The following is a 92,865-nucleotide window of genomic DNA, read 5'->3' as shown; positions in this document are numbered from 1 at the left end:
AGACGCGCTGGTTCTCCTTCTTCGCGGCGTCCAGCGTCGCCTGGGCGGCCTTGGTCGCGGCGGCCAGCGTCAGGTGGGTGGTCTGCTGGAGGTTGGCGTCCGCGGCGTCGGCCTTGACGGCGGCTGCGGGCGCGGCGGCCGGGGTGGAGGCACTGGCGGACATCGCCCCGAAGGTCCCGGCGCCGAGGACGGCGACGACGGCGGCACCGGTCAGGACGCGGGTGCGCGGGGACAGCTTCTTCATGGTGGGCTCCTCAGCAGCGGTGGGTGAGCGTGTTCGGCTCTGCCATCCATGCTCCGGCCGGACCCGGCCCCGTACGGTCGACGGACCGGCTCGACGCCGGACGCGGGACGGTCGACGGCCCCATCAGCCGATCGGTTGATGCGCGGGTGGCGACCCGGGGCGAACATGGACGTATCCGTGCAGGTCAGCGGTGCCGCTGACGGCGAGGAGCGAGAGGTACGAGGTGAAGCACCGAACCCCATCCGCCGCACCGGACCGGACCGGCGACCCGGACGCCCGGTGGCTCACGCTCCTGATGCACGCCGCGTTCTTCCTGCTGCTCGGCGCCTCTCTCACCCGTTTCCTGCTGCGCCACCCCGGCGAGGCCCGCACCCCGTGGATCATCGCGCTCTCCGTCGCCCTCGCCGTGCTGTACGTGCTCGGGCCGGTGCTCGGCTCGCGTCCGACGCCGCGCTCGCTGGTGTGGCTGGGGGTGCTGGTCGCCGTGTGGATGGTGCTGGTCGTCCTCGCGCCGAGCTTCGCGTGGTGCGCGGTGCCGCTCTTCTTCACCGGGCTGCGCATCCTGCCGCCACGCGCCGCGCTGGCGCTCGTCGCCCTGCTCACGCTGTTCGTCGTCGCCGCGCAACTGCGGCTGGCCGAGGGCTTCGACCCGAATCTGGTGCTCGCCCCGCCCGCCGTGGCGGCGGTCGCGACGGCGGTATTCGTCCATATGCAACGTCAGGCCGAACGCCAGCGCGCACTGTCCGAGCGGCAGCGCGAACTCATCGACGACCTGCTGCGCACCCGCCGCGAACTGGCCGCCACCGAAAGGCGCGAGGGAACCCTCGCCGAACGCCAGCGGCTCTCCATGGAGATCCACGACACCCTGGCGCAGGGCCTGTCCAGCCAGCAGATGCTGCTCCAGGCAGCCGACCGCACCTGGGACACCGACCCGGTGACCGCCCGCCGCCATGTCCGTACCGCCACCGGCATCGCGGAACGCAACCTCGCCGAGGCCCGCCGCTTCGTCCACGACCTGGCGCCGGCCGATCTCGCCGAGGGCGGCGGCCTGGAGGCGGCCCTGCACGCACTGGCCACCCGCGAGACGGCGCAGGGGCAGGGCCGGCTCACCGTCCGCTGCCATGTGGAGGGCGAAGGGCACACCGCCCTGCCCGACCGCACGCAGTCCGCGCTCCTGCGCATCGCCCAGGGCGCGCTGGCCAATGTGAAGGAGCACGCGCACGCGACGGAGGCGGCGCTGACGCTGACCCACCTCGGCGACCGGGTCGTCCTGGACATCGCCGACAACGGGCAGGGCTTCACCCCCACCGAGGCCACCCGCGCCACCGGCAGCGTGCGCGGTCACGGGCTGCCCGCGATCCGGGCCCGGCTGCAGCAGCTCGGCGGCACGCTGACGATCGAGTCGGTGCCGGGCGAGGGTACGGTGCTGTCCGCCGCCGTCCCGCTCACCCCCGCCGCCCCGCCGACCACCCCGGAGGACCTCGTATGACCGCGACGCCGCCCGTACGGATCCTGCTCTGCGACGACCACGTCGTCGTGCGCGCCGGTCTGCTCGCCCTCCTCGGCAGCGAACCGGACATCGAGGTCGTCGGCGAGGCCGGCAGCGGCGAGGAGGCCGTCGCCCTGGCCGCCAAGCTCACCCCGGACGTCGTCCTGATGGACCTCCAGCTCGGCGAGGGCATCGACGGCGTCGAGGCCACCCGCCGCATCGCCGCCACCGGCGTCCATGTGCTGGTCCTCACCACGTACGACACGGACGCCGACATCACCCGGGCCATCGAGGCGGGTGCCACCGGCTATCTGCTGAAGGCCGAGCGCCCCGAGGAGCTCTTCGCCGCGATCCGCTCGGCCGCCCAGGGCCGCACGACGCTCTCCCCGCCGGTGGCCAGCCGCGTCATGGCCCGGATGCGCAAGCCGCTGCCCACCCTCACCGACCGCGAACTCGACATCCTGGCCCAGCTCTCCCAGGGCCTGGGCAACCGCGACATCGCCCGCGCCCTGTTCATCAGCGAGGCCACGGTCAAGACCCACCTCGGCCGGATCTACGACAAGCTCGGCGTCGACACCCGCGCGGGCGCCGTCGCCGTCGCCAAGGAGCAGCGGCTGCTGCCCTGAGACCTCTCGGAAGGTCTCCCGGCACCGGCGTGCCTTCGGGCATGACACCATCGAAGCGTGCTCGACATCGGCTATTCCCTCTCCCGGCGCTTCCCGGACCCCCCGCAGACCGACTACCGCCGCGCGGACGTCCGCGCCCTGCGGCACGATCTGTTCTCCGGGGACGTCTACCTCGCGGACACCAAGGAGGACCGCGAGGTGTCCACGGCCTGGGGATGGGTGCCGGTGCTCGACTTCGCGTGGGCGCTGTGCGACATCGTCGAGCAGATCGATCAGGACCCGCGCGGCAACCGCTCGCACCGGCGGCAGTTCGCCGAGCTGGACTTCACCGAATCGTCCGACCGGATGCTCTTCGAGCGCCGCTTCGGCTGGGTCGACGTCGAGGCGGACTGGATGCCCGGCGAGGAGCCCCCGCTCACCTTCAGCCACTCGCTGCTGCGCCGCGAGGCCCGCGACTTCCTGCACGACCTGATCGCCGACCTCGCCGACATGCACGAGGGCCTCGCCGACAACCCCGTGATCTGGGACCTCCAGGCCCGCTTCCCCCGGGTCTGACCCCCTTCTCCGCCTCGCGACCGCACGCGCCGGACGCCGCTCCCCGATCCGGCCCGATCCGGACGAAAGGCCTCAGGCCTCCACGCGCACCCCGATCTGCGCCGCGAACGCCGGCGCCAGCTCCATCAGCTGTGCCGGGCTGATCACCGCACCCGCCAGCCGCTCCACCCCGCGCGCGATGTCCAGCTCCGCGACCGTGCGCAGGTCCACCGCCTCCATCCGTACGGAGCTGAAGTCGGCCCGCTTCAGCACACAGTCGCGGAACTCCACCCGCACCAGCTGCGCGTCCGCGAAATCCGGCTCGGAGAGCACACAGCCCTCGAACACCACGTCCTTGAGCCGGGCCTTGCGCAGATTCAGGTAGTCGATCTTGCCGCCGCGCACCAGCACCCGCTCCAGCACCGCTCCGTGCAGCTGCACCCCGCCCAGCCGGGCGTCCACCACCTCCACGTCCCGCAGCGACGCCCCCGCGAGATCGGTGCCCACGCCCCGTACGCCCGTCAGCACCGAGTCGATGAAACGGGCCCTGACCAGCTCCGCGCGGTCCAGCGCACAGCCGTCCAGCGCGCAGTCCATGAACCGGGCACCCGGACCCGACTCGTCCGCGAGATCCGACCCCTCGAACCGCAGCCCGTCGTAGTCCCCGTCCGGCTCCAGGCCCCCGCCGTCGTACGGAACGAGCGGTGGGAGCCGCACCTCCGGACGCCGGGCCGCCGGGATGGTGTCCGTCTTCCTGCTGTTGCTGCGTGCCATGCCCTCCATCGTGACCCATGCCACTGACAACGCCCCCGCGCCGATGCGCGGGGGCCGGATCGGCGGGTCCGCCTACCGCTGCACGCCGAGCTCCGCCAGCGCCCCGTCCGTCAGCCGGTACACCGTCCACTCGTCCTGCGGGCGCGCGCCCAGCGACTCGTAGAACGCGATGGACGGGGCGTTCCAGTCCAGCACCGACCACTCCAGGCGCTCGTAGCCGCGCTCCACGCAGATCCGCGCCAGCTCCGTCAGCAGCGCCTTCCCGTGCCCGCCGCCACGCCGCTCCGGACGTACGTACAGGTCCTCCAGGTAGATGCCGTGCACCCCGCGCCAGGTCGAGAAGTTCAGGAACCACAGCGCGAAGCCGACCGGCTCGCCGTCGTCCGACTCGGCGATGTGCGCGTACGCGGCGGGCCGCTCACCGAACAGCGCCTCGTGCAGCTGCTCCTCGGTGGCCTTCGCCTCGTGCAGGGCCTTCTCGTATTCGGCCAGCTCACGGACCATGGCGTGGATGACGGGGACATCGGCGGGGACAGCGGTACGAATCATGGGGGCAGCGTAAGCAGAGCCCCCTGCCCCGCCCGCTCCGCCCCCTTCCGGAATGTCGGTCACGCCACCGGTCCCGGGGCCGTGCGTCAATCGGATATGACCCCGAGCAGCCCCGCACCGCCCACCCGGCAGCGCACCACCGCCGGCTCGTGGATCCGCAGCGTCGGCTCCTGGATCCGCAGCGCACCCGGCACCTACGTCTGGCTGGCCGCGCTCTTCGTCACGACGGTCATCGTCCACCAGATGTCACCGGACTTCGAAGAGGACTTCCTGCGCCAGCGCTCGACCAACATCCACGAACTCACCCAGGACCCCGTGCGCGTCCTGTTCGCCAGCGCCTTCTGGACCGACGGCGGCCACTGGCTTCCCTACGCCCTCCTGTACACCGTCTTCCACGCCCCCGCCGAGCGCTGGCTCGGCACCCTGCGCTGGCTCACCGTGGTCGTCCTGGCGCACGTCCTCGCCTCCCTGTCCAGCGAAGGCGTCCTGGCCTGGGCGATCCGGCACGGGCACGTACCGCCGTCGGCCGCCAACACCCTGGACATCGGTGTCAGTTACGCGCTGGCGGGGGTCGTCGCCGTGCTCACGTACCGCGTCCCGGCGCCCTGGCGGTACGTGTACCTCTTCGCCGTCCTCGTCTTCTACGGCATCCCGCTCATCACCGGCCGCACCTTCACCGACCTCGGCCACTTCATCGCCGTGCTCATCGGCCTGGGGTGCTATCCGATCACCCGGTCCCGGCAGGGGACGAAAACGCCTCCCGCGCAGTAACGTCCCGCCCGAGAGCCAACAGGGCTTCACACCGGACAAAGCAGGGGCAACATGAGCACCGTCAGCACCGTCAACGGCGGCATATCGTTCTGGTACGCGGACCAGGGCACTCCTCTGGCCCGGGAGCCCCTGCCCGGCGACGCCACCGCCGACATCTGCATCGTCGGCGGCGGGTACACCGGGCTGTGGACCGCCTACTACCTCAAGAAGGCCGTCCCCTTCCTCAACATCACCGTCCTCGAAGCCAAGTTCTGCGGCTACGGTGCCTCCGGGCGCAACGGCGGCTGGCTCTACAACGGCATCGCGGGCCGCGACCGCTACGCGAAGCTCCACGGCCACGAGGCCGCCGTCCGGCTCCAGCAGGCGATGAACGAGACGGTCGACGAGGTCGTACGGGTGGCCGCCGAGGAGAACATCGACGCCGACATCCATCAGGGCGGCGTCCTCGAAGTCGCCTACACCCCCGCACAGCTGGCCAGGCTCAAGGACTTCCACTCCGTCGAGATCGCCTTCGGCGAGACGGACCGCGTCCTGCGCGGCGCCCGCGAGACCTGCGAACGGGTCAACGTCACCGGAGCCGTCGGCTCCACCTGGACCCCGCACGGCGCCCGGCTCCACCCGGTCAAACTCGTCCAGGGGCTCGCCGCGACCGTCGAGGCGCTCGGCGTCACCATCCACGAGTCGACGCCCGTCACCGAGATCGAGCCCAAGCACGCGCACACCCCGTACGGCACCGTCCGCGCCCCGTACATCCTGCGCTGCACCGAGGGCTTCACGGCGAACCTCAAGGGCCAGCGGCGCACCTGGCTCCCCATGAACTCCTCGATGATCGCCACCGAGCCGCTCCCCCGGTCGGTCTGGGACACCATCGGCTGGGAGGGCCGCGAAACCCTCGGCGACATGGCCCACGCCTACATGTACGCCCAGCGCACCGCCGACGACCGCATCGCGCTCGGCGGCCGCGGCGTCCCGTACCGCTTCGGCTCGGGCACCGACAATGACGGCCGTACCCAGCCCGCCACCATCGAGGCCCTCCGCGACATCCTGGTCCGCTTCTTCCCCGCCACCGCCGGGGCCAGGATCGACCACGCCTGGTCCGGCGTGCTCGGCGTCCCCCGCGACTGGTGCGCCACGGTCACCCTGGACCGTTCCACCGGGCTCGGCTGGGCGGGCGGCTACGTCGGCTCCGGCGTCGCCACCACCAATCTCGCCGCCCGCACCCTGCGCGACCTGATCCAGCAGGACTCCGGCCAGTCGGGCCCCACCGAGCTGACCGCCCTCCCCTGGGTCGGCCACAAGGTCCGCCGCTGGGAGCCGGAGCCCTTCCGCTGGATCGGTGTCCACGGCATGTACGCCGCCTACCGCGCCGCCGACCGCCGCGAGCTCACCTCGCCGCGGGCCGGCACGGACCCGGTGGCGAAGGCCGCGGACCGGCTGGCCGGGCGGCACTGACCGGAGGAACGGACGGGCACCCGCCACCGGGTGGTGGCGGGTGCCCGTGGTTCGTTCGGTCAGCTCTGCGGGGGTCGTGTCACCGCATGTGGCAGATGCTCTTGCCGTGGCACGGCTTCGGCTTCGGCCTGCACTTCTTGTCGTGCTTGCCGTGGCACGGCTTCGGCCTGCACTTCTTGTCGTGCTTGTCGTCGCACGGCTTCGGCCTGCACTTCTTGTCGTGCTTGTCGTCGCACGGCTTCTTCGCGACGGAGATGCGGGCCTGGTCCTGGTTCGACCGGACGGTCCCGTTCTCGGCGGTGGCCACCGCGCGGTTGACGACCTCGCCGCGCCGGGCGTCGGCGGCCGTGACCCGGTAGGTGCCGGTGCAGGTGGTGCTGTCACCGGGCCGCCCGGCCGGGGCGAGCGTGGTCGCCTCGCAGGTCACACCGGTCACCCGGTCGTCGGTGACCGAGATCCCCGTCAGCTCCTGGGAGCCGGTGTTGGTGACGGTGTACGTGTACGTCACCTCGTCGCCCACCTTGTACGTGCGCGAGTCGTCCACCGTCTTCGTCAGCCGCAACCCGGGCTCGGCCCCGGCCTCGGCCCGCAGGGTGACGCTGTCGGGCTCCGATTCCACCTGGGTGGAGCCGGACCGCCCGTGCGCGGCGGCCACGTTGACGATCCTGCCCCGCGCGGCGTCCGCCGCGGTGACGGTGTACCTGCCGACGCAGGTGGTGGTGGCCCCCGGGGCGAGGGTGGTCGCCTCGCAGGTCACGTCCGGCACGAGATCGTCGGTGACCCCGACGCCGGTCAGCGTCGCGTTGCCGGTGTTGGTGACGGTGTACGTGTACGTCACCTCGTCACCGGCCCGGTACACACGGGTGTCGTCGGCCGACTTCACCAGACGCAGCCCCAGTTCGGAGGCGACCAGCACGGTCACCTCGTCGGGCTCCGACTCCACCGCTTCGCCGCCGGACCGCCCGTGCGCGGTGGCGGTGTTGGTGACCGACCCCGCGCCGGCGTCGGCGTCCGTGATCCGGTAGGTACCGGTGCAGGTGGTGCTGTCACCGGGCTGTCCGGCCGGGGCGAGGGTGGTCGCCCCGCAGGTCACACCGGTCACCCGGTTGTCGGTGACCGTGAGCCCCGTCAGCTCCTGGGGGCCGGTGTTGGTGACGGTGTACGTGTACGTCACCTCGTCACCGACCTCGTGGACGCGGGTGTCGTCGGCCGACTTCTCCAGCCGGACCCCGGGCCCGGACTGGACCTCCAGGGTGACGTCGTCGGGCGGCGACTCGATCGGGGTGCCGTTGTCACGCCCGTGCGCGGTGGCGGTGTTGGTGACCGAACCGGCCGCGCCGTCCGCCCGGGTGACGGTGTAACTGCCGGTGCAGGTCATCGTCTCGCCCACGGCGAGCGTGGTCTTCGGACAGATGATGCCGGTGACCCGGTCGTCGGTCACGTTCACATTCGTCAGCGGGACGTTGCCGCTGTTGGTCACCACGTACTCGTAGGGCACCTTGGTGCCCGGCGTCACCGGGGTCGGCAGCGGCGGGTTCTGGGAGACCTGCTTGACCAGGTTGAGCTGGGGCAGCGCGGCGGCCGGATGGACGCTGACGTTGCGGATCAGGTGGACGTCGGTGAACAGCCCGGTCGACGCGGCGAAGCCGAACTTGTAGGTGCTGGGCACCGGCTGGGGTGCCGGGGTCGACAGCACCTGCCGGGTGCCGTTGCCGTCGTGGAAGTCGATCGAGACCGTGACCACCGGGTTCGGCGACGGGGAGATCTCGACGGTCACCGTGCGGCGCGAGGGCTCCAGCAGCGCTTCGGCCTCCTGCGGGGTGGAGTCCGGCGGCACCGAGGTGGTCGGCCCCTGCAACTGCCCCGGCAGCGTGGAGGGCCAAGGCCCGGTCGTCGAGAAGTTGCTGGTCGTCGCGGTGAGGAAGCAGTAGCCCTCGGTGCCGTCGCCCGGCCCGCGCAGCGTCACCATGTTCGCGCCGGGCGCCGGGATCCGGAAGGACGTACCGGCCGGGGAGCGGGTGGCACAGCCGTTGCCCCGGTGCTCCCAGTCACCGAAGTAGTTGCCGAGGACGTCCAGACCGACCCCGAGGTAGCCGCGGTCGACACCCGGCAGGAATGTCTCGCCGGGGTCGTCGTCGGGGAGCTTCTGCGCGTAGCCCAGACTGCCGCCGAAGGCCCCGGGCGCGGTCAGCGACGCGGCACCGTCGATGAGGAAGAACGAGATGCCGTCGGCCGGAGGGTTGGTGGTGCCCCCGTACTGCCACTGGTCGAAGGTGGTGACCAGGCCCTGGTTCGCCGGGAGCGCGTGGTTGTAGAGCACCGCGGCGGACTGGTCGTTGGACGCGTCGGTCAGCCGGAGGTAGCCGTGCGGCGCGGCGTTGTCCGGCGGTACGGGACCGGTCGCGCCGGCCGGGCAGCCGGTGAGCGGGTGGGTGCCGGGGCCCGGTGCCGGGGCCTGGGGCGCACCGGTCAGGCAGGCGGGCCCGAACGCCTCGAACTCCGCGTTCGCGTCGGCCCCGGTGAACGTCTCGTCCACCAGCGGTACGCCCACGGGCTGCGCGGCGGCCGTCTGGCCCGGCAGGCCGAGACCGGCGGCCACCAGCCCCAGCACACCGAGCCCGCCCGCGGCCAGTCTCCCCAGCCGGTTCTGTCCACGACTCCGGCCACGACCCCTGGTCATAGCACCGAAATGTCTCAGCGTCATGCCGGGCAAGCTAGGGACTCGGCCCGGCGGCCGGGCACAACACGCCCCTCGACCGTCCCCCTCCCTCCTTCCGGCCTACGCATCCGGATGACGGCCGGCAAGGGCGGATGGGCCGAACGGCTCCGGTCGCCCGCGACGGGGCCCGGAGCCGGGAACGGAGGAAGGCCGGCGCCCCGTCAGGGACGTCGGCCTCCTCGCGGGGGTCAGGCGACGAGCTCGGCCTCCTCCGCCGCGGCGGGCTCGGGCTTCGTGTCGCGCATGACCAGGGCGGCCAGGACCGCGGCGGCGAGGACACCGATCGCGCTGATGGTGAAGGTGGTCGACATCGAGGAGGTGAAGGCCTCCCGGGCGGCCCGGACCAGGCCGGTGTCGCCGTGGGCCAGGGACAGCGCGTCGGTGATCGAGCGCTTCGCCTGCCCGGACGCGTCGGCGGGCATCTCGCGGGCGAAGCCGCTGGAGAGGAGCGAGCCGAGGATCGCGATGCCGAGCGCGGTGCCGGCCTGCTGGATGGTGTCGTTCAGGGCCGAGCCGACCCCCGCCTGCTCGGCGGGGATGGTGCCCATCAGCGCGCCGATCGCGGCCGGCATCGCGAGGCCCGCGCCGAGGCCGAGAAGGCCGAGCGCGACCGCCGGGACGGTGAAGCCGGTGTCGGGCGAGACGGAGGTCAGCAGTGCGAAGGCACCGGCCATGACGATCATCCCGGCCGACACCGGCACGCGGTTGCCGGTCCTCGCGGCGAGCGCGGTGCCGGCGAAGTTGCCGATCAGTGCCGCCACGGCCAGCGGCACGAAGGCCAGGCCCGCCTTGATCGGCGAGTAGCCGAGCACGAACTGGAGGTACTGGGTGAAGACCAGCAGCAGGCCGCCGTTGCCGATCTGCACGAGGGTCAGTGAGAGCGAACCGCCGCTGAAGTTGCGGTGCTTGAAGAGGACCAGCGGCACCATCGGCGCGGAGGTGACGTTCTCCCAGGCCACGAATCCGGCGAGGGAGACGACCGCGACGGCCAGGGTGATCACGGACCGGCCGCCGAAGGCGCCGTGCTGCGGGATCTCGATGATCCACCAGACCAGGGCGGTCATGCCGGCGGCGGAGAGCACCGCGCCGAGCGGGTCGGCCTTCTGCCACGGGCCCTTCGACTCCGGCATGAGGGTGAGGCCCGCGAGGACGGCCAGCGCGACGACCGGGACGTTGATGAGGAAGATCGAGTGCCAGGAGAAGTGGTCGATCAGCACACCGCCGAGCACCGGACTGCCGACCAGGCCGAGCATCGACACCGAACTCCACACCGCCATCGCCTTGTTGCGCTCCCGGTCGTCGAAGACGGTGATGAGGATCGACAGCGTCGACGGCATGATCAGGGCACCGCCGACGCCCATCGCGACCCGGGCGGCTATCACTTCACCGGGGTTGGCGCAGAAGGTCGCGGCCAGTGACGCCGCCCCGAAGAGCAGCAGCCCGATGATCATGACCTTCCGGCGGCCGAACCGGTCGCCGAGGCTGCCGGAGGTGAGCAGGAGCCCGGCGAAGACCAGGATGTAGGAGTCGAGGATCCACTGCGTGTCCTGGGCGCTCGCGCCGAGATCCTCGGTCATCGACGGCACCCCGACGGTCAGCGCCATGCTGTCGACCACCAGGACCAGCGAGCTGAGGCACAGCACGATCAGGATCCACCAGCGGCGTGGATCACGGGTCTCCAAGACGGTCTCCATGAGACTCCCCCTCCGGGTTGCGTACACCGTTCCTTCGATGCGCACACTGTACGCAGACGAGTACGGCGTACGCAACCACCCCTCATGTACGCTCGATGCGAACGGCGTACGCACCTGCTTCGCGCCACCGGATTCCGGCGCACCGACCAGAAGGAGACGTCATGGCGGCCAGGACCAACCCGATCCCGTCCGTGTGGACCCGGCAGCAGCGCGAAGCCGACCAGCCCGCGCTCAGCCGGGCCGCGATCGTCCGCGAGGCGGTCGCGATGCTGGACGCCGACGGCATCGACGCACTCAGCATGCGCAAGCTCGGCGCCCGGCTGAACGCCGGCGCGACCTCCCTCTACCGGCACGTCGCGACCAAGGACGAGCTGATGGAACTCGCGGTGGACGAGGTCTTCGCCGAGATCACGGTGCCGCCCGCCGACAACCCGGACTGGTGCGCCGCCGCCACCGAGGCCGCCCGGTCCTTCCGCTCGACGGCCCTGCGCCACCCCTGGCTGGCCTCGGTCCTCGGCCAGGCCGGCCTCGCCTATCTGGGCCCCAACCTGATGTCGTTCTCCGACCGGCTGGCCGCACTGTTCACCGCCGTCGGCTTCCCGGAGCCGAGCCGCGCGATCGACACCGTCCTGACCTACGTGATCGGCACGAGCACCACCGAGGCGGCCTGGCTCACCACCGTCGCCCGCTCCGGCGAGACCGAGGCCGAATTCATCGCCCGCCTCATGCCCGCCGCCCAGCAGGCCGCGGCCGAACACGTCCACCTCGCCGGCACCTTCGGCACCCCCTCGCAGACCGCCCCCGAGGAGATCCGCGACGCGAAGTTCGCGTACGGCCTGGAGGTCGTCCTCGACGGACTGGCGATGCGGCTCCCGCCCCGATAACTGAACATACGTTCAGTACCCGCATGCATTGACACAGGCGATCCACACTCCAAATACTGACTACTCATTCAGTAAGGAGCCTGTGCAGTGCCTGGACACCCCATGCCGGAACCGCCCGCGACCACCCATGCCCCGCCACCGCGCGACGGCCTCACCGGCGGGGAGGCCCTGGTACGGGCGCTCGCCGCGCACGGGGTGACCCAGGCCTTCGGCATCCCCGGCACCCACAACCTGGAGATCTACCGGCACCTGGCCGCCCACGGCATCGCCCACCTCAACCCCCGTCACGAACAGGGCGCGGGCTACGCCGCCGACGCCTACGCCCGGGTCAGCGGCCGGCCCGGCGTGGCGATCACCACCACCGGCCCGGCCCTGCTGAACATCGCGGCCGCCGTCGGCCAGGCGTACTCCGACAGCGTCCCGCTGCTCGTCGTCTCACCCGGCATGCCGCTGCGCCACCCGCGGCAGTCGACCGGGCTGCTCCACGAGATGCGCAGCCAGACCGAGGCGCTGCGGGGCGTCGCGGCCGTCAGCCACCGGGTGTCCTCGGCCGAGGAGATCGCCGTGGCGGTCGCCCGCGCCTTCACCCTCTTCCGTACGCGGCGCCCCCGCCCCGTCCACATCGAGATACCCCTGGACCTGCTCACCGCCGTGGAACCGGCCGGGCCGGTACGGACCGCCCCGCCCCTCTCCCCCGCGACGGCGGACCCGGACGCGCTCTCGGCGGCGGCCCGGGCGCTGCGCTCGGCCGCCCGGCCCGGGATCGTGCTCGGCGGCGGGGCGCGCACCGCCGCCGCCGAGTGCCTGCGGCTGGCCGAGGAGCTGGGCGCCCCCGTGGTGACCTCGGCCAACGGCAAGGGGATCGTCGCGGAGACCCACCCGCTGTCGCTCGGCGTCTCCCTGCACAGCCGGGCCGTCCGGCGCTGGCTGGCGGAGCGCGACGTGGTGCTCGCCGTCGGCACCGAACTCGCCGAGTCCGATCTGTGGGAGCCGCTGCCCGCGCTCGCCGGCACCCTCGTCCGGGCCGACATCGATCCGACGCAGATGTACGCGGGCCCGCCCGCGGACATCCCCCTGGTCGGCGACGCCCACCACACCCTGCGCTCCCTGCTGGCCGCTTTCCCCGCAACCGCCGGGGCGCACCCCGAAGTCCACCGGTCCGTCGCCGCCCTGCGCGAGGAGCGGAACGCCGAGACCCGCAGCCGGGACACCCACCTGCTGCCGTACCTGGCGGCCATCGGGTCGGTGCTCCCGGCGGACACGGTGCTCACCTCGGACAGCGCCCAGTGCTGCTACTACGGCGCGCTCCCGCACCTGCCCATCGCCCCCGAGGGCCGCTATCTGCACCCGACGGGCTTCGGCACGCTCGGCTACGCACTGCCCGCAGCCATCGGCGCCAGGACCGCGGACCCCGCCCGGCCGGTCGTCGCGCTCAGCGGCGACGGGGGCCTGCAGTTCTCCGTACAGGAACTGGCCACCGCCGTACAGCTGCGGCTCCCGCTGCCCGTCGTGGTCTTCGACAACGGCGGCTACGGCGAGATCCGCGACGAGATGGCATCGCGCGGCGACCGCCCCACCGCCGTCGACCTCCCGCCGGTCGACCTGCCCGCCCTGGCCCGCGCCTACGGCGGCCACGGCGTACGCGCCGAATCGCCCGAGGCGCTCGCCGGGGCCCTGCGCCGGGCCCTGCACACCCCTGGCCCCACCCTGATCGCCGTCCCCGAGGAGCTCCCCCGATGACCACCACCGTCCCCGCCTCTCCCCTGATCTCCCTCACCTGGACCGACCAGGAGACCGGGCACCAGGGGCACCTGGTCATCGACCGTCTGGTGCGCGGCGTCTCCAGCGGCGGTCTGCGGATGCGCGCCGGCTGCACGCTGGAGGAAGTCACCGGCCTGGCCCGCGGCATGACGATGAAGGAGGTGCTGCACTACAACCCCCGGGGCCGCTACATCCCGTTGGGCGGCGCCAAGGGCGGCATCGACTGCGACCCGCGCGATCCCGCCGCCTACGGCGTCCTGGTCCGCTACCTGCGCGCCGTACGCCCCTACATCGAACAGTTCTGGACCACCGGCGAGGACCTGGGGCTCACCCAGGACCTGGTCGACCGGGCCGCCGCCGAGGCGGGCCTGGTCTCCTCCGTCCAGGCGGTCTACCCCCTCCTCGACGACGAGGAGGCCGCCCGGCGGCGCCTCGCCGACGCGTTCGCCATCGACGTGGACGGCATCGGCCTGGACGAACTGGTGGGCGGCTGCGGGGTCGCCGAATCGGTGCTCACCGCCCTGGACCGGGCCGGCGTCCCCCACCGGGGCACCCGGGTCGCGGTGCAGGGCCTCGGCACCATGGGCGGCGCCACCGCCCGTTTCCTGTCCCGCGCCGGGCTCCGCGTCGTCGCGGTCGCCGACATCAAGGGCACCGTCGCCAACCCCGCCGGCCTGGACGTCGAGGCGCTGCTCGCCGCCCGCGACGGCCACGGCACCGTGGATCGCGCCGCGCTCCGCGCCGAGGACCGCGAACTGCCGGCCGATGCCTGGCTGACCGCCGACGCCGAGGTGCTGGTCCCGGCCGCCGTCTCGTACGCCGTGGACACCACCAACCAGGCGGACATCACCGCCCGTTGGATCGTCGAGGCCGCCAACATGCCGGTGGTGCCCGAGGCGGAGGCCCTGCTGGCCGCCCGCGGCATCACCGTGCTGCCGGACGTCGTCGTCAACTCCGGTACCAACGCCTGGTGGTGGTGGACCCTGTTCGGCGACATCGGCGCCGACGCCGACGAGGCCTTCACGTACACCCGCAGGTCGATGCGCGCCCTGGTCGACCGGATCCTGACCCGCGCCGAGGCCGAGCACAGCACCCCCCGGGCCGCCGCACACGCCCTGGCCGCGGACCGGCTGCCGGTCGTCACGGAACGCTTCGGATCATTCCGCTGACGACCGGACCGACCGGTCCTGCGTGGGCGGCAGGTGACGGCGGCAGGTGACGGACTTCGCCGGACCGGTCACGGTCCCGCGTCGGGCCCTGCCCAGTGGCCGATGCCGATGCTCGTGTCGAACTGCCGCATGCGGCTCATCACGAGGTCCGGTGTGGGGCGGGCCAGTTCGTCGACGATGCGGCCGTCGGAGAGGAAGACGATGCGGTCGGAGTGGCTGGCCGCGAGCGGGTCGTGGGTGACCATGACGACGGTCCGGCCCAGCTCGCGCACGCACCGGCGCAGGAACCCGAGGATGTCCGCGGCCGCTCGTGAGTCCAGGTTCCCGGTCGGCTCATCGGCGAAGACGATCTCCGGGCGGCCCACCAGGGCGCGCGCGCAGGCGACCCGCTGCTGCTGTCCTCCGGACAGCTGTGCCGGGCGATGACCGAGCCGGTGGGCGAGGCCCACCGTGTCGATGACCCAGCGCAGCCACTGCTGGTCCGGCCTGCGTCCGGCGACGGTCAGGGGCAGCACGATGTTCTCGAGCACGGTCAGTGCCGGGATCAGGTGGAACGCCTGGAAGACGAAGCCGATCCGCTCCCTGCGCAGCCGGGTCAGGGCGCGATCGCCCAGGCGCGACAGTTCCACGTCACCGAGCCAGGCCCCGCCCGATGTGCCGGAGTCGAGTCCGGCCAGGCAGTGCATGAGCGTCGACTTGCCCGAACCCGAAGGCCCCATGATCGCGGCGAACTCGCCGCGGCGGAACGCGACGGAAACGCTGTCGAGGGCGACGACCTGGGCGTCCGGCTGCCCGTACACCTTGGTCAGGTTCACGGCGGAGGCCGCCGCCGCGGGGTCCGGGGGCGGCGTGCGGTGGAGCGGGACGCCGACCGGCCAGGGGCGGGGTGAGGTCATGCCGTGCTCCTCGGGTTCATCGGTGATCGGGGTGGTGCGGGGGTGCCCGCCGTGGGGCCCGGGGGCTTCAGGGCGGTCGCGGCGGCGAGGAGACGCACTGCTCGGGTGCCGAGTCCTCGCGTAGGCGGCGGGCGCGAGGCGCGAGGGGCGAGTCATGACGCACTGCCCGCGAACTGCTCACGGATGTCACGCAGCGGGCGTGCGGACAGGGCCGAGGCGAGCGCCGCCGCGGCCAGTACGGCGCCGAGCACGCCCAGCGTCCAGGGCAGGTCGAGCGTCGGCACGGCATGGACGCCGAGCGCGGCGGCCAGCGGAGTCAGGCAGATCAGTGCGGTCAGCGCGGACAGCACCACGCCGACGACGGCGCCGCCCGACGACTCGTACAGGACACAGCGCAGCAGTTGCCACCGGGTGAGCCCCAGGGCACGCAGGTGCGCCCGCTGAGCGCGGCGGTCGCGCTGGGCCAGGGCGCAGGTGTTGGCGACGGCGAGCAGCGCGTAGCCGCTGACCACTGCCACGATCAGATGGGCGGCCAGGTCGTCCTGCGGACTGCGCGGTGCGAGGTCGGCGAGATACGTGGAGCGCGAGGCCACCTCCTGGCCTGCTGCCCTCGGCCAGGACGTGATGTCGCCGCGCAACAGGATCTGTTCGGCGTAGGCATCCGGGGTGTGGGCCATCGCGAGGGGGCCGGGCAGCAGGAACTCGGGGAAGGCGAGGTCACGGCGGTAGACGGCGGCCAGCCGCAGCCGGTGCGAACTGCCGTCCGCAAGCCGCAACCCGACCGTCTGGCCGATCTTCCAGTGGTGCCCTTCGGCCTCTGTGGCACCGGCGGCGAAGCTGCTTCCGGTGAGCGCGTCGAGGCGGCCCTGCTCCACGTCGAGGTCGAGGACCCCGGGCAGCGCCCGCGCGTCGGCGCCCCAGGCGCGGACCGGCTCGGGGCTGTCGTCGTAGAAGGTCTTCGGAGCGGTGACCGTGGTGTGCACGAGAGGAGTCGCGGTGCCTCCGGGGAAGGAGGTGGCGCCGGCCGGCAGCCGGTGCTCCGGCTCGGCACTGACCACACCGTCGGCCCGCAGGCCGCGCTCGGTCTGGTCCCGCACCGCCTCGCCCATGGTCGCTCCGGTGCCGAGCATCGTCGCGGCGAGCCCGACGGCGAGGAGCACGGGCACGGCGACCGCGGTCGTACGCACGGGTGCCGCCCGCAGCCCGGCGGCCGCGATCCGTCCGACACGTCCGTCGAGCAGTCCCAGCAGCCCGCCGAGAGGCCGCACGAGCAGGGGCACGTACCACGGGGCGAGTACCGCGAGCACCGGGATGATCATGAGGGCGAAGCCCGGGGCCAGCGCCGCCTTGAGTATCCCCGGCAGCATGGGCACGACCATCAGGACCAGCAGCGGCAGGCACGTCGTGACGAGCAGTGCGACACCGATGCCGAGCCGCACCGGGCTCCGTCGGCTCGGCGCCATCGCCAGAGCGTCGTCCTTGAGCAGGTCGATCGGGCGTACCCGGCCCGCCGCGAGGACAGCGGTCAGCGCCGCCACCACCGCGACCACAGAGGTTCCCACGCAGACCGCGGCCGCCTCCAGTACGGTCACGGCGGGGGAAGGCAGCCCGGCAGCCGCGGGGTACAGGTCGTTGTCGGCCATCACCTGCCGGACGAACCGGGCCAGGGGCAGGAGGCCGACGCCCACGCCGACCACCGCGGACAGCAGCGACAGCGCGGCCACGTCCAGCATCGCCATGGCACGCAGTCGGCGGGCCGACACCCCGAGCGCCCGCAACACGGCGAACTGGCCGAGGCGTTGGCCCGTCCACAGCGAGACCGTGGACCCGGTCACCAGGACGGCGGACATCAGCAGCAGGGTGAGCAACACGGACAGCAGGTCCTGCGCGCTGTCGGCGGTGGCCGCCGCGGCCGAGTTCTCGGCATGGCCCGTGCCACTCACGCCGGTCATCAGCACCAGGCACGCACCGACACCGGCGGCGGTGACCGCACAGGCCACCGCGGCTCCGGCGACGCGCCCCGGATGCACCCGTACCTCGGACGTGAACAACCGTACGACCCCTGGAATGCGAAGGGGTTGTGTCGGTACGGTCGGTGCTGAGGACATTACGATTTCCTACCCTTCGGGGGAGTACGCCCCATGGCCTGCCGCCGGCCGGAAGGCAGGCGGTCCGGACCCGCTGACGGAGAATCCGGATTCCTCGTCACCACTTCGCCCCAACGCCTCGTACCACGCTGGATCCGCAAGCGCACACGACCCGTATCTCGCGCCCACAGGACACCCACCCCCCTTTCTCCGTCTCCGGACATCCGCGCCCCGGTGACGACACTTACGATTCCCCATCTCGAATCTCCGCACCAACACCATTTAGCGGTCACTAAATTCACCAAGCCGGAGATGACCGCGGCGAGAAAAAGCGATGGGCGAGCGCGATGAGCGCCACCTTGAATCCATTACCGCGGCCATAACGAGTAGCCATCGGCGCACACCCCCCGTGGCATGATGCGGCCATGAAGACGCGCATAGTGGTCGCGGATGATCAGGCGAGTGTCCGCGAGGGTTTCCGGCACATCCTGGAAGCCGAGGCGGACCTGGAGGTCGTGGCCGAGGCCGCCGACGGACCCGGCGCACTGGAGACCGTCCGGGAACTGCGACCGGACGTGCTGCTCGCCGACATCCGCATGCCCGGCATGGACGGCCTGGAACTGACCCGTCGACTGGTCGGCGTCGCCCCCGACGTGAAGGTCGTCGTGGTGACCACGTTCGACCTCGACGAGTACGTGCACACCGCACTGCGCTACGGCGCGTGCGGCTTCCTCCTGAAACGCTCCGGGCCCGCGCTGCTCGCCGAGGCCGTACGATCCGCGGTCGCCGGCGACGCGCTCATCAGCCCCGAGATCACGATGAGGCTGCTGCGCCGCTATACCGAACCGCGTCGTCGCCCGTACGAACCGGTGGAACCTCTGACCGCTCGCGAGGAGGAGATCGCCACCCTGGTGGCCGAAGGGCTCACCAACGCCGACATCTGCGCGGAACTCTTCATCTCACTGGGCACCGTCAAGTCCCACCTGAGCAACCTGCAGCGCAAGCTGCGCGTGCGCAACCGGGTGGAGATCGCCGCCTGGGCCTGGGAAACGGGCCTCAGGCCCGGGCCGTGAGCCGCGCACCGGAGGCGGTTCGACGACCGGCTCGCCGGGTGCTCTCGCCACGCAGCAGATGCAGGCCCAGCATCGTCACCGTGTGCAGCACGCTGCTGCCGCTGCGACGGCTCGTAATGAGTCCGGCTGATCGAAGGATGGCCGCATGCTGGCTCACCGCTGCGGCTGTCACCCCGAGCGAGTCGGCGAGCTCGCCGGTGGTGGACTCGTCGAGCACGGCGCGCAGGAGCGCGGCCCTGGTCCGCCCGACGAGCGCCCCCAGCGACTGCTGTCTGTCGCGTGCGGTGACGGCGCCGTCGGACTCGCCGGTCAGCAGGACTTCCCGGCGCGGGTCGAACCGCACCGGGAAGGCCAGCGTCGGGACACCGTTCCCTGCCCCCTCGGCGTTCACCAGCATCTCTCCCGCACTCTGCAGGAAGAGCGAGGGAGCGAGCACCAGCCCCCGGCCGTCCAGGACGACCTCGCTCGGTTCGTCCGCAGGGATCTCAAGGCATTGGCCCTGCCAGCGAATTCGTGGATGCAAGCTGCTCAGCAGCCTCTTCACTCCGGCACTGCCCGCGATCTGCCGACAGGCGTCCGTCTCGGCGTCGATGCGCGCCTGGATCTCGGGCCAGCCGGGCGCCACGGCCACACGGCAGAAATCCCGTACCAATTCCCTTGCCTCGGCGTGCGACCGAAAAGGCATTGAGTTCTCACCCGATGCCATGCCGTGGTCGCCCGTCCAGATCCTCAGGACGTCCCGGAACACTCCTGGTGTCCGAACGAGGTGATCAAGACGGGCCGCCAGATCCCCTTGCAAGGAAAGCCTTTCACGCACACCATTGCGCCACGCCTGAAGGTGGTTCGCACTCCCCTGCAGGACTTCCAGCGCGAAAATCGCCTCGATTTCCGGACCAAGGCCCGAGCCGATACGAATACACGTCAGATCCTCGGCAGACATGCGAATGCGAATCATCCGGAAGATCCCCCCGAATCTCCTGACCAGTAATCTCCCGCCCGGGTGTATCACCGGATCAGGGACCGCACCCCTCGGCCGGCCCCTTCATGGTCGCTCAGCGCCTGCTTCCGTGGCATCAGCCGTTCGGCCGGTCTTCTTCGCTGCCGCTGCCGGCCCCGATGCCACCAGCGGCAGCAGCGCGCTCACCCGCCAGCCCCCCGAAGGGTGCGGACGCGCGGCGAGTTCACCCCCCATGTCCGCCGCGCGCCTTCGAAGATCCGCCAGGCCGGTCCCACCGCCCAGCCGCTCGGGCCCCCGGGGCTCCCCGGGCTCCCCCGAGTCCTCCCCCGAACCCTCCCCCGAGGCCTCCCCCGAGCCGGCATGCGGCGCGTCGTCGATCACGGCGATGCTGAGCGTGTCCATGCCGCCGTAGGGCGCACGGGACACCGCTATGCACACCTCGGACGCGCCGGGGGCATGCCGCCGTACGTTGGTGAGCGCCTCCACCACCACCCGGTATCCCAACTCGCTGACGCGCCACGGGAGGTCGGCCAAGGCGCCGTCGGCCAGATCGAGCCGCACCGCCGCACCGCCCGTGCGGGCGAACCGGTCGGTCAGCGCCTTCAGCCCGTCCAGGTCCCGCGGACGCGGGCGGAGCGCATCGCCGCCCGCATCGGCCGTCTCCCCGGCATGCCGCCCGTGCCGGTCCGTCGCCTCGTCGTCACCGGTGAACACGTGCACGGTGCGGTCCAGCGAGGACAGGGCCTGCCTGCCCGCCTCTTCGATGTGCGTGAGCAGTTCCCCGACCCGCTTCGGGTCCTGGTCCACCAGGACCTGGGCGGCCTGCGCGAGGACCACCACCCCCGTCACGTCATGGGCGGCGAAGTCGTGGAGATCCCGGGCGAGTTCGAGTCGCTGGGTCCGTCGCTCAGCGGCCAGCGCCGCCCTGCCGCGCGCGTCCAGAACCCGCAGATAGCAGCCGGTGCCGTTGGCCGCCGCGGCCAACACCAGCCAGGCCAGACAGAGCTTGACGGCTTGCTCGAAGGTAGCCGGTGGATCCGCCCTCAGCAGCATCCGCAGCGGTAGTTCCGTGATGGTCGCGGTCAGGAGCACTGTGAGCAGCAGCGCGGTGCGCCCACGGGGCCTGCGCACCGCCGGCACCACCAGCACCGTCAGGCCGACGCTCTCCACCAGCAACCAGGTCTCCGCTTCACCGGCGACCGGCCCCTGGAAGGCGAAAGTGGTCACCTGGGACACCGCGCAGGCGCCCGACACGATGGCCGGGACCCAGTGCGCTGTGCGCGGCGACCACAGCGCGGGAAACATCGCCGCCGCGACGGCGACCAACGCGGCGACGACAAGGAGCGGCGCCGTCGCCGCCATCGCCGGACAACCCGCCATGAGCGCGGCCGCCATCACCACGCCGTATCCGCCCCAGTACACCGCGTTCATACGGAGCCCACCCATGCGCCAGATCGTACGCATCGAGCCGCACACCACTTGAGGTCGCGGACTGCGGTCCGGCCGTCCGCATCGCCGTCCGCTGAACGAAAGAAGCCCAAGTCAGAGCGCATCTGACCTGGGCTTCACGCAGAGCCCCCTGTCGGATTCGAACCGACGACCTACGCATTACAAGTGCGTTGCTCTGGCCAGCTGAGCTAAGGAGGCGTGCCGGAGCAGTGTAACCAACACCGCACCCTGCGCGGTCCCAAAATTTCGCGCCCTTCGAACTACTGACAGATTCCAAATGGCCAGGTAGCGTCGCTGAAGGTTCACTCAAGTGGACCAGACCACTCCCGCACTCGGATCGTCCGGCACGTTCCTGCCGGTGGAGGAGAAGATCCAGCATGGCCAGTGTCACGTTCGACAAGGCGTCCCGCGTCTACCCCGGCTCCACGAAGCCGGCCGTGGACCAGCTCGAGATCGACATCGCGGACGGTGAGTTCCTCGTCCTCGTCGGTCCTTCCGGTTGTGGCAAGTCGACCTCCCTGCGCATGCTCGCGGGTCTCGAGGACGTCAACGGCGGCGCGATCCGCATCGGTGACCGCGACGTCACGCACCTTCCCCCGAAGGACCGGGACATCGCCATGGTGTTCCAGAACTACGCGCTGTACCCGCACATGACCGTCGCGGACAACATGGGCTTCGCGCTCAAGATCGCCGGGGTCAACAAGACCGAGATCCGGGCGAAGGTCGAAGAGGCCGCCAAGATGCTGGACCTCACCGAGTACCTGGACCGCAAGCCGAAGGCGCTCTCCGGTGGTCAGCGTCAGCGTGTCGCGATGGGCCGTGCCATCGTGCGTGAGCCGCAGGTCTTCCTCATGGACGAGCCGCTGTCGAACCTCGACGCCAAGCTCCGTGTCTCCACCCGTACGCAGATCGCCTCGCTCCAGCGCCGCCTGGGCATCACGACCGTGTACGTCACCCACGACCAGGTCGAGGCCCTGACCATGGGTGACCGTGTAGCGGTCCTCAAGGACGGTCTGCTCCAGCAGGTCGACTCGCCGCGCAACATGTACGACAAGCCGGCGAACCTCTTCGTGGCCGGCTTCATCGGCTCCCCGGCCATGAACCTGATCGAGGTCCCGATCACCGACGGCGGCGTGAAGTTCGGCAACAGCGTCGTCCCGGTCTCCCGCGAGGCGCTCTCCGCCGCCGCGGACAAGGGCGACACGACCGTCACGGTCGGCATCCGCCCGGAGCACTTCGACATCGTCGAGCACGGCGGTGCCGCCGCGAAGTCCCTCTCGAAGGACAGCGCCGACGCCCCGGCCGGCCTGGCCGTCTCGGTCAACGTCGTCGAGGAGCTCGGCGCCGACGGCTTCGTCTACGGCTCCGCGCGGGTCGGCGGCGAGGACAAGGACCTGGTCGTCCGCGTCGGCGGCCGCGCCGTCCCGGAGAAGGGCACCAAGCTGCACGTCGTGCCGCGCCCGGACGAGCTGCACGTCTTCTCGACCTCGACGGGTGCCCGTCTCACCGACTGACGCCCGCACACCCGCGACACAACGGCCCCGCACGTTCCGCGTGCGGGGCCGTTCGCGCGCCATGGGGCATGATCGGGTTTGGATCCGCACGGCGCCGGATTCCCCGGCACACCGGTCATTTCACCACCGTTCGTCAACACCGGATTCGAAAAACACCCTCGAACCATCCCCCGCAAGGGTGACGAAATGTCGCCATATCATTACTGCCCGCTACGCTCGCTGCGTGACCCAGACTGCGCGCCGCATCGGCCGATCCCTCGCCTTCGTCCTGCCCGTCGTGATGGTCCTCTCCGGGACCCTCGCCGTCACCAGCGTGCCGTGGGCAGCACACGACTCCGAGCCCCAGGTCCTGACCGCGTCGGCCCACGACATCTCCGAGCGCGCCAAGACGCGCACCCCGCAGGACGCCCTCCGCGACCGGCTGCTCCTGGAGCTCCGTGAGAAGGACCCGGGTGTCGCGCTGACGGACCTCCAGCGCTCCGTCGAGGGCCGGCCCTCGCTCGCCCGGCACTGCATGTCGATCGCCAGGGCACTGGGCCGCGCGGCCGTCGAGAAGTACGGCCCCACGCACGCCCACCGGTTCTCGCGCCCCGTCTGCGACACGTCCTTCGCCTCGGGCGTCGCCCGGTTCAGCTGACCGGCCGCACCAGGCACCGCATATCGTGCCTGGCATGCATACGTATCCGACGCAGGCCGTGGTTCTGGCGGGTGGCCAGGGATCGCGGCTGCGCCCGTACACCGACGACCGCCCCAAGCCGATGGTCGAGATCCCGGGCACCGGGACTCCGATCATCGGCCATCAGCTTTCCTGGCTGGCCGCCGAGGGCGTGACCGACGCCGTGGTGTCCTGCGGCCATCTGGCCGAGGTGCTGCAGGAGTGGCTGGACTCGGCGGTGCTGCCGCTGCGCGTGACGACCGTCGTGGAGTCGGAGCCGCTGGGCCGCGGCGGCGGGCTGAAGTACGCCGCCGCCCGGCTGCCCGAGCCCGAGCAGCCCTGGTACGCCACCAACGGCGACATCTGGACGCGCTTCTCCCTGCGCGAGATGGCCGCGTTCCACACCGAGCGCGACGCGACCGCCACCCTGGCCCTGGCCCGTCCCCGTATCCCGTGGGGTGCCGTGGAGACGGACGCGTTCGGGCACATCACCGACTTCATCGAGTCGCCGCCCTCGCCGTATCTGATCAACGCCGGTGTGTACGTCTTCTCGCCGGAGTTCACGACACTGCTGCCGGACCGGGGCGACCACGAGCGGACGACGTTCCCCCGGCTGGCCCGCGAGCGCAGGCTGGCCGGGTACCCGCTCCCGCACGGCGCGTACTGGCGGGCCATCGACACGGCGAAGGACCTCACCGAGGCCGCCAGGGAGCTCGACGGGCAGTAGCGGCAGGGAAGACCCGGCACATGACGAAGGGGCGGTCACCGGTACGAAACCGGTGACCGCCCCTTCGCCGTGTGCCGGGGCGCGACGCTCAGCCGAGCAGGCCGCCGATGGGGTTCTGCCCGCCACCGGACGTGCCGCCCGTCGAGTCGCCGCTGTCCGAGCCACCGGTGGAACCGCCGCCCGTGCCGGTGGTGCCGGAGGACGACGGGCCGGAGCTGCTGGACGGGGGCTGCTGCGGGGCCGTCCGCTGCGGGGTCTGCTGTCCCGTGCCGGTGCCCTGGGTCTGGCTGGGCTGACCGGCACCGGCCGCCTGGCCGGACTCGCGGACGGTGCCCGTGGCGGGCGTGGACGGTGCGGTGGAGGGCGTCGTGGCGGCGCCGCTGCGGGACGGCGAGGGGCGCCGGCCCTCCGGCGTGTGCGAGGCCCGGCCGCCGCGGGACTCCTGCGGGAGCGGGGAACCGGGGAGCTGGTTGGTCGGGTCGCCGTTCGGGCCGGGCACGGTGACGACCTCGGAGGAGCGGACCGCGCCGCCGAGCACGGAACCCACGAGAAGGGTGAGACCGACGACGACGGAGGCGACGACGGCGCCCCGGCGCAGCACCCGGCGGCGCAGGTCCCAGATCGCCGAGCGCGGGCCGAGCCTGCGCCAGGCCTCACCGGCGAGCCGTCCGTCGACGGAGTAGACGGGCGCGCCCGCGATGATCAGCGGGCTCCAGGCGGCGAGGTAGATGATGTCGGGCGCGTCGTAGGCGGCGACGGTGCGCCAGCTCACGGTGACCAGCAGGGCCGCCGACAGCAGCGCGCCGAACGAGGCGGCGACGCGCTGCCAGAGGCCGAGGACGGTGAGGACGCCGACGACGACCTGGAGGAAGGCGACGGTGAGTCCGGCGCCGACGGGGTGGGAGAGCGCGAAGTCGCGCAGCGGCTCGGCCAGCGCCCAGGGGTGCAGCGAGGTCAGCCACTTGACCATGGAACCGCGGTCGCCGCCGTCGAAGTAGACGGGGTCGCAGAGCTTGCCCATGCCGGCGTAGATGGAGATGAAGCCGAGGAAGACCCGCAGAGGCAGCAGCACGACGCCGAGGTTCATCCGGCGGCCGGGGTAGTACGCGTGCCGTACGGAGTCGCTGCCCTGGTGCCCGCTCCGGGCCCCGGTCTCCTCGTCGAACCCGTCCTCGTCGTACGCGTCCTGTGCGTACGGGGCGCTGTCGGCGGTGTCGTAGGCGCCGACCGCCCGGCGCATGGGCGGCAGCAGCGGCCCGTTGCCGTAGCGGCCCGGCTGGTGGGGGGCGGTGACGACGGGGTTGGGCTGGGTCTCTTCGAGTACGTCGATGAGCTGGGTGCTGCCGCTGCCGGGTCCGCCGTCGAACCCGGGGGCCGCGTAGGGGTCGTATCCGGCGCCCGGGCGGCCCGCGGTGGAGTTCCGTACGGCCTGGAGGAGCCCGGTGGCGCCGGGGTCGCCGGGGGCGGACCTGCCGCTCCACACGACGGGCGAGCGTCGGCCGCGGGCCGCTCCCGCGCCGCTCATGGCGGGGATCCTGGGTGCGCCGGCGGGGGCCAGACCGCGCAGCCGCGGGCGCTGGCCGGGGGCTAGCTGCACCCGGAAGCTGGCGTGGTTGACGATGACCTGCGCAGGGTCGCAGTCCACCTTGGCCATGCTCAGGGCTGGTTGTTCGTCGAACCGGGGCGTTCTGGTGTCCACACTCATCTAACCGAGTGATGTGTGATTAGGACACTGCCTTGACGGGCCCGATGTGTCCGAGGCCCGTCAATGGGGTCCGGCGGGGGGCGTCCGGGCCCTGTCCGCCGGACGGACCCCGGTCGGCCGCCCCCGGCCGGATGGGCCTCAGGCCCGGCGCCGCGCGACCTCGTACAGGACGATCCCGGCCGCGACGCCCGCGTTCAGCGACTCCGCGCCGCCCGGCATCGAGATGCGGACCCGGTAGTCGCAGGTCTCGCCGACGAGGCGGCCGAGGCCCTTGCCCTCGCTGCCGATGACGATGACGACGGGCCCGGCGAGCTCCTCCAGGTCCTCGACGGTGTGCTCGCCGTCGGCGGCGAGGCCGACGACCGTGAGGCCGGCCTTCTGGTAGCCCTCCAGGGCGCGGGTCAGGTTCGTCACCCGGGAGACCGGCGTACGGGCCGCCGTGCCGGCCGAGGACTTCCAGGCGCCCGCCGTCATCCCGGCCGCGCGCCGCTCGGGCACGACCACGCCGTGACCGCCGAAGGCGGAGACGGAGCGGACGATCGCGCCCAGGTTGCGCGGGTCGGTGACGCCGTCGAGGGCGACGATGAGGGGGTCCTCGCCGTTGTCGTAGGCGGCGGCGGTGAGGTCCTCCGGGTGCGCGTACTCGTACGGCGGGACCTGGAGGACGAGGCCCTGGTGGTTCAGGCCGTTCGTCATCCGGTCGAGCTCGGGGCGCGGGGCCTCCATCAGGTTGATGTTGCCGCGCGCGCCGGCGAGCTGGAGCGCCTCGCGGACCCGCTCGTCGTTGTCGATGTACTGCTGGACGTACAGGGTCGTCGCGGGGACGCCGTCGCGCAGGGCCTCGTAGACGGGGTTGCGGCCGACGACCATCTCGGACGTGCCCTTGACGCCGCCGCGCCGGGGGGCGGGGCGGCGGGCCGCGGCCTGCCTGGCCTGGGCGTTGGCGACACGGTTCTTCTTGTGTCCCTTGCGGGCGGAGGCGGGCGGCGTCGGGCCCTTGCCCTCGAGGCCACGGCGTCGCTGCCCACCGCTGCCGACCTGCGCGCCCTTCTTGTTGGACGTGCGGCGGTTCCTGCGCTGGCTGTTCCCGGCCATGACCTACCTGTTTCGTTGCTTCTCAGACATGCGTACGTAAGTGAAGTGTGCCGCCCGGAACGCCGGGCGGCACATGGTGGGGACTACTGGCGCGGGCCGAGTGTCCACCGCGGTCCGGTGGGGCTGTCCTCGATGACGAGTCCGGACTGGTTGAGCTGGTCGCGGATGGCGTCGGCGGCGGGCCAGTCCTTGCGCTCGCGGGCCGACTGACGCTGGTCGAGCACGAGGCGTACGAGCGTGTCGACGACGCCGTGCAGATCGTCGCCGCGGTCGCTCTCGCCCGCCCAGTGCTCGTCGAGCGGGTCGAGGCCGAGGACGCCGAGCATCGCGCGGACCTCCGCGAGCCGGGCGACCGCGGCCTCCTTGTCGTCGGCGGCCAGGGCGGAGTTGCCCTGCCGGACCGTGGTGTGGACGATCGCGAGCGCCTGCGGGACACCCAGGTCGTCGTCCATCGCCTCGGCGAAGGCCGGCGGCACCTCGGTGGCGGGCTCGACCGTCTCGCCCGCCTTCTCGGTGACGCGCTGAACGAAGCCCTCGATCCGCGCGAACGCGGACTCGGCCTCGCGCAGGGCCTCCTCGCTGTACTCGATCATCGACCGGTAGTGCGGGGTGCCGAGGTAGTAGCGCAGCACGATCGGGCGCCAGGCCTTGACCATCTCGCTGACCAGCACGGAGTTGCCCAGCGACTTCGACATCTTCTCGCCGGACATGGTGACCCAGCCGTTGTGCACCCAGTACTTCGCGAACTCGTCGCCGTACGCCTTGGCCTGGGCGATCTCGTTCTCGTGGTGCGGGAAGATCAGGTCGATGCCGCCGCCGTGGATGTCGAAGGCGGTGCCGAGGTACTTGTGCGCCATGGCGGAGCACTCCAGGTGCCAGCCGGGGCGGCCGCGGCCCCAGGGGGTCTCCCAGCTGGGCTCGCCCGGCTTGGTCGCCTTCCACATCGCGAAGTCGCGCTGGTCGCGCTTGCCGGTCTCGCCCTCGCCGGACGGCTGGCGCAGGTCGTCCAGGTCCTGGTTGGAGAGCTCCAGGTAGCCGGGGAACGAGCGCACGTCGAAGTAGACGTTGCCGTCGGCCGCGTAGGCGTGACCGCGCTCGATCAGGCCGCGCATCATCTCGATCATCTCGGGGACGTGGCCGGTGGCGCGGGGCTCGTAGGTGACCGGGAGGCAGCCGAGCGCGTCGTAACCGGCGTTGAACGCCCGCTCGTTCTCGTACCCGATGGCCCACCAGGGGCGGCCCTGTTCCGCCGACTTCGCGATGATCTTGTCGTCGATGTCCGTGACGTTCCGGACGAACGTGACGTCGTAGCCGCGGTAGGCGAACCAGCGGCGCATGATGTCGAAGTTCAGCCCGGACCGGATGTGCCCGATGTGCGGGGCGGCCTGGACGGTCGCGCCACAGAGGTAGATCGAGACACAGCCCGCTGTGAGCGGTACGAAGTCACGGATCTGCCGGGCGCTGGTGTCGTACAGGCGAATAGTCACGCCTCAAGGGTAGTGGGCGCGCACCAGTGCCCCGCGACCCCTTGGGGAATCGCGGGGACGAGTTCGTGACGGCGGGGCTCCTCAGATGCTTCCGACGACCTTGCGCGGGGTGATCCGGACGATCACCCGCTCGGCGTCGTCGGCGGCCGCCGAGGGGTTGAACTCCGCGAACTTCTTGCCGGTGTACTTCAGGGACAGCTCGTCCATGAGCTCCTCGGCACCCTCGGTGGTCAGGGCGGCGGTGCCGCGGATCTCGGCGTAGGTGTACGGGGCGGCGAAGGGCTGCACGACGACGGAGACCCGCGGGTCGCGGCTCAGGTTCCGCTCCTTGCGGCGGCCCACCGACGTCGAGATGAGCACGTCGTCGCCGTCGCGCTTGGCCCAGACCGGGGATGCCTGGGGGCTGCCGTCGGGCTGGACGGTGACGACGGTGACGAAGACGGGGGTGTCGAGGAGCGCCTTGAGTTCGGTGGAGAGTGCGGCGGGCATGGCGTACGTCCTCCAGTGGGATCGGTGGTGCCTCTACCCGTACCCCAACCCCGTTTCACCGCTCCTGCTTCCCGGTCCTGCCCACCGGAAGGGTCAGGGCGAGCGCTCCCCCGGCGAGCGGCACGGCGGCGAGCGCCGCCCAGCGGACCGGGCCGGGCGCCTGGAGCAGTGCCCCGGTGGCGGCGCTGCCGCCGAGCACGGCGAGCCCGGAGACGGACGAGAGCGCCCCGGTGGCGAGGCCGAGCCGCCGGTCGTCGACGAGATCCGGTACGAGGCCCCGCGCGGCCGGGACCAGCAGCATCTGGCCGAGGGTCAGCAGCACGACGAGCGTGGCACCGGGCAGCAGTCCGGCGGGGCCGCCGGGGGTGAGCGGTACGGCGGCGAACCCGGCGGCGACGGTCCCGAGGCCGGTGGCGAGCGCGGTGCGCGGGGCGATGCGGCGGGCGGCCCAGCGGGTCAGGGGCAGCTGGGCGCAGACGACCAGGAGCGAGGAGAGCGCGAACAGCCAGCCGAGCGCGGTCTGCGCACCGGTGGCCTCCTCCACCTGCGCGGGCAACGAGAGGTAGAGCTGGTTGTAAGCGATCAGGTAGCTGCTGTACGCCAGGCAGAGCACGAGGAAGGGGCCGTTGCCGAACACCTCGCGCAGGGAGCGCCGGGATTCGGCCGTCCGGGTGATGGGGGCCCGGCGCGGCATCAGCCGGGCGTGTCCGGCGAGGACGCCGGCGAAGACCAGTGCGCCCGCGAGGCAGGCCGCCCGGAATCCGGCGCCGAGCAGCAGGAGCAGCGAGCCGAGCAGCGGGCCGATGAAGGCACCGGCCTGTCCGGCGGCGGAGAACACGGCGAGCACCTGGGCGCGTGGCGTTCCGGTGTCCTGCTCGTACCGGACGGACTCGCGGGCGGTCTCGGACTCCACGGCGGGCGAGAAGAGCGCGGCGGCGAATCCGATCAGGACCACGGCGGCGATGACGGTCGCGGTGGACCCGGCGAAGGCCAGCCATCCGAAGCCGGCGATCCGCAGGGCGCAGCCGGCGAGGACGACGGGACGGGGCCCGTACCGGTCGGTGAGGGCCCCGCCGACGACGAAGAGGCCCTGCTGGCTGAAGGTGCGCAGACCGAGGACGAGGCCGACGAGCCAGCCGGCCATGCCGAGGCCGGTGCCGAGGTGGGTGGCGAGGTAGGGCAGTACGGCGTAGAAGCCGATGTTGAAGGCGAACTGGGTGACGGTGAGGAGGCGGAGGTAGGGGGTGGTCCGCACTGCCGCCCCGAGGGTGGGTCCGGCGGTCACGGGGTCACCACGCCGAGGGTTTCTGCGGGGTGGTCCGGGGAGACGGCCGCGGCAAGGGCCCCGCCCCCCGCCCGTTCACGCCGCGCCTGCCCGGGTGCGGGTGCGGCCCCTTGTCGCGGCCGTCGTGAGGACGGCCAGTGCGCCCAGGGCGGCGAGTGCGGCGGCGGGCGCCAGTACGGACCAGGGGGCCCGTTCCGCGTACGGCAGGTTCTCCGACAGCATCCGGCCCCACTCCGGCGCCGGTGCCTGCGTGCCCAGGCCGAGGAAGCCGAGGGAGGCGAGGGCCAGTGCGACGGCCGGGACGCGCAGGACCGCGTGGCGCAGGACCGGGGGAACGACGGCGGGCAGCAGGTGGCGCCGGGCCACGTGCCGGTGCCCGGCGCCCATCGAGCGGGCGGCCGCGATGTGCGGGGCGGCCCGTTCCTGCGCGTACAGGGCCGAGGTGTGCGCGGCGAGCGGTGCCCAGGCGACGGCCGCCACGGCGACGGCGGCGCCCCCGGGGCCGGGGCCCGCGATGCCCGCGACGACCAGGCCGCCGAGAATCGCCGGCAGCGCGTTGGCGCTCTCGGTGAGCGCCCCGGCCCGGACCGCCCCGAGGAGCAGGCCGAGCAGCAGCGTCACGGCGGAGACGGCGGCCGCGGTGAGGACCGTACGGGCCGCTCCGTGGCCGAGGCGGGCCAGTACGTCGCGGCCCAGGGAGTCCGTGCCGAAGGGGTGCGCGGCGGACGGGCCGGCGAGGCGGGCCGCGGCGTCGACGTGGAGCGGGTCGCGCAGCAGTCCGGCGACGGTCACGGCGGCGAAGAGCAGGGCGAGCGCGACCGCACCGGCGGTGAGCAGCCGGCGGGCGGGCAGGGCCGGGGGCACCAGCGCCGGGAGGGCCCCGTCGGTGAGGGCGGGCCCGAGCAGGGCGCGGGTGGCGAGGCGGGCCGCGACGCCCGCGCCGACGCCCAGGAGCAGCAGGAGCAGGACGCAGGCCTGGAGGACCGGGAGGTCCTGGGCGAGGGCCGCGGCCAGCGCCGTACCGCCGAGGCCCGGGACGGCGTACAGCGTCTCGACGGCGACGGCGCCGCCGGTGAGGCCGACGACGACCAGGCCGAGCTGCGGCAGCAGTCCGGGCAGGGTGCGGCGCAGGGCGTGCAGCGCGACGCGGCGGCCGGGCAGTCCGCCCGCGGCTGCGGCCCGCGCCCACGGTTCGGCGAACGCGGCGGGCAGCGCGTCGTCCAGCAGCCGGCCGAGCAGGGCCCCCGCCGGGATGCCCATGGCGAGCGCGGGCAGCACCGTCTGCTCGGGCGCGCCCCAGCCGAGCGCCGGGAGCCAGCCGAGCTGTACGGCGACGACAGCGGCCAGGACGGCGGCGAGCAGGAACTCCGGCAGCGCGGCGAGGACGGCGGCGCTCACCCCGGCCCGTGCGGTGACGATCCGCCGTCGCGCCCCGCGCCGCAGCGTGCCCGCGCAGAGCGCGGCGGCCAGCAGCAGGGCGACGGAGAGCGAGAGGCCCATCAGGGTCAGGGAGACGCCGAGCGCGGCCGTCACGTCGGGGGCGACGGGCTGTCCGGAGACCCAGGAGGTGCCGAGGTCGCCGCGGAACAGCCCGCCCAGCCAGTCGCCCAGGACGTGTGCGGCCCCGCCGTCGAGCCCGGTCTCGGCGCGGATCGCGTCGAGGGTCTGCGGGGTGGGCGGCCGGTCGGCGTAGCGGGCGTGCAGGATCGTGAGCGCCGGGTCGGTGCGGGTGAGCCGGGGCAGCAGCCCGATGACGGCGACGACCGCGAGAAGCGTGCCGAGCCGCCCCGCCAGGTACTTCACCCGGTCACCCGACGCGGGTGTCGGCGGTGATCAGGGTGCGTTCCATCGGGTCGAGCGAGACGCCGTGGACGTGGCTGTCGTCGTACCCCTGGACGAAGCGTTCATGGAGCAGCGGTACGAGGGCGTCGGTGCCGAGGATGCCGGCCTCGGCGTTCATCTCGGCGCGGTGGCGGGCGTCGGTGCCGGCGAGGCCGGCGGCCTTGTCCACGGCGGCGTCGACGCGCTTGTCGCAGAGCTGGGAGATGTTGAAGCTGCCGTCGCAGGTGAAGTCGGACGCGAGGTAGGAGGCCGGGTCCGCGGTGTCCAGGAGGGTGTTGCGGGCCTGGATGAACGCGTCGTACCTGCCCGCCAGCGCGTCGGCCTCCAGCTGGGCGTAGTCGCGTACGACCTGCTTGACGGTGAAGCCGCGTGCGGTGAGCTGCTGTTGGACGACGGTGGCGACCTCGGGCAGCTCGGGCCGGTTGGTGTAGGTGGCGAGGACGATCTGCTCCGTCTTCGCCACCTCGGCCCTGTCGGCGGCCTTCGCCCGGTCCGTGGGGGCGGTGCGGTCGGCAGCGGCCCAGGGGACGCCGGGGCCGAGGAGGCCCTTCGCGGTGTCGGCGCGGCCTTCGTAGACGGCCTTGACCAGGGCCTTGGAGTCGATGGCCTCGCGGGCGGCGGCGCGCATCGCGGGGTCGGCGAAGACTCCGTGGCGGGTGTTGAGGGAGAGGCCGTTGGTGCGGGCGGAGGGGAATTCGTGGATGAGCCCGTCGCCGAGGAGGGCGGCCTGCGAGATGGGTACGTACTCGGCGACGTCGACGGACCCGGTGCGCAGCGCGTTGGCGCGTGCGGTGCCGTCGGCGACGAACTTCACGTCGACGCCGGGGGCCTTGGCCCTGTCGCCCCAGTAGGTGTCGTTGCGCCGGAGCGTCGCGCTGACCGCGCCGTTGACCTTGCTCAGGGTGAAGGGTCCGGTGGCGTGCCCGGCGGGGTTCACCTTGCCGCCCCGGTAAGCGGCCTCGGACAGGATCGCCAGGGACGGGTTGGCCAGGCGCCGGGGCAGCAGCGGGTCGGGGTCCGCGGTGGATATCCGTACGGTCCGCGCGTCCGGGGCCGTGGCGGTGAGCCGGGTGTCGCTGAGGACCCGTGGCTTGGGCGAGGCCGCTTCGGCGGCGCGCAGCGAGCGCACGACGTCGGCGGACTTGAGCTTCGCGCCGTCCTGGAAGGCGGCGTCACGCAGGGTGAAGGTCCAGGTGCGGTCGTTGTCGCGCTTCCAGGAGGTGGCGAGCGCGGGCTCGGCCGCGCCGTCGGCGTCGAGGGTGGTGAGGCCCTCGATCACGGCGAGCCGGCTGAGGGTGACGGCGTCGTCGCCGTAGGGGGACATGGCCTGGGCGGGCGGGAAGGCCATGACGACCCGGAGCCGCTGTCCGTCCGCGGAGCCGCCGGGGCCGTCCGGGGAGGAGCAGGCGGTGGCGAGCGGGACGAGGAGGGCGGCCGCGGAGAGCGTCAGCGGCAGCGCGGGGCGACGGCGTCGGGGCGAGGGCATGACAGTGACCTTATATGAAAACGATTGTCATTTAGCGGGCGGGGTGGCGGCCGACGGCATCGGCAGTTCGAAGTGGACGATGCCCTGGCCGCCGCCGGGCAGCGCGCGCTCGTCGCACACCTCGTCGGCCAGCGACCGCCAGAACGGCTCGGCACCCGGCACGGCCGGGTCGGTGTGCAGATAGATCGCCTCGTAGCCGCCGGCCCGCGCGACGAAGTCGCACAGTTCCCGCACCAGCCGCCGGGCCAGGCCGTTCCTGCGGTGACCGGGCGCGACGTAGATCCGGCAGAGCTGGGCGGTGGTGCCGGACGGGAAGCGGTCGGCGACCCACCGCGGATTGGGCGGCGCCTGGGGCCCGCGGTCGCGCACCGCGCCGGTGGCGACGATCTCGCCGTCGCACTCGACGACCAGCAGGGTGCAGCGGCCGGGGCGCAGATAGGCGGCGTCGGGATCGATGATGTCGGCGTGCCAGCGCGGTACGTAGCCGGACTTCAGGTCGCGGTAGACGGTGTCGAGCATCACGGCCCGCGCACCACCGAGGTCGGCGGGGGTGGCGGTGCGCAGTACGTACCTGTCGGCTCCGGCCCGTACCGGCGCCTGGGTCGTCGTGCTCATCCGCGGGCCACCGTCCTCGTACAACACATCGCTTGCCGCACCAGCGTACGTGCAAGCGATGTGCAACAAGGGTGCGGCCCCGGAGTACCGGCAGGTCAGGGCTGTGCCGGGGTCAGCCGGTGCGGTAGACCAGCGCGGTCGCGATCCCGGCGAGGCCCTCGCCGCGTCCGGTGAAGCCGAGCCCGTCGGAGGTGGCGGCGGAGAGCGAGACGGGCGCCCCCACGGCGGCCGACAGCACCTTCTGCGCCTCGTCGCGCCGCTTGCCGATCTTCGGCCGTACGCCGACGACCTGGACGGCGACATTGCCGATCCCGAAGCCCTCGGCCCGCACGATCCGCGCCGCCTCGGTCAGCAGGGTCACCCCGGCAGCGCCGGACCACTCGGGCCGACCGGTGCCGAAGTGCTGCCCGAGGTCGCCGAGCCCGGCGGCCGAGAAGAGCGCGTTGCACGCGGCGTGCGCGACGACATCGGCGTCCGAGTGCCCGGCGAGCCCCGGCCCCTCGCCCTCCCAGAGCAGCCCCGCGCACCACAGCTCGCGGCCCTCCTCGAAGGCGTGGATGTCGGTACCGATCCCGACCTGCGGGATCACGGGCCCGGTCCGTTCCTCAGAAGCCATCGTTCGCCCTCCTGCGTGCGAGTACCGCCTCGGCCAGCACCAGATCCAGCGGCCGGGTCACCTTGAACGCCTCTTCGTGCCCGGGTACGACCACGACGGGCGCGCCGAGCTGCTCCACCATGCCCGCGTCGTCCGTCGCGCCCTCACCGCTGACGGCGACGGCGGCGTGCGCCCGCACGAGCGTGTCGCGGTCGAAACCCTGCGGGGTCTGCACGGCGCGCAGCCTGGCCCGCACGGGCGTCCCGAGCACCGGCTCAGGCTCCCCCGGCGCACCGGGCTCGACCTCCTTGACAGTGTCGGCCAGCGGCAGCGCCGGGACGACGGCGGGCGCCCCGTCGCGCACCGCCTCGATCACCGCGTCCACCGTGTCGACCGGCACCAGCGGGCGCGCCGCGTCATGGACGAGGACGGCGGAGATACCTTCCGGCAGCGCGTCGAGGCCGAGCCGCACGGACTCCTGGCGGGTGTCGCCGCCGGGCACGACGAGGTAGTCGGTGCGCTCGGGCAGGGCGTGCTCGTCGAGCAGGTTCTTGACCTCGGGGGCGCCGTCCGGCGGCGCGACGACGACGACCAGGGAGACGGAACGGGACGCCGCCATGGCCCGGACCGCGTGGATGAGCATGGGCGTTCCGCTCAGCGAGCGGAGCGCCTTGGGGGCGCCCGGACCGAGCCGTACGCCGCGGCCGGCCGCGGGAATCACGGCGGCGGTGCGGTACGGACGCGATTGATCAGACATCGGTTGCACTCCGAAGCTTCGGCATGTTTGTTTCCACAGCCGACATGGGTATGGCCACAAGCGAGCCGGGCGCCATGCCCCGACTCGGCCGGGCCCTTTCCGTGACACCCGGTCGATTCGGACAAGCCGCACCGGTCGCTCGGGATCGGCTACACAAGATCGCGAGCAACGTATCGGGGGTATCACCGATGAGGCCAACGCATCGGTGAGTCGAGACGTAATCCGGACAGGCCGCGTCAGAAATGAGACATGCCGCGGCCTGATTCAGACATGCCGCGGCGCCCGACGACATACCGTGAATACGGTTGTCAGCGGGCACCGCGGCACATTGATTACGACCGGCACGAGCCGGTTCAGGACGCGAGAACCTCGTCGAGCAGAGCCTCGGCCTTGTCTTCGTTCGTGTTCTCCGCGAGTGCGAGCTCACTCACCAGAATCTGGCGAGCCTTGGCGAGCATGCGCTTCTCACCTGCGGAGAGTCCACGCTCGCGCTCGCGACGCCACAGGTCGCGAACCACTTCGGCGACCTTGATGACATCGCCGGAGGCGAGCTTCTCGAGATTTGCCTTGTAGCGCCGGGACCAGTTCGTCGGCTCTTCGGCATACGGTGCGCGAAGCACCTCGAAGACCCGGTCCAGCCCCTCCTGCCCGACCACGTCGCGCACACCCACGAACTCCGCATTGTCCGCCGGCACACGAACCGTCAAGTCGCCCTGGGCGACCTTGAGCACCAAGTAGGTCTTGTCCACGCCTTTGATCTGGCGAGTTTCGATAGCCTCGATCAGCGCGGCCCCGTGATGGGGATAGACCACGGTGTCGCCAACCTTGAACGTCATGTGACAGGTACCCCTTCCGTGGCTATCAAGGGTAACACGAGAACTGCTTCTCCTGAATGGCGTTTTCGCAGGTCAGGGCATATCTCGGGGCTTGACAACAGCAACACGCACGTGCTGCGGAAGGTTCTCGGAGGCCGGTATTCGCAGGTCGGAGCGGTTGTGCGGGCTGGGCGAAACACACACGTCCCCCACATCCGGACCACCCTCCGAAGGGGTTGAACGTCCCGTTTTGCCGGATTCCAGATGGTGGACTTTCCGTACTCCGTTCGAAGATCGATCACCCGTACGGAGGTAAGTGCCGTTGATCAATGGAATTGATCAACGGCCCGGCGTGATCGGTTATGCGCGCGGAATGCGTCGCGCTCCATGAATTGATCACCGGCGATATGTGAACGGCATGTGTCGACCCGTTTCGGCATGCGCGGCCCGCGGCCCATTGCGAGGTCCGCGGGCCCGGCCCGATCCAAACGAAAGTCCCTAGGGGCGGGTCGGGTGCGGGGCGGGCGGGGCGGCTCGGTAGCCTAAGGCCGCTGACACACCCTTAGGGCGGCTTTACGTCGCCCGTCTCCCGTCCGCAGTCCGAACGTTCAAGGAGTTGCCGCCGCCGTGAGCCGCAGCCTTCGACACGGCGCTCTCGCCGCCACAGCCATCGTCCTCTCGGTCGCCTCGCTCACCGCGTGCGGTGCGGGCAATGACGCAGCGACGCTCAAGGTAAGGCCGGACACTGCTGCCACCACCATCGGTGACATCAGCATCCAGAACGCGAACGTCGTCACCCAGCCCGAGCTCACCGCCGAGGGCCCGGCCGTCGTCTCCGCGACGCTGTTCAACAACGGCACGAAGCCGCAGACCCTGGAAGCCGTCACGCTGCCGGGTTCGAGCGCCTCGGTCCAGCTGCACGCCGCCCAGGGCGCCGGGCAGGTCGTGGTCCCGGCCGGCGGCTCGGTGGTCCTCGGCGGCAAGGGCAATGCCTCCGCCGTGATCGAGAACGGCCGCGAGGCCGCCAGGGCGGGCAATGTGCAGCCCGTCGTCTTCAAGTTCAGCTCGGCCGGCGAGGTCCCGCTCGGCGCGTTCGTCGTGCCGGCGACGAGCTACTTCACGGGCTTCGGCCCGAGCACGCTGCCGGTGGCTCCGCAGAAGTCGCCCGGGGCGACGCCGACCAACTCCGCCTCCGGCACGCCGGCGGCCGGCCCGGAAGGGTCGGGGAGCGACGAGGTCACCCCGAGCGACGCCGCGTCCGCCTCGGCGGACTCCCACTGACCGCACGCGGGCCGTACGCGGGCCGTACGCGGGCCGTACGCGGGCCGTACGCGGGCCGTACGCGGGCCGTACGCGGGCCGTACGCGGGCGCATGACGCGCCGCCACGCGGACGAACGGCGGAGGGCGCCTCCCTTTCGGGGGGCGCCCTCCGCCGTTCGCGTACCCGGCTGTTTACGGCTCGAACTTGTAGCCCAGGCCCCGCACCGTCACCAGGAAGCGGGGGGCTCCCGGGTCGGGCTCGATCTTGGCGCGCAGCCGCTTGACGTGGACGTCGAGGGTCTTGGTGTCACCCACGTAGTCCGCGCCCCACACCCGGTCGATCAGCTGCATGCGGGTCAGGACCCGTCCCGCGTTGCGCAGCAGCATCTCCAGCAGGTCGAACTCCTTGAGCGGGAGGTCGACCTTGCCGCCGGCGACCGTGACGACGTGGCGGTCCACGTCCATCCGCACCGGGCCCGCCTCCAGGGCGGCCGGCGTGACCTCCTCCGGCTCGCCGCGGCGGCGCAGCACCGCGCGGATGCGGGCGACCAGCTCCCGCGAGGAGAACGGCTTGGTCACGTAGTCGTCGGCTCCTATTTCCAGGCCGACGACCTTGTCGATCTCGCTGTCCTTCGCCGTGACCATGATCACTGGGACATTGGACCTGCTGCGCAGCTGACGGCAGACCTCCGTGCCGGGCAGGCCCGGCAGCATCAGGTCGAGCAGCACGAGGTCGGCGCCGTTGCGCTCGAACTCGTCAAGCCCGTCCGGGCCCGTGGCCGCGATGGCGACCTCGAAGCCCTCCTTGCGGAGCATGTAGGACAGGGCGTCGCTGAAGGATTCCTCATCCTCGACGACGAGCACTCGGGTCACGGAAGGACCTCCGGGGCAGGGAATGGTTCAAGGGTGTCGGGGTGAGCGGGTCCACGGGGGCCCTCGTCGCCGTTGACGACGGGCGGTCCGTCCGAGCTGCGGTCCCGTTCCCGTACGGAGCCCGCTTCGGGCAGCCGCAGGGTGAAGGTGGAGCCCTGGCCCTCCGAGCTCCAGACGGTGACCTCCCCGCCGTGCGAGGCGGCCACGTGCTTCACGATGGCGAGGCCGAGGCCGGTGCCACCGGTGGCCCGTGAGCGGGCCGGGTCGACGCGGTAGAAGCGTTCGAAGACCCGCTCGCGGTCCTTCTCCGAGATGCCGATGCCCTGGTCGGTCACGGCTATCTCGATCTGGTCCCCGCCCGGCACGGACAGTCGCCTGGCGGCGATGCCCACTCGGGTTCGGGCGGGGCTGTAGTTGACGGCGTTCTCGACGAGGTTGCCGAGCGCCGCGGCGAGCTGGCCGCGGTTGCCCCAGATGCGGAGCTCCGCGGTGCCGCCCGCAGCCATGGTGATCTGCTTGGAGCCGGCCTGCTGGCGGCAGCGGTCGATGGCCTCGGCCACCAGCTCGTCCACCCGGACCGGTTCGGCGTCCTCCAGCGGGTCGTCGTTCTGCACCCGCGAGAGGTCGATGATCTCCTGGACGAGGTTGGTCAGCCGGGTCGCCTCGATCTGCATCCGGCCCGCGAAGCGCTCCACCGCCTCCGGGTCGTCGGAGGCGTCCATCACGGCCTCCGAGAGCAGCGAGAGCGCGCCGACCGGGGTCTTGAGCTCATGGCTGACATTGGCGACGAAGTCACGCCGTACCGCTTCTATCCGGCGGGCCTCGGTGAGGTCCTCGACCAGCAGGAGCACCAGCCGGGAGCCGAGCGGGGCGACCCGGGCGGAGACCGCGAGGGCCTCGCCCCGGCCCGTACCGCGCCGGGGAAGGTCCAGTTCGACCTGGCGTATCTCGCCGTCGCGCCGGGTGTCCCTGGCCATGTTCAGCATCGCGTCCACGGCGAGCCGTCCGCCCCTGACCAGTCCCAGCGCATAGGCGGCCGAGCTGGCCTTGACCACGCTGTCGCTCTCGTCGAGCACGACCGCCGAGGAGCTGAGCACGGACAGGACCGTGTCCACCCCGGGCGGCAGGGGTGCGTTGCTGTCGGGCCGCATGGAGGTCCGCGTCGGCTTCTTCTGGTCGCGCTCGCTCCAGCGGAACGCAAGCATGGCGATCACGCCGGTACACGCACCGCCGATCGCCGCAGCTGCGGCGACTGCCGCGTTCACGTCCATACGTCAAGGTTATGCGGGTCCCGGAGGACTCTCCCAGCCATCCGAGTGCGTATCCGAACACTCGTCGCCCAGAGTTCACCGAGGAGCAAGGGTTGGTTCACTTGGGCGGCCGGAAGCCGACGCGTACGCCGCTCAGGGTGGCAGCGTGGGGTTCGAACCGTGCCCCGGCCTTACACAGAGGACTGGAGAGGGACTTCCATGCGTGACGCGTACCACGAGGAACTCGACTCGATCGGCGAGGGGCTGGTCGAGATGGCCCGTCTCGTCGGGTCGGCGATCGGCCGGGCGACGACGTCCATGCTCGATGCCGATCTCAAGCTCGCGGAGAGCGTGATCGCCGCCGACCAGAAGGTCGACGACCTGCAGCACGACCTGGAGGCACGGGCCATCGCCCTGCTCGCGCGGCAGCAGCCCGTGGCGACGGATCTGCGCATCGTGGTCACCTCCCTGCGGATGAGCGCCGACCTGGAGCGCTCCGGCGACCTCGCCCAGCACGTCGCCAAGCTGGCCCGGCTGCGGTTCCCGCAGTCGGCCGTGCCGCACGACCTGCACGCCACCATTCTGGAGATGGGGCAGCTGGCGCAGCGCCTGATGGCCAAGGCCGCCGAGGTGATCATCACCAAGGACGTCGATCTGGCGCTCCAGCTGGAGCAGGACGACGACGAGATGGACCTGCTGCACCGCACGCTGTTCCAGCACCTGATGGACGACCGCTGGAAGCACGGCATCGAGACCGCCGTCGACGTGACCCTGCTCGGCCGCTACTACGAGCGCTTCGCGGACCACGCGGTGTCGGTCGCCAAGCGGGTCGTCTACCTGGTGACGGGCGAGCACGCCGACGAGATCCAGCAGCAGACGCCGGTGGAGGGCGCTTAGGCGCACATGGGCGCATCGGGTCGCACAAGTGTTTCTGCGCAGATGCGCCGTTGATGCGCCCGCCGGGTTGGGCATGCAATGGGGTGGGGCGGCACGCCTTGTCCGTACGCCCCGGTCGTACGCGCGCCGTCGTGACGTACGGCCCTGTTGTACGCCTTGAGGAGGAACCATGGCCGATTCCCCCACTACCGACCCCCGGCAGGAAGCACCTGCCGAAATGGTGCACCTGACCCTGCTCGGCGCCTGCGGCTGCGGTTCGGGCTGCGGCTGCGGCTGCCAGTCCGGGGCCCCGTGCCAGTGCGGTGGCTGCTGCGGCTGACCGGCCGCCACGGAATGCCGGGGGTCTGTCCGGCCCTGATCCGCCGGACAGACCCGAGTGCGCCCCGCGCGGAGCCGAACCGCTCCGCGCGGGGCGGCGTCGTGTGCGGGGCGGTCCGTCTCCGCGCGGCGGCTCTCAGCCCGTCCGCTCGACGGCGGCCGCGGCCCCGGGAGCGGGCTCTCCCCCGCCGCTCTCCGCGACCCGGCCGGCCTCGGACACCGCCCCGTCCCGGCCCGGGAGGCTCCGCATCAGCAGCCAGTACCCCAGCGCGGCCCCGGTCCCCAGTACCGCGCAGGCGCCCCACAGCCACTGCGCCCCGAAGCGGTCGATCACCTGGCCCGACATCAGCGGCGCGATCAGCGCGGCCGCGGACCACGACATCGTGTACATGCCCTGGTAGCGGCCGCGGCCCCGGGCCGGCGACAGCCGGACGACCAGGCTGCTCTGGATCGGCGAGTTGACGATCTCGGCGACCGTCCAGACGCAGATGGTCAGCGCGTAGGCCGCGACCGACCCGGCGAACGCGGTCAGCCCGAACCCGTACCCCGCCAGCAGCGACGACACCACGAGCAGCCGGCGCGGGTCGCGGTGCTGGATGAAGCGGGTGACGGGGATCTGGAGCACCACGATCAGCACCCCGTTGACGGCGACCGCGGTGCCGAAGTCGGAGCTGGAGAACCCGTCCGTCCCCATGGCCACCGGCAGCCCCACGTACCCCTGCTGGAAGATCAGGGCGATGACGAAGGACAGCCCGACGACGGTCATGAACCGGCCGTCGCGCAGCACGGTGGAGAGCCGGACCTCCTCCGCGCCGTCGTCGACCGGGCGCCCGGCCACCACCGGCTTGTCCGGCCGTGTCTCGGGCACCTTCAGGAAGACGACGACGGCGCAGGCCAGCGTCATCGCGGCCTCGCCGAGGAACCCGGCGAGATAGCTGTACTCGGCGACGAACCCGGCACCGGCCGACGAGACGGCGAAGCCGAGGTTGATGGCCCAGTAGTTGAGCGAGAAGGCCCGCACCCGGTCCTCGGGCCGGACGATGTCGGCCATCATCGCCTGCACGGCGGGCCGCGACGCGTTGCTGGCCATGCCGACGAAGAAGGCGACCACCGCAATCGCCACCGGGTGGACCATGAACCCGAGCACGGCCACGGACACGGCCGTCGAGATCTGCGCGATGAGCATGGTGGGCCGGCGGCCGAGCCGGTCGGTCATCACCCCCGCCCCGAGCGAGGAGACGACCCCGCCGAGCCCGTGCAGCGCGGCGACCAGTCCGGCGTACGAGGCCGAGTAGCCCCGGTCCAGGGTCAGATAGAGCGCCATGAACGTGGCGACGAACGCTCCGAGACGGTTGACCAGCGTGCTGGTCCACAACCACCAGAACTGTCCGGGGAGCCCGGACACGGATTCGCGTGCGGCCCGTCTGAGACCGGCGACAGACATACGGAATCCCCCCAGGGAAGTACGGAACGAACGCGGCGGGTAAGAGGCCCGACCGCTGTCCGAACGTTACGAATCCTGGATTCCGGTCCGCCACTCAATTGACGTCTGCCGTCAATCGTCCCGCTCCCGGCCGCCCGCCGGACCTGCCCTGTCCGCCCTGTGACCGGCCGCGCGGCGCCCGTACGGGTTCGATTACGCTCGGACCCATGGCCGACGCACCGTACAAGCTGATCCTCCTCCGCCACGGCGAGAGCGAATGGAACGCGAAGAACCTGTTCACCGGCTGGGTGGACGTCAACCTCACGGAGAAGGGCGAGAAGGAGGCAGTCCGCGGCGGTGAGCTGCTCAAGGACGCCGGTCTGCTCCCCGATGTCCTGCACACCTCCCTCCAGAAGCGCGCCATCCGCACCGCGCAGCTCGCGCTGGAATCCGCGGACCGCCACTGGATCCCGGTCCACCGCACCTGGCGGCTGAACGAGCGCCACTACGGCGCCCTGCAGGGCAAGGACAAGGCGCAGACGCTCGCCGAGTTCGGCGAGGAGCAGTTCATGCTCTGGCGCCGCTCGTACGACACCCCGCCGCCCGCCCTGGAGGACGGCACCGAGTTCTCGCAGAGCGACGACCCGCGCTACGCGACGATCCCGCCGGAGCTGCGCCCGCGCACCGAGTGCCTCAAGGACGTCGTCGCCCGCATGCTGCCGTACTGGTACGACGGCATCGTCCCGGATCTCCTCGACGGCAGGACCGTCCTGGTCGCCGCCCACGGCAACAGCCTCCGGGCCCTGGTCAAGCACCTCGACGGCATCTCCGACGCCGACATCGCGGGCCTGAACATCCCGACCGGCATCCCGCTCGTCTACGAGCTGGACGCCGACTTCCGCCCCCTGAAGCCGGGCGGCACGTACCTCGACCCGGACGCGGCGAAGGCCGCGATCGAGGCCGTGAAGAACCAGGGCAAGAAGAAGTAAGCAGAGCTGAACTGGCCCCCCACCTGCGGGTTTTCCGCTTGGTGGGGGGCTTTTTGGTGCGCTGGGCCGTCTATGGGCCGTCAGATGCTCAACGGGCCGTCAGACCTGGGAAGGGCGGCGGGCCAGGCGCAGGCGCACACGGAACGCGATGAAGAAGCCCGCGAGTGCAGCCGTGCCCAGCGGGATGTCGACCCAGATGGGCAGTACCGTCGCCCCGCAACCGATCAGGGGCATCGGCAACGCATACGGGGCGATGTGGATAGTGAGACTCGCGCGTGCGAGCATGGGTGTCCTCCAGGTGCTGGTTTCCGCTGGCGCATTGATGGAGACAGGGCCGCTCCCCGGCACGGGAGCGGCCCTGAATTGCATGTGAACCCTATTAAGGCGAGTGCCCTTTCAGCAAATCGCCAGGTGAGGGCAGGGGCGTATTGAATGAGGGGCGCTAAAAGCCTAGTTTGCGGGTGGCGGCTTCGAGTGTCTGGCGTCCCTTCGTCCGTCCGGCCTCCCCCTGGCTTGCGTGCGAGCTTGGCTTGCACGCATGCACGCCCAACAGGGAGTTGACCAGGGGAGCGAGCAGGGTTGCCACTCTCCGCAAGTCGATCGGCAAGCCCCTTCTCCTAAGCGCTTCTTCTAACCGCTTCTCCTAAGCGCTTCTTCTAACCGGTTTTCTAAGCGGTTCTCTAACCGCTTCTCCTAAGCGCTTCTTCTAACCGGTTTTCTAAGCGGTTCTCTAACCGCTTCTCCTAAGCGCTTCTTCTAACCGGTTCTCTAAGCGGTTCTCTAACCGCTTCTCCTAAGCGCTTCTTCTAACCGCGCACCTGAACCCTCCCGGTCCCGGTAGTCGCCTACATGCTTCCGTTCTCTCCAACCGTGCCGAATACTTGCGTGACAGCGTTCCGAGTCCGCTCCTGACTCGACGGCATCAGGTGCGCGTACACCCGGAGCGTCAGGCCAGGGTCGGAGTGCCCGAGGTACTCGGCGAGCGCCTTGATGTTCTCCCCAGCGTCCAGCAGCACCGACGCGTAGAAGTGCCGCATCGCGTGCATGCCGTTCTCACGCGACTCGGCGTGCGGGGCACCAGCCGCTGGGACTGGAATCACTCCGGCCGAGGCCAGAGCCGGTTTCCACGCCTCCTCGTTCAGCGAGGTTCGCCAGACGTGACCACCCCGCGGACCCATGAAGATGAGCCGCTTGGTCACCAGCGGTCCGCCCGCGACCTTCCATGGCAACGTGATCTTGACTGGCGGGAACTGCTTCATATGGGCCCGAAGTGCGTCAGCGACCGGGCCGGGGAGCGGGACGTCTCGCAGCTTGCCGCCCTTGGGCGGAGCGAAGACGGGCTTGCTGCGGCTCAGCTTGAGCTGCTGGACGACGTGCAGCGTGTCCGAGCGGAAGTCGATCGCGTCCACCGCGATGCCCAGGATCTCGCCTTGCCGTAGGCCGCAGCCGCCGCCCAGGTCGACCATCGCCTGATACCGCTCCGGCATGCCCGCGCGCACAGCGAAGAGCCGTTCCGCCGTCCAAGGCGTGACGCGCTTCGTGTCCACGGTCGGCGGCCGTACCGAACGCGCAGCGCAAGGGTTCCGAGGAAGGTGCCCATCATCCACGGCCGCACTCAGAGCCGCCCGCACGTTGGAGTAGATCGTCCGGGCGTACGAGCCGCGGACACCGTTCGCCTGGAGCTGCTGCACCCAGTCGCGGATGTGCGCCGGCTGGAACGATCCGAGCGGGCGCGTGCCGAGGTACGGGAACGCGTGCAGCCGTAGCTGCGACTCCATCGACGCTTGCGTGTTGGGGTCAGCCCCTTGCGTAGACACCCAACCCTCCGCGTACTGCTGGAAGGTGGTCCGGGCCGCCCGAGGATCGATGTACTGGCCCCGCGCCATGTCCGCTTCGGTGTGTGCCAGCCACTGATCAGCGAGCCGCTTCTGTCGGTCCGGGAAGCTCTTGGACTTCTCCGTACCGTCCGGACCGACGTAGCGCGCCCGGTACCGAGCCCCGGAGCCGTGGCGATCCGATTTCACCTTGCGCGGCTTACCGTCAGGGCCGGTCACGGTCACGAACCAGCGGTCCTGAATGTGTCCGGCCATCAGGCAGCCGCCTCGCTCCGGCGGGAGTCGACCCAGGCCCGTACATCTTCGGGGTCGAAGCGGAGGTGCCGGCCGACACGGAAGCCGCGGGGTCCGGTCCGCTTCCGGCGCCACTGGTAAACCGTCTCGACGCTGGGCAGCTCGAACATCTCGACCAGGTCGTCAGGCGTCAGATAGCGACTCGGCAGAGGAAGCGCCATGGTCACCACTCCCCCTCGTCGACCAGCTCCGCCATGGCTTCACGGGCGGTTTCGCGGTTGAGCTGGAGACCACGGGCGATGGTCGCGGCAAGGACGGACTCGCCGGGCGAGTGACCGTGGCCGGCGTACTGCCAGTCGGCCAGGACGAGCACAGTGTCCGGGACGCGGTCCTCCAGGCCGAGGGACTGCCGTTCCTGCGCGGCGCGGAAGTCTGCGCGGGCCTGGCGGAGCTCGCCGAGGGTGGTCGAGTAGCGGCGGGACTTCGAGGAGAAGTGACCGCGGAACCCGAGCATGTGCGCCCAGGCCCACAACCGACGTTCGGGGTAGAGCGGATCGAGGAGGTGACACGCGGCGATGAGGCGGCGGGCGTGGTCAGGGACGCCGTGGCGATCGAGTTCGAAGAGTTCACCGATGCGGCGGTCCAGAGTGCCGGTGTTCTCCGCCGCCTTGGTGGCGTACTTCGCGACGTAGGACGCCACAGCCTGTTCGGTGACATCGGAGCCGTCGCCGAAGGCAACGACCGGGCGGACATCGAGTTGTGTGCCCCAGCGGAAGGTACGAGCGGGCTGATCGTCGACGGCGGGTGCGGACACCGAGGTGTAGTTGTGCTGAGCGGCTGCGTGTATCGCATCGGTGAGCAGGTCGACGGTGGCCCAGGACGGAGGTGGCGTGCCGGGCCCGTCCGGCCCGTCGATCCGCATCACGGCGTGGAAGTGGATCGCCCCGCGCTTCTGGAACTCCGCGACCTTGCCGTACGAGAGCCGAGCCGCTTCCTTCAGTTCCGCCTGCGTGAGTCCGGCGCGTGCCGCGATCTCTCGTCGGAGGCGAGTGGCGAACCGCATCCAGAGGTCGCCGGCGTGGTTGTTGAACAGGACCGATCCGGCATAGTCGTACGTCTCAGGGTCCAGGGCGGTACCGAGCTCGGATGCATCTGCCGAGTGCCGACTACCGCATCGACAAGAGCCACGTTCGGGACGGTTGTGGACCGGGCCGAAGGAAGGAGCGGTAAAGGTGGCGAAGACCCGGGGGTGATCCCGCACCGTGGCAGGGACATCGCGGCGATCGTCTCCGGCCAGGCCCGCGCGGATCAGGTGGTAGGTGTCTCCGGCGTACGTCCACGCGCAAGAGGGGCAGCGGGAAGCGCGGCGGTTGCCGCAGGCGAGGCGGAGACGTCCGCCGGGCTCGGTCTCGGTCGAGTAGTGGTGAAGGGTCTCGCCGGTGGTCTTGTCCTTGGTGAGGGTCCAACCGGTCAGGTGGATCGGGTCGGAGCAGCCACCGGTGCGGCGGATCTGGTCCTCCCAGCGGTGGAACTCGGGGGCCGAGGCCACCCTCAGCAGGTCACCGAGGGTGAGCCGGTCGAGCTGCGATTCAGGCATGTGCACTCCCCCGGCGGCGGGCGGTGCGGTCGGTCATGATGGTGCTTCCTTCCGGATCTGTGGTTCGGGCAGGAGCACGGCTTCCGGGCGGCGGATGCTTGGCGGTATCGAGGCCGCCCGGAAGCCGGTCAGCGATGGTTCTGCAACGCCACGAGCGACCGAATGACCAGGGCGCTGATGGCGAGCGACGCGGCGGTGACGGCGACCGCGAGGAGCATGGAGACCAGGACCGCACCGACGACCAGCACCACGGCGGTGCCGCCACCGATGACGGCGACGACGGCACCGGGCGTGAGCTGAACCGTGGGACGTGCGGGAGCCATAGGGGCTGGGGCCGGGGTCTGGTGGGGCACGGCGGGGACGTCGCTCCGGACGGTTCCGGTGACGATTCGGGTCGGCAACGGGTTGGTGGGGATCTTCGGGCGGAGCATGGCGGTTCTCCCTTCGGTGGGGGTTACTTGACGGCGGTGTCGATCACAGGGGTCAGGAGGCTGTCGGCGAGGAGATAGCCGCCGAGCAGCAGCACGAGCACGAGCCACCAGGGCGGGCGGATCAGCTTCACGCCGAGCCAGCCGACGACGATCAGGGCGAGCCAGAGCGGTACGTCCATGGCAGGTCTCCTTCATCGGACCTTGCAGCGGTGGGTGCGGGCGGCGAGCTGGGCGGCGGACCGGCTGCTGAAGTCGGACGACCAACCGCAGCGATCGGCGGTGCACACGGCGGCGTGCTGGGTGCGGCCGTGCCGGTCACGGTGGGTACCGATCTGCACCGGTCCGATCCGCATCACGGAGTGGAAGTGGTCGCGGGCGGGCATGGTGGATCTCCTCTCGGGTCAGGCGAGCTGAGCGGCAATCGCGGCGGCGAGTTGAGGCGGAACTCCGAGGCGGGCGCGGAGCGTGTCGGTGTCGATCGGTGAACCGGTACGGGCGCGGTGGTCGTCGGCGACCTTCCGGGCGTGGTCGACGAGCGTGGCCGGCACGGGCGGAGACGCGTCGGCGGGAGGCAGGACCGGAGACTCCTCAGCGGCAGGAATCGGCGCTGGTTCCAGCTCCGGGGCCTGTTCCTCGGTGACGAGCTCCGGCGCCGAGGGATCAGCCGTAGGCACCGCCGGAACGGGCGTGCGCTCCTCGACCGGGGTCTCCGTGTGGGCGAGGAGCGTCCCGCCGAGGAAGGCAAGCGCGGGCCATCCAGCGATGCCGAAGCGCAACCAGGCCGGAGGGTGCGCGAGATCGAGAAATCCGGCGGTGGCGACGTTGGCACCGAGCGAAGCGACGAGCGCGATCAGGAACCAGCTCCAGGCGAGCCGGGACGGGCCGTCCTTTCGTAGCCGCCGCCAGGCAGCGACCAGGAGCAGATCAACGCTGATCGGGTAGGCCCATGCCTTCCAGCCGTCCTGGCCCGCGGCGGCGGCGAGGTCGTGGAGGTGGGCGAAGGAGAGCGCGCCAGCGATCACGGCTTGGATCAGTACGGCGTCCACGCGCATGGAGGGACGGGCCATCGGACTTCTCCTTTTCGGCATGGGACGGGTAGGGACTTGGCGCGGGAATGGTCACGCCGACCGGTGAGCGGAAGGTCAGGCGGTGGTGGGCGCGGCTTTGGTGAGCGGCGCGGTGGCGGGGGCCAGGGGTGCGACGGCGGGCCGGAAGGCCGCGAGGGCGAGCACATCCGGAGTGCGGTCGGCGTGCCGGTTGCAGATGTTCACGGCTTGGCGCAGTGAGGTGTGTGGTGCCCGGATGCGGGTCCATCCACCGGTCGAGTCACCCGAGACCGCGATGCCGGGGACGTCGGTGGGAATCTGGATCGCGGCAAGGACGGCGTCCGGAGCGATGTCTCCGAAGGCCATGTTGGCGCTGGACTCGTCGTTGACGCGGTGGGCGGTCCGACCGGTTAGTTGGGCGCGGAGCATCGTGATGCCCTTGCCGAGTTCGGATCCGAAGCGCTGGCCACAGATCTCCAGGTAGATCCCCGCGGCACGGCCGAGCTGGGCGAGGCGGACCAGAGCAGTGACGATTCTGTCGCGGCGCTTCTCCTCGTCCTTGGTGGCGAACAGCGCCAGCTCGGCAACCTCGTCGACCAGGACCACGACCGGAGTCGGGCGTATGTCGGCTGGCAGGTCCCAGATGTCGGCAGCTATGTCGGCGTCCGGAACGTCGACTGTGATGCGCTGAGCGGAACGGATGAGCTGGTAGACGTCCTCCATGTGCTGCACGAGTGCTTCGAGGAGTTGGAGGGCGGTGTCCGGGTTGTCGGCGAGGGCGGAGAAGCGCCGGGCGAGCGGGAAGAGCTCGACGCCCTGTTTGCAGTCGATCCCGACGAGCGCGACGTCGTGCGCCGCGAGGCCGGCGACCAGGTTGCGCTGGTAGACGGACTTCCCCGACTCGGTCGCGCCGAGCGTCAGCCCGTGGGGCACAGCCCGGTAGTCGCGGTAGTGGACGGATCCGTCCTCGCGCAGTGCGACGGGGATACGCATCGGCGCGGGGCCGGTTTCGGCGGGCATCTGCACCCGTCGGAGGACGTCGTATCCCGTCATCCGTAACTCCACGATTCCCGAGCGAAGTTCGCGGGAGGTGACTCCGTACATCCCGAAGGAGTGCCGGAGGCGGTCGGTGGCCGAAGCGACGTCGAAGGCGTCCTGACCGGGACGGAGCTTGATCCGCAGGACCAGCCCGGTACGAGTAGGCCGAAGCCGGAGAATGCGCGGGGCCCTCGACTCAGGAACGGGGCGATTCGTCATCCGGGCGAGGGAGAGACGCCAACGCGCGGGCGGAACGGTGAGTCCGCAGGCGTCCATGACCGAGGCGTATCGGACCGCTACCCGCAACGCGGCAAGGGTGACCCCAAGGGTCATCCAGTACCAGGCGGGACGCCGCCACCGCAGGATCACTGCGGTGACGACGACCAGCAGCAGCGTGACCAGGGACCCGGTCATGATCAGGCCGCCTTGGGCTTCTCGGCAGCGGCGACGAGCGAGGTGACCGCCACCGCACGGAAGGCGATGCCGTGTCGCTTCTGCCCATTGAAATCGTTCTCCCACGGCCGAGCGATCAGTCCGGTGACGGCGACAGGAGTGCCCATCATCAGCTCACCGGAGATGCCCGGCTCGGGGACGGTGACCGAAAGGATCTCCACCTCCTCGTTCGCCGCGAACATCACGTCCACGGTCATGAGCTTCGCGCCGCTCTCGATGTCCACGGCTATCTCGCCGGTCCGGCGGTCCTTGATCTTGATCTGCGGGGGCTTGGCGACCATCACGGACGCGGCGGAGGTGTCGACGGGGATCGTACGCACAGAAGATCACTCCTATAGAGGTGCTTGACCCAGCCACTCATGTACATGAGTGACATAAAGAAGAGTGCATCACTCCTGTACATGAGTCAACCCGCCGGGACGAGGAAGTCGCAGCGGGCTGAGGTGAGTTGAGCGTGCGTCAGTCGGATGCGGGAATCCGGTAGCTGAAAACGAACTGGTCAGCGGCCATGAGCGTGTCGCACACCTCTACGACACGATCCTCCGTCGTCCTTGCCTCACGGATCAGATGAACCACTGAAGCACCGGGGCTTAGGGCCAGTTCGGAGGCTTCAGCCTTGGTGGCCAGCCGGGCTTGCAGCGTCTCGACGAACTCCGCGAACTCGTGCCCGTGGTCTTCGAGGCGGGCATAGATGCCACCACCGCCGGGGTTCTTCGCGAACAGCTCGGGGATGTCCTTCGCGACGTCCCACGGGAGGTACGACGTGGCCGTCTCGACGGGGGTCTCGTTGCGGAAGTAGAGGCGACGCCGGGCGAGCACCTGAGTGCCGGCGGGGACGCCGAGCCGCTCCGCGATGTCGTTCGGAGCGTCCGTCGGACCGATGTACAGAACGCTGACGCCAGCCTTGGCGCCGGACTGCTCCGACTCAGCGAGGTACGCCGCCTTGCCGCCCTGTCGGTGGGAGCGCTTGAAGCGATCCGAGGAACGGTGCCGTACCGGGGGCCGGGCCTTCACCATGGAGCCCTTGCCCTGGCGGGTCTCCACGAGGTCACTGGCGCGGACCTCCACCATGGCCTTGCGGATGGTGCCGCCGGAGACGCCGTAGCGCTCCACGAGCTCCGATTCGCTGGGCACCATGTCGCCAGGCTTGAGGATTCCGGCGCGGATCTGCTGAACGATCTCCTCGGCGATCTGCACGTACCGAGGTACGGACTTCCCACCTCCTACTGCTGTTTCCATAGTCCTTCTCTTCCTCCTATGCTCCTGTACATGAGTAACAGTGCGCAGGAAGGCACGTCAACGCCGCTCCACTCCGTGTCCGTAGCCGGAGTGGTCGTGCGCGAGGACGGGCGACTCCTGGCGATCCGCCGCGCCGACAACGGAACTTGGGAGCTCCCCGGCGGCGTACTAGAACTCGACGAGACCCCGGAGGCGGGCGTTCAGCGCGAGGTCCTGGAGGAGACAGGTATCCACGTCGAGGTGGACGAGCTCACGGGGGTCTACAAGAACACCACTCGGGGCATCGTGGCCCTGGTCTTCCGGTGCAAGCCCGCCGGCGGAAGCGAGCGGACGTCCAGCGAATCGACCGCGGTCGGCTGGCTCACGCCGGACGAGGTCACCGAGTGGATGTCCGAGGTCTACGCGGTCCGGCTACTGGATGCCCTCGACGGGAACGGGCCCCACGTGCGAAGCCACGACGGCAAGCGCCTGACACCGGTGCGATAGAACTTTCCCTACTTCATCAAGGCGCCGCGCAAGCGCGGCGCGCGCCGCAGCCCCCGGCCGGGGGCTGCCTCTGTCTCCGCCCCGGCTGCCCCCGGCCGGGCGGCGGCGCACCGAGCGCGACACCAGCCCGAGAGAAACAGCTGGCACGGGATATGGGGTAAACCCGCTGTGGCTGGGGCGGTCGACTCCACGGCTTTAGCCACCTCCCCGATTCGGGTCCCGCGTCGAGCAAGACCAGGGGGCCACTCGTTCACATTCCGGGCAGGATCACGGCCTGCCCGAGTTGCCGGCCAGCGTACGGCCCCCTGATCATGCTCGACCCCAAACCGGGCAGGACACCGGCCAAACCCGCTCCGCCGACCTAAGTCCGTAGCCGTACCGGAATAGGAACCGGCAACTCTGAAAGAACAGGGAAATCAACTTTTGCCAACTCGTACACCGGAAGCCCGGAAAGAGACTCAACGGTGACCACAAGCGAAAGATCTACAGGCGGAGTATTTTTCGTCAGTGATCCGCCTTCGCGAGTAAGGAACTCAATGTCGAGGCGGGGCGCATGGAGACCCTTGGCCATCAGGCAATCCTGACCCTGCATGACCGTTTCCCATTTACCCCCGCTTCGACGACTAGATTCCGAGGCTTTCGGGCCCACCTTCTGCGAACGCGTCGCGGGCTGCTGGCTCATTTTCCAGCCTTCTTCGCGCAATTCTGTCGCTCGATCAGAATTCTCCTGAATGTTTACCTTGACAGTGCGACTCGGATTTTCGGGATCACGAAACGAGTACACCTCTGAGTGCGGGCGAAGAGTGAACTCGAGACCGGATTCAGTGTACTCAACAGCCTCTGTCGGGTCAGTGGGCGAGGCGTACGAAAGAGTCCATTTAACTTTCACTTTCCCCCTGTCGACACCCCCAGGGACTGGAAGCGTAAAGCCAAGAATCTGGTCTCGCTCGATTGACGCCTGATAAAGAACCGTCACTTGCCGGTCAGAACACGTGAGCGCGTTTGAGAAATTTGCCGGCAGCCTTCCATGTCCCGCTTCCATGATAAGCGATGGGTCGGCGTGAGGTTCAGCAAAGTGAATGGCGAAGGCACGCAACGCAGAGGCGCTGCATCGGTCGCCCAGCTGCGTGCTTAGCTTAGCCAGACCGTGCGCAGCAAGAGGTGCCGCATAGCTGGTTCCCCAATCGTAGGAAAGCCGTCCATTGCCCATTAGTCTCGCAAAGGGGCGATCGGCGTCGCCGCCATAGGCAAGTACGGTCGGCTGAACCGTCGCCCCTGGCCGACCCGGGCCGATTGCACTATACGGCGCCCTTGACCACATCAAATCTGGGTGCGGACGATCGCAAGCACCTACACTAAGCCCATTAGCCATATCGGCGGGAACCTGAATCCGGTTGGCCCCGCCATCGACTTCTTCGCCATTATTTCCCGCAGCGACAACGAAGAGAATATCCCTTTCGTAGGCCAGTGCATCCAGCACTGCAGTCCAACGGTGTGGCTCTCCGTCGTCCACTGAAACCTCGGGCCCTAGGCTTAGATTGACAATCATGGCATCACGGTCCGCCACCTGCTTCTGGATTTGGTCCAGAAGCCAGTAGAGTTCGACACCTTCGTTATCATGACCAGGAATGCAGCGAAAATGAGTTGCACGCACCTGCGGAGATTGCAGGCGGCTTCCGGCCTCAACGTTGCCATAAAGAATAGCGCCCGTCACAGCACTTCCGTGCTCTATGCATCCAGGAGCCGCCGGCCTGTCAGTCAGGTCTACTTGGCTGGCGGAGCCTGCGAAGAAGTCTCCAGCAACATCTATGCCAGCATCAAAGATGAGCACCTCAGGGGCTTCCGGCTGCGCGGGGGGCGGCGCCGGCCGTGCAACACCCGGAGCTGACCGCAACGGGATGGCAGGCACGGGGCGAATACGCGGCATCTTCCGTATCGAACGCAGAGGGTTGAAGGCCGCCGCTTCTTTCGCTTTGCCCGAGGGAAGGAAAACCGGAACGAAAGTCAACCCGCCTACAACGTCACGCCTATCGCTTACAACCTCGCCGCCAAGACTGCAGATATACCGCTCAAACTTTTCGAAAACTGCACCAGAAAGAGGTCGTCGCGAAATCCCGGGAAGATCAGGATCCGGATGTAGAACGGCCTCGAAAGTCTCCCGCCCATGAACTGATTCTGCGGCGGAATTCTTCGCCGCCTTAACCACTTCAGTCACCCGCGGGAGATGAATATCAGAGAATCTTCTTAGCTCTTCCGCAGCCCCCTTCTCTCGACGATCGAGACCGCCACCGGAGAGAATATAGCTAAGCCGTTCAAGACTTTGATTATCGCCAGCGACAATTAACGATTTAGTCGGCACGTTGAATTCAGTCTTACTGCGCAACACCAAATCTCCCGTAGCCGGACGGGATCCTAGCGCAGTCAACCCGAGCAGCCTGACAAGTTTTTCAGGAAAGTAGCTATTGGCTAGATAATTTGGAAGCAGTTTCACCTCAAAAACTACGTGGTCTGCGCGTAATTTATTGTCTAGCGTAGCTGCGGTGTCTTTTAGGATCTGCGCTTGCGGCCCAAGGATCCTTTGCGAATCCGCCAACGAAAAAGGGTGGTACTTGCTTCCACCTCCGCCAGCCCTATCAATCATCTCCGACATGTGCTCTCCTCCAACGAGGATGCGCCCGCCAGCTCCCTTACTCATTTCCCCCCCAAGCTAATTACTGCTGCTTGCGCTCCTGAAACGCCGAAATAGCCCGACTAATAGTCGGATGACTTACACCAAGAATGTTGGCAATCTTCCGATTTGACAGTCCTAGATGCACGCTGGCTGCCACCGCTACCTGTTCCCGGATGGTTGGATCTTCACCAGCCACCTCGCGCAGTTTCCCCAGAGCGAAACGCACGAGAGCTTCCTCAAATGAGGAAAGATGACCTTCTCGCACAATCGACTCGCGAGCAGTAGCGTTGCACAAGCGGACAATATCTGAATGCGACATTCCATCTGTGGCCAGCGCTACAAGGCCACAGGTTTCGGCAGACACCGCAGCGGCGAGAATTGCAGGCAGGGATGAGATCAAAAGCTTTCTCTCGCCAGTGGCCGGCAGGGAAAGCTCCAGCAATACGTCAAAGCGCCGCGAGATCGCCGTATCCAGAAGCTCTTTGTGATTCGTGGCAGCAATCAAGAAACTACCGGCTGGCCAACGGTCAAGCTCCAGCAGGAGGACATTAACCAGTCTCTTAAGCTCACCAACATCTGAATCATCCTCACGACGCTTAGCCAGTGCGTCGAATTCATCAATAAACAGAACGCATTCATTCTCCGCAGCGAAGTCCATAACTGCTCGAAGATTTCGTCCAGTACGCCCTAGGTAACTGGACATCACCGACGCCAAGTCGACCACGAAGAGCGTCTGTTTCATTTGGCTGGCGATATGCGACGCAGTTAGGGTCTTACCGACGCCGGGCGGCCCGCTTAGGAGAACGCTCCGCGAAGGCTGGAGACCGACGTCTACCAGCGCCTCACGCACGGGTCGTTCAGCAACAAGGTCATCCACGCTTTGTCGCGTAGCCTCGTCCAAGATGGGGCCATAACTCGGGGCGGCCTCTGCCACACGTAGTAGCACTTGGTTGGTCTCAGGATCCCGCGGAAGCTGCACAGTCTCCGGAACCACTGGTGCGACGCTGTGGGCCACGTCGACCCCCCTGAGCGGATTCTGTCCTTGCGACCCCGTAAGCAATGCCCTCAGCTCCGCACGCAGCGTCACAGCGTGATGAGCATCCTCGGGTGGCCGCCGCATGAGCCGACGGCACTGGTCGCGAACAGCCTGCGTGTCCGCCCTGAGGCCAGCGTCCATCAACTCAAGCAGCGCCCTCTCGGTCGGACTGAGGCCTGCCTTATCCTGCCACGCTGACGCACCCATGCCAGGCAGGTTACCAAGAGCCCATGCCGACAACCAGGGGGGATACCCCTTGTGGTTCACTGCTGTCACTCGATGGGGCTAGATTTACCACTCTAAGTCTGGACGTATGGAGGGTTCGAGCTACGTTGAAGGCGTCCATTTGGCACGGACCTCAAAGGTGGAGTCAGCTTTGACCTTCCCCACCAGCGGCACGCCTGCCTCGCCAGACAGAGATACCCCGAACGTGACCTCCAACTCGTTTGGCTGCGAGTCTCCGAACCGACCACGAATGGCTGCAGATACGTCTTCGCAGGTCTGCACGATGGCCTCGCCTACGTCGCGAAGCCCGCTTAGAGCCTGTTGGGCCGGCCGTCCAGCACCTCGAAGTAGCTTCGACTGATCGAAGTTCTCCACTGCCAAGGGTGTGACTTCGACCAGGAAGAAGGAGTTGCCGCCGGCAGACTCGACCTCTTTGTACACAGATCCCCCACTCAGGTTGGTGACTACTGACCTGATCATCCCGCAAGTCAGGTCTTCACGCGCTGTGTTGACGTGATGTGTGATTCAGCAAGTACGCGCTGATAGATCGCGTGTCTCGCCCGTATCAGGCCTCCCGGTCACCCACGGGGAGTAAGCCCGTGCCAGAAGCGTGCCAGACCAGTAAGGGAGTCCCTGTCACTGGCGGTCACGGCAGAGGACATCTGGCGAGCCGCTGAGCGGCATATCCGCAGGTCGAGGCTGCCTTCTCCTCAACCTGCCCAGCGATTCCCAAGCTCCGAGCTGCACGAGCTTCGGCTGTGAGTCGTAACTGCCGGGCGGCTGATAGGTGAAGGTTCTAGCCTCTCCTGTCATGGAGTGGATACCGCTGGTCAGTACGGCACTTGGTGCGGCAATCGGGGTTGGCTCCACCTTGTTGGCCGATCGGGTCAGGTGGCGCAGGGACCGCGCCGGCCAGGACCTCGATGTGCGACGGAAGTTGTATGCCGACTACACCGCTGCGCTCTCACGGATCCGCACAGCGCTCAATGAATGCGCGCAGGAGGACATCCCAGCCGCCGAACGACCGCGGAGAGTCCGTGAAGTGTTCCTGACGCCTGGTGCGTACGAGATCCGTCACCAGTTGGCCATCGTCGCACCACCGGAGATCGTGGAAGCCTCACGATCAGCGTTCGTTGTCCTGAGGGACACCCGAGACCTGCTCGTGGCAGGTGCCTCGGTCGACGACGCGGCCTATGTGGAATTGGAGAAGAGGTTCGATGCCGCTGTGGCAGAGCTTCGCACCGTCATGCGCATTGACCTTGGGGCGGCCAAGTCGATCACGGCACGGTGACACTCAGCCCGGGAGCGGTCGCCCGTAGCCGCAGACGGGTCGCACCAGATGCGCACCAGTTGGTACGACGAACTGCGGTCAACGAGGGCTGCCGAAACAGTGTCTCTTGCGACCTAACAAGTACATAGCTGCTGGTCAGATGGCGTACCGGCCCGCTGTTGCCTGCGATTCCCAACCTGAGGGCTCAAGCACCGTCAGTACGTGGCGGCCGTCGTAGCTCCCTCTGGTCGACAGCGCTGGCAGCGTGGTGGGGGCCGGTGGGGGTGCACGAGGCATACGCGCGCCTGGTCCGTCGGCATACCCATCGTCGTGGCTGACTGTCGTCGGCTAAGGTCCGTGCCACAACCGTGGCAGATGCAGGGCGAACGAAGGGCCCGCGAAGCCGTCTCCAACGCCGAGACGTTCCGCGTGAAGCCGGGGAGTAGTTGGCATGCTAGAAAACCTTGGGAAGTACGGGGAGATCACGAAGCAGGCGGCTGAGGCAGGGGGCGTCGACAAGCTCATCAACGCCATTGAGAAAGCTGCGTACACGAAAGGCGCGGCCGTGGGCCTAGTGGTCGGCGGAGCAGCCGTCAGCGGGGTCACTGCAGCCGTCGTGGCCTATCGCTCTCGTAAGGCGCGAGCCGAAGAGGCGAAGAAGGAACTGAGGACGACAGCGCGGGAGGCTGAATGAAGCGGCTCCTAGCACGGAAGAACCTCCCGGCGCTTTCCGGCGGCCGGGGGTTCTTCATTCATCTAAACGCGGCACCTCGCCCGGGGACTAGGTCGGGGCGCACTCCGTGCCACCTCGTGACGTGCCGCCACCAGCCGCCGCTGTCGACGTCAACAACAGCCTCCACCAACAGTTCCGGCACCAAAGAGCCGGCACAAGCGGATCAATCGCAGGCATCCCCGCAACCTAGCTGACCCCTACGACAGCAAGGTCACCGTCTCCCCCGGCATGAGGATGCATCGAGCGTCCCGGCTGGTGAATGTCTAACTGTGTGACAACGCCGAGGAACGATGGCGGACGAGCACGGACGTCTACGGAACATCAGCGCAGGTGACAGCCAAGCCGACCTGAGGCAGCTCCCCGTCCCAATTGCTTCGGACGAAGCAGTCCTCAGACCATCCAAGATCGGCCGGAGTCGGCGGACAAAGCAAGAAGCCCATGGCATCTGCTGGTCAGAGCCACGGGCTTCACTTGCTGTGCTGGTCGGCGGGACCGTAGATCAATAGGCCGACTCACGCGGATCGCTCGTTGCCGGGAGACGGCCGCGGCTCGTTGCGGCGCGGTAGACGTCCCACAGAGCCCCGGTCAGTTCTGTGACCAGGCACCGCATCTCGTCGAGCGACGTGTCCTGGTTGTCCAAAGCTTCTGAGGCTTCTTCCAACAGTTCACTTGCCCTGCCGAGTTGGATCGCTTCGATCCTGTCCGCGAGGCGTGAAATGTAGCTGCTCGGGTTGTCGGTGCTCAGGTAGCAGGGCTTGTCCCCCGGGCCCGACCATGGGAGGAGCCGAAGTTCGTTCGGTGTTGTCATCCTTGGGTTGGCCTCTCGTTGAGCACGTGGTGGGCGGTGAAGACGGCGTCGACTCGGTCTCCTGGAAAGGCCAGGAGCGCGGCTTCTACGACGCGGCCGGTGGTGTCGGTGGCGATGCGCGTGATCGCGAGAACGGCCATGTTGTTTCCGATGCGGAGGGCCGACGCTTCGTCTGGGGTGGGAGAGCGGGCGGAGACCGTCTCTCGGATGGTGGCCGGCGACGGGCCGAGGACGGCGAATCGCGTGGCTGCTTCCCGGCACACGGAGTCGTCGTCGAGGACTCCGGCCGGGGCCAGGTCGCGCGGGATGTAGATGCGGGCCAGGCCGTGCGGTGACCCGTGTTCGAGGCTGAGGCAGGTGTACTCCGCGAGAGGGCTGCCCGTTGGCACCTTCAGCAACATGGTCAGGTGCACGGAGGCCGGAACCGTGGTGCTGCGAACCGTGATGCGCAACGTTGGCTCAGTGGCGGTCCAGGGGTCCAGCGTGCCCCAGCCTCCGACGTACATGATCTTGCGGCGGGGGTGACGTACGTAGTTGCCCTTTCCGTGGATCTTCTCGACGAGTCCTTCGCCCTGGAGCACGGCGAGAGCGCGTCGCAGGGTCACCGTGCTGACCCTGTAACGGGCGGCCAGGACGGCTTCGGACGGGAGACGTTCGCCGGGCTTGATACTGCCCGTCGTGATCTGGTGGCGTAGGTCGTCGGCGATGTCGTGATGGCGTCGGGACACGGAGCCGGTCACCGCCTTCTCAGCAGTCGCAGGGCGATGAGCCGGGTACGGGCGTGTATGGCCAGCAGTTCGCCCGACTCGAAGACCAGTTGCTTGGCCCCTTGGGGAAGCTGGAAGAGGTCACTCACTCGGCAGGCCTGACCGCCGAGTTCGATGATGTCGCCGCGCTGCACGGTGGCCGCAGTGACCTCGACGGAGGAGACCAGTGCACCGCCGGGGGCTGGGACCCTCATGCCATCACCCTCACGGGCACGGACGGGTCCGGGGTCGAGTGGCACGGGCAGATGCACTCTTCGTAGGTCACCGGTACGTCGTCCTTCGCCGCAGGCGGGGACGGCTCGGTGCAGGAGTGGTGCGTGCCAATCCGGCAGGCGATCGAGCGGTAGGGGGCGGAAGCTGTGCCCGTCGGGTGCGGTTGTCGGCGAGGAGGCATCAGTGGGCCCCCGCGAGGGCCGACCAGGCATCGGCAGGCAGGTGCGGGGCGACGAGCACTGTGCGCGTCAGTGCACGCTGCTCTTCCCACGCCAGCAGGTACGGACGGACAAGCGCGACGTCCTCTCCCCTCAGCGGGTGAAGGTGGACCGTGGCGGCCGGAGCCCGCCTAAGGGCGACGCTCGAAGCGCCAGCGGGCGCGGGGCAGGTGGGAGCGGCCAGCGGGCGGGAGGGCGTTAAGGGGCGGCGGTGCCGACCGTTGGGGAAGCACCGCGCTCTGGTGCGCGAGATGGCTTGGCGGATACGGTTGAGCATGCTGTTCAGCTCCTATCGCTGATAGCCCGGTCCCCCGACGTCGCGTGTCGTGGGGACCGTTTGCGTACGACCGCCCATAAGGTGCGGCCGTTCAAGCTGGTGGCCACGAGCCCGAACCGATCGGCACCGGCCACCGCGTCCAGGACCTCCCGCCATGAATCGGCGGAGAGCGTGTCCGGTACTTCTGCCTCGACTGTCGTGAACCGGGTCTGCTCCTCCACGCGTGGGCGGAGGCCAGCGGCAGACAAGCGGGCGGCGAGAGCCGCCGCGGTCACTCCCGAAGCGGACACAGCGCACCCTCCGTTGCCAGCGATCACTTTCAGTGAAGCTAGTTAACTAGGTTAGAGCTAGTGGACTAGATTTTCCATATGTCTGAGCAACCGCCGTACCTCCGCATCGCCGACGAACTCCGGCAGCGCATCGCGGAGCACGTCTGGGAACCGGGCGACCGTCTCCCATCCCGCGCCCAGATCGGCCAGGAGTGCGGCGTGGGCGAGAACGTGGTGCGCAGGGCACAGGAGTTACTGATCTCCCAAGGCGTGCTGGAAGGCCGGGCCGGATCGGGGACCTACGTCGCCGAGCCTCGGCAGCGCGTGAGAGTCGTCCGGTCATCGGCCCGTGAGCAGCCCAGTGGATCCCCGTTCCGCCAGGACATGAAGGCCCTTCGCCGACAGAGCGACTGGGAGAGCCGGACCGACGCGAAGGTGCCGGCCCCGGTGGAGATCGCGACGCGCCTCGGGATCGCCGAGGGCGAGCTGTGCGTCCGCACGACGTACGAGTTCCTTGCGGACGGGAAGCCGGTCCAGTTGTCGACGAGTTGGGAGCCGTACGCCGTCACTGGCGGAACCCTCGTCGTTCTCCCCGAGGGAGGGCCCCACGCGGGGGCCGGGGTCGTGAACCGCATGGCCGCGATCGGAGTCACCATCAGCCACGCGGTGGAGCAGCCAGAACCGAGGCACGCGACCGCCGAGGAAGCATCACTGCTCGGCATCCAGAAAGCCGCGCTCGTGACGCACATCCGGCGGACGTACTACAGCGACGAGGGCCGCCCCGTGGAGACGGCGGACATCGTGGTGCCCGCAGCGCACTGCGAGATCGTCTACGAGATCCCGATCAGCCGCTGACGAGCGGACCCCGGCAGCTCCAAAGCCGTGCCCCTTCCGTGCCCGACAGAGCGGGAAACCAGGGGGAACAGCGGTGACCAGCAGGGAACGGGCATGGCAAAGGCGCCCGACCATACGAACTGGTCACGCAGATCGGGCAGGGATCGCGGGGAACTGCGGCTGCTGACCGAGGCCACAGCCATCAGCCGCCGAAGTCGACGTCCCACAGGTCAGCCCCAAACTCACCCCACCCCTAAACAACGGGTTGGGGGCCCTGCCCACGCTTGCAGGTGACATCAAGCTCTAGGCGCGAACCGGCGCATGCATCGCCAGCCCTTGGTGGTTGAGTCTCGGCGGCGCGGAAGCGAGTCGGTGAGCTTACGCTCGGTCGCGTGTCCGGCCGCCGAGACGTTGACTGTACCTTCGGCTGAAGATCGCTTGTTGTCGTTCAGGGCTGCCGGGATACTCAGGCTCCTCTTGCAAACCAATAGAAGCGCTGACGAGTCCCTAGCCACATTAGGCCCCGGACGAGCGGCATTGAGGATGAGTGATGCATGGCTAGCGGGGGCACGTGGGCAGAGCTTGAGGCGTACTGGCCCGCCGAGGAGATGGTGCGAGACCGGGAGCGCCTCAGAGGCAAGATCGCTGAGTGCTACAAGGCTGCCCATCCGACGCAACAAGACCCCTCCGCAGGAGACATGACCTCGTGGAGTGAGAGTGTCTACGAGGTGGCGACAGCGCTCAAGGATCGAGGCCTCGGGCAAGTCTGGGTGTTCGTGGAGTACCGGGTGCACCCCCAGATGAACCCGATTGATGTTGTTCTGGCCGGCCACCACCCAGGTGGAGGGCTGAGTTTCGCCGCCATCGAGCTGAAGCAGTGGGGAAGCGTCGACCGGCCCGATCCCGCCCACGGCACAAAGGGCTTGTGTGCCGCATGCAAAAGGTCCACCACCGGACAGCTGTGTGACCTGTGCTCACTAGATCGGGTATACGCGCCGTTCTATTCGTCCCACAAGAAGCATCCGGCTGTGCAGGTTCGGGACAACGTGGAGGCGCTCAAGCGGCACCACAGCATGTTCGACGATCGCTATGTCCACCTCGTGGGTGCCTCGTATCTCCACAACCTCAAGGATTCACAGTCGCAGTGGATCAGCCAAGTCATGCCGTGTCCCGGCATCCGCACGTTCACTGCGCGCCATCCTGCGAAGCTGCGGGATTTCCTCCAGGCACACTTCAGCTCGGAGGACGGTGCCGATGCTGCCGAGGCGATGCTTGAGCGCCGAAGGTCAACAACGCTGCTGACCTCGGAGATCGGCTCGGTCGTCAACGGCTATACGCGCTTCAGTCTGGTGGAGAACCAACTCCAGGCAGTGAGCAGCATCATGGAATCGGCCCGTAAGCCATCTGTCGGCCTCAAGAAGGTCTACGTGGTCCGAGGACGGGCGGGTACCGGCAAGTCCCTAGTTGCTCTCACCTTGCTTGGCGACGCACTCAGGGACGGATTCGAGGCCCTCTTTGTCTCCGGAGGTGTGGCTTCTCGTGAGAACTTCAGGCGCGGGGCAAAGGGTCATGGAAAAAAGTTCATGACGCTAAACAAGGTCGCGGACAGCCTGAAACCCGACGAAATCGACATCTTGTTGTGTGACGAAGCGCATCGGCTCAGTGAACGCCCGATGAAAGGTTCGTTCTATATGAGGCCTGGTGAATCGTCCGTGGAAGTGATCGTCTCGCGGGCCAGGGTCCCCGTTTTCTTCATCGACGGCGATCAACGCCTGTTCGATGAAGAAGTGTGGTCCGAAGAACTACTCCTCGAAGAGATCATGAAGTTGCGGGCGGAAGTTGTGCCGATCGACTTCGATCGCCCCCTGCGTTCAGTCGGCAGTTCCACTTTCGACACCTGGGTGAAGCATCTGCTTCTAGGCAACCCTCTGCCCTGGCGAGCTGGCGACGGTACGGACTCGGACCCGTTCGAGTTGTACTACACCGACAGTGCGCCGCAGATGGAGAAGTTCTTGCAGTCCAAGTTGGACTCAGGTGCCAGCGCCCGCATGACCGCCGGCATGTGCTGGGAGTGGAGCGACACAACCGGGACGCAGCCGGATGTAGCCCCGGAACCGGGCTGGGCACGGCCTTGGAACGCGGAGGACTCGCCCCAGAGCGCCGATGTGCCGAAGCGCCATTTCTGGGCGACAGATCCGGGCGGCTTCAACCAGATCGGCTGCGTGCACACGGCTCAGGGGCTCGAGTACGAGTGGGGAGGCGTGATCATGGGGCTTGATCTCACATGGAGCGGAAGCTCCTGGCTTTTGGATCGGCAGCATGTGAAGAGCAAGGCCATCCGGATCAGCTCTGACGATGTCCTCACGCAGCGGATCCGCAATGCTTACGGGGTACTGATGACCCGGTCGATCCGGGGCACCGTGCTGTACGCAGTTGACCCGGCAACCCGGCAGCTTTTCGCCGATCTCGGCGTGCCCAATCTGTCAACCTGAAGCGCTCCAGAAGTAGTTAGCCGCAGAGGCGCCGCCGCGCCCTGAGCATCGGTCGGGCCGTTCCTGGGCCGTCCCTGGGCCGTCCGAGGTTGCTCAACGGCACCCGATAACGGCCAATGGCGACCACTCACCCCGAGGCGATCAGCGTCCCCACCTGCAAAAACCCTGGTCGTCGAGATCTCTCGCAAGACCCAGGGCAAGAAGAAGTAAGCAGAGCCGAAGAAGCCCCCCACCTGCGGGTTTTCCGCGTAGTGGGGGGCTTTTTCATGTGCTGGGCCGTCAGATGCTCAACAGGCCGTCAGGTGCGTCGGCTCCAGCGGCGGATGCGGATGTCGAGGACGATCAGCAGTGCCACGGGCACGGCGATCTCTGCGGGGGCGTCAGCCCAGAGGGCGAGTGCGCCGCCGGCCGTGCCGATGAGCGCGATCGGCAAGTCGCGCGAACAGACGTCGACAGTGATACCTGTGCGTGGGAGCATGGGCCTCCTCCTGAGGATGCGTTGCTACATCGATGGAGACAGGGCCGTTCCCGGGCAAGGGGAACGGCCCTGAATTGCGTTTGAACCCTATTCAGGGGGAAGCATTTCAGCAAGTTGCCAGGTGAGGGGCGTGAGAATTGAATGCAAGGCGTTTGGAAAGTAGTTTGCAGGTGCCCTTCGCGGACCCGACGCCCCTTCGCCGGACCAAGCCGACCTTCCGTGCATGCATGCACGTCGAGCGTGCATGCATGCACGCTCAGAAGGAAGTTGACGACGACTGAGTACCCAGCCCCACCGATAACAGTTGAGCGAAAGGCCAGCGCTTGGCCCGTTACTGCCATTAATAGCGACTCCTTAATCGTGAGTCCTTATCGCGACAGCCAATCGCCCTCTTATCGAGTCCTTCAGTTCCTCCGTTATTCGCCGCTTTACACATCCCCGCATCCATCCTTGCCAAAGATCTGTGCAACAGTCTTACGAGTGCGCTCCCGACTGGACGGCATCAGGTGCGCGTACACCCTCGGCGTCAGACCAGGCTCCGGATGCCCGAGGTACTCGGCCAGCGCCTTGACGTTCTCTCCGGGTGGGTCCGCAGTGCGCCGGCTGGAACGAACCGAGCGGACGCGTGCCGAGGTGCGGGAACACGTGCAGCCGTGGCTGCGAATCCATCGGACTTGCGTGTTGGGGCCGGCCCCCTTGCATGGACACCCGGCCCTCCGTGTACTGCCGCAAGGTGGTCCGGGCAGCGCGACGATCGATGTACTGGCCCCGTGCCACGTCCGCTTCGGTGTGGGCCGGCCACTGATTGCCAAGCCTCCTCTGTCGGTCCGGGAAGCTCTTCGACTTCTCCGTGCCGTCCGGACCGACCTGGCACGCGCGGTAGCAGGACCCGGAGCCGTAGCGCTCCGGCTTCACCTTGCGCGGCTTGCCGTCAGGGCGGGTCCCGGTCACGTACCACCGGTCCTCGGCCGGGAACCAGCAGGGAACCACGGAGGCTGAAGGACAGGACGCGCGAGAACGACTCCCGACCGATTCACCTGGTCGGGAGCCGTTCGTCTGCGGCGGGTGTGGGATGGGAAGCCATGGCCACATCGCTGCGACGACGGTTTTCAGGCCTTGTGCGAGAGCGAAGCTAGAACCGTCCGCGGATCTGCTTGCCCGTGTCGCTCTCCGGACGGTTCAGCGCGTCGTAGACCTTGTGGCCGGAGTCACGGGCACCGCCGGCCCAGGAGACGGCCCCCCTGTCGGTCACCTTGGCCGCGATTCCGCTCCAGTACTTCGCCTCGCGCTCCCACTCGATGCCCGCCAACAGCCGCTCCAGAGTGACCCCCTCGGGCATGGGGTCAGCACTCCAGGACATGCTGCGGTTCATGGTCGCCCCGAGGCCGGCCACGACGGCGGGGGCAGTGACGGCAGTCTTGGCGTGGAAGAGCGCGGCGTTCTCCTGGAGGAACGCGCCGACCGTCTCCATGACCTCGCGCTGGACGACGGCCTTGTCCGGACGGGCGCCGCTCTCGTCGGCGGGGATGTCCTCGTACTCGATACCGGTCGATGCGGCGTGAATGCCGGCCTTGCCGAGCATGGCTGTGGCGACGAGGGTCCGCAGAACCGACATCGTCATCCACTCCACGGCCTTGTCCGACACCTGGCGCTTGCCGGTGAGGATCAGGCTGGACAGAGGAAGCGTGCCTTCACCGCTCGGCACCTTCAGCGACTCCATCAGCTTGCGGGTCAGGGTGGTGCCGAAGTCGCGGCCGTCCATGGACATGGCCAAGGACTTGTCGACCGGAACGCCCTTCAGGTTGCGGTCGTGGAAGATCTGGCGGGCGGCCATGACGCTGATGCCGTGGAAGATCTCGAACGACAGCAGGATCGCACCGAAGTCGAAGTCCTCCAGGTCATAGGCACTCGGGGTGGCCTTGATCCGGTGCCAGGCGGTGACCTGAGTCTCGCTGTCGAGAGCGTAGAGGCCGTCCTTGATCGGCAGTGCCGACGAGCCGTCCTCGGAGATGACCAGTGGGCGTGGCGACCACAGCGTGATCTGTGGCAGCGACCAAGCGTCGTCGTACTCGCCTTTCAGGCCGGCCGCAATGTAGTCGGCGTACTCACCGACATTCTTGGCCTTCTTGCTGCCGGCGGTGCCGAGGAGCCGCTGGATCTCGGTGCGCGTGCGGGCGTACTCGCTGATCGGCCGTCCAGCCTTCAGGGCGCGCTTGGCGGCGTCCTCGATCTCCTGGGGGTCGTTGACGATGGCCATCAGGTTCTCGCAGTCGATGACGCCGTTCGCCATGACCCCCTGGCGGATCTCCCGGAGGTTGACGGGCAGGCCGGTGGTCACCGGTCTCAAAGGCGTGGGCATGATCAGGATCCCCCCTGTCGGGACGCCACTTTGACGGGTCGTCACTTTGCTGGAAGCTACCGGACGCACCGTCAGCTGGTCAACTGAGGTGGCGAGAATGCACGATAATTTACGCCTCAGTTGACGATTTTCATCTGCGGCGGATCTGAAGACCACTCCCCTGAGGCCGCGGTTGGCTCCTGCTGGTCGTATTGGCGTCCGCGGCAGAAAGGGGAGGTTCGTGCGGGAGTGAGCGTTGACCGGATCAGGCCACGACGATCGGCCTGCGTGTCCGACCGCGCTGCCAAGGCTTACGCATCAGATGGCTTCGAGGTCGCCGAGTTCGGCCGCGAGTGCCTCGTCGCGCATGCCCGGCAGGGCGTATCCCTCCGTCTCGTCCCACGGGACGTCGACGTCGTCCATGTGGACGTGCCACTCGGCTCCGCCGACTGTGCGGCGCAACTCGGTGAGGGAGTCGAGCACATGGGCTGTCACCGGCAGCCACCGTCCCGGGTCACCGCCCGGCAGTTTCGTGGAGCCGGCGAGGATCTCGTCGTCCTCGGCTTCGTCACCGCCGTACAGGTACAGGCCCTCCTCGTCGTCGTACGGGAACGTCTCCGCCCGGGCGGAGACGATGCGTTCGACAGCGGCCGACTCGGCGTCGGTCGGCGGCTGTGCCCGGCAGGCGCTGTAGTAGAGGGAGACGCTCATGGTCCGAGCGTATGGCCGGGGTCTGACATCAACGGCCCGTGCTGCCCCAACGCCCTTGCCACACGCCCCGGGAGGCCCGTCCAGGGGCGGCATTCGACCACCGGCAGTCCGTGCCGGGAGGCCTGCCGGGACAGCCAGTGCGAGTACGCGGCGCTGACTTGTGCCCGGTGGCGCTGTTCGCCGCTGCCGGGCTCCCTGGCGGCGTAGTTGGCGAGGATCTGTCCCGGGTCCTGTTCGTGCAGGAACACCGCCCGCACCCGGCGGCCGGCCGCCCGTCCCTCGCGGATCGCTTCCGCCGCGGCGGCCGGGGTGAGGTAGTCGCCCTCGATCACGGCGGGTACGTCGACGGTCAGGCGGTTGCGGACCACGCCCAGCAGCGCGGGTTCGAGGGCCCTGGCGGTGGCGATCTGAAGGTCCAGCACCTGCTCGACGGGGAGCCGTGCCGTGTCGGGGACGCCCTCGAAGTGGTGGAGCGCGGGGTGGTGTTCGGCCGTGGTCATGGCCTCGACGGCGCTGACGACGTCGTCGAACTCGACCACGAAACCCCTCGACTCGTCCGATTCGGCCGCCAGTTGGGCCGCCGCACGGCTCTTGCCGACGCCCGAGGCTCCACCGATCAGCAATATGTCCCATGATGTCGCTGTCACGGGACGAACGTATCGCGTGGGTTCCGTGTCCGCCGTCGGCGCCGGCGCTACGGTGACCCGAGTACCGGCCCTCGCAAGGGCGGAGCCGACCGGACGGGCCGTGCGGAGAGAGCAAGGAGAGCGGGGAGAGCAACCATGGGCGAGCCCCTGAAAACCTTCGTCGGCGGCGCAGAGGTCGACGTGCCCAACAGCATTCCGGCCATCCGGGCCACGCTGCCCGAGGAGCGCCGCGAGGAGTTCGACCGCGCCATCAACGAGGCGGGCGTGCACGAGATCCAGGCCGTGATGCGGCACTGGATGCTGGAGGCCGTACCCGACCCCGAGGCCGATCGGATCCTGGACCGGCTGGCACAGGACGAGGCCGAGAGGCGGAGCGTCGCTTGAGCTACCGCATCTCCTACGCACCGCCCGCCGACGACTCCCTGGCCAAGATGCGCGACGGCGGGAGATTCCGCGCCGAGATGGCACGCACCCTGGGCCTCGCCCCGTACGGACACGGGTCGTCGGCCGTCAAGAGCGAGCGCGACCGCCGCGAGGCGACGGTCGCCGGGGCGATCGTGCTCTATTACGTCTCCGGGACCGTCCTGACCGTCACCGTGGTGAGGCTCGTCCCGCTGCCCTGAACCGGCAGCGGGCCCGGCACGTCCCGGAGCGGACCGGCCGGACCGCCCCGGACGGCATGTCCTAGGAACCGGCGGGCACTTCGATGATGTTGCCCTTCTCGTCGACGGTGTGGGTCTGCCAGTAGACGTCCCACTTGTCGCCCACGTGCTCGGGGACCTTGCCCTTCGGGTACCGGACGTATCCCTTCGGCGGGTCCTCGCCGTCCGGCTGGCAGGCCGATCCGGTGCCCCCGACCGTCATGATCGGGTACTCCCCGCCGCCGCAGGTCGCGTCCTCGGTCGAGCATCCCGTGGTCAGCACCGCCACGGCCGCCACGGCCAAGGCAAGGCCCGCCGCGGTGCGGCCCGGGCGGCGCCCGTTCCTCGTGGACGCCACCCGGCCGAATCGACTGATCCCGTACATCGTCGCTCCTCCTGCTCGCTGGTCCCTCCAGCCTGCATGGAGCGTGAACAGCCGCTCATGAGTACGAATACTCACCGGCGGGGCGCCAGGTACTCGTATGCCCCACGTCCCGTATCCGCAGGTGTCAGGCCAGCTTCGCGGCCTGCGCCTCGACCACCGCGGTCGGCAGCTCGAAGTCCTTCACCTCACCGGCGAGCATGGCCATGTTCATCGAGGAGAACGAGGCGAACGAGGCGCCCTGGCGCAGGGCCACGAGCTTGAGCACCGCCTTCTCCCCGCCCTGTCCCAGCTGCACGGCCCAGGCAACCGCCTCCTCGCCGCCCTTGACCTGCTCCTCGGTGATCTTGAGGACCTTCTGCTTCTCGCCGGCCGCCGTGAACTCGAAGCCGCCGGCACACTCGGTGGACGCGGTGCGCAGCGCGGCGACCGACTCCTGTGCGCCCTTGCCGTCGTACGAACCGAGGGCCAGCTGCGTCGTCGTGATGTCGAACGCCGCCTTGAACGCCTCCTCCGCGTCCCCGCTGTCCTGCTTCGCCAGGTCGCCCTTCTTCGGCTCGCTGACGACCGTGCGCTTGGTGAACGCGCCCGGCTCGCCGACCTGCGCGCCCATCAGCGCGTTCGCCAGCGGGGCGCAGACCTTCTTCTCGACCTTGATGTCGTCGACGGAGATCGTGTCCTTGGCGGCGGCCTTGGAGATCTTCTGTCCCTTGACGTCGCCCTGGGTCAGCGCGGCCTTCTCCAGTTCGGCGGCGCTCAGCGCCTTGGCCGCGGGCGCGGCGGCCGCGGACTCCTTGCCCTTGGCGTCCGCCCCCTTGTCCCCGGAACCGGAGTCCGAGCCGCCGCAGGCGGTGGCGAGCAGGGCCAGGGACACCGCGGTGGCGGCAACTGCGGTACGTCGTACGGCGGTGGAACGCATGGTCCGGTCCGTCTCTATGAGCAGGGTCTTCGGTTTTGCTCACTCTATGAGCGGAAAATGGTTTGATGATCAATCAAGTCGGGCACGGGATGCGATCGTGACGACGCCGTGATCATCCTGTGAAGGCGCTGTCCGCGGCCGTCGCGATCCACACCGGGGCCCGACGGGGGGACACAATCGCTCCATGCAGGCAGACGGAACAACCTCAGCCGTACTCCGCTCCGTTGGACTGACCGAGGAACGGATCGCCCGGCACGCACCGCTCACCGGAGGCACCTTCAACACGGTCTCCCGGGTGACGCTCACGGACGGCGGCGACTGGGTGGTGAAGATACCGCCGCCCGCGACACCCGGAACCCTGATGGGCTACGAGCGCGATCTGCTGGTCAACGAGGCCACGTTCCACGCCTGTGCGGACGGTTCGGCTCCGGTCCCCCGCGTCCTGCACAGCGAGTTCGACCCGGCCGCGCCCACCGGCCCGTACGTGATCATGTCGGCCTGTCCGGGCCGCCCCTGGAGCGAGTTCGCTCCCGGCTCGCTGTCCACCGCGGAAGAGCGCCTGCTCCGCGGCGACCTGGGGCGGATCGTCGCCCGGCTGCACGCCGTCACCACCCGGGACGGCTTCGGCTATCCCTCCCTGGCGGTGGGCCCGTTGGCCCCGACCTGGCGGCAGGCGTTCGCCGCGATGACCGACGCCGTCCTCGCCGACGCGGACACCTACCGGGCCCGGTTGCCGCGCCCGACGGCCGCTGTCCGCGCGCTGCTCGCCGCCGCGTCGCCCGTCCTCGACGACGTCGCACGACCCGCCCTGGTCCACTTCGACCTGTGGCAGGGCAACCTCCTCGTCGACGGCGGGCCGGGGGCACGGAGCATCGGCGGGATCGTCGACGGCGAGCGGATGTTCTGGGGCGACCCGGTCGCCGACTTCGTGTCGCTCGCCCTGTTCGGGAACGTGGAGGAGGACGAGGACTTCCTCGCCGGGTACGCGCAGGGCAGCGGGCAGCCGGTGGTGTTCGACGCGTCGGTGCGGCTGCGGCTCGCGCTCTACCGCTGCTACCTCTACCTGATCATGCTGGTGGAGACCGTCCCGCGACGCGCTCCCCGGGAGGACCTGGACCGGACGTGGACGCATGTCGCCCCGCAGCTCGAATCGGCCCTGGCGGACGTGGAGTCGGCGCTGCGCACCGGGAACTGAGCGCAGCGCCCGCCGCCCTCGCCCTCAGCCGGCCAGCGCCCGCTGGGCCTCGTACAGATTGGGCGGCCAAACCGCCTCCGGTGTGCCGTACGCCTCCAGCCGGGTGTGCAGATCGCCGGTGAAGTCGGGGACGTCGATCTGGTCGAACTCCGTCACCTCGCTGATGCCGACCGTCGCGCTGTACGGGGCGAGTCCGTCGATCCGCACCAGGCCCGCCCGGCCGTTGGTGACCCGGATGTTCCAGTGCGTGAAGCGGGCCCCGAAGAGCGGCCCCGCGCTCGCGTCGCCGCCGTGCCGCCCGTTGTTCTCGACCGTGATGTCGGTGCGGACGTTGGCGAACGGCATCCCCCGGTGCGAGTCGAACGTCCCCATCTCCATCACGCCGCGCGACCAGACATTGCCGCTGGACAGGCCCTCGACGTTGATGCCGTGCAGCTGCGTCCCGGCGGGCGCCGGTACGGTGCGCCGCTCGATGGTGAAGTCCTCGATCAGGTTGTCGTGCGAGCCCTCGCGGCAGTAGTACGGATGGTGCGAGCCACGGCCCGCGACCTTCGTACGGCGCAGGGTGCAGGCGGAGGCGGCGACCAGTCCGAAGCCGTTGTCGACGTGGCGGACGGTGATGTCGTCGGCCCAGCAGTCGTACGCGCACTGGAACGCGACCCCGTTGTACCCCTTGTCCAGCAGATGCGGCGACTGCGGGGTCTCGACCGCTTCGAGCGTGAGGCCCTCGACGCCGGAGCCGGTGAGCGGGGTGACGAGGGTGGTCAGCCGCGGATCCCACTCGGGCCGGACGTCGAGCGGGAGCGGGCGCTCCAGCGTGACCCGGTGGCCGTGCACGGAGGTGACGCGGACCGGCCACTCGTAGGGGACGTACGAGGTCAGCTTGGTCTTGTCGTCCCAGTAGTACGCCCCGGGGCCGGGGCCGCCGCCCGCCATGTGCTCCAGGAGCGTGTGGCCGGCGTCGTCGGCGAGGCGGAGCAGGACGAGTCCGCCGCGCCGCAGCCCCGTCGGGTCGTCGACGGTGACCGAGCGGTCGCCGCGGCGCGCGGGGGCGACGGCGGTCAGGGTCCGCCACTCGTCGCGGCGGTTGCCGGTCCAGCCCTCGAAGGGCCAGGACCTCGCCCTGATCGCGTCGGTGAGCGAGGCCCAACGGTCCTTCGGGCAGAGCCAGATGAGGCCGCCGGCCCAGGACCAGCTGGACTTGTCGCCGCCGTACCGGCTGCCGTACGCGCCGATCAGCTCGGTGAGGTTCCTGGTCGCGTACAGCCTGGTGCGCCCGCTGCCCGCGCCGCGCACCACCACGTCGCTGTGGCCGATCCGGATGATGTCGTCGATGCGGTACGTGCCTTCGGGGACGAGCACCGTGCCGCCGCCGCGTTCTCCGGCGTCGGCGATGGCCCGGTTGATCGCGGGGGCGGCGTCGGCGGAACCGTCGGGCTTCGCGCCGTAGCGCCGGACGTCGGCGACGAAGCCGCGTCCGGTGCGGCGGGGCGGGCGGGAGCCGCCGCGGTGGCCGGCCCGGCCGACGAACGGGATCTGCGGATGGGTGAACGGTGCGGCGGCGAACTCCCGCCAGAGCGGGGTGGCCGTACGGGGCCCCACTCCGGCCGCCCGGCCCCCGGCGGCCGCCGTGCCGCTGGCGGTGGTGCCGGTGACCGCCGTCGCGGCGACGGCCACGGCGCCGGCCAGCAGGCCGCGTCTGCCGATGCTTCCCCCGGCCGTCTCGGCCGCCTTGCTCGCGTTGACCGCGTTGATCGCCATGAATCCGAGCCGCCTTTCATCCATGTGAACGACGTTCATATCTGCGTCGGCGGCGAGCATGCCACGGCGCCCCGGCTCGACGAAAGGGGCGTGCACCGGGGAATGTCCGTGCGGGGTCGGTCAGTTGCCGCGCTCGGCCGGACGCTGGGTCAGGTGTGTGAACGCGTCGAGGTTCCGGGTGGATTCACCGCGCGCCACCCGCCACTCGTACTCCTTGCGGATCGAGCTCGCGAAGCCCAGCTCCAGCAGGGTGTTGAAGGACCCGTCGGCCGCTTCGAGGACCGTGCCGAGCAGCCGGTCCAGCTCCTGCGGGGTGACCACGGAGAGCGGCAGCTTGCCGACCAGATAGATGTCGCCGAGCCCGTCGATCGCGTAACTCACGCCGAAGAGGCGGAGGTTGCGCTCCAGCAGCCAGCGGTGGACCGCGGCGTCGTTCTCGTCCGGGTGGCGCACGACGAAGGCGTTGAGGGAGAGCGAGTGCTTGCCGACGCGCAGCGAGCAGGTGGTGGACAGCTTGCGCGTGCCGGGGAGCGCGACCACGTAGTCACCCGGCGCGGGGCTCTCCCATTCGAGCCCGGCGTCCTTCAGAGTCGCCTCGATGACCTGCGCGACCTGCGTCGTCGCCGCTTCGGTCGGTGCCGCTCCGTCGGGTACGTCAGCCATGGTGCGAGCGTACGTCAGGCAGGGAACGGGCGTCCGTCAGGCATGCAGCGAGCGTACGCGGCGGCGGTGTTCGTGCATCGCGGCCGTGTACACGTCGGCGGTCGCGGAGGCGGCGGTGTCCCAGCCGAAGCCCTGGGCATGAGCGGCGGCCGCCGCTCCCATCCGGGCGACCAGTTCCGGCGAATCGGCGAACCGGGCCAGCGCCCGCGCGTACGCCTGCGGGTCGTGCCCGGGTATCAGGAAGCCGCTGACCCCGTCCCGCACCGCCACCGGGAGACCGCCCACGGCCGCCGCGACGACGGGGGTGCCCGCCGCCTGCGCCTCTATGGCGACCAGGCCGAAGGACTCGCTGTGCGAGGGCATGACCAGCACGGAAGCGGCCCGGAACCAGTCGGCGAGCTGCTCCTGCCCGACCGGCGGCTGGAACCGTACGACATCGGCGATGCCCAGCCGCGCCGCCAGCTTCTGCAGCTCCTCCGGCTTGGCCAGCCCGCTGCCGCTCGGACCGCCGACGACCGGCACGACGATCCGGGAGCGCAGCGTGGGGTCGCGGTCCAGCAGTGCGGCGACCGCCCGCAGCAGCACGTCGGGGGCCTTCAGCGGCTGGATGCGGCCCGCGAAGAGCGGGATCAGGGCGTCCTTCGGCAGTCCGAGGCGCGCCCGTGCCGCGGCCCGCCCGTCGGCGGGGCTGAAGCGGTCCAGGTTGACCCCGGGGTGGACGACGGCGACGGAGCCGGGATCCGCGTCGTAGAAGCGGACGAGTTCGTCCGCCTCCTCGGCGGTGTTGGCGATCAGCCGGTTCGCCGCGTCGACGATCTGGGTCTCGCCGATGACGCGGGCCGCCGGCTCGGGGGTGTCGCCCGCCGCGAGCGCCGCGTTCTTGACCTTCGCCATGGTGTGCATGGCGTGGACGAGCGGGACGCCCCAGCGCTGGGCGGCGAGCCAGCCGACGTGGCCGGAGAGCCAGTAGTGGGAGTGGACGAGGTCGTAGTAGCCGGGGCGCTGGCCGGCCCACGCCTGCATCACGCCGTGCGTGAAGGCGCAGAGCTGGGCGGGCAGCTCCTCCTTGGCCAGGCCCTCGTACGGCCCCGCGTCCACGTGCCGGACCAGGACGCCGGGGGCCAGCTCGACCACCGGGGGGAGCCCGCCGGTGGTGGACCGGGTGAAGATCTCGACCTCGATGTTGATCGCGGCGAGGCGCCTGGCCAGCTCCACGATGTAGACGTTCATGCCGCCCGCGTCGCCCGTGCCCGGCTGGTGCAGCGGTGAGGTGTGCACGGAGAGCATCGCGATACGACGGGGCTTTCGGTGGCCGCCGGGGAACGCGGCGGGGAACCTGAGGCGCGGTGCGACACGGCTGCTGCCGCGCCGGGAGACGTACTGACTCACGTCGTCCGGTCCTCCTCATCCAGGGCATGACACCTAAGGGACCCGAGCCCCTGCGAACGGCTGCAACAGCGGAATCTCTCCTTTCATTTCCGCTTTACCAAATCATTACGGTGCGCGCGCCGCACCCCGGCGGCCCCCGGGCGGGCACCGCCCCCTGCCGGGAGATCGTTACGCTCGCTGTCATGCGCCCCATCGGCACCGCGACCCGCGGGACCACCAACCCGAACCGGCTCCGCCGCATGGACCGCTGGATCGCCGCCACCCACGGCCCGGCCCTGCGCCGCGCCGACCACCCCGTCGCCGTCGACCTCGGGTACGGCGCCGCGCCCTGGACCGCCGTCGAGCTGCTGCAGCGGCTGCGCACCGCCGAACCGCGCACGTCCGTGGTCGGCATCGAGATCGACCCGGAGCGGGTCGCGGCGGCGAAGCCGTACGAGCGCGAGGGCCTGACCTTCCTGCACGGCGGCTTCGAGATCCCGCTCCCCGAGCGCCCCGACCTCATCCGGGCGGCGAATGTGCTGCGCCAGTACGACGAGGGCGAGGTCACCGCGGTCTGGCAGCGACTGTGCGCCCGCCTCGCGCCGGACGGGCTGCTGGTGGAGGGCACCTGCGACGAGATCGGGCGCCGGCACGTCTGGGTGGCGCTCGGCCCGGAGGGTCCGCGCACGGTCACGTTCGCGACCCGGCTCGCCTCCCTGGACCGCCCCTCCGACCTCGCGGAGCGCCTGCCCAAGGCACTGATCCACCGCAATGTGCCGGGCGAGCCGGTCCACGCGTTCCTGCGCGACTTCGACCGGGCGTGGGCCGCCGCGGCCCCGTACGCCTCGCTGGGCGCCCGGCAGCGCTGGATCACGGCGGTGCGGTCGCTGTCGGGCGACTGGCCGCTGGCCGACGGCGTACGGCGGTGGCGCCAGGGCGAAGTCACGGTGAAGTGGGACGCCCTCCGGCCCAACCGGTAGCCCAACTCGCGCTGAACAGAACCGGCCGGGTGATGTCCGGGGCGGCGGACGGGAACGGGAACGCGGCATCGTTCGTCCAGACAGGGGGGAGCAGGGGGCGGCAAGGGGCGGCAGGGGGATCCAGGGGAGCGGGCGGGGCGGGGGACGCGACCCGTACGACCGTCAGGACAGCGGGCGTGCGCCTCTGTTGCTTTTCGGTACGGCATGGCACGATCTCGACATCGGCGAAAAGTTACTGACGGTAAATCAGATTCATTCGGAGGGGAATCTCGTGAACCGACGTCACTGTGCCTCAGCCGCGATCACTCTGGTCTGCGCGCTGTCCGTACTCATCACGCCGGTCCAGGCCTTCGCCGAGCCCGCGCCGCCATCCCCCTCCGACGTGCGGTCCGACTCCCGGTCCAAGGCCCCGAAGAAGAGCCTCGAAGAGGTGCGCAAGGAGATCGACGCCCTCTACCGCAAGGCCGGGGCGGCCACCGACGCGTACAACCTCGCCGAGGAGAAGGCCGAGAAGCAGTCCGTCGAGATCGTGAAGCTGGCACGCGCCATAGTCGTGGGCCAGTCGAAGATCGCCGAACTGAAGAGCCAGGCCGGCGCCCAGGCCCGCGAGCAGTACCGCAGCGGCGGGCTGCCGCCCGGCGCCCAGTTCATGCTCAGCGACGACCCGCAGCTGTTCCTGGACGGGGTGAACCGGGTCAGGGAGGGCCAGCAGGCCGCCCAGGGCGTGCTCGGCGAACTGACCAGGACCCAGCAGGACCTGGAGACGTACACCGAGGACGCGAGCACCAACTGGACGAAGCTCGAAGCCAATCGGGTCAAGCAGGCCAAGGCCAAGAAGAAGATCAACGCGCAGATCGACGCGGCGAAGAAACTGGAGTCGCAGCTCAAGAAGGAGGAGCGGGCCCGCCTGCTCAAGCTGGAGCAGGAGGCCGAGTACAAGCAGCAGACGGCCTGGCTCAGCTCCGGCGCCCTGAAGGACATCAACCGCGAGGCGAGCGCGAGCGGCAAGAAGGCGGTGGCCTTCGCGACCGCGCAGATAGGCAAGCCGTACGTCTGGGGCGCCGAGGGCCCCAAGTCGTACGACTGCTCGGGGCTCACGTCACAGGCCTGGCTGGCGGCGGGGCGGCCGATCCCCCGCACCTCGCAGGAGCAGTGGCGGCTGCTGCCACACATCGCCATCAAGGACATGCGCCCCGGCGACCTGATCATCTACCACGGTGACGCCAGTCACGTGGGCATGTACGTCGGCGACGGTGCGATCGTGCACGCCCCGCGCCCCGGCCGCAACGTCACGCTGGCGGGCGCGGGCTCGATGCAGATCCTCGGCGTCGTACGTCCGGACAAGTAGACCCGGCCCGGACGAGCGGTCCCGGACCGGACCGAGCCCGTCCGGCGACCGGGGACAGAACGCCCCGGGCGCCCCGGGACGCCTCGCCCAACACCCCGCACCGCCACGGGCGTGACCCGCGCCACCCGCCGCCCACCACCCCACGTGACCTTTGTCATGCCCGCATACCCGCCCCCACCCCGGCACATCTCGCCGGATCCGTGACCTGACGCGGCTTATGGCTGTGCATATGCCGGAGGCCGATCGCGGAACGCCATTCCGTTCCCCCGCCACGGACCGCTATCGTCCCCGTCTGGCAGGTCGTCGATCGTCGTCCCGCCGCGCCCTCGGGGGGAGGGAAGGAAACCCGAACCGATGCCCGTACCCGAACCGCAGCCAGGTACCGAAGCCGCTGCGGAGGCCTCCCACGGCACCGTCCTCACCCTGCTGGTGATCGAGGACGACCCGGCGGGCACCTTCACCGTCCCCGAGCTCCCGGCCGAGGCCGGCACGAGGGTGCGTATCCGCACCGCCCGCAACCTGACCGAGGCGGGCCGGCTCCTCACCGACGACGTCGACTGCGTCCTGCTGGACCTCGCCCTGCCCACCGGCGGCGAGGCCCGTGCCTCCGGCGCCGGGAACGCGGGAGAGGCCGACGGACTCGCCACCCTGGAGCACGTGCTGCGGATCGCCCCGCGCCACGCCGTCCTCGCGCTCACGGCACAGGACGACACCGAGCTGGCCGCCGCGGCGGTACGGGTCGGCGCCCAGGACTACCTCTGCCGCGACGAACTCGACGGACGGCTGCTCAGCCGCGCCATCCGGTACGCCGTCGAGCGCAAGCGCGCCGACGTCGCCCAGCGCCGGCTCACCGAGTCCACCCTGCGCGCCCAGGAGAACGCCCGCCTCGAACGCGGCCTGCTCCCCACCCCGCTGCTCGAAGGCTCCGACCTGCGCTTCGCGGCCCGCTACCGCCCCGGCCGCAGCCGCGCGCTGCTCGGCGGGGACTTCTACGACACGGTCCGCACACCCGACGGCACCGTCCACGTGATGATCGGCGACGTCTGCGGGCACGGCCCCGACGAGGCGGCGCTCGGCGTGGAACTGCGCATCGCGTGGCGGGCGTTGACCCTGGCCGGGCTCTGCGGCGACGAACTGCTCTCCACCCTCCAGCAGGTCCTGGAGCACGAGCGGGAGAGCGAGGAGATCTTCGCGACGCTCTGCACCGTCGACATCGCCCCCGACGGCCGCCGCGCCGGGCTCTGCCTGGCGGGCCACCCCGCCCCGCTGATCGCCCGGCCCGGACGGACCGCGCACCTGCTCCCGTACGAGGACGGCGGACCGGCCCTGGGCCTGCTGCCCCGCGCCCGGTGGCCGCGCCGGCAGGTGGAGCTCGGCGGCTCCTGGAGCCTGATGATGTACACGGACGGGCTGATCGAGGGGCGCGTGGGCGAGTCCGGCACCCAGCGGCTGGGCCAGGACGGCATGGTCGCGATGATCAACCGGCAGCTGGCGGAGGGCCTCACCGGCGAGGACCTCCTGGAGGCCGCGGTCACCCAGGTGCGGGAGCTGAACGGCGGCGAACTCACCGACGACGTCGCGGTCCTCCTGCTCGACCGCGACGAGGAACGCGTACGCCGCCGGATCCCGAACGGCGACCGGGGCCGGAGCATCCCTCGCCCCCGCCCCGGATCGGCACCACCCACGGCCTCCGTGAGCGCCGCGAACGCTCAGCGCCCGCCGTTGTAGGGCCCGTACGGCCCGTCACTGCTGGAGCCGCCGCGCCGGCCGCCGCCACCGCCCGAGACCGCCTGGAGCGCGGGCCGCACGTCCACCAGGAAGACGATGGAGGCGACGGCGCCCGCGAGCTGCAGGAACAGCATCGGTACGAAGAGGTTCACGGCGACGGTGATACCGAGGATGAGCAGCCAGAAGGACTTCTTCTGCTTGTCCGCGGCCCGGTAGGCGTCCTCACGGGCCATCGCGGCCATGACCAGTGCGACCACGGCCAGCACCAGCATGACCATGTAGAGCAGCCAGACGAGTGTGCTGAATCCTGTGAGCAACATGGTGTGTGCACCGCCTAATAAGTGGATGAGCGCCTCGCGGCCAAGGTACCGGGACAACGAGCCGGACACTCCTGAAGGTGCCCGGCCCGCGCCCCGCTACACACAACGGCGCCACGGCACCGCCCGGGGTGCCGTGGCGCCGGGGTACTACTTCGCGCCCGGCGGAGTGGTCTTCTTCGCGGCGGGCTTGCGCGCGGGCGCCTTCCGGACGGGCGCGGCCGGGGCCTTGCTCTCCGGCTTGGCGGCCTTCGGCGCGGGCTTCGGAGCCGGCTTCGACGCGGGCGCGGCCTTCGGCTGGCCGGGCCTGCCGGCCGGTGCGGTCCTGGTGCTGCCCGCCGGCCTGGACTCCTTGCGCGGCTCGACGACGACGGCGATCTCGACGATCTCCTCGGCGGTCTCGCCGCGCCAGTGCTTCACGGTCTGCTCGCCGCGCTCGGCGACCTTCTCGTACGTCTCCCGGGCCCGCACCGCGTACTCCGCGGCCACGCCCAGACTCCGCAGCGCCAGGTCCTGCGCGTTCTCGCCCAGCTTCCGCAGGTCGCTGTCGAAGGATCCGATCACCTCGGTGACCTTGGCCTGGACGGTGGCCTGCGCCTCCTTGGCCTGCGAGGCCACCTTCTCCTGAACGGCCTTGGGGTCGGTGTTGCGCACGGCCTCGATACGCTCCGGCGCCTCGGCACGCAGCTGCTCGATCAGCGCCGGGACCTTGCGCGCCTGCTCGACGGCGAGATCGGCCGTACCGGCGGCGAAGTAGAGGGGGGTCGGGTCGGTGAGGGTCTTGCGCAGGTCATCGGTGATGGCCATGACTGTGGTCCTCCCGGATCATCAGACTCAGTGTGAGGGTTCTTCTGGCGTTGAAGGCGTCGAAGACTTCGGAGCCTTCGAGGGCTTTGGAGGGGTGGAAGGAGTGGAAGGAGCTGACGGCTTCGAAGCCTTCGAAAGCCTCGAAGCCGCGTCGGCACCGGCGTCCGGCCCCGGTTCGCCGCCGGTCCCCGATCCGGCCGCGACGCCGGATTCAGGTCCGGGCTCGAACCCGTTCTCCCTGCGGAAGGAGTCGTAGATCTGCAGCAGGACACTCTTCTGCCGCTCGTTTATGGACGGGTCGGCCAGAATGACCGCCCGCGTCTCCAGCTCCTCCCGCTCCCGCTCGTCCAGAATCCCGGCCCGTACGTAAAGGGTCTCGGCGGAGATCCGCAGCGCCTTGGCGACCTGCTGCAACACCTCGGCGCTCGGCTTGCGCAGCCCGCGCTCGATCTGGCTGAGGTAGGGATTGGACACCCCGGCGGCATCGGCGAGCTGCCGCAGCGACAGCTGCGCGTTGCGCCGCTGCTCGCGCAGGTACTCACCGAGATTGCCGACGTTGAGTGATGCCATGTCCCGATGGTGCGCCACCCTTGCTAACTTTTGCAAGCAGGCGCTTGCAAAAGTGCGCCACACCACTCGCCCGGCCCCGTACGACGCGCGGTGAGCGGCGCCATCCGTCCCCTGTGACGACACATGTGACGCGGCGGGCTGCTGCCACGGACTGCCGCTACGGGACGTTCCAGGCGGAGATGAACGGCTGCCCGTCCTCGGCGGCCAGGAAACCGAGAGCCCCCGGATGCGGGTGGCCGAGCAGTCTGGCGGCCGGCGCGTCCAGGCCCAGCCAGCGCACGGTGAGCACTCGCGCCAGATGGCCGTGAGCGACCACGGCGACGTCGCCGTCGCCCAGCAGCGGCCGGATCCGGTCCAGTACCGCGTCGATCCGCGCGGCCACCTGTTCGAGCCGCTCACCGGGATGGTCGGCGTCGCCGGGAATGACGCCGTCCCGCCACAGGTCCCATCCCGGGCGCGTCTCACGGATCTGCGCCGCGGTCAGGCCCTCGTACCCGCCGTAGTCCCACTCCATCAGGTCGGGATCGGGCCTCACGCCGGTCAGGCCCGCCAGCTCGGCCGTCCGCATGGCGCGGCTCAGGGGACTGCTGAACACGGCGACCGGCGGGCGTCGGGCCAGCCTCGGGGCGAGTGCTTCCGCCGCGGCCTCACCGGCCTCGGTCAGCGGAACATCGGTGCGGCCGGCGTGCCGGCCCGAAAGGCTCCACTCGGTCTGGCCGTGCCTGATCAATATCAACTCACCCATGGCCGCGCACGCTAACCGATCCCGGGAGAACGCCGGAGCCGTATTGGACTTCTGCCCCGCCCGTTCCCGCAGCCGCGGCCACGGGCCCGGCCGCACAGCGCTAGCGTGGGTGCACATGATCGTATGGCTCAACGGCACCCACGGCGCGGGCAAGACGACGACCAGTGCGCTCGTACAGCAACTGATCCCGGATTCACGGGTGTTCGACGCCGAGAAGGTCGGCGAGACACTCATGGACATCACGCCGGGGCTGCCCTGGACGGGCAACTTCCAGCACTGGCCGCCGTGGCGGCCACTCGTCGTCGAGACCGCCCGCCACGTACTCGACTACACCGGCGGCACGCTGGTGATGCCCATGACCGTCCTGGTCGAGGAGTACTGGCGCGAGATCAGCGCGGGCCTCGCCCGGCATGACATTCCGGTACGGCACTTCGTTCTCCACGCCGACCAGGACACCCTTCGCGGGCGCATCGAAGGGGACACCGTCATGGGCCCCTCCGCGTTCCGCCTCGAATACCTCGAACCCTATGCCGAGGCGGCCCGCACCTGGCTGCACGACGAGGCCGAGGTCGTCGACACCACGCACCTCACACCCGACCGGGTCGCCCTGCGGATCGCGGAGGCCGTCAGGAGCTGAGGTCCGCCTGCCTCGCGAGGAGCAGGCAGAGAGGGCGGCGGAGCCCTTGGTTGACCTTCACCCTGGGGAAAGCCACAGCATCGGTGGGGCCGGGCGACGTGCCTGGTACGAGGAGGAACGGGCATGGGGCTGCTGACCATCGGGGCGTTCGCGAAGACGTCCCGGCTGTCGCCGAAGGCACTGCGTCTGTACGACGAGCTCGGTCTGCTGACCCCCACGCGCGTCGACCCGGTGAGCGGCTACCGCCTCTACGCGCCGGAACTGCTGGAGCGGGCCCGGCTGGTCGCCTGGCTCCGGCGCCTGGGGATGCCCCTGGCCCGTATCCAGCAGGTCTGCACGCTGGAGCCGGCCGCGGCGGCACAGGAGGTCCGCGCGTTCTGGGCTCAGGTCGAGGCCGACACCGCCGTACGGCGGGACCTCGCCTCCTTCCTCATCGGCCATCTTTCCTGGAAGGACCCCGCCATGTCCGCGACCACCGAGCCCCTGGGAATCCGTTACGCCGCCCTTTCCGACAGGGGCCTCGTCCGCGAGAGCAACCAGGACACCGCCTACGCCGGATCGCGCCTGCTCGCCGTCGCCGACGGCTTCGGCAGCGCGGGGGCCCCGGCCGGTGCGGCCGCCATCGACGCGCTCAAGCGCCTCGAAACCGGCGGTGTCCCGTCGGGTGAGCTCCTCAACGTCCTCGAAGACGCCGTCGAACAGGCCAAGCAGGCCGTCAACGGCGTCGCCGGACCCGGCTCCCCGTCCGAAGAGGCCGGCACCACGCTCACCGCGATGCTGTGGACCGGATCGCAACTGGCCCTCGTCCACATCGGGGACTCCCGCGCGCACCTCCTGCGTGACGGCGAGCTGTTCCAGATCACGCACGATCACACCGTGGCGCAGTCGATGGTCGACGAGGGACGCATCAGCCCGGAGGAGGCCGACTCCCACCCCCAGCGGTCGCTGTTGATACGGGCCCTGGGCCATGGCGCCGACGGCACCCCCGACATGCGCCTCCACGACGCCCGGCGGGGAGACCGGTACCTGCTCTGCTCCGACGGCCTGTCGACCGTCGTGCGGACCGGGGAGATCCGCCGGGTGCTCCGCGAGACCCAGGAGCCCGAGCAGGCGGTCCGCGAGCTCGTCGCCCTCGCCAACGGCTCCGGCGGCCCGGACAATGTCAGCTGCGTGGTCGCCGACGTCGTGGAGCTCCAGCGGTAGGAGCGGACGCCGTGCACTGAACATCGCGCTGCCTGCGGTGGGGTGGGGCGTCGACCGGGCATCGACCGCCGGCCCCTCCCGCCCGACCGCAGGCGCCACGGGTCAGCCCTGGCAGATGCAGAAGGGATGACCGGCCGGATCGGTGAGGACCCGTGCCCGGCCCGCCTCGTGGGGCTGGTGATCCGGCTTGCCCGCGCCCAGCTCCAGCAGCCGGGCCTCGGCCTCGTCCAGGTCCGCGACGTCGAAGCAGAGGTGGAGCTGCTGGGGGACGGTCTGGTCGGGCCAGCGCGGGGCCCGGTAGCCGTCGACCCGTTGAAAGCCGATGAAGAGGCCGTCCTCACGGTCGAGGCCCGCGAAGTCGGCGTCCGACTTCGGGTGGGGTTCGAAGCCGGTGGCCTGCTGGTAGAACGCCGCCAGGGCCGGCGGATCAGGGCAGTCGAGCGTGATCGCGACCAACTTCATCTGCAGGGACATGGCGCCTCCGGCCGGCCTGTGGACTTCGGACTTCCGCGACGAACACCCTAGGGCGCAGGCTCACCCGGCGTGGGCATCGGCGCAGGCCGCGCCACCTCCGGCAGCCACTTTTTTGTGGGTACTTGGCGGCGGACGGCAACGGGGCGAACCTGGTGAGGGGCGGCCGGAGGGCCGCCGGATCCGGCCGGACGGGACACGGGGGTGGCGAGGCGGTGAATCAGGAGGTCGGCCGGTCCTCGGTGAGTTTCTCCAGACGACGGTGGCCCCAGTCGGAGACGGGCGCCAGCGCCTCGGAGAGGTCCCGGCCGAACGCGGTCAGGGAGTACTCGGTCCTCAGCGGGAGCTCGTCGTACACCTCGCGGTGCACCAGTTCGTCGGCCTCCATCTCGCGGAGCGCCTGAGTCAGCACCTTCTCGCTGAGCCCCGGCAGCCGCCGGCGCAGTTCGCCGGGGCGGTGCGGGCCGGACTCCAGCAGCCAGAGCAGGGCCGTCTTCCACTTTCCGTCGATCACCGCGATCGCGGCGGTCACCCCGCACACATTCGGGTCCTGGGCACGACTGCGCACCATTTCCGCCCCTTTTCCTACTGATTACCCATATACATAAGGGAGTTGAGCCATGTCCTCGTACACCGAGCAGTCCGCCGTCACCGTACTCGGCCTGGGGCCGATGGGCCGGGCCCTGGCGGGCGCGTTCCTCGACGCCGGCCTGCGCACCACGGTCTGGAACCGGACACCCGGCCGGGACCGGGAGCTCGTCGAGCGGGGAGCCGTCGGTGCCCGGTCGGCCGAGGAGGCGGTCGCCGCGAGCCCGCTGACCGTGATCTGCGTGGTGAACCACGACGCCGTGGACGCCGTTCTGCGGCGCGAGGCGGTCGCCGACGCGCTCAAGGGCCGTACGGTGAGCAGCCTGACCGCCGACACCCCGGCCCGCGCCCGGAACCTCGCGGCGTGGGCGGCGGAGCACGGTATCGGCTATCTGGACGGTGCGATCATGACGCCGGCCACGACCATCGGCACGCCGGCCGCGGTCCTGCTCCACAGCGGCCCGCAGAAGCTCTACCGCGAGCACCGGCCGGTGCTGGACGCGCTGGGCGGCACCCATACCCACCTCGGCGAGGAGATCGGCCGGGCCGCCGCGTACGACATCGCGCTGCTCGACATCTTCTGGACGGCGATGGCGGGTTACGCCCACGCGCTGGCGGTCGCACGGGCGGAGGGGATCACCGCACGGCAGCTGGCCCCGTTCGCCATGGGCATCGGCGCCATCCTCCCGCCGATCTTCGAGGAGACCGCGGCCGAGGTGGACGGCGGAAGGTACCCCGGCGACGGCAACCCGCTCACCTCGGCGGCGTCCTCCATGGCCCATATCGTCCACACCTCCGAGGCCCACGGCATCGACGCCGCCGTGATGCGCGCGGCCGAGGAGCTGGCCCGCCGGGCCATCGGCCACGGTCACGGCACCGACGGATTCCTCCGGATCACCGAGCTCCTGAGCCGCCGCTGAGGAACCTCCGTCGCAGTCCGGGCCCCGGGCAGGGCCGGACGCCGGGCAGGGTCCACCGCGCGTACCCGGCCGGGGCGGACCCCGACTCTGGGTAACGTATCCGGAAATATCCCCATGCCGGAGACGGATCCCCATGGCTGACGACAGGGACGACGAGAGCGCGGCCACGAGCCCCACGGCGCGGGGTCGGGGGCTCGGGCGCGGGCTCGTGCACGACGGGGCCTTTGTGGTGCCGAGGACCGCCGTGATCGCGGGCGGCGGAGCACTGGCCGTCTGGGAGCCCGCGTTCACGCTCGGCGCCTACAACGTCATCTTCTACTACCAGATGCTCACCCTCTGGGCGGTGTCGACGGCCGTGCTGCTGGCCGGTTTCCTGATGCGCGAGCGCGGGCCGCGCCACGGCTGGGTGTACTGGGCCTGCCTGGCGCTGCCCAGCGCCTGGCTCGTCCTCGCCGCCGTCGTGCCGCGCACCGGCAACTGGCAGGACGAGGCGTTCTTCCTGGTCGGCGGCATCATCAGCGTCATCGGCACCCCGCTGTTGACCTGGGTGCTCCTCCAGCTCCTGCTGTTCGGGGAGTCGGAGCTCTCCGCGGGCCAGCGCAGGACGGTCATCGGTGTCGTCGCGCTCGTCGGCGTACTGGCCTTCCTGCTCGGCCAGTTCAACGACATCTTCCTCACCTGCGGGGACTTCGACATCAGCGGCAACAGCGTCCCCTCCGGCTGCCGGCCGGGCCATGCCTCACCGCTCGGCTGACCCGGCACCGCCGATGGGATCCGGGGCGTCCCGTTACGATCGCCGCAGGTTCCCAGAGAGGCAGGCACGGCATGAAGGTCCTGATCGCCGGAGGCGCGGGGTACATCGGCAGCACGGTCGCGTCCGCCTGCTCGGACGCCGGGATCACCCCCGTCGTCCTCGACAACCTGGTCACCGGCAGGCGGGAGTTCGCACAGGGCCGGGCCTTCCACGAGGGCGACATCGCGGACGGCCCCCTGATCGACCGGATCTTCGCCGAGCACCCGGACATCGAGGCCGTCGTCCACTGTGCGGCGCTGATCGTGGTCCCCGATTCGGTCGCCGACCCGGTCGGCTACTACCGGGCGAACGTGGCCAAGTCCCTGGAGTTCGCCGGCCATCTGCTGCGCAACGGCTGCACCCGCATGATCTTCAGCTCGTCCGCCTCCATCTACGCCGCCGGTGCGGATCTGACCGTCGACGAGGACTCCCCCGTCGACCCGCAGAGCCCGTACGCGCGCACCAAGGCGGTGTGCGAGGCGATGTTCGCCGACATCGCCGCCACCCAGCCGCTCCGGGTGCTGTCCCTGCGCTACTTCAACCCGATCGGTGCGGACCCGAAGCTGCGCACCGGGCTCCAGCTACGGCGTCCGAGCCATGCCCTGGGCAAGATGATCCAGGCTCAGGAGGAGGGCGTTCCGTTCCGGGTCACCGGGACCGGCTACCCCACGCGCGACGGTTCCGGCATCCGGGACTACGTCCATGTCTGGGACCTGGCCGCCGCGCACGTGGCCGCGCTCGGCGCCTTCGACGACGTCCTGCCGGAGGCCGGCTCCACCACCGTCAACCTGGGCACCGGCACGGGCACCACCGTGCGCGAACTCCTCGACGCCTTCAACGAGGTGGTCGACACCCCCGTGCCGTCCGTCGACGCCGAAGCCCGGCCGGGCGACAACGCGGGGGCGTACACCCGGAGCGACCGGGCGGAGCGGCTGCTGGGATGGCGGCCGCGGTACTCGCTGGCGGAGGGCATCCGCCACTCCCTGGAGTGGGCCGCCGTCCGCGAGGACATGCTCGGCGGCCCCGCGTAGGCCCACAGATCCCTGCGCCCACCGGGGATCAGCGGCTCCGTACGCCCGCCGGGGATCGGGGGACAGCCCTTAGGATCCGCCCATGGCTATCGACCACGGCTACACCTGCTCCTGCTGCGGCGAACACCACGCGGAACTCCCGATGGGGTACTCGACCATGGCGCCCGACGTCTGGGACGCGAGCCTGGAGAGCGACCCGGACAGCATGCTCTCCTCCGACCAGTGCATCGTCAGACACGAGCACTACTTCATCAAGGGCCTGATCGAGATACCCGTGTTCGGCAGCGAGGAGCCGTTCTCCTGGGGTGTCTGGGTCTCGCTCAGCCGGGAGAACTTCGCCCGCGCCCTCGATGTGTGGGAGACCCCGGGCCGCGAGTCCGAGAAGCCGTACTTCGGCTGGCTGAGCACCGAGCTGGGGCTGTACTCGCCCCGTACGACCAACCTCAAGACCAACGCCCACACCCGCCCGATCGGCCGGCGCCCCCGCATCGAGCTGGAGCCCACCGACCACCCCCTCGCCGTGGAGCAGCGCACCGGCATCACGCGCGACCGGGTGCGGGAGATCGCCGAAGCGGTGCTGCACGCCGACGACGCCCGCGCCTGAGCGCCCGCGCCCCGCCGGGAACCGCCGCTACCGCTGTTCCCCGAGCCCCGTCCGCAGCTGCACGAAGGCGAGTTCGGCCGACTCGACCGCGTCCGCGTACACCTTCTCCGCGCTCTCCCCCGCGTCGATCCGGCGCCAGTTCTCCAGGGCCAGGATGCGCAGCACGGCGATGATCTGGCCCGCGGCCAGCCTGTCCCGCACCCGGCCGCCGAGCGCACGGGCGAGTGCCGCCTCCGAGCGGCTCTGATAGGCGTACAGGCGGGCGACCAGGGACGGCGTCCCGTACAGCAGCCGCTGGTACGCCAGCACCTGCGGCACATCGCAGAGCCCGGTGACCGGGTCGCCCCGCTCCAGGCCGTCGAGGAAGTTGCGGCGCAGGGCGTCGAGGGGGGACTCGGTGTCCGCACGGGCGGCGACCACGCGGGCCGCCTCGTCCTCGTGGTCGGCGAACCGGTGCAGGACCAGGTCCTCCTTGGCCGGGAAGTACCGGAACAGCGTCGGCTTCGAGATGTCGGCCGCGGCCGCCACCTCCGCCACCGAGACCTTGTCGAAGCCCCGCTCCAGGAACATCGCGATCGCGGCCTCGGAGACCGCCTGATAGGTCAGCCGCTTCTTCCGCTCCCGCAGACTCATCTGCTCGTTCCCGGGCTTCTCTCCGTCCATGACCACGAAGCGTACGCCCCGGACTCCCGCCGGACCCGTCCCCGGGAAGCGGCCGCGCACGCCCCCGACCGGCCGGGAACCGACAACTGGAGGTGGGCAATCCGTATGTGTGGGGTGGTGACCGGGGCGAGCCGCGTTGACGCGACGGGCGCACACGGCTCGGCGGAGCCCGGTCCGGCGGCAGGTCTCAGAACATGTCCGGGCACCACGCCCGACGCCCCGCCCGCAGCATCGTCTCCGCCCGCGCCACCGCGCCCGGTGCGAGCTCCTCGACGCGGCCCAGCGCCGCCAGCCGGGCGGGGGACTCGTCGCCCAGGTAGAGGGTGCCCAACTCCCTCACGTCCAGGGCGAGGTCGGCGTCGGCCGTGGTGGGGGCGCAGGTGGCGCCGGAGGCGGTGGCTTCGAGGCGGTAGCGGCCGGTGGTCAGGCCCGTGGCGTCGTGGATGTCGAGGGTGAGCGTGCCGGGTACCGCGTAGGTGCGGGCCTCCAGGGCGCGTACGACGTCCAGGACGCGCACCCACAGCCAGTCCGCCTGGGTCACGACGCGGGCGGCGCGCGGGTCCGGGAGCAGGAGGGGCAGCAGGTCGTCGGGGGCGCGGTAGCCGGAGCGGACCGTGGTGATCCAGTCGATCGAGCAGACGAAGTGCCACAGCGCGCGCTCGGCGGCCGGGGTGAGGGCGATCTGCCAGAGCACCGTGGCCCGGTTCAGCGGCTGCTTGGCGTCGCCCCAGTGGCCGTCGGCCCGGTAGACGAGCAGGCCGTCCACCTCGCCGGCCGCGTTGCTGCGGACCGCGTAGAAGGGCTCCGTCCAGGTCCCGGAACCCGGCGCCCCGGGCCCCGTCCGGACCTCTCCGGTGTTCACGGCCCACCAGCGCGCGTCGCGGTCGATCAGTCCGTGCTGCCGGGCGCGCAGCCGGTCGTGCAGGGCCGGGCCCAGCTTGCGTACGTCCGCGCCGCTCACCAGGTCGATCCGGCCGCCGTCCGGCTCGGACGGCCCCGGCCGGCTCGGGTCGAGGCCCGCCCTCGGTACGTCGATCTCCCACTGGGTGGTCCAGGCCGCCGGGCCGAAACCGTACCGCCCGTAGATCGGGTACTCGGCGGCGATCAGCGTGGCGACCGCGTCACCGCGCTCCTTCGCCGCCGCGAGGTCGGCGGCCATCATCCGGTTGAGCAGCCCGCGGCGGCGGTGCGTGGGCGACACCGTGACGTTGGAGATCGCGTCGGCCGGGACCGTCGCGCCGCCGACGACCGTGAGTTCCTGCGCGAAGGAACGGAAGGTGGCCACGCACCGCCCGCCGTCGAACGCGCCCTGGGTGCGGGCGAGATCCGTGTGCGGGAGGCGTCGTTCCGCCTCCTGTTCCGTCTCCGTCTCCGTCGGCGCGTGCAGGAAACCGGTGTGCTTGGCGCGCAGCCAGTCGGGGAACTCGGCGGCGGTGATCGTACGGACGTCAAGGGCCATGCGGGCCACGCTAGGCACACGGCGTGCGGGATGTCGCCCGGTTTTCCGCCACTCCACAACGGGCGGGCCGGAGCGGGTCAGAAGGCCGCCCGGATCTCGCCGACCTCCCCGCCACCGCCCAGCAGCGGCGCGTGTCCGATCCGGGAGACCACCGGGGCGTCGATGCCGAGCAGCCGCAGCGCCCGGGCCAGCACCGGCCCGAGCGCCCGCGTCGCCCCGTCGTCGATCTTGAAGGCCAGTGCCCGGCCGTCCGCCAGCGCCACCGCCTGCACCGCCTCGGCGCCCATCTTGGAGAGCGTGCCCGGGACCTCCCGCATCAGCCAGGTGTCGGGGCGACGGGTCCCGGCCACGTACTCGGGGTGGGCCCGCATCGCGTCCCCGACCCGGCGCTCCGCCGTTCCCGGCTCGGCCAGCACGAAGGAGCGGAAGGCCCGCGCCAGGCCCACCAGGCTGATCGCCATCAGCGGGGCCCCGCACCCGTCCGTGCCGACCGCCGTGACCGGCTCGCCGGCCGCCTCCTCGACGACCCGGTGGACCAGCTGCTGGAGCGGGTGCGACGGGTCGAGGTAGCTCTCCCGGTCCCAGCCGTTCACCGCGCACACCGCGAGCATCGCCGCGTGCTTGCCGGAACAGTTCATGGTGATCCGCTCCCGCACCCGGCCCGCGGCGAGATACGTCTCCGCCTCCGCCGGGTCCAGCGGCAGATCGGGCGGGGTCTGCAGGTCGCCGGCGGTCAGTCCGTGCTCGGCGAGCATCGTGCGGACGAGTTCCAGGTGGAAGTCCTCGCCGGAGTGGCTCGCGGCGGCCAGTGCCAGCCGCTCCCCGGACAGGTCCAGCCCGGCCCGCAGCACGGCCGCGGCCTGCATCGGCTTGTTGGACGAGCGCGGGAAGACCGGCGCCGCCGGATCGCCCAGGGACCGTTCCACGCTGCCGTCGGCGGCGAGCACGACCAGCGAACCCCGGTGACGGCCCTCCACGAAGCCGGACCGTACGACCTCGGCCAGGACGGGGAGAGCGGGGGATATGGCGGATGGGGCAGCGGGGGCGGCGCTGGAGGTCATGGTGGCCTTCCGGGGACGGGCGGGAACCCGCCCCCGGAAGGATCGCTTCAGGCGAGCAGGTCGTCTACTTGTGCTTCCCCGTCACGGTACCTGCGGGCGATCTCCGCGCTGCAATCGTCGGTGGTGCGTTGCAGCTGGTGACGGCGGCGGGAGACCTGCTGTTCGTAGCGGACCAGGCGCCCCATCGCGGTGTGCAGCTCCTCGTCCGTACGGGCGTCGAGGTCGGAGAGTTCGACCTCGGCGAGCGTCTCGGCGGCCAGCCGGCGGTACTCGTCGCTGCGCGGTGTGGTGAGCGTGACGTGCCGGGCGGAGGAGCGGTGCTGGGACGGGGGGTCGGCGAGGATCTCCGAGAGCCGGTCCACCACCGGTGCCTCCGGATCGAGCCGCCGGGCCAGTTCGGCCCGCAGGATGTCGATCCGGCCCTGGACGAGCCTGCGTACGTAGCTGAGGTCGGCCTCGTCGCGCTGCGAGTCTCGGCGCAGTGTGCGCAGCTCCGGCAGCCGCAGGGCGCCCAGCTCGGGCTGCGGCCCGGCGGACAGGCCGTCCTCCAGTCCGCGGCCGGTCCGCTGCACGGGTGGGCGCATGATGCTGGTGCTGGCGCCGGTACGCGTGGCCGGTACGGCGCCGGGGGACTGCCCGGTTCCATAGGTACTCATGCTTGTGTCCATCCCCTCGACCGGTGCGTCGGCACACCGCCTTCCGAGCATGGTGCCACTCCGGTGGGCCCTGTGTGGATGCTCTGTACCCGTTCAGCCCAAGATAGGTTGGTCTGTATGCGTGCAGTGATACAGAGGGTGGACGGCGCGAGCGTCACGGTGACCGACCGTGCGGACGGGTCCGGCGGGCCCGGGGTGGTCGGCGAGATCGTCGGCGAGGGGCTGTGTGTGCTGGTGGGAGTCACCCACGGGGACACCCCGGAGAAGGCGGCTCAGCTCGCCCGCAAGCTCTGGTCGCTCCGCATCCTGGAGGGCGAGAAGTCCTGCTCCGATGTGAATGCACCGCTTCTGGTGATTTCGCAGTTCACTCTCTACGGGGACGCCAGGAAGGGCCGCCGGCCCACCTGGAACGCCGCGGCGCCCGGCGAGGTCGCCGAACCGCTGGTGGACGAGGTGGTGAAGCAGCTGCGGGCGCTGGGCGCGCGGGTGGAGACGGGCCGGTTCGGAGCGGACATGCGGGTCTCGCTCACGAACCACGGCCCGTTCACCGTCCTCGTCGAGGTCTGAACCGACCGGGTCCGGACCGGAGCGCTACGGCTCGACGACCGTCTCCTGGGAAGCGGCCGTGTCCCCCGCGAGCAGTTCGGCGTCCACCGCGACGTTCCGCTTGACCAGGGCCAGCGCGATCGGCCCCAGCTCGTGGTGGCGGGCGGACGTGGTGATGAAGCCCAGCTGGCGCCCTTCGGCACCGTCCGCGGCGAGCCGCAACGGTGTGCCGTGCCCGGGCAGCACGACCTCGCTGCCGTCGAGGTGCAGGAAGACCAGCCGACGCGGCGGCTTGCCCAGGTTCTGCACCCGGGCCACCGTCTCCTGGCCGCGGTAGCAGCCCTTCTGGAGGTGCACGGCGGTACCGATCCAGCCCAGCTCGTGCGGGATGGTGCGGTGGTCGGTCTCGAAGCCGAGGCGCGGGCGGTGCGCCTCCACGCGCAGCGCCTCGTACGCCAGGATGCCGGCCACCGGGCCGTGCGCCGCCGCGTACTCCTCCAGGTCGGCGCGGGGCAGGAAGAGGTCCCGGCCGTACGCCGTCTCCCGTACCGTCACGCCGTCCGGGACCTCGGCGATGGAGCCGGCCGGCAGGTACACCACGGCGAAGTCCTCGGTGCGGTCGGCGACTTCGACCCGGTAGAAGAACTTCATGGACTCCAGGTAGGCGACGAGGTCGCCCTGGGTACCCGGTTCGGCGTGCATCCACACGGTCTCGCCGTCGTCGACGAGGTAGAGGGCGTGCTCGATGTGCCCGTTGGCACTGAGGATCAGGGCCTCGGTGGCCTGGCCCGGGGCGAGTTCGCTGACGTGCTGGGTGAGCAGGAGGTGCAGCCAGGCCAGCCGGTCGCTGCCGGTGACGGTGACGACCGCGCGGTGCGAGAGGTCGACGAGGCCGGAGCCGTCGGCGAGGGCGCGCTGCTCGCGGAACAGGTCGCCGTAGTGCGCGGCGACGCCTTCGTCGCGGCCTTCGGCGGGGACGGCGCCGGGCAGGGACAGCAGGGGGCTCTTCATGCGACCAGCGTACGACGCGGTACGGACGGGACCTCCGCAGAGGCCCCCGGGCCGGACGGCCTAGGTCTCGGGGCCGGCCGCCTCGGCCTCCGCCTTGGCCGTGCACCCGGCACAGCGGCCGAAGATCGCGAAGTGCTTCATGTCCGTCTCGAACCCGAAGCTGTTCTTCAGCTTCGCGGTGAACTCGGCGACGACGTCGACATCGGCCTCGATCACGTCCGTGCAGTCGCGGCAGACCAGATGGA

General features: G+C 70.1%; 93 protein-coding genes, 1 tRNA gene and 2 pseudogenes (1 of these 96 cut by a window edge). 33 read left to right on the top strand and 63 right to left on the bottom strand.

Annotated features, from left to right (window positions below; genetic code table 11):
- Positions 1-244: pseudogene (locus ACWCPY_RS18355) on the bottom strand (heme-binding protein); the annotation flags it as partial.
- 223 nt (positions 245-467) lie between these two features.
- On the opposite strand from ACWCPY_RS18355, the gene ACWCPY_RS18350 reads away from it, so the two are divergent.
- The 3 genes from ACWCPY_RS18350 to ACWCPY_RS18340 are packed head-to-tail and all read left to right on the top strand — an operon-like array spanning position 468 to position 2,914.
- Positions 468-1,733: a sensor histidine kinase gene (locus ACWCPY_RS18350; RefSeq protein WP_451266104.1), complete on the top strand. Its 1,266-nt coding sequence runs from the start codon at positions 468-470 to the stop codon at positions 1,731-1,733.
- Positions 1,730-2,359 carry a response regulator gene (locus ACWCPY_RS18345; protein WP_093540292.1) on the top strand — a complete coding sequence of 210 codons (630 nt, stop codon included), beginning with the start codon at positions 1,730-1,732 and terminating at the stop codon, positions 2,357-2,359. Before ACWCPY_RS18350 ends, ACWCPY_RS18345 begins: the two co-directional genes overlap by 4 nt.
- A 57-nt stretch (positions 2,360-2,416) precedes the next feature.
- The gene (locus ACWCPY_RS18340) at positions 2,417-2,914 is read left to right on the top strand and encodes a hypothetical protein (protein WP_072487947.1); all 498 of its coding nucleotides are present in this window, start codon (positions 2,417-2,419) and stop codon (positions 2,912-2,914) included.
- A gap of 72 nt (positions 2,915-2,986) precedes the next feature.
- Here the strand turns inward: ACWCPY_RS18340 and ACWCPY_RS18335 are convergent, their stop codons facing one another.
- Both ACWCPY_RS18335 and ACWCPY_RS18330 read right to left on the bottom strand, forming a co-directional pair.
- A complete protein-coding gene (locus tag ACWCPY_RS18335; protein WP_451266101.1) occupies positions 2,987-3,667 on the bottom strand; it encodes a pentapeptide repeat-containing protein in 681 nt (226 codons plus the stop codon).
- 72 nt (positions 3,668-3,739) lie between these two features.
- Positions 3,740-4,216 carry an N-acetyltransferase family protein gene (locus tag ACWCPY_RS18330; protein ID WP_451266099.1) on the bottom strand — a complete coding sequence of 159 codons (477 nt, stop codon included), beginning with the start codon at positions 4,214-4,216 and terminating at the stop codon, positions 3,740-3,742.
- 96 nt (positions 4,217-4,312) lie between these two features.
- Between ACWCPY_RS18330 and ACWCPY_RS18325 the strand changes: the two genes are divergently transcribed.
- Together ACWCPY_RS18325 and ACWCPY_RS18320 are read left to right on the top strand one after the other, a co-directional pair.
- On the top strand, positions 4,313-4,987 hold the full coding sequence (locus ACWCPY_RS18325) for a rhomboid-like protein (RefSeq protein WP_451266097.1): 675 nt from the start codon (positions 4,313-4,315) through the stop codon (positions 4,985-4,987).
- A gap of 51 nt (positions 4,988-5,038) precedes the next feature.
- Entirely contained in the window at positions 5,039-6,439 is a 1,401-nt protein-coding gene (locus tag ACWCPY_RS18320; protein WP_451266095.1) for an NAD(P)/FAD-dependent oxidoreductase, read from the top strand.
- A gap of 79 nt (positions 6,440-6,518) precedes the next feature.
- Here ACWCPY_RS18320 and ACWCPY_RS18315 read toward each other — a convergent pair whose 3' ends face one another.
- Together ACWCPY_RS18315 and ACWCPY_RS18310 are read right to left on the bottom strand one after the other, a co-directional pair.
- On the bottom strand, positions 6,519-9,119 hold the full coding sequence (locus ACWCPY_RS18315) for a DUF7507 domain-containing protein (RefSeq protein WP_451266093.1): 2,601 nt from the start codon (positions 9,117-9,119) through the stop codon (positions 6,519-6,521).
- 227 nt (positions 9,120-9,346) lie between these two features.
- Complete coding sequence (locus ACWCPY_RS18310; protein WP_451266091.1) at positions 9,347-10,852, bottom strand: MFS transporter; 1,506 nt, start codon at positions 10,850-10,852, stop codon at positions 9,347-9,349.
- 161 nt (positions 10,853-11,013) lie between these two features.
- Between ACWCPY_RS18310 and ACWCPY_RS18305 the strand changes: the two genes are divergently transcribed.
- The 3 genes from ACWCPY_RS18305 (at position 11,014) to ACWCPY_RS18295 (ending at position 14,666) form a co-directional block, all read left to right on the top strand.
- Positions 11,014-11,736, top strand: a complete 723-nt coding sequence (locus ACWCPY_RS18305; protein WP_451266089.1) for a TetR/AcrR family transcriptional regulator — start codon at positions 11,014-11,016, stop codon at positions 11,734-11,736.
- Between the two features lie 102 nt (positions 11,737-11,838).
- On the top strand, positions 11,839-13,476 hold the full coding sequence (locus ACWCPY_RS18300) for a 5-guanidino-2-oxopentanoate decarboxylase (protein WP_451266087.1): 1,638 nt from the start codon (positions 11,839-11,841) through the stop codon (positions 13,474-13,476).
- Positions 13,473-14,666, top strand: coding sequence for a Glu/Leu/Phe/Val dehydrogenase dimerization domain-containing protein (locus ACWCPY_RS18295; RefSeq protein WP_451266085.1), 1,194 nt, complete (start codon positions 13,473-13,475; stop codon positions 14,664-14,666). The genes ACWCPY_RS18300 and ACWCPY_RS18295 overlap by 4 nt, the downstream gene beginning before the upstream one ends.
- Positions 14,667-14,734: 68 nt before the next feature.
- Here the strand turns inward: ACWCPY_RS18295 and ACWCPY_RS18290 are convergent, their stop codons facing one another.
- Together ACWCPY_RS18290 and ACWCPY_RS18285 are read right to left on the bottom strand one after the other, a co-directional pair.
- Positions 14,735-15,562, bottom strand: a complete 828-nt coding sequence (locus ACWCPY_RS18290) for an ABC transporter ATP-binding protein (protein WP_451266083.1) — start codon at positions 15,560-15,562, stop codon at positions 14,735-14,737.
- 152 nt (positions 15,563-15,714) lie between these two features.
- Positions 15,715-17,613 (bottom strand): FtsX-like permease family protein, encoded by a 1,899-nt coding sequence (locus tag ACWCPY_RS18285; RefSeq protein ID WP_451266081.1) that lies wholly within the window; start codon positions 17,611-17,613, stop codon positions 15,715-15,717.
- A gap of 461 nt (positions 17,614-18,074) precedes the next feature.
- Between ACWCPY_RS18285 and ACWCPY_RS18280 the strand changes: the two genes are divergently transcribed.
- Positions 18,075-18,722, top strand: coding sequence for a response regulator (locus ACWCPY_RS18280; protein ID WP_451266079.1), 648 nt, complete (start codon positions 18,075-18,077; stop codon positions 18,720-18,722).
- Here the strand turns inward: ACWCPY_RS18280 and ACWCPY_RS18275 are convergent.
- The 3 genes from ACWCPY_RS18275 to ACWCPY_RS18265 all read right to left on the bottom strand — a co-directional run bounded on the left by ACWCPY_RS18275 (position 18,706) and on the right by ACWCPY_RS18265 (position 21,327).
- Complete coding sequence (locus tag ACWCPY_RS18275) at positions 18,706-19,662, bottom strand: ArsR/SmtB family transcription factor (protein ID WP_451266077.1); 957 nt, start codon at positions 19,660-19,662, stop codon at positions 18,706-18,708. The genes ACWCPY_RS18280 and ACWCPY_RS18275 overlap by 17 nt on opposite strands.
- A gap of 102 nt (positions 19,663-19,764) precedes the next feature.
- Positions 19,765-21,126 (bottom strand): sensor histidine kinase, encoded by a 1,362-nt coding sequence (locus ACWCPY_RS18270; protein ID WP_451266076.1) that lies wholly within the window; start codon positions 21,124-21,126, stop codon positions 19,765-19,767.
- 127 nt (positions 21,127-21,253) lie between these two features.
- Positions 21,254-21,327, bottom strand: a tRNA-Thr gene (locus ACWCPY_RS18265).
- Positions 21,328-21,506: 179 nt separating this feature from the next.
- Between ACWCPY_RS18265 and ACWCPY_RS18260 the strand changes: the two genes are divergently transcribed.
- The 3 genes from ACWCPY_RS18260 (at position 21,507) to ACWCPY_RS18250 (ending at position 24,025) form a co-directional block, all read left to right on the top strand.
- Complete coding sequence (locus ACWCPY_RS18260; RefSeq protein WP_093540284.1) at positions 21,507-22,643, top strand: ABC transporter ATP-binding protein; 1,137 nt, start codon at positions 21,507-21,509, stop codon at positions 22,641-22,643.
- A 223-nt stretch (positions 22,644-22,866) separates the two neighbouring features.
- Positions 22,867-23,280, top strand: a complete 414-nt coding sequence (locus tag ACWCPY_RS18255; RefSeq protein WP_329818350.1) for a hypothetical protein — start codon at positions 22,867-22,869, stop codon at positions 23,278-23,280.
- A gap of 34 nt (positions 23,281-23,314) precedes the next feature.
- Positions 23,315-24,025 (top strand): nucleotidyltransferase family protein, encoded by a 711-nt coding sequence (locus tag ACWCPY_RS18250; RefSeq protein WP_403767251.1) that lies wholly within the window; start codon positions 23,315-23,317, stop codon positions 24,023-24,025.
- Between the two features lie 88 nt (positions 24,026-24,113).
- Here ACWCPY_RS18250 and ACWCPY_RS18245 read toward each other — a convergent pair whose 3' ends face one another.
- The 11 genes from ACWCPY_RS18245 to ACWCPY_RS18195 form a co-directional block, all read right to left on the bottom strand.
- Complete coding sequence (locus ACWCPY_RS18245) at positions 24,114-25,730, bottom strand: DoxX family membrane protein (RefSeq protein ID WP_451266073.1); 1,617 nt, start codon at positions 25,728-25,730, stop codon at positions 24,114-24,116.
- 138 nt (positions 25,731-25,868) lie between these two features.
- Complete coding sequence (gene rlmB / locus ACWCPY_RS18240; RefSeq protein ID WP_451266071.1) at positions 25,869-26,825, bottom strand: 23S rRNA (guanosine(2251)-2'-O)-methyltransferase RlmB; 957 nt, start codon at positions 26,823-26,825, stop codon at positions 25,869-25,871.
- 83 nt (positions 26,826-26,908) lie between these two features.
- Positions 26,909-28,312: a cysteine--tRNA ligase gene (gene cysS, locus ACWCPY_RS18235; protein ID WP_451266069.1), complete on the bottom strand. Its 1,404-nt coding sequence runs from the start codon at positions 28,310-28,312 to the stop codon at positions 26,909-26,911.
- Between the two features lie 81 nt (positions 28,313-28,393).
- Entirely contained in the window at positions 28,394-28,801 is a 408-nt protein-coding gene (locus ACWCPY_RS18230) for a PPOX class F420-dependent oxidoreductase (RefSeq protein ID WP_329818355.1), read from the bottom strand.
- Positions 28,802-28,856: 55 nt separating this feature from the next.
- On the bottom strand, positions 28,857-30,086 hold the full coding sequence (locus ACWCPY_RS18225) for an MFS transporter (RefSeq protein WP_451266067.1): 1,230 nt from the start codon (positions 30,084-30,086) through the stop codon (positions 28,857-28,859).
- Positions 30,087-30,161: 75 nt separating this feature from the next.
- Positions 30,162-31,889: an ABC transporter permease subunit gene (locus tag ACWCPY_RS18220; protein WP_451266065.1), complete on the bottom strand. Its 1,728-nt coding sequence runs from the start codon at positions 31,887-31,889 to the stop codon at positions 30,162-30,164.
- A 4-nt stretch (positions 31,890-31,893) separates the two neighbouring features.
- The gene (locus tag ACWCPY_RS18215) at positions 31,894-33,414 is read right to left on the bottom strand and encodes an ABC transporter substrate-binding protein (protein ID WP_451266063.1); all 1,521 of its coding nucleotides are present in this window, start codon (positions 33,412-33,414) and stop codon (positions 31,894-31,896) included.
- A 27-nt stretch (positions 33,415-33,441) separates the two neighbouring features.
- Positions 33,442-34,029, bottom strand: a complete 588-nt coding sequence (locus ACWCPY_RS18210) for a GNAT family N-acetyltransferase (RefSeq protein WP_451266061.1) — start codon at positions 34,027-34,029, stop codon at positions 33,442-33,444.
- Positions 34,030-34,141: 112 nt separating this feature from the next.
- Positions 34,142-34,645 (bottom strand): 2-C-methyl-D-erythritol 2,4-cyclodiphosphate synthase, encoded by a 504-nt coding sequence (gene ispF / locus ACWCPY_RS18205; protein WP_383218050.1) that lies wholly within the window; start codon positions 34,643-34,645, stop codon positions 34,142-34,144.
- The gene (gene ispD, locus ACWCPY_RS18200; protein ID WP_362450113.1) at positions 34,635-35,381 is read right to left on the bottom strand and encodes a 2-C-methyl-D-erythritol 4-phosphate cytidylyltransferase; all 747 of its coding nucleotides are present in this window, start codon (positions 35,379-35,381) and stop codon (positions 34,635-34,637) included. The genes ispF and ispD overlap by 11 nt, the downstream gene beginning before the upstream one ends.
- Positions 35,382-35,734: 353 nt before the next feature.
- A complete protein-coding gene (locus ACWCPY_RS18195; protein ID WP_006380568.1) occupies positions 35,735-36,217 on the bottom strand; it encodes a CarD family transcriptional regulator in 483 nt (160 codons plus the stop codon).
- Positions 36,218-36,823: 606 nt separating this feature from the next.
- Between ACWCPY_RS18195 and ACWCPY_RS18190 the strand changes: the two genes are divergently transcribed.
- Positions 36,824-37,477 carry a DUF461 domain-containing protein gene (locus ACWCPY_RS18190; protein ID WP_451266058.1) on the top strand — a complete coding sequence of 218 codons (654 nt, stop codon included), beginning with the start codon at positions 36,824-36,826 and terminating at the stop codon, positions 37,475-37,477.
- Between the two features lie 172 nt (positions 37,478-37,649).
- Here the strand turns inward: ACWCPY_RS18190 and ACWCPY_RS18185 are convergent, their stop codons facing one another.
- Both ACWCPY_RS18185 and ACWCPY_RS18180 read right to left on the bottom strand, forming a co-directional pair.
- Complete coding sequence (locus ACWCPY_RS18185) at positions 37,650-38,330, bottom strand: response regulator transcription factor (RefSeq protein WP_072487966.1); 681 nt, start codon at positions 38,328-38,330, stop codon at positions 37,650-37,652.
- Positions 38,327-39,601, bottom strand: a complete 1,275-nt coding sequence (locus tag ACWCPY_RS18180; RefSeq protein WP_451266056.1) for a sensor histidine kinase — start codon at positions 39,599-39,601, stop codon at positions 38,327-38,329. The genes ACWCPY_RS18185 and ACWCPY_RS18180 overlap by 4 nt, the downstream gene beginning before the upstream one ends.
- Before the next feature lie 198 nt (positions 39,602-39,799).
- Here ACWCPY_RS18180 and phoU point away from each other — a divergent pair, with 198 nt between their 5' ends.
- Complete coding sequence (phoU, locus tag ACWCPY_RS18175) at positions 39,800-40,477, top strand: phosphate signaling complex protein PhoU (RefSeq protein ID WP_329818361.1); 678 nt, start codon at positions 39,800-39,802, stop codon at positions 40,475-40,477.
- 454 nt (positions 40,478-40,931) lie between these two features.
- Here the strand turns inward: phoU and ACWCPY_RS18170 are convergent, their stop codons facing one another.
- The gene (locus tag ACWCPY_RS18170) at positions 40,932-42,239 is read right to left on the bottom strand and encodes an MDR family MFS transporter (RefSeq protein ID WP_451266054.1); all 1,308 of its coding nucleotides are present in this window, start codon (positions 42,237-42,239) and stop codon (positions 40,932-40,934) included.
- Between the two features lie 206 nt (positions 42,240-42,445).
- Between ACWCPY_RS18170 and ACWCPY_RS18165 the strand changes: the two genes are divergently transcribed.
- The gene (locus ACWCPY_RS18165) at positions 42,446-43,207 is read left to right on the top strand and encodes a phosphoglyceromutase (RefSeq protein ID WP_072487970.1); all 762 of its coding nucleotides are present in this window, start codon (positions 42,446-42,448) and stop codon (positions 43,205-43,207) included.
- A gap of 99 nt (positions 43,208-43,306) precedes the next feature.
- On the opposite strand, the gene ACWCPY_RS18160 is transcribed toward ACWCPY_RS18165, so the two are convergent.
- The 11 genes from ACWCPY_RS18160 to ACWCPY_RS18110 all read right to left on the bottom strand — a co-directional run bounded on the left by ACWCPY_RS18160 (position 43,307) and on the right by ACWCPY_RS18110 (position 51,080).
- Positions 43,307-43,441 carry a hypothetical protein gene (locus ACWCPY_RS18160; protein ID WP_451266052.1) on the bottom strand — a complete coding sequence of 45 codons (135 nt, stop codon included), beginning with the start codon at positions 43,439-43,441 and terminating at the stop codon, positions 43,307-43,309.
- Between the two features lie 611 nt (positions 43,442-44,052).
- Positions 44,053-45,297: a tyrosine-type recombinase/integrase gene (locus tag ACWCPY_RS18155; RefSeq protein WP_451266050.1), complete on the bottom strand. Its 1,245-nt coding sequence runs from the start codon at positions 45,295-45,297 to the stop codon at positions 44,053-44,055.
- Entirely contained in the window at positions 45,297-45,497 is a 201-nt protein-coding gene (locus ACWCPY_RS18150; RefSeq protein WP_451266048.1) for a helix-turn-helix transcriptional regulator, read from the bottom strand. Before ACWCPY_RS18150 ends, ACWCPY_RS18155 begins: the two co-directional genes overlap by 1 nt.
- Before the next feature lie 2 nt (positions 45,498-45,499).
- Complete coding sequence (repSA, locus tag ACWCPY_RS18145) at positions 45,500-46,873, bottom strand: replication initiator protein RepSA (protein WP_451266046.1); 1,374 nt, start codon at positions 46,871-46,873, stop codon at positions 45,500-45,502.
- 128 nt (positions 46,874-47,001) lie between these two features.
- Positions 47,002-47,304 (bottom strand): SpdD-like protein, encoded by a 303-nt coding sequence (locus tag ACWCPY_RS18140; protein WP_451266044.1) that lies wholly within the window; start codon positions 47,302-47,304, stop codon positions 47,002-47,004.
- A gap of 23 nt (positions 47,305-47,327) precedes the next feature.
- Complete coding sequence (locus ACWCPY_RS18135; RefSeq protein WP_106972203.1) at positions 47,328-47,483, bottom strand: hypothetical protein; 156 nt, start codon at positions 47,481-47,483, stop codon at positions 47,328-47,330.
- A gap of 12 nt (positions 47,484-47,495) precedes the next feature.
- Positions 47,496-47,687, bottom strand: coding sequence for a mobile element transfer protein (locus ACWCPY_RS18130; protein ID WP_014047488.1), 192 nt, complete (start codon positions 47,685-47,687; stop codon positions 47,496-47,498).
- 18 nt (positions 47,688-47,705) lie between these two features.
- Positions 47,706-48,371, bottom strand: a complete 666-nt coding sequence (locus tag ACWCPY_RS18125) for a DUF2637 domain-containing protein (protein ID WP_371633232.1) — start codon at positions 48,369-48,371, stop codon at positions 47,706-47,708.
- 75 nt (positions 48,372-48,446) lie between these two features.
- Positions 48,447-49,802 (bottom strand): FtsK/SpoIIIE domain-containing protein, encoded by a 1,356-nt coding sequence (locus tag ACWCPY_RS18120; protein ID WP_371633231.1) that lies wholly within the window; start codon positions 49,800-49,802, stop codon positions 48,447-48,449.
- A gap of 2 nt (positions 49,803-49,804) precedes the next feature.
- On the bottom strand, positions 49,805-50,161 hold the full coding sequence (locus tag ACWCPY_RS18115) for an SCO3933 family regulatory protein (RefSeq protein ID WP_371633230.1): 357 nt from the start codon (positions 50,159-50,161) through the stop codon (positions 49,805-49,807).
- 139 nt (positions 50,162-50,300) lie between these two features.
- Complete coding sequence (locus ACWCPY_RS18110) at positions 50,301-51,080, bottom strand: GntR family transcriptional regulator (protein WP_103511814.1); 780 nt, start codon at positions 51,078-51,080, stop codon at positions 50,301-50,303.
- Positions 51,081-51,098: 18 nt separating this feature from the next.
- On the opposite strand from ACWCPY_RS18110, the gene ACWCPY_RS18105 reads away from it, so the two are divergent.
- Positions 51,099-51,566: an NUDIX hydrolase gene (locus ACWCPY_RS18105; RefSeq protein WP_388203541.1), complete on the top strand. Its 468-nt coding sequence runs from the start codon at positions 51,099-51,101 to the stop codon at positions 51,564-51,566.
- A gap of 361 nt (positions 51,567-51,927) precedes the next feature.
- Here the strand turns inward: ACWCPY_RS18105 and ACWCPY_RS18100 are convergent, their stop codons facing one another.
- The 3 genes from ACWCPY_RS18100 to ACWCPY_RS18090 form a co-directional block, all read right to left on the bottom strand.
- Entirely contained in the window at positions 51,928-54,216 is a 2,289-nt protein-coding gene (locus ACWCPY_RS18100) for a S8 family peptidase (protein WP_451266040.1), read from the bottom strand.
- Positions 54,217-54,277: 61 nt separating this feature from the next.
- Complete coding sequence (locus ACWCPY_RS18095) at positions 54,278-55,357, bottom strand: AAA family ATPase (RefSeq protein WP_451266115.1); 1,080 nt, start codon at positions 55,355-55,357, stop codon at positions 54,278-54,280.
- A gap of 243 nt (positions 55,358-55,600) precedes the next feature.
- A complete protein-coding gene (locus ACWCPY_RS18090; protein ID WP_451266038.1) occupies positions 55,601-55,978 on the bottom strand; it encodes a CU044_2847 family protein in 378 nt (125 codons plus the stop codon).
- Between the two features lie 331 nt (positions 55,979-56,309).
- On the opposite strand from ACWCPY_RS18090, the gene ACWCPY_RS18085 reads away from it, so the two are divergent.
- Positions 56,310-56,789, top strand: a complete 480-nt coding sequence (locus ACWCPY_RS18085; protein ID WP_451266036.1) for a hypothetical protein — start codon at positions 56,310-56,312, stop codon at positions 56,787-56,789.
- Between the two features lie 430 nt (positions 56,790-57,219).
- On the top strand, positions 57,220-57,462 hold the full coding sequence (locus ACWCPY_RS18080) for a hypothetical protein (RefSeq protein ID WP_451266034.1): 243 nt from the start codon (positions 57,220-57,222) through the stop codon (positions 57,460-57,462).
- Positions 57,463-58,000: 538 nt separating this feature from the next.
- Here ACWCPY_RS18080 and ACWCPY_RS18075 read toward each other — a convergent pair.
- From ACWCPY_RS18075 to ACWCPY_RS18060, 4 genes and pseudogenes are all read right to left on the bottom strand, one after another.
- On the bottom strand, positions 58,001-58,309 hold the full coding sequence (locus ACWCPY_RS18075) for a hypothetical protein (protein WP_451266032.1): 309 nt from the start codon (positions 58,307-58,309) through the stop codon (positions 58,001-58,003).
- Positions 58,306-59,049 (bottom strand): GntR family transcriptional regulator, encoded by a 744-nt coding sequence (locus ACWCPY_RS18070; RefSeq protein ID WP_451266030.1) that lies wholly within the window; start codon positions 59,047-59,049, stop codon positions 58,306-58,308. Before ACWCPY_RS18070 ends, ACWCPY_RS18075 begins: the two co-directional genes overlap by 4 nt.
- Positions 59,046-59,270 (bottom strand): hypothetical protein, encoded by a 225-nt coding sequence (locus ACWCPY_RS18065; protein WP_031124591.1) that lies wholly within the window; start codon positions 59,268-59,270, stop codon positions 59,046-59,048. The genes ACWCPY_RS18070 and ACWCPY_RS18065 overlap by 4 nt, the downstream gene beginning before the upstream one ends.
- 526 nt (positions 59,271-59,796) lie before the next feature.
- Positions 59,797-60,074, bottom strand: a pseudogene (locus tag ACWCPY_RS18060) (hypothetical protein).
- Between the two features lie 78 nt (positions 60,075-60,152).
- On the opposite strand from ACWCPY_RS18060, the gene ACWCPY_RS18055 reads away from it, so the two are divergent.
- The gene (locus ACWCPY_RS18055; protein WP_451266028.1) at positions 60,153-60,908 is read left to right on the top strand and encodes a GntR family transcriptional regulator; all 756 of its coding nucleotides are present in this window, start codon (positions 60,153-60,155) and stop codon (positions 60,906-60,908) included.
- Positions 60,909-61,441: 533 nt separating this feature from the next.
- The gene (locus tag ACWCPY_RS18050) at positions 61,442-63,379 is read left to right on the top strand and encodes a DNA/RNA helicase domain-containing protein (RefSeq protein ID WP_451266026.1); all 1,938 of its coding nucleotides are present in this window, start codon (positions 61,442-61,444) and stop codon (positions 63,377-63,379) included.
- Between the two features lie 298 nt (positions 63,380-63,677).
- Here the strand turns inward: ACWCPY_RS18050 and ACWCPY_RS18045 are convergent, their stop codons facing one another.
- From ACWCPY_RS18045 to ACWCPY_RS18030, 4 genes are all read right to left on the bottom strand, one after another.
- The gene (locus ACWCPY_RS18045) at positions 63,678-63,857 is read right to left on the bottom strand and encodes a hypothetical protein (protein ID WP_451266024.1); all 180 of its coding nucleotides are present in this window, start codon (positions 63,855-63,857) and stop codon (positions 63,678-63,680) included.
- A 1,132-nt stretch (positions 63,858-64,989) separates the two neighbouring features.
- Positions 64,990-66,216 carry a DNA sulfur modification protein DndB gene (locus ACWCPY_RS18040; protein WP_451266022.1) on the bottom strand — a complete coding sequence of 409 codons (1,227 nt, stop codon included), beginning with the start codon at positions 66,214-66,216 and terminating at the stop codon, positions 64,990-64,992.
- 297 nt (positions 66,217-66,513) lie between these two features.
- A complete protein-coding gene (locus ACWCPY_RS18035) occupies positions 66,514-66,906 on the bottom strand; it encodes a hypothetical protein (RefSeq protein WP_451266020.1) in 393 nt (130 codons plus the stop codon).
- Positions 66,903-67,553 (bottom strand): AAA family ATPase, encoded by a 651-nt coding sequence (locus tag ACWCPY_RS18030; protein WP_451266018.1) that lies wholly within the window; start codon positions 67,551-67,553, stop codon positions 66,903-66,905. The genes ACWCPY_RS18035 and ACWCPY_RS18030 overlap by 4 nt, the downstream gene beginning before the upstream one ends.
- 135 nt (positions 67,554-67,688) lie before the next feature.
- Between ACWCPY_RS18030 and ACWCPY_RS18025 the strand changes: the two genes are divergently transcribed.
- Both ACWCPY_RS18025 and ACWCPY_RS18020 read left to right on the top strand, forming a co-directional pair.
- A complete protein-coding gene (locus ACWCPY_RS18025; protein ID WP_451266016.1) occupies positions 67,689-67,937 on the top strand; it encodes a hypothetical protein in 249 nt (82 codons plus the stop codon).
- Entirely contained in the window at positions 67,934-68,176 is a 243-nt protein-coding gene (locus ACWCPY_RS18020) for a hypothetical protein (protein WP_451266014.1), read from the top strand. The genes ACWCPY_RS18025 and ACWCPY_RS18020 overlap by 4 nt, the downstream gene beginning before the upstream one ends.
- Positions 68,177-68,237: 61 nt before the next feature.
- Here the strand turns inward: ACWCPY_RS18020 and ACWCPY_RS18015 are convergent, their stop codons facing one another.
- Both ACWCPY_RS18015 and ACWCPY_RS18010 read right to left on the bottom strand, forming a co-directional pair.
- Positions 68,238-68,579, bottom strand: a complete 342-nt coding sequence (locus tag ACWCPY_RS18015) for an SCO0607 family lipoprotein (RefSeq protein ID WP_451266012.1) — start codon at positions 68,577-68,579, stop codon at positions 68,238-68,240.
- Between the two features lie 124 nt (positions 68,580-68,703).
- The gene (locus ACWCPY_RS18010) at positions 68,704-69,495 is read right to left on the bottom strand and encodes a hypothetical protein (protein ID WP_451266010.1); all 792 of its coding nucleotides are present in this window, start codon (positions 69,493-69,495) and stop codon (positions 68,704-68,706) included.
- Between the two features lie 184 nt (positions 69,496-69,679).
- On the opposite strand from ACWCPY_RS18010, the gene ACWCPY_RS18005 reads away from it, so the two are divergent.
- On the top strand, positions 69,680-70,690 hold the full coding sequence (locus ACWCPY_RS18005) for a phosphotransferase family protein (protein ID WP_451266008.1): 1,011 nt from the start codon (positions 69,680-69,682) through the stop codon (positions 70,688-70,690).
- Between the two features lie 24 nt (positions 70,691-70,714).
- Here the strand turns inward: ACWCPY_RS18005 and ACWCPY_RS18000 are convergent, their stop codons facing one another.
- The 3 genes from ACWCPY_RS18000 to mshA all read right to left on the bottom strand — a co-directional run bounded on the left by ACWCPY_RS18000 (position 70,715) and on the right by mshA (position 74,503).
- Entirely contained in the window at positions 70,715-72,451 is a 1,737-nt protein-coding gene (locus tag ACWCPY_RS18000) for a glycosyl hydrolase family 28-related protein (protein ID WP_451266113.1), read from the bottom strand.
- Between the two features lie 120 nt (positions 72,452-72,571).
- Positions 72,572-73,114: a YbjN domain-containing protein gene (locus tag ACWCPY_RS17995; protein ID WP_451266006.1), complete on the bottom strand. Its 543-nt coding sequence runs from the start codon at positions 73,112-73,114 to the stop codon at positions 72,572-72,574.
- A gap of 36 nt (positions 73,115-73,150) precedes the next feature.
- A complete protein-coding gene (mshA, locus tag ACWCPY_RS17990; protein ID WP_451266005.1) occupies positions 73,151-74,503 on the bottom strand; it encodes a D-inositol-3-phosphate glycosyltransferase in 1,353 nt (450 codons plus the stop codon).
- Between the two features lie 182 nt (positions 74,504-74,685).
- On the opposite strand from mshA, the gene ACWCPY_RS17985 reads away from it, so the two are divergent.
- The 3 genes from ACWCPY_RS17985 (at position 74,686) to ACWCPY_RS17975 (ending at position 78,538) form a co-directional block, all read left to right on the top strand.
- The gene (locus ACWCPY_RS17985; RefSeq protein ID WP_451266003.1) at positions 74,686-75,462 is read left to right on the top strand and encodes a class I SAM-dependent methyltransferase; all 777 of its coding nucleotides are present in this window, start codon (positions 74,686-74,688) and stop codon (positions 75,460-75,462) included.
- Between the two features lie 271 nt (positions 75,463-75,733).
- Positions 75,734-76,810 carry an NlpC/P60 family protein gene (locus ACWCPY_RS17980; RefSeq protein WP_451266001.1) on the top strand — a complete coding sequence of 359 codons (1,077 nt, stop codon included), beginning with the start codon at positions 75,734-75,736 and terminating at the stop codon, positions 76,808-76,810.
- Between the two features lie 354 nt (positions 76,811-77,164).
- Positions 77,165-78,538 carry a PP2C family protein-serine/threonine phosphatase gene (locus tag ACWCPY_RS17975; protein ID WP_451265999.1) on the top strand — a complete coding sequence of 458 codons (1,374 nt, stop codon included), beginning with the start codon at positions 77,165-77,167 and terminating at the stop codon, positions 78,536-78,538.
- Here ACWCPY_RS17975 and ACWCPY_RS17970 read toward each other — a convergent pair.
- The 4 genes from ACWCPY_RS17970 to ACWCPY_RS17955 form a co-directional block, all read right to left on the bottom strand.
- Entirely contained in the window at positions 78,520-78,858 is a 339-nt protein-coding gene (locus ACWCPY_RS17970) for a DUF2516 family protein (RefSeq protein ID WP_329818383.1), read from the bottom strand. The two genes, ACWCPY_RS17975 and ACWCPY_RS17970, sit on opposite strands and share 19 nt — an antisense overlap.
- A 147-nt stretch (positions 78,859-79,005) precedes the next feature.
- Positions 79,006-79,662: a hypothetical protein gene (locus ACWCPY_RS17965; RefSeq protein WP_451265997.1), complete on the bottom strand. Its 657-nt coding sequence runs from the start codon at positions 79,660-79,662 to the stop codon at positions 79,006-79,008.
- A 27-nt stretch (positions 79,663-79,689) separates the two neighbouring features.
- On the bottom strand, positions 79,690-80,232 hold the full coding sequence (locus ACWCPY_RS17960) for a helix-turn-helix domain-containing protein (RefSeq protein ID WP_451265995.1): 543 nt from the start codon (positions 80,230-80,232) through the stop codon (positions 79,690-79,692).
- 157 nt (positions 80,233-80,389) lie between these two features.
- Entirely contained in the window at positions 80,390-80,977 is a 588-nt protein-coding gene (locus ACWCPY_RS17955) for a histidine phosphatase family protein (protein ID WP_451265993.1), read from the bottom strand.
- A 115-nt stretch (positions 80,978-81,092) separates the two neighbouring features.
- On the opposite strand from ACWCPY_RS17955, the gene ACWCPY_RS17950 reads away from it, so the two are divergent.
- Together ACWCPY_RS17950 and ACWCPY_RS17945 are read left to right on the top strand one after the other, a co-directional pair.
- Positions 81,093-81,614: an ATP-binding protein gene (locus ACWCPY_RS17950; RefSeq protein WP_451265991.1), complete on the top strand. Its 522-nt coding sequence runs from the start codon at positions 81,093-81,095 to the stop codon at positions 81,612-81,614.
- 123 nt (positions 81,615-81,737) lie between these two features.
- Positions 81,738-82,817 (top strand): MerR family transcriptional regulator, encoded by a 1,080-nt coding sequence (locus tag ACWCPY_RS17945; protein WP_451265989.1) that lies wholly within the window; start codon positions 81,738-81,740, stop codon positions 82,815-82,817.
- A 102-nt stretch (positions 82,818-82,919) separates the two neighbouring features.
- Here the strand turns inward: ACWCPY_RS17945 and ACWCPY_RS17940 are convergent, their stop codons facing one another.
- Positions 82,920-83,291: a VOC family protein gene (locus tag ACWCPY_RS17940; protein ID WP_451265987.1), complete on the bottom strand. Its 372-nt coding sequence runs from the start codon at positions 83,289-83,291 to the stop codon at positions 82,920-82,922.
- A 217-nt stretch (positions 83,292-83,508) separates the two neighbouring features.
- Positions 83,509-83,859 carry a winged helix-turn-helix transcriptional regulator gene (locus ACWCPY_RS17935; protein ID WP_451265985.1) on the bottom strand — a complete coding sequence of 117 codons (351 nt, stop codon included), beginning with the start codon at positions 83,857-83,859 and terminating at the stop codon, positions 83,509-83,511.
- A gap of 49 nt (positions 83,860-83,908) precedes the next feature.
- Between ACWCPY_RS17935 and ACWCPY_RS17930 the strand changes: the two genes are divergently transcribed.
- The 4 genes from ACWCPY_RS17930 (at position 83,909) to ACWCPY_RS17915 (ending at position 87,224) form a co-directional block, all read left to right on the top strand.
- Positions 83,909-84,796 carry an NAD(P)-dependent oxidoreductase gene (locus ACWCPY_RS17930; protein WP_451265983.1) on the top strand — a complete coding sequence of 296 codons (888 nt, stop codon included), beginning with the start codon at positions 83,909-83,911 and terminating at the stop codon, positions 84,794-84,796.
- Between the two features lie 133 nt (positions 84,797-84,929).
- Entirely contained in the window at positions 84,930-85,550 is a 621-nt protein-coding gene (locus ACWCPY_RS17925) for a hypothetical protein (protein WP_451265981.1), read from the top strand.
- 71 nt (positions 85,551-85,621) lie between these two features.
- Positions 85,622-86,620 carry a UDP-glucose 4-epimerase GalE gene (galE, locus tag ACWCPY_RS17920; protein ID WP_451265979.1) on the top strand — a complete coding sequence of 333 codons (999 nt, stop codon included), beginning with the start codon at positions 85,622-85,624 and terminating at the stop codon, positions 86,618-86,620.
- Positions 86,621-86,762: 142 nt separating this feature from the next.
- Positions 86,763-87,224 (top strand): DUF2199 domain-containing protein, encoded by a 462-nt coding sequence (locus ACWCPY_RS17915; protein ID WP_451266111.1) that lies wholly within the window; start codon positions 86,763-86,765, stop codon positions 87,222-87,224.
- Positions 87,225-87,251: 27 nt separating this feature from the next.
- Here the strand turns inward: ACWCPY_RS17915 and ACWCPY_RS17910 are convergent, their stop codons facing one another.
- The 4 genes from ACWCPY_RS17910 to ACWCPY_RS17895 form a co-directional block, all read right to left on the bottom strand.
- The gene (locus tag ACWCPY_RS17910; RefSeq protein ID WP_451265977.1) at positions 87,252-87,887 is read right to left on the bottom strand and encodes a TetR family transcriptional regulator; all 636 of its coding nucleotides are present in this window, start codon (positions 87,885-87,887) and stop codon (positions 87,252-87,254) included.
- Positions 87,888-88,074: 187 nt separating this feature from the next.
- A complete protein-coding gene (locus ACWCPY_RS17905; RefSeq protein ID WP_451265975.1) occupies positions 88,075-89,346 on the bottom strand; it encodes a GNAT family N-acetyltransferase in 1,272 nt (423 codons plus the stop codon).
- 77 nt (positions 89,347-89,423) lie between these two features.
- Complete coding sequence (locus ACWCPY_RS17900) at positions 89,424-90,407, bottom strand: asparaginase (protein WP_451265973.1); 984 nt, start codon at positions 90,405-90,407, stop codon at positions 89,424-89,426.
- A 47-nt stretch (positions 90,408-90,454) separates the two neighbouring features.
- On the bottom strand, positions 90,455-91,063 hold the full coding sequence (locus tag ACWCPY_RS17895) for an RsiG family protein (protein WP_451265971.1): 609 nt from the start codon (positions 91,061-91,063) through the stop codon (positions 90,455-90,457).
- Between the two features lie 117 nt (positions 91,064-91,180).
- Here ACWCPY_RS17895 and dtd point away from each other — a divergent pair, with 117 nt between their 5' ends.
- Positions 91,181-91,630 (top strand): D-aminoacyl-tRNA deacylase, encoded by a 450-nt coding sequence (gene dtd / locus ACWCPY_RS17890; protein ID WP_451265969.1) that lies wholly within the window; start codon positions 91,181-91,183, stop codon positions 91,628-91,630.
- A gap of 24 nt (positions 91,631-91,654) precedes the next feature.
- On the opposite strand, the gene ygfZ is transcribed toward dtd, so the two are convergent.
- Positions 91,655-92,620: a CAF17-like 4Fe-4S cluster assembly/insertion protein YgfZ gene (gene ygfZ / locus ACWCPY_RS17885; RefSeq protein ID WP_451265967.1), complete on the bottom strand. Its 966-nt coding sequence runs from the start codon at positions 92,618-92,620 to the stop codon at positions 91,655-91,657.
- A gap of 60 nt (positions 92,621-92,680) precedes the next feature.
- A protein-coding gene (locus ACWCPY_RS17880) for a Fur family transcriptional regulator (protein ID WP_451265965.1) crosses the window boundary here: on the bottom strand, positions 92,681-92,865 show its 3' portion. 265 nt of this gene lie beyond the right edge of the window; only the last 185 of its 450 coding nucleotides appear in the window; its start codon lies beyond the right edge, outside the window; the stop codon is at positions 92,681-92,683.

Source organism: Streptomyces sp. NPDC002403, from assembly GCF_053593015.1.
The sequence above is the reverse complement of the archived record's forward strand: the minus strand, read 5'-3'. Positions and strand labels throughout refer to the sequence as shown.

Coding starts and splice junctions, on each gene's coding strand:
- ACWCPY_RS18330 (WP_451266099.1), bottom strand. CDS start 4,216: ATGATTCGTACCGCTGTCCCCGCCGATGTCCCCGTCATCCACGCCATG.
- ACWCPY_RS18270 (WP_451266076.1), bottom strand. CDS start 21,126: ATGGGTGGGCTCCGTATGAACGCGGTGTACTGGGGCGGATACGGCGTG.
- ACWCPY_RS18260 (WP_093540284.1), top strand. CDS start 21,507: ATGGCCAGTGTCACGTTCGACAAGGCGTCCCGCGTCTACCCCGGCTCC.
- ACWCPY_RS18335 (WP_451266101.1), bottom strand. CDS start 3,667: ATGGCACGCAGCAACAGCAGGAAGACGGACACCATCCCGGCGGCCCGG.
- ACWCPY_RS18250 (WP_403767251.1), top strand. CDS start 23,315: ATGCATACGTATCCGACGCAGGCCGTGGTTCTGGCGGGTGGCCAGGGA.
- ACWCPY_RS18035 (WP_451266020.1), bottom strand. CDS start 66,906: ATGAGCGTCTCCCTCTACTACAGCGCCTGCCGGGCACAGCCGCCGACC.
- ACWCPY_RS17995 (WP_451266006.1), bottom strand. CDS start 73,114: ATGGCTGACGTACCCGACGGAGCGGCACCGACCGAAGCGGCGACGACG.
- ACWCPY_RS18010 (WP_451266010.1), bottom strand. CDS start 69,495: ATGCGTTCCACCGCCGTACGACGTACCGCAGTTGCCGCCACCGCGGTG.
- ACWCPY_RS18130 (WP_014047488.1), bottom strand. CDS start 47,687: ATGCCCGCCCGCGACCACTTCCACTCCGTGATGCGGATCGGACCGGTG.
- ACWCPY_RS18210 (WP_451266061.1), bottom strand. CDS start 34,029: ATGAGCACGACGACCCAGGCGCCGGTACGGGCCGGAGCCGACAGGTAC.
- ACWCPY_RS18025 (WP_451266016.1), top strand. CDS start 67,689: ATGGGCGAGCCCCTGAAAACCTTCGTCGGCGGCGCAGAGGTCGACGTG.
- ACWCPY_RS17905 (WP_451265975.1), bottom strand. CDS start 89,346: ATGGCCCTTGACGTCCGTACGATCACCGCCGCCGAGTTCCCCGACTGG.
- ACWCPY_RS18180 (WP_451266056.1), bottom strand. CDS start 39,601: ATGGACGTGAACGCGGCAGTCGCCGCAGCTGCGGCGATCGGCGGTGCG.
- ACWCPY_RS17910 (WP_451265977.1), bottom strand. CDS start 87,887: ATGGACGGAGAGAAGCCCGGGAACGAGCAGATGAGTCTGCGGGAGCGG.
- ACWCPY_RS17935 (WP_451265985.1), bottom strand. CDS start 83,859: ATGGTGCGCAGTCGTGCCCAGGACCCGAATGTGTGCGGGGTGACCGCC.
- ACWCPY_RS18090 (WP_451266038.1), bottom strand. CDS start 55,978: ATGATCAGGTCAGTAGTCACCAACCTGAGTGGGGGATCTGTGTACAAA.
- ACWCPY_RS18080 (WP_451266034.1), top strand. CDS start 57,220: ATGCTAGAAAACCTTGGGAAGTACGGGGAGATCACGAAGCAGGCGGCT.
- ACWCPY_RS18140 (WP_451266044.1), bottom strand. CDS start 47,304: ATGCTCCGCCCGAAGATCCCCACCAACCCGTTGCCGACCCGAATCGTC.
- ACWCPY_RS17970 (WP_329818383.1), bottom strand. CDS start 78,858: ATGTTGCTCACAGGATTCAGCACACTCGTCTGGCTGCTCTACATGGTC.
- ACWCPY_RS18325 (WP_451266097.1), top strand. CDS start 4,313: ATGACCCCGAGCAGCCCCGCACCGCCCACCCGGCAGCGCACCACCGCC.
- ACWCPY_RS17945 (WP_451265989.1), top strand. CDS start 81,738: ATGGGGCTGCTGACCATCGGGGCGTTCGCGAAGACGTCCCGGCTGTCG.
- ACWCPY_RS17960 (WP_451265995.1), bottom strand. CDS start 80,232: ATGGCATCACTCAACGTCGGCAATCTCGGTGAGTACCTGCGCGAGCAG.
- ACWCPY_RS17900 (WP_451265973.1), bottom strand. CDS start 90,407: ATGACCTCCAGCGCCGCCCCCGCTGCCCCATCCGCCATATCCCCCGCT.
- ACWCPY_RS18045 (WP_451266024.1), bottom strand. CDS start 63,857: ATGCTCCCACGCACAGGTATCACTGTCGACGTCTGTTCGCGCGACTTG.
- ACWCPY_RS17915 (WP_451266111.1), top strand. CDS start 86,763: ATGGGGTACTCGACCATGGCGCCCGACGTCTGGGACGCGAGCCTGGAG.
- ACWCPY_RS18015 (WP_451266012.1), bottom strand. CDS start 68,579: ATGTACGGGATCAGTCGATTCGGCCGGGTGGCGTCCACGAGGAACGGG.
- ACWCPY_RS18195 (WP_006380568.1), bottom strand. CDS start 36,217: ATGACGTTCAAGGTTGGCGACACCGTGGTCTATCCCCATCACGGGGCC.
- ACWCPY_RS18305 (WP_451266089.1), top strand. CDS start 11,014: ATGGCGGCCAGGACCAACCCGATCCCGTCCGTGTGGACCCGGCAGCAG.
- ACWCPY_RS17940 (WP_451265987.1), bottom strand. CDS start 83,291: ATGTCCCTGCAGATGAAGTTGGTCGCGATCACGCTCGACTGCCCTGAT.
- ACWCPY_RS18275 (WP_451266077.1), bottom strand. CDS start 19,662: ATGTCTGCCGAGGATCTGACGTGTATTCGTATCGGCTCGGGCCTTGGT.
- ispD (WP_362450113.1), bottom strand. CDS start 35,381: ATGTCTGATCAATCGCGTCCGTACCGCACCGCCGCCGTGATTCCCGCG.
- ACWCPY_RS17965 (WP_451265997.1), bottom strand. CDS start 79,662: ATGGCCATCACCGATGACCTGCGCAAGACCCTCACCGACCCGACCCCC.
- ACWCPY_RS18125 (WP_371633232.1), bottom strand. CDS start 48,371: ATGGCCCGTCCCTCCATGCGCGTGGACGCCGTACTGATCCAAGCCGTG.
- ACWCPY_RS18280 (WP_451266079.1), top strand. CDS start 18,075: ATGAAGACGCGCATAGTGGTCGCGGATGATCAGGCGAGTGTCCGCGAG.
- ACWCPY_RS18005 (WP_451266008.1), top strand. CDS start 69,680: ATGCAGGCAGACGGAACAACCTCAGCCGTACTCCGCTCCGTTGGACTG.
- ygfZ (WP_451265967.1), bottom strand. CDS start 92,620: ATGAAGAGCCCCCTGCTGTCCCTGCCCGGCGCCGTCCCCGCCGAAGGC.
- ACWCPY_RS18100 (WP_451266040.1), bottom strand. CDS start 54,216: ATGTCGGAGATGATTGATAGGGCTGGCGGAGGTGGAAGCAAGTACCAC.
- ACWCPY_RS18065 (WP_031124591.1), bottom strand. CDS start 59,270: ATGAGGGTCCCAGCCCCCGGCGGTGCACTGGTCTCCTCCGTCGAGGTC.
- ACWCPY_RS18315 (WP_451266093.1), bottom strand. CDS start 9,119: ATGACCAGGGGTCGTGGCCGGAGTCGTGGACAGAACCGGCTGGGGAGA.
- ACWCPY_RS18040 (WP_451266022.1), bottom strand. CDS start 66,216: ATGCCCACGCCTTTGAGACCGGTGACCACCGGCCTGCCCGTCAACCTC.
- ACWCPY_RS18300 (WP_451266087.1), top strand. CDS start 11,839: ATGCCGGAACCGCCCGCGACCACCCATGCCCCGCCACCGCGCGACGGC.
- ACWCPY_RS18155 (WP_451266050.1), bottom strand. CDS start 45,297: ATGGCCGGACACATTCAGGACCGCTGGTTCGTGACCGTGACCGGCCCT.
- ACWCPY_RS18230 (WP_329818355.1), bottom strand. CDS start 28,801: ATGCCCGCCGCACTCTCCACCGAACTCAAGGCGCTCCTCGACACCCCC.
- ACWCPY_RS17895 (WP_451265971.1), bottom strand. CDS start 91,063: ATGAGTACCTATGGAACCGGGCAGTCCCCCGGCGCCGTACCGGCCACG.
- ACWCPY_RS18165 (WP_072487970.1), top strand. CDS start 42,446: ATGGCCGACGCACCGTACAAGCTGATCCTCCTCCGCCACGGCGAGAGC.
- ACWCPY_RS18120 (WP_371633231.1), bottom strand. CDS start 49,802: ATGACCGGGTCCCTGGTCACGCTGCTGCTGGTCGTCGTCACCGCAGTG.
- dtd (WP_451265969.1), top strand. CDS start 91,181: ATGCGTGCAGTGATACAGAGGGTGGACGGCGCGAGCGTCACGGTGACC.
- ACWCPY_RS18135 (WP_106972203.1), bottom strand. CDS start 47,483: ATGGACGTACCGCTCTGGCTCGCCCTGATCGTCGTCGGCTGGCTCGGC.
- galE (WP_451265979.1), top strand. CDS start 85,622: ATGAAGGTCCTGATCGCCGGAGGCGCGGGGTACATCGGCAGCACGGTC.
- ACWCPY_RS18110 (WP_103511814.1), bottom strand. CDS start 51,080: ATGGAAACAGCAGTAGGAGGTGGGAAGTCCGTACCTCGGTACGTGCAG.
- phoU (WP_329818361.1), top strand. CDS start 39,800: ATGCGTGACGCGTACCACGAGGAACTCGACTCGATCGGCGAGGGGCTG.
- rlmB (WP_451266071.1), bottom strand. CDS start 26,825: ATGGCCGGGAACAGCCAGCGCAGGAACCGCCGCACGTCCAACAAGAAG.
- ACWCPY_RS17950 (WP_451265991.1), top strand. CDS start 81,093: ATGATCGTATGGCTCAACGGCACCCACGGCGCGGGCAAGACGACGACC.
- ACWCPY_RS18295 (WP_451266085.1), top strand. CDS start 13,473: ATGACCACCACCGTCCCCGCCTCTCCCCTGATCTCCCTCACCTGGACC.
- ACWCPY_RS17925 (WP_451265981.1), top strand. CDS start 84,930: ATGGCTGACGACAGGGACGACGAGAGCGCGGCCACGAGCCCCACGGCG.
- ACWCPY_RS18345 (WP_093540292.1), top strand. CDS start 1,730: ATGACCGCGACGCCGCCCGTACGGATCCTGCTCTGCGACGACCACGTC.
- ACWCPY_RS18160 (WP_451266052.1), bottom strand. CDS start 43,441: ATGCCCCTGATCGGTTGCGGGGCGACGGTACTGCCCATCTGGGTCGAC.
- ACWCPY_RS18055 (WP_451266028.1), top strand. CDS start 60,153: ATGTCTGAGCAACCGCCGTACCTCCGCATCGCCGACGAACTCCGGCAG.
- ACWCPY_RS18095 (WP_451266115.1), bottom strand. CDS start 55,357: ATGCGGCGGCCACCCGAGGATGCTCATCACGCTGTGACGCTGCGTGCG.
- ispF (WP_383218050.1), bottom strand. CDS start 34,645: ATGGCTTCTGAGGAACGGACCGGGCCCGTGATCCCGCAGGTCGGGATC.
- ACWCPY_RS18310 (WP_451266091.1), bottom strand. CDS start 10,852: ATGGAGACCGTCTTGGAGACCCGTGATCCACGCCGCTGGTGGATCCTG.
- repSA (WP_451266046.1), bottom strand. CDS start 46,873: ATGCCTGAATCGCAGCTCGACCGGCTCACCCTCGGTGACCTGCTGAGG.
- ACWCPY_RS18245 (WP_451266073.1), bottom strand. CDS start 25,730: ATGAGTGTGGACACCAGAACGCCCCGGTTCGACGAACAACCAGCCCTG.
- ACWCPY_RS18150 (WP_451266048.1), bottom strand. CDS start 45,497: ATGGCGCTTCCTCTGCCGAGTCGCTATCTGACGCCTGACGACCTGGTC.
- ACWCPY_RS18215 (WP_451266063.1), bottom strand. CDS start 33,414: ATGCCCTCGCCCCGACGCCGTCGCCCCGCGCTGCCGCTGACGCTCTCC.
- ACWCPY_RS18105 (WP_388203541.1), top strand. CDS start 51,099: ATGCTCCTGTACATGAGTAACAGTGCGCAGGAAGGCACGTCAACGCCG.
- ACWCPY_RS18085 (WP_451266036.1), top strand. CDS start 56,310: ATGGAGTGGATACCGCTGGTCAGTACGGCACTTGGTGCGGCAATCGGG.
- ACWCPY_RS18320 (WP_451266095.1), top strand. CDS start 5,039: ATGAGCACCGTCAGCACCGTCAACGGCGGCATATCGTTCTGGTACGCG.
- ACWCPY_RS17975 (WP_451265999.1), top strand. CDS start 77,165: ATGCCCGTACCCGAACCGCAGCCAGGTACCGAAGCCGCTGCGGAGGCC.
- ACWCPY_RS18290 (WP_451266083.1), bottom strand. CDS start 15,562: ATGACCTCACCCCGCCCCTGGCCGGTCGGCGTCCCGCTCCACCGCACG.
- ACWCPY_RS17985 (WP_451266003.1), top strand. CDS start 74,686: ATGCGCCCCATCGGCACCGCGACCCGCGGGACCACCAACCCGAACCGG.
- ACWCPY_RS18170 (WP_451266054.1), bottom strand. CDS start 42,239: ATGTCTGTCGCCGGTCTCAGACGGGCCGCACGCGAATCCGTGTCCGGG.
- ACWCPY_RS18075 (WP_451266032.1), bottom strand. CDS start 58,309: ATGACAACACCGAACGAACTTCGGCTCCTCCCATGGTCGGGCCCGGGG.
- ACWCPY_RS17930 (WP_451265983.1), top strand. CDS start 83,909: ATGTCCTCGTACACCGAGCAGTCCGCCGTCACCGTACTCGGCCTGGGG.
- ACWCPY_RS18000 (WP_451266113.1), bottom strand. CDS start 72,451: ATGGCGATCAACGCGGTCAACGCGAGCAAGGCGGCCGAGACGGCCGGG.
- ACWCPY_RS18050 (WP_451266026.1), top strand. CDS start 61,442: ATGGCTAGCGGGGGCACGTGGGCAGAGCTTGAGGCGTACTGGCCCGCC.
- ACWCPY_RS17955 (WP_451265993.1), bottom strand. CDS start 80,977: ATGGGTGAGTTGATATTGATCAGGCACGGCCAGACCGAGTGGAGCCTT.